Annotated in this window: 97 protein-coding genes, 2 tRNA genes, 3 rRNA genes and 2 pseudogenes (1 of these 104 running past the window's edge); 72 read left to right on the forward strand and 32 right to left on the reverse strand. The window is 62.3% G+C overall.

Annotated features, from left to right (window positions below; translation table 11 throughout):
• From ACQ4MM_RS21630 to ACQ4MM_RS21645, 4 genes are all read left to right on the forward strand, one after another.
• Nucleotides 1-2,343 (forward strand): alpha-2-macroglobulin family protein (locus ACQ4MM_RS21630; RefSeq protein ID WP_431479295.1); only part of this gene is annotated, 2,343 nt, incomplete at its 5' end.
• Nucleotides 2,343-4,028 carry a DUF2300 domain-containing protein gene (locus tag ACQ4MM_RS21635; protein ID WP_431479296.1) on the forward strand — a complete coding sequence of 562 codons (1,686 nt, stop codon included), beginning with the start codon at nucleotides 2,343-2,345 and terminating at the stop codon, nucleotides 4,026-4,028. The genes ACQ4MM_RS21630 and ACQ4MM_RS21635, both read left to right, overlap by 1 nt.
• Complete coding sequence (locus ACQ4MM_RS21640) at nucleotides 4,025-4,822, forward strand: YfaP family protein (protein WP_431479297.1); 798 nt, start codon at nucleotides 4,025-4,027, stop codon at nucleotides 4,820-4,822. The genes ACQ4MM_RS21635 and ACQ4MM_RS21640 overlap by 4 nt, the downstream gene beginning before the upstream one ends.
• A gap of 4 nt (nucleotides 4,823-4,826) precedes the next feature.
• Nucleotides 4,827-5,579 carry a YfaP family protein gene (locus ACQ4MM_RS21645; protein WP_431479298.1) on the forward strand — a complete coding sequence of 251 codons (753 nt, stop codon included), beginning with the start codon at nucleotides 4,827-4,829 and terminating at the stop codon, nucleotides 5,577-5,579.
• On the opposite strand, the gene ACQ4MM_RS21650 is transcribed toward ACQ4MM_RS21645, so the two are convergent.
• Entirely contained in the window at nucleotides 5,576-7,579 is a 2,004-nt protein-coding gene (locus ACQ4MM_RS21650; protein ID WP_431479299.1) for a TonB-dependent receptor family protein, read from the reverse strand. The genes ACQ4MM_RS21645 and ACQ4MM_RS21650 overlap by 4 nt on opposite strands.
• A gap of 399 nt (nucleotides 7,580-7,978) precedes the next feature.
• On the opposite strand from ACQ4MM_RS21650, the gene ACQ4MM_RS21655 reads away from it, so the two are divergent.
• From ACQ4MM_RS21655 to ACQ4MM_RS21690, 8 genes are all read left to right on the forward strand, one after another.
• Nucleotides 7,979-9,509 (forward strand): 16S ribosomal RNA (locus tag ACQ4MM_RS21655).
• Nucleotides 9,510-9,574: 65 nt separating this feature from the next.
• Nucleotides 9,575-9,651: transfer RNA gene (locus ACQ4MM_RS21660), tRNA-Ile, on the forward strand.
• A 19-nt stretch (nucleotides 9,652-9,670) separates the two neighbouring features.
• Nucleotides 9,671-9,746 (forward strand) — tRNA-Ala (locus ACQ4MM_RS21665).
• Nucleotides 9,747-9,922: 176 nt separating this feature from the next.
• Nucleotides 9,923-12,794: ribosomal RNA gene (locus ACQ4MM_RS21670) — 23S ribosomal RNA — on the forward strand.
• A 104-nt stretch (nucleotides 12,795-12,898) separates the two neighbouring features.
• Nucleotides 12,899-13,011: ribosomal RNA gene (rrf, locus tag ACQ4MM_RS21675) — 5S ribosomal RNA — on the forward strand.
• Together the 16S, 23S and 5S rRNA genes with 2 tRNA genes alongside form the textbook arrangement of a ribosomal RNA operon.
• 177 nt (nucleotides 13,012-13,188) lie before the next feature.
• Nucleotides 13,189-14,904, forward strand: coding sequence for a M4 family metallopeptidase (locus ACQ4MM_RS21680; protein WP_431479300.1), 1,716 nt, complete (start codon nucleotides 13,189-13,191; stop codon nucleotides 14,902-14,904).
• Nucleotides 14,905-15,048: 144 nt separating this feature from the next.
• Nucleotides 15,049-15,894: a phosphatidate cytidylyltransferase gene (locus ACQ4MM_RS21685; RefSeq protein ID WP_431479301.1), complete on the forward strand. Its 846-nt coding sequence runs from the start codon at nucleotides 15,049-15,051 to the stop codon at nucleotides 15,892-15,894.
• A gap of 10 nt (nucleotides 15,895-15,904) precedes the next feature.
• Entirely contained in the window at nucleotides 15,905-17,695 is a 1,791-nt protein-coding gene (locus tag ACQ4MM_RS21690) for a bifunctional alpha/beta hydrolase/class I SAM-dependent methyltransferase (RefSeq protein WP_431479302.1), read from the forward strand.
• Here the strand turns inward: ACQ4MM_RS21690 and ACQ4MM_RS21695 are convergent.
• Together ACQ4MM_RS21695 and ACQ4MM_RS21700 are read right to left on the reverse strand one after the other, a co-directional pair.
• Nucleotides 17,646-18,263 (reverse strand): CDP-alcohol phosphatidyltransferase family protein, encoded by a 618-nt coding sequence (locus ACQ4MM_RS21695; protein ID WP_431479303.1) that lies wholly within the window; start codon nucleotides 18,261-18,263, stop codon nucleotides 17,646-17,648. The genes ACQ4MM_RS21690 and ACQ4MM_RS21695 overlap by 50 nt on opposite strands.
• Nucleotides 18,260-19,414 (reverse strand): phosphatase PAP2 family protein, encoded by a 1,155-nt coding sequence (locus ACQ4MM_RS21700; protein WP_431479304.1) that lies wholly within the window; start codon nucleotides 19,412-19,414, stop codon nucleotides 18,260-18,262. The genes ACQ4MM_RS21695 and ACQ4MM_RS21700 overlap by 4 nt, the downstream gene beginning before the upstream one ends.
• A 22-nt stretch (nucleotides 19,415-19,436) precedes the next feature.
• On the opposite strand from ACQ4MM_RS21700, the gene ACQ4MM_RS21705 reads away from it, so the two are divergent.
• Together ACQ4MM_RS21705 and ACQ4MM_RS21710 are read left to right on the forward strand one after the other, a co-directional pair.
• Nucleotides 19,437-20,516 carry a patatin-like phospholipase family protein gene (locus tag ACQ4MM_RS21705; RefSeq protein ID WP_431479305.1) on the forward strand — a complete coding sequence of 360 codons (1,080 nt, stop codon included), beginning with the start codon at nucleotides 19,437-19,439 and terminating at the stop codon, nucleotides 20,514-20,516.
• Nucleotides 20,513-21,247, forward strand: a complete 735-nt coding sequence (locus tag ACQ4MM_RS21710; RefSeq protein WP_431479306.1) for an SDR family NAD(P)-dependent oxidoreductase — start codon at nucleotides 20,513-20,515, stop codon at nucleotides 21,245-21,247. Before ACQ4MM_RS21705 ends, ACQ4MM_RS21710 begins: the two co-directional genes overlap by 4 nt.
• 1 nt (nucleotide 21,248) lies before the next feature.
• Here ACQ4MM_RS21710 and ACQ4MM_RS21715 read toward each other — a convergent pair whose 3' ends face one another.
• On the reverse strand, nucleotides 21,249-21,794 hold the full coding sequence (locus ACQ4MM_RS21715) for an acyloxyacyl hydrolase (RefSeq protein ID WP_431479307.1): 546 nt from the start codon (nucleotides 21,792-21,794) through the stop codon (nucleotides 21,249-21,251).
• Nucleotides 21,795-21,929: 135 nt separating this feature from the next.
• On the opposite strand from ACQ4MM_RS21715, the gene ACQ4MM_RS21720 reads away from it, so the two are divergent.
• On the forward strand, nucleotides 21,930-22,835 hold the full coding sequence (locus tag ACQ4MM_RS21720; protein ID WP_431479308.1) for an NAD(P)-dependent oxidoreductase: 906 nt from the start codon (nucleotides 21,930-21,932) through the stop codon (nucleotides 22,833-22,835).
• A 7-nt stretch (nucleotides 22,836-22,842) separates the two neighbouring features.
• Here the strand turns inward: ACQ4MM_RS21720 and ACQ4MM_RS21725 are convergent, their stop codons facing one another.
• Complete coding sequence (locus ACQ4MM_RS21725; RefSeq protein WP_431479309.1) at nucleotides 22,843-24,039, reverse strand: M20 aminoacylase family protein; 1,197 nt, start codon at nucleotides 24,037-24,039, stop codon at nucleotides 22,843-22,845.
• Between the two features lie 96 nt (nucleotides 24,040-24,135).
• Here ACQ4MM_RS21725 and ACQ4MM_RS21730 point away from each other — a divergent pair, with 96 nt between their 5' ends.
• The 4 genes from ACQ4MM_RS21730 to ACQ4MM_RS21745 all read left to right on the forward strand — a co-directional run bounded on the left by ACQ4MM_RS21730 (nucleotide 24,136) and on the right by ACQ4MM_RS21745 (nucleotide 30,893).
• The gene (locus ACQ4MM_RS21730; RefSeq protein WP_431479310.1) at nucleotides 24,136-26,190 is read left to right on the forward strand and encodes a molybdopterin-containing oxidoreductase family protein; all 2,055 of its coding nucleotides are present in this window, start codon (nucleotides 24,136-24,138) and stop codon (nucleotides 26,188-26,190) included.
• 9 nt (nucleotides 26,191-26,199) lie between these two features.
• On the forward strand, nucleotides 26,200-27,330 hold the full coding sequence (locus tag ACQ4MM_RS21735; RefSeq protein ID WP_431479311.1) for an aminopeptidase: 1,131 nt from the start codon (nucleotides 26,200-26,202) through the stop codon (nucleotides 27,328-27,330).
• Nucleotides 27,331-27,500: 170 nt separating this feature from the next.
• On the forward strand, nucleotides 27,501-29,195 hold the full coding sequence (locus ACQ4MM_RS21740; RefSeq protein WP_431479312.1) for a long-chain fatty acid--CoA ligase: 1,695 nt from the start codon (nucleotides 27,501-27,503) through the stop codon (nucleotides 29,193-29,195).
• A 27-nt stretch (nucleotides 29,196-29,222) separates the two neighbouring features.
• Nucleotides 29,223-30,893, forward strand: a complete 1,671-nt coding sequence (locus ACQ4MM_RS21745) for a long-chain-fatty-acid--CoA ligase (protein ID WP_431479313.1) — start codon at nucleotides 29,223-29,225, stop codon at nucleotides 30,891-30,893.
• A gap of 81 nt (nucleotides 30,894-30,974) precedes the next feature.
• Here the strand turns inward: ACQ4MM_RS21745 and ACQ4MM_RS21750 are convergent, their stop codons facing one another.
• Together ACQ4MM_RS21750 and ACQ4MM_RS21755 are read right to left on the reverse strand one after the other, a co-directional pair.
• The gene (locus tag ACQ4MM_RS21750) at nucleotides 30,975-32,522 is read right to left on the reverse strand and encodes an alkaline phosphatase D family protein (protein ID WP_431479314.1); all 1,548 of its coding nucleotides are present in this window, start codon (nucleotides 32,520-32,522) and stop codon (nucleotides 30,975-30,977) included.
• 4 nt (nucleotides 32,523-32,526) lie between these two features.
• Nucleotides 32,527-32,946 (reverse strand): acyl-CoA thioesterase, encoded by a 420-nt coding sequence (locus tag ACQ4MM_RS21755; protein ID WP_431479315.1) that lies wholly within the window; start codon nucleotides 32,944-32,946, stop codon nucleotides 32,527-32,529.
• A 60-nt stretch (nucleotides 32,947-33,006) separates the two neighbouring features.
• Here ACQ4MM_RS21755 and ACQ4MM_RS21760 point away from each other — a divergent pair, with 60 nt between their 5' ends.
• Both ACQ4MM_RS21760 and ACQ4MM_RS21765 read left to right on the forward strand, forming a co-directional pair.
• Nucleotides 33,007-34,845, forward strand: coding sequence for an ABCB family ABC transporter ATP-binding protein/permease (locus ACQ4MM_RS21760; RefSeq protein ID WP_431479316.1), 1,839 nt, complete (start codon nucleotides 33,007-33,009; stop codon nucleotides 34,843-34,845).
• Between the two features lie 13 nt (nucleotides 34,846-34,858).
• On the forward strand, nucleotides 34,859-36,325 hold the full coding sequence (locus ACQ4MM_RS21765) for a M20 family peptidase (RefSeq protein ID WP_431479317.1): 1,467 nt from the start codon (nucleotides 34,859-34,861) through the stop codon (nucleotides 36,323-36,325).
• A 95-nt stretch (nucleotides 36,326-36,420) separates the two neighbouring features.
• Here ACQ4MM_RS21765 and ACQ4MM_RS21770 read toward each other — a convergent pair whose 3' ends face one another.
• Nucleotides 36,421-37,692: a dicarboxylate/amino acid:cation symporter gene (locus ACQ4MM_RS21770; RefSeq protein ID WP_431479318.1), complete on the reverse strand. Its 1,272-nt coding sequence runs from the start codon at nucleotides 37,690-37,692 to the stop codon at nucleotides 36,421-36,423.
• Between the two features lie 137 nt (nucleotides 37,693-37,829).
• On the opposite strand from ACQ4MM_RS21770, the gene ACQ4MM_RS21775 reads away from it, so the two are divergent.
• The 5 genes from ACQ4MM_RS21775 (at nucleotide 37,830) to ACQ4MM_RS21795 (ending at nucleotide 42,476) form a co-directional block, all read left to right on the forward strand.
• Nucleotides 37,830-38,555 carry an amino acid ABC transporter ATP-binding protein gene (locus tag ACQ4MM_RS21775; RefSeq protein ID WP_431479319.1) on the forward strand — a complete coding sequence of 242 codons (726 nt, stop codon included), beginning with the start codon at nucleotides 37,830-37,832 and terminating at the stop codon, nucleotides 38,553-38,555.
• Nucleotides 38,556-38,591: 36 nt separating this feature from the next.
• On the forward strand, nucleotides 38,592-39,488 hold the full coding sequence (locus ACQ4MM_RS21780) for an amino acid ABC transporter substrate-binding protein (RefSeq protein WP_431479320.1): 897 nt from the start codon (nucleotides 38,592-38,594) through the stop codon (nucleotides 39,486-39,488).
• A gap of 1 nt (nucleotide 39,489) precedes the next feature.
• The gene (locus ACQ4MM_RS21785; RefSeq protein ID WP_431479321.1) at nucleotides 39,490-40,236 is read left to right on the forward strand and encodes an amino acid ABC transporter permease; all 747 of its coding nucleotides are present in this window, start codon (nucleotides 39,490-39,492) and stop codon (nucleotides 40,234-40,236) included.
• On the forward strand, nucleotides 40,236-40,928 hold the full coding sequence (locus ACQ4MM_RS21790) for an amino acid ABC transporter permease (protein WP_431479393.1): 693 nt from the start codon (nucleotides 40,236-40,238) through the stop codon (nucleotides 40,926-40,928). The genes ACQ4MM_RS21785 and ACQ4MM_RS21790 overlap by 1 nt, the downstream gene beginning before the upstream one ends.
• A gap of 99 nt (nucleotides 40,929-41,027) precedes the next feature.
• Entirely contained in the window at nucleotides 41,028-42,476 is a 1,449-nt protein-coding gene (locus ACQ4MM_RS21795) for an amidohydrolase family protein (RefSeq protein WP_431479322.1), read from the forward strand.
• Here the strand turns inward: ACQ4MM_RS21795 and ACQ4MM_RS21800 are convergent.
• Nucleotides 42,473-42,958: a VOC family protein gene (locus tag ACQ4MM_RS21800; RefSeq protein WP_431479323.1), complete on the reverse strand. Its 486-nt coding sequence runs from the start codon at nucleotides 42,956-42,958 to the stop codon at nucleotides 42,473-42,475. The two genes, ACQ4MM_RS21795 and ACQ4MM_RS21800, sit on opposite strands and share 4 nt — an antisense overlap.
• 109 nt (nucleotides 42,959-43,067) lie before the next feature.
• On the opposite strand from ACQ4MM_RS21800, the gene pyrC reads away from it, so the two are divergent.
• From pyrC to ACQ4MM_RS21835, 7 genes and pseudogenes are all read left to right on the forward strand, one after another.
• Complete coding sequence (gene pyrC / locus ACQ4MM_RS21805; protein ID WP_426340235.1) at nucleotides 43,068-44,117, forward strand: dihydroorotase; 1,050 nt, start codon at nucleotides 43,068-43,070, stop codon at nucleotides 44,115-44,117.
• Complete coding sequence (locus ACQ4MM_RS21810) at nucleotides 44,118-44,912, forward strand: DUF3025 domain-containing protein (RefSeq protein ID WP_431479324.1); 795 nt, start codon at nucleotides 44,118-44,120, stop codon at nucleotides 44,910-44,912.
• A 13-nt stretch (nucleotides 44,913-44,925) separates the two neighbouring features.
• Entirely contained in the window at nucleotides 44,926-45,909 is a 984-nt protein-coding gene (locus tag ACQ4MM_RS21815) for a Gfo/Idh/MocA family protein (protein ID WP_431479325.1), read from the forward strand.
• A gap of 110 nt (nucleotides 45,910-46,019) precedes the next feature.
• Entirely contained in the window at nucleotides 46,020-46,514 is a 495-nt protein-coding gene (locus tag ACQ4MM_RS21820) for a hypothetical protein (RefSeq protein WP_431479326.1), read from the forward strand.
• Between the two features lie 75 nt (nucleotides 46,515-46,589).
• A pseudogene (locus ACQ4MM_RS21825) lies at nucleotides 46,590-47,817 on the forward strand (MFS transporter).
• Between the two features lies 1 nt (nucleotide 47,818).
• Nucleotides 47,819-47,947 carry a hypothetical protein gene (locus ACQ4MM_RS21830; protein ID WP_431479327.1) on the forward strand — a complete coding sequence of 43 codons (129 nt, stop codon included), beginning with the start codon at nucleotides 47,819-47,821 and terminating at the stop codon, nucleotides 47,945-47,947.
• 158 nt (nucleotides 47,948-48,105) lie between these two features.
• On the forward strand, nucleotides 48,106-48,525 hold the full coding sequence (locus tag ACQ4MM_RS21835; protein ID WP_431479328.1) for a glutaredoxin family protein: 420 nt from the start codon (nucleotides 48,106-48,108) through the stop codon (nucleotides 48,523-48,525).
• On the opposite strand, the gene ACQ4MM_RS21840 is transcribed toward ACQ4MM_RS21835, so the two are convergent.
• From ACQ4MM_RS21840 to ACQ4MM_RS21855, 4 genes are all read right to left on the reverse strand, one after another.
• Nucleotides 48,522-49,193: a M23 family metallopeptidase gene (locus ACQ4MM_RS21840; protein ID WP_431479329.1), complete on the reverse strand. Its 672-nt coding sequence runs from the start codon at nucleotides 49,191-49,193 to the stop codon at nucleotides 48,522-48,524. The two genes, ACQ4MM_RS21835 and ACQ4MM_RS21840, sit on opposite strands and share 4 nt — an antisense overlap.
• Before the next feature lie 68 nt (nucleotides 49,194-49,261).
• Nucleotides 49,262-51,325, reverse strand: a complete 2,064-nt coding sequence (locus tag ACQ4MM_RS21845) for a TonB-dependent receptor plug domain-containing protein (RefSeq protein ID WP_431479330.1) — start codon at nucleotides 51,323-51,325, stop codon at nucleotides 49,262-49,264.
• Between the two features lie 71 nt (nucleotides 51,326-51,396).
• Nucleotides 51,397-52,938, reverse strand: a complete 1,542-nt coding sequence (locus ACQ4MM_RS21850) for a peptidoglycan DD-metalloendopeptidase family protein (protein WP_431479331.1) — start codon at nucleotides 52,936-52,938, stop codon at nucleotides 51,397-51,399.
• Between the two features lie 4 nt (nucleotides 52,939-52,942).
• Complete coding sequence (locus ACQ4MM_RS21855) at nucleotides 52,943-53,317, reverse strand: BlaI/MecI/CopY family transcriptional regulator (protein WP_090445392.1); 375 nt, start codon at nucleotides 53,315-53,317, stop codon at nucleotides 52,943-52,945.
• A 97-nt stretch (nucleotides 53,318-53,414) separates the two neighbouring features.
• Between ACQ4MM_RS21855 and ACQ4MM_RS21860 the strand changes: the two genes are divergently transcribed.
• Entirely contained in the window at nucleotides 53,415-53,900 is a 486-nt protein-coding gene (locus tag ACQ4MM_RS21860; RefSeq protein ID WP_431479332.1) for a hypothetical protein, read from the forward strand.
• Nucleotides 53,901-53,903: 3 nt separating this feature from the next.
• Nucleotides 53,904-54,248, forward strand: coding sequence for a hypothetical protein (locus tag ACQ4MM_RS21865; protein ID WP_431479333.1), 345 nt, complete (start codon nucleotides 53,904-53,906; stop codon nucleotides 54,246-54,248).
• Here ACQ4MM_RS21865 and recG read toward each other — a convergent pair.
• Nucleotides 54,245-56,323 carry an ATP-dependent DNA helicase RecG gene (recG, locus tag ACQ4MM_RS21870; protein WP_431479394.1) on the reverse strand — a complete coding sequence of 693 codons (2,079 nt, stop codon included), beginning with the start codon at nucleotides 56,321-56,323 and terminating at the stop codon, nucleotides 54,245-54,247. The genes ACQ4MM_RS21865 and recG overlap by 4 nt on opposite strands.
• 182 nt (nucleotides 56,324-56,505) lie before the next feature.
• On the opposite strand from recG, the gene queA reads away from it, so the two are divergent.
• From queA to ACQ4MM_RS21900, 6 genes are all read left to right on the forward strand, one after another.
• The gene (gene queA / locus ACQ4MM_RS21875; protein WP_431479334.1) at nucleotides 56,506-57,531 is read left to right on the forward strand and encodes a tRNA preQ1(34) S-adenosylmethionine ribosyltransferase-isomerase QueA; all 1,026 of its coding nucleotides are present in this window, start codon (nucleotides 56,506-56,508) and stop codon (nucleotides 57,529-57,531) included.
• A 9-nt stretch (nucleotides 57,532-57,540) separates the two neighbouring features.
• Nucleotides 57,541-58,680, forward strand: coding sequence for a tRNA guanosine(34) transglycosylase Tgt (gene tgt, locus ACQ4MM_RS21880; protein ID WP_431479335.1), 1,140 nt, complete (start codon nucleotides 57,541-57,543; stop codon nucleotides 58,678-58,680).
• A gap of 104 nt (nucleotides 58,681-58,784) precedes the next feature.
• On the forward strand, nucleotides 58,785-59,111 hold the full coding sequence (gene yajC, locus ACQ4MM_RS21885) for a preprotein translocase subunit YajC (protein ID WP_431479336.1): 327 nt from the start codon (nucleotides 58,785-58,787) through the stop codon (nucleotides 59,109-59,111).
• 65 nt (nucleotides 59,112-59,176) lie between these two features.
• Complete coding sequence (gene secD, locus ACQ4MM_RS21890; RefSeq protein WP_431479337.1) at nucleotides 59,177-61,036, forward strand: protein translocase subunit SecD; 1,860 nt, start codon at nucleotides 59,177-59,179, stop codon at nucleotides 61,034-61,036.
• Between the two features lie 9 nt (nucleotides 61,037-61,045).
• Complete coding sequence (gene secF, locus ACQ4MM_RS21895) at nucleotides 61,046-62,065, forward strand: protein translocase subunit SecF (RefSeq protein WP_431479338.1); 1,020 nt, start codon at nucleotides 61,046-61,048, stop codon at nucleotides 62,063-62,065.
• 79 nt (nucleotides 62,066-62,144) lie between these two features.
• Nucleotides 62,145-62,555, forward strand: coding sequence for a hypothetical protein (locus ACQ4MM_RS21900; protein ID WP_431479339.1), 411 nt, complete (start codon nucleotides 62,145-62,147; stop codon nucleotides 62,553-62,555).
• A 13-nt stretch (nucleotides 62,556-62,568) separates the two neighbouring features.
• Here the strand turns inward: ACQ4MM_RS21900 and ACQ4MM_RS21905 are convergent, their stop codons facing one another.
• Nucleotides 62,569-63,612: a LacI family DNA-binding transcriptional regulator gene (locus tag ACQ4MM_RS21905; protein ID WP_431479340.1), complete on the reverse strand. Its 1,044-nt coding sequence runs from the start codon at nucleotides 63,610-63,612 to the stop codon at nucleotides 62,569-62,571.
• A 52-nt stretch (nucleotides 63,613-63,664) separates the two neighbouring features.
• On the opposite strand from ACQ4MM_RS21905, the gene ACQ4MM_RS21910 reads away from it, so the two are divergent.
• The 6 genes from ACQ4MM_RS21910 (at nucleotide 63,665) to ACQ4MM_RS21935 (ending at nucleotide 69,081) form a co-directional block, all read left to right on the forward strand.
• Complete coding sequence (locus ACQ4MM_RS21910) at nucleotides 63,665-64,357, forward strand: helix-turn-helix transcriptional regulator (protein WP_431479341.1); 693 nt, start codon at nucleotides 63,665-63,667, stop codon at nucleotides 64,355-64,357.
• A 65-nt stretch (nucleotides 64,358-64,422) separates the two neighbouring features.
• Nucleotides 64,423-65,046 carry a glutathione S-transferase family protein gene (locus ACQ4MM_RS21915; RefSeq protein WP_431479342.1) on the forward strand — a complete coding sequence of 208 codons (624 nt, stop codon included), beginning with the start codon at nucleotides 64,423-64,425 and terminating at the stop codon, nucleotides 65,044-65,046.
• A gap of 131 nt (nucleotides 65,047-65,177) precedes the next feature.
• Complete coding sequence (locus tag ACQ4MM_RS21920; protein WP_431479343.1) at nucleotides 65,178-66,029, forward strand: haloalkane dehalogenase; 852 nt, start codon at nucleotides 65,178-65,180, stop codon at nucleotides 66,027-66,029.
• Nucleotides 66,030-66,222: 193 nt separating this feature from the next.
• The gene (locus ACQ4MM_RS21925; protein ID WP_431479344.1) at nucleotides 66,223-66,927 is read left to right on the forward strand and encodes a methyltransferase; all 705 of its coding nucleotides are present in this window, start codon (nucleotides 66,223-66,225) and stop codon (nucleotides 66,925-66,927) included.
• Entirely contained in the window at nucleotides 66,911-68,155 is a 1,245-nt protein-coding gene (locus ACQ4MM_RS21930) for a hypothetical protein (protein WP_431479345.1), read from the forward strand. Before ACQ4MM_RS21925 ends, ACQ4MM_RS21930 begins: the two co-directional genes overlap by 17 nt.
• Nucleotides 68,152-69,081, forward strand: coding sequence for an arginase family protein (locus ACQ4MM_RS21935; RefSeq protein WP_431479346.1), 930 nt, complete (start codon nucleotides 68,152-68,154; stop codon nucleotides 69,079-69,081). Before ACQ4MM_RS21930 ends, ACQ4MM_RS21935 begins: the two co-directional genes overlap by 4 nt.
• Here the strand turns inward: ACQ4MM_RS21935 and cysC are convergent.
• Nucleotides 69,036-69,548: pseudogene (gene cysC, locus ACQ4MM_RS21940) on the reverse strand (adenylyl-sulfate kinase); the annotation flags it as partial. The gene ACQ4MM_RS21935 and the pseudogene cysC sit on opposite strands and share 46 nt — an antisense overlap.
• Before the next feature lie 33 nt (nucleotides 69,549-69,581).
• Here cysC and ACQ4MM_RS21945 point away from each other — a divergent pair.
• Both ACQ4MM_RS21945 and ACQ4MM_RS21950 read left to right on the forward strand, forming a co-directional pair.
• The gene (locus ACQ4MM_RS21945) at nucleotides 69,582-70,943 is read left to right on the forward strand and encodes an FAD/NAD(P)-binding protein (RefSeq protein WP_431479347.1); all 1,362 of its coding nucleotides are present in this window, start codon (nucleotides 69,582-69,584) and stop codon (nucleotides 70,941-70,943) included.
• 34 nt (nucleotides 70,944-70,977) lie between these two features.
• Nucleotides 70,978-71,388: a DUF4019 domain-containing protein gene (locus ACQ4MM_RS21950; protein ID WP_431479348.1), complete on the forward strand. Its 411-nt coding sequence runs from the start codon at nucleotides 70,978-70,980 to the stop codon at nucleotides 71,386-71,388.
• A gap of 83 nt (nucleotides 71,389-71,471) precedes the next feature.
• On the opposite strand, the gene ACQ4MM_RS21955 is transcribed toward ACQ4MM_RS21950, so the two are convergent.
• From ACQ4MM_RS21955 to ACQ4MM_RS21965, 3 genes are all read right to left on the reverse strand, one after another.
• Nucleotides 71,472-72,308: an HDOD domain-containing protein gene (locus tag ACQ4MM_RS21955; RefSeq protein ID WP_431479349.1), complete on the reverse strand. Its 837-nt coding sequence runs from the start codon at nucleotides 72,306-72,308 to the stop codon at nucleotides 71,472-71,474.
• Between the two features lie 80 nt (nucleotides 72,309-72,388).
• On the reverse strand, nucleotides 72,389-72,673 hold the full coding sequence (locus ACQ4MM_RS21960; protein WP_431479350.1) for a hypothetical protein: 285 nt from the start codon (nucleotides 72,671-72,673) through the stop codon (nucleotides 72,389-72,391).
• A 12-nt stretch (nucleotides 72,674-72,685) separates the two neighbouring features.
• Nucleotides 72,686-73,123, reverse strand: coding sequence for a MarR family winged helix-turn-helix transcriptional regulator (locus ACQ4MM_RS21965; RefSeq protein WP_431479351.1), 438 nt, complete (start codon nucleotides 73,121-73,123; stop codon nucleotides 72,686-72,688).
• A gap of 80 nt (nucleotides 73,124-73,203) precedes the next feature.
• Here ACQ4MM_RS21965 and ACQ4MM_RS21970 point away from each other — a divergent pair, with 80 nt between their 5' ends.
• The 16 genes from ACQ4MM_RS21970 to ACQ4MM_RS22045 all read left to right on the forward strand — a co-directional run bounded on the left by ACQ4MM_RS21970 (nucleotide 73,204) and on the right by ACQ4MM_RS22045 (nucleotide 94,171).
• Nucleotides 73,204-74,121 (forward strand): DMT family transporter, encoded by a 918-nt coding sequence (locus ACQ4MM_RS21970; protein ID WP_431479352.1) that lies wholly within the window; start codon nucleotides 73,204-73,206, stop codon nucleotides 74,119-74,121.
• Between the two features lie 3 nt (nucleotides 74,122-74,124).
• Complete coding sequence (locus tag ACQ4MM_RS21975) at nucleotides 74,125-75,060, forward strand: GlxA family transcriptional regulator (RefSeq protein ID WP_431479353.1); 936 nt, start codon at nucleotides 74,125-74,127, stop codon at nucleotides 75,058-75,060.
• Nucleotides 75,061-75,163: 103 nt separating this feature from the next.
• On the forward strand, nucleotides 75,164-76,408 hold the full coding sequence (gene astC / locus ACQ4MM_RS21980) for an acetylornithine/succinylornithine family transaminase (RefSeq protein WP_431479354.1): 1,245 nt from the start codon (nucleotides 75,164-75,166) through the stop codon (nucleotides 76,406-76,408).
• Nucleotides 76,409-76,539: 131 nt separating this feature from the next.
• Nucleotides 76,540-77,571: an arginine N-succinyltransferase gene (locus tag ACQ4MM_RS21985; RefSeq protein ID WP_431479355.1), complete on the forward strand. Its 1,032-nt coding sequence runs from the start codon at nucleotides 76,540-76,542 to the stop codon at nucleotides 77,569-77,571.
• 13 nt (nucleotides 77,572-77,584) lie between these two features.
• Entirely contained in the window at nucleotides 77,585-78,637 is a 1,053-nt protein-coding gene (gene astA / locus ACQ4MM_RS21990; protein WP_431479356.1) for an arginine N-succinyltransferase, read from the forward strand.
• The gene (gene astD, locus ACQ4MM_RS21995) at nucleotides 78,630-80,099 is read left to right on the forward strand and encodes a succinylglutamate-semialdehyde dehydrogenase (RefSeq protein WP_431479357.1); all 1,470 of its coding nucleotides are present in this window, start codon (nucleotides 78,630-78,632) and stop codon (nucleotides 80,097-80,099) included. Before astA ends, astD begins: the two co-directional genes overlap by 8 nt.
• Before the next feature lie 8 nt (nucleotides 80,100-80,107).
• On the forward strand, nucleotides 80,108-81,448 hold the full coding sequence (gene astB, locus ACQ4MM_RS22000; RefSeq protein ID WP_431479358.1) for an N-succinylarginine dihydrolase: 1,341 nt from the start codon (nucleotides 80,108-80,110) through the stop codon (nucleotides 81,446-81,448).
• A gap of 134 nt (nucleotides 81,449-81,582) precedes the next feature.
• Entirely contained in the window at nucleotides 81,583-86,283 is a 4,701-nt protein-coding gene (locus ACQ4MM_RS22005) for an NAD-glutamate dehydrogenase domain-containing protein (protein ID WP_431479359.1), read from the forward strand.
• A gap of 97 nt (nucleotides 86,284-86,380) precedes the next feature.
• Nucleotides 86,381-87,370 (forward strand): succinylglutamate desuccinylase, encoded by a 990-nt coding sequence (locus ACQ4MM_RS22010; protein ID WP_431479360.1) that lies wholly within the window; start codon nucleotides 86,381-86,383, stop codon nucleotides 87,368-87,370.
• A gap of 46 nt (nucleotides 87,371-87,416) precedes the next feature.
• Nucleotides 87,417-87,929 carry a DUF1993 domain-containing protein gene (locus ACQ4MM_RS22015; protein ID WP_431479361.1) on the forward strand — a complete coding sequence of 171 codons (513 nt, stop codon included), beginning with the start codon at nucleotides 87,417-87,419 and terminating at the stop codon, nucleotides 87,927-87,929.
• Nucleotides 87,930-88,144: 215 nt separating this feature from the next.
• Nucleotides 88,145-89,257, forward strand: a complete 1,113-nt coding sequence (locus ACQ4MM_RS22020) for an NADH:flavin oxidoreductase/NADH oxidase (RefSeq protein WP_431479362.1) — start codon at nucleotides 88,145-88,147, stop codon at nucleotides 89,255-89,257.
• A 117-nt stretch (nucleotides 89,258-89,374) separates the two neighbouring features.
• Nucleotides 89,375-90,850 (forward strand): APC family permease, encoded by a 1,476-nt coding sequence (locus ACQ4MM_RS22025; protein WP_431479363.1) that lies wholly within the window; start codon nucleotides 89,375-89,377, stop codon nucleotides 90,848-90,850.
• Between the two features lie 3 nt (nucleotides 90,851-90,853).
• Complete coding sequence (locus ACQ4MM_RS22030; protein WP_431479364.1) at nucleotides 90,854-92,803, forward strand: prolyl oligopeptidase family serine peptidase; 1,950 nt, start codon at nucleotides 90,854-90,856, stop codon at nucleotides 92,801-92,803.
• Between the two features lie 8 nt (nucleotides 92,804-92,811).
• A complete protein-coding gene (locus tag ACQ4MM_RS22035; RefSeq protein ID WP_431479365.1) occupies nucleotides 92,812-93,021 on the forward strand; it encodes a hypothetical protein in 210 nt (69 codons plus the stop codon).
• Nucleotides 93,022-93,140: 119 nt separating this feature from the next.
• A complete protein-coding gene (locus ACQ4MM_RS22040) occupies nucleotides 93,141-93,857 on the forward strand; it encodes a hypothetical protein (protein WP_431479366.1) in 717 nt (238 codons plus the stop codon).
• 8 nt (nucleotides 93,858-93,865) lie between these two features.
• A complete protein-coding gene (locus ACQ4MM_RS22045; protein ID WP_431479367.1) occupies nucleotides 93,866-94,171 on the forward strand; it encodes a hypothetical protein in 306 nt (101 codons plus the stop codon).
• Between the two features lie 17 nt (nucleotides 94,172-94,188).
• Here ACQ4MM_RS22045 and ACQ4MM_RS22050 read toward each other — a convergent pair whose 3' ends face one another.
• From ACQ4MM_RS22050 to ACQ4MM_RS22065, 4 genes are all read right to left on the reverse strand, one after another.
• Complete coding sequence (locus ACQ4MM_RS22050) at nucleotides 94,189-96,345, reverse strand: FUSC family membrane protein (RefSeq protein WP_431479368.1); 2,157 nt, start codon at nucleotides 96,343-96,345, stop codon at nucleotides 94,189-94,191.
• A 7-nt stretch (nucleotides 96,346-96,352) separates the two neighbouring features.
• Nucleotides 96,353-98,029 (reverse strand): M14 family zinc carboxypeptidase, encoded by a 1,677-nt coding sequence (locus ACQ4MM_RS22055; RefSeq protein WP_431479395.1) that lies wholly within the window; start codon nucleotides 98,027-98,029, stop codon nucleotides 96,353-96,355.
• A gap of 70 nt (nucleotides 98,030-98,099) precedes the next feature.
• On the reverse strand, nucleotides 98,100-98,663 hold the full coding sequence (locus tag ACQ4MM_RS22060) for an NADPH-dependent FMN reductase (RefSeq protein ID WP_431479369.1): 564 nt from the start codon (nucleotides 98,661-98,663) through the stop codon (nucleotides 98,100-98,102).
• 33 nt (nucleotides 98,664-98,696) lie between these two features.
• The gene (locus ACQ4MM_RS22065) at nucleotides 98,697-99,596 is read right to left on the reverse strand and encodes a LysR family transcriptional regulator (RefSeq protein ID WP_431479370.1); all 900 of its coding nucleotides are present in this window, start codon (nucleotides 99,594-99,596) and stop codon (nucleotides 98,697-98,699) included.
• A 90-nt stretch (nucleotides 99,597-99,686) separates the two neighbouring features.
• On the opposite strand from ACQ4MM_RS22065, the gene ACQ4MM_RS22070 reads away from it, so the two are divergent.
• Both ACQ4MM_RS22070 and ACQ4MM_RS22075 read left to right on the forward strand, forming a co-directional pair.
• A complete protein-coding gene (locus ACQ4MM_RS22070) occupies nucleotides 99,687-100,301 on the forward strand; it encodes a glutathione S-transferase family protein (RefSeq protein ID WP_431479371.1) in 615 nt (204 codons plus the stop codon).
• Complete coding sequence (locus ACQ4MM_RS22075; protein ID WP_431479372.1) at nucleotides 100,298-100,621, forward strand: DMT family transporter; 324 nt, start codon at nucleotides 100,298-100,300, stop codon at nucleotides 100,619-100,621. The genes ACQ4MM_RS22070 and ACQ4MM_RS22075 overlap by 4 nt, the downstream gene beginning before the upstream one ends.
• A gap of 120 nt (nucleotides 100,622-100,741) precedes the next feature.
• Here the strand turns inward: ACQ4MM_RS22075 and ACQ4MM_RS22080 are convergent, their stop codons facing one another.
• Together ACQ4MM_RS22080 and ACQ4MM_RS22085 are read right to left on the reverse strand one after the other, a co-directional pair.
• Nucleotides 100,742-102,904, reverse strand: a complete 2,163-nt coding sequence (locus ACQ4MM_RS22080) for a S46 family peptidase (protein ID WP_431479373.1) — start codon at nucleotides 102,902-102,904, stop codon at nucleotides 100,742-100,744.
• Nucleotides 102,905-103,163: 259 nt separating this feature from the next.
• Entirely contained in the window at nucleotides 103,164-103,433 is a 270-nt protein-coding gene (locus tag ACQ4MM_RS22085; RefSeq protein WP_431479374.1) for a GlsB/YeaQ/YmgE family stress response membrane protein, read from the reverse strand.
• A 131-nt stretch (nucleotides 103,434-103,564) separates the two neighbouring features.
• On the opposite strand from ACQ4MM_RS22085, the gene ACQ4MM_RS22090 reads away from it, so the two are divergent.
• The gene (locus ACQ4MM_RS22090; RefSeq protein WP_431479375.1) at nucleotides 103,565-104,662 is read left to right on the forward strand and encodes a hypothetical protein; all 1,098 of its coding nucleotides are present in this window, start codon (nucleotides 103,565-103,567) and stop codon (nucleotides 104,660-104,662) included.
• Between the two features lie 83 nt (nucleotides 104,663-104,745).
• Here the strand turns inward: ACQ4MM_RS22090 and ACQ4MM_RS22095 are convergent, their stop codons facing one another.
• From ACQ4MM_RS22095 to purB, 4 genes are all read right to left on the reverse strand, one after another.
• Nucleotides 104,746-105,312, reverse strand: a complete 567-nt coding sequence (locus tag ACQ4MM_RS22095; RefSeq protein WP_431479376.1) for a YceI family protein — start codon at nucleotides 105,310-105,312, stop codon at nucleotides 104,746-104,748.
• 15 nt (nucleotides 105,313-105,327) lie between these two features.
• Nucleotides 105,328-105,873 carry a YceI family protein gene (locus ACQ4MM_RS22100; RefSeq protein WP_431479377.1) on the reverse strand — a complete coding sequence of 182 codons (546 nt, stop codon included), beginning with the start codon at nucleotides 105,871-105,873 and terminating at the stop codon, nucleotides 105,328-105,330.
• Between the two features lie 15 nt (nucleotides 105,874-105,888).
• Nucleotides 105,889-106,413, reverse strand: a complete 525-nt coding sequence (locus tag ACQ4MM_RS22105) for a cytochrome b (protein WP_431479378.1) — start codon at nucleotides 106,411-106,413, stop codon at nucleotides 105,889-105,891.
• Nucleotides 106,414-106,656: 243 nt separating this feature from the next.
• Nucleotides 106,657-108,030: an adenylosuccinate lyase gene (purB, locus tag ACQ4MM_RS22110; protein WP_431479379.1), complete on the reverse strand. Its 1,374-nt coding sequence runs from the start codon at nucleotides 108,028-108,030 to the stop codon at nucleotides 106,657-106,659.
• A 133-nt stretch (nucleotides 108,031-108,163) separates the two neighbouring features.
• Between purB and ACQ4MM_RS22115 the strand changes: the two genes are divergently transcribed.
• Nucleotides 108,164-108,835, forward strand: coding sequence for a glutathione S-transferase family protein (locus tag ACQ4MM_RS22115; RefSeq protein ID WP_431479380.1), 672 nt, complete (start codon nucleotides 108,164-108,166; stop codon nucleotides 108,833-108,835).
• 80 nt (nucleotides 108,836-108,915) lie between these two features.
• A complete protein-coding gene (locus ACQ4MM_RS22120; protein ID WP_431479381.1) occupies nucleotides 108,916-109,722 on the forward strand; it encodes a PfkB family carbohydrate kinase in 807 nt (268 codons plus the stop codon).
• Here ACQ4MM_RS22120 and ACQ4MM_RS22125 read toward each other — a convergent pair.
• The 3 genes from ACQ4MM_RS22125 to bfr are packed head-to-tail and all read right to left on the reverse strand — an operon-like array spanning nucleotide 109,719 to nucleotide 111,096.
• On the reverse strand, nucleotides 109,719-110,141 hold the full coding sequence (locus tag ACQ4MM_RS22125; protein WP_431479382.1) for a VOC family protein: 423 nt from the start codon (nucleotides 110,139-110,141) through the stop codon (nucleotides 109,719-109,721). The genes ACQ4MM_RS22120 and ACQ4MM_RS22125 overlap by 4 nt on opposite strands.
• Nucleotides 110,138-110,620: a helix-turn-helix domain-containing protein gene (locus tag ACQ4MM_RS22130; protein WP_431479383.1), complete on the reverse strand. Its 483-nt coding sequence runs from the start codon at nucleotides 110,618-110,620 to the stop codon at nucleotides 110,138-110,140. The genes ACQ4MM_RS22125 and ACQ4MM_RS22130 overlap by 4 nt, the downstream gene beginning before the upstream one ends.
• On the reverse strand, nucleotides 110,620-111,096 hold the full coding sequence (bfr, locus tag ACQ4MM_RS22135) for a bacterioferritin (protein WP_431479384.1): 477 nt from the start codon (nucleotides 111,094-111,096) through the stop codon (nucleotides 110,620-110,622). The genes ACQ4MM_RS22130 and bfr overlap by 1 nt, the downstream gene beginning before the upstream one ends.
• 156 nt (nucleotides 111,097-111,252) lie before the next feature.
• Between bfr and ACQ4MM_RS22140 the strand changes: the two genes are divergently transcribed.
• Both ACQ4MM_RS22140 and ACQ4MM_RS22145 read left to right on the forward strand, forming a co-directional pair.
• Nucleotides 111,253-112,701, forward strand: a complete 1,449-nt coding sequence (locus ACQ4MM_RS22140) for a TonB-dependent receptor (RefSeq protein WP_431479385.1) — start codon at nucleotides 111,253-111,255, stop codon at nucleotides 112,699-112,701.
• A protein-coding gene (locus ACQ4MM_RS22145; RefSeq protein WP_431479386.1) for a TonB-dependent receptor crosses the window boundary here: on the forward strand, nucleotides 112,634-112,904 show its start. The gene runs 641 nt beyond the window's last position; the window shows 271 of its 912 coding nt (coding positions 1-271); the start codon lies at nucleotides 112,634-112,636; the stop codon falls past the right edge of the window. The genes ACQ4MM_RS22140 and ACQ4MM_RS22145 overlap by 68 nt, the downstream gene beginning before the upstream one ends.

Genomic DNA, 112,904 nt, shown 5'->3' on the forward strand with positions numbered 1-112,904 from the left:
TTCCAGAACGCCGGGCTGCAGGTGATCGAGCCGCGCATCGCGCTGAGCTTCAAGACCGACAAGGAAGTTTACCAGCCGGGTGAAAAAGTCACGCTGGACGTGACGGCGCAGATGGACGGCAAGCCGCTGTCGACCCTGGTGGCGCTGGGCGTGGTGGATGAAATGATCTACGTGCTGCAGCCGGAAATCGCTCCCGATATCGCGGACTTCTTCTATCATCCGCGCCGCAATAATGTGCGCACCACGGCCAGCCTGTCCTTCATCAGCTACGACATGGCACAAGGCCGCCGCGAAAACGTCCCGGCCCGCCATAACTATAATGAGCGTGGCGTGAAAGTGCTGGAACGTCCGCGCCGCGATAATATCGATACCGCCTTCTGGGCGCCGTCGCTGAAGACCGATGCCGACGGCAAGGCGCGCGTCACCTTTACCATGCCGGATGCACTGACCCGCTGGCGCATCACCGGCCGCGCCATGGATGCGCAAGGCCGCGTTGGCCAGCGCACTGGTTACCTGCGCTCCGACAAATCCTTCTACTCCAAGTGGACGGCGCCAGACTGGCTGCGTAGCGGCGATGCGCCGCGCGCATCTGTCGCTATCTTCAACCAGACCAGCGAGACGAAATCGCTGGAAGTGACACTGTCCGGCGGTCCGCAGCCGAAAGTGGAGAAGCTGTCGGCCAAGCCGGGCGTGAACTACGTTGAATTCCCGGTTGCCGTCGGTACCGCGCCGCTGCGCCTGGAAGTGAAGCAGGACGGCAAGCTGGTGGATGCGCTGGATACCAAGGTGCAGGAGCAGCCCGCCGCCTGGAGCAGCCCGCGCAGCATGAGCGTGGCATTGACCGGCACCGACAACGCGCTGAATCTGCCGGCCGATGCGCGCAATGTCCGCGTCTCGTTCGCACAAGGCGCGGCCAGCCACTTTGCACGTATTGCCGATGACCTGATCGAGTACCCGTACGGCTGCGTGGAGCAGACGGCCAGCCGCCTGATCCCGCTGACCATGGCGGCGCAGAGCATGCCGGCGGATGCCGGCCCGGTGCGCGAGCGCCTGATGGCGATCATGCAGGCCCAGCGCCTGCGCCTGGTGTCGATGGCTGGCCCGAACGCCATCTTCAGCTGGTGGGGACCCGCAACGCAGGGCGATGCGCTGATGACGTCTTACGCCTACTATGCCGACTGGTACGCCTCGCGCGCCCTGCGCTTGGAATTGCCGGGCGAGCACTGGAATAATCTGGTCAGCGTCTACACCGAGCATGGCAAGAACAATGCCCCGCTGGAGCGCGCCATGAGCCTGTGGATGATGCATGAAATGGGCTTGCCGACCAAAACCCTGGCGGAAAGCCTGGTGGCCGATGCCGCCAGCCTGGAAGTCGGCTCCGCGCCGCGCAAGCAGGGCGTCACCAGCAGCGTGCTGCTGGCCGACGGCCAGGACAGCGTGACCCGCGCCATGGCGGCCGGCCTGACGTCCATCGTCGCTGCCCAGAACGGCATCGCCTTGCCGCCATCGCTGCAGCAGCAGTTGCCGCAGGCATGGGCTGCATTGCGCGCTTCGCCGGCACCGGTGGCGCAGGCCCTGCTGATGCTGGCCGGTGAGGTGCCGGTGTCGCAGGCCGATGCCGTGCTGTCGTCCGTGCGTGCAGACATGCCGACCATGGACCGTGCCCTGACCCTGGTCTGGGTGCAGAAGAAGTTGGGCGGCTCGCCTGCCGCAAAACCGCCTGTCGCCGCACTGGAAGGCGCATGGCAGCAGGTGGACAGCCGCAGCGGCCAGCCGGTATGGCGCTGGACCGACGCCAAGTCGCTGCCGGAGCAACTGAAGCTGGCACAAGCTGCGCCGGCCGGCACCGTCGCGATCGTGCAATACGACAGCCGTGCAGTCGAACAGCACTCGCTGGACGTCGGCATCGAGCGTCGCATCCTGCGCATGAAGGCTGGCTCCAAGGGATACACCATGGAACTGGTGAAGCCGGGCGAAGCGCTGCGCACGGACGAACTGTATATGGACGAAATCAAGCTGAAAGCCGGCAGCGCCTCGCATCGTTTCGGCCTGCTGGAAGTGGCTCTGCCGCCAGGCGCGATGGTTGAATCGACTACCTGGGGCATGAAGCTGGCGGGTGACGAACCAGTGCAGCTGGAACGCGCGCGCCATGTCGAGCGCCGGGACGGCTATGCCGTGCCGGTCGAACCACTGAGCGGTGAGGTCGTCGTGCGCCACCTGCTGCGCTTCGGCCAGAAAGGCAGCTACACCCTGCCTCCGACCCGCTTCCACCGCATGTACCAGCCGGAGCAGAAAGCCTCTGAAGGCGGCGGCAAGACCATGCGTACGCTGAAAGTCGAGTAATGCTGCCTCGCCTGCTGCCCGCCTTGTTGTTGGCCTGCGCCGCGCCCGTTGCGGCGGCGGCCTCGCTCGACCTGGCGTGGTGGCGCGACGGCAAGGTGCAAGCGGTGCAGCTGCAGCAGCGCAGCCCATCGGCGGCGCAGCCGATGGCCGCCAGCACGGAGCTCCCGCTTGGCAGCCTGTGGAAGCTGTTCGTCTATGTCTACGCAGTGGACAGCAAGCTGCCCATGCCCGACTACAACTGCGGTGGCCGCAAGCAGGAGGAAGTGTATTGCTGCGAAGCCGGCGCCAGCGTAAGCCGCGATGCCGCGTTGGCGCAGTCCTGCGGCCTGTTCTTCGCGCCGGAACGCCTGGGCATCGCCCAGAAGCCATGGCAGGATTACTGGAAACGCAGGCTGGGTAGCGCACCGGCCGGCGAATTCGCCTGGCTGGCCGATCCCGCAAGGCTGGAGCCGGCGCGCCTCGTCACCCTGGGCAGCCTGCTGCGGGTGCTGGCCAGCATTCCGGCCGCGAGCCGTGCCGATGCCGAGGCGGCCCTGTTGCGCGTGGTGCTGGATGGACGCGGCGCCGGCAGTGTGCGCTGGTTCGGCAGCCAGCTGCGCGTGAAGACCTATTCGTGGCACCATCCAAAACGTGAAGATGCAAGGCTGGGCGGCGCAGCCGGCTGGCTGGCCGACGGCACTCCCGTATGGTTTGGCGGCAGCGACAGCAGCACCGGCATCTTCCAGAAATGGGCGCCGCAGATTGCTGCCGCCCTGCCGCCGGTGCAGCAGGCGGAAGACAGCGGCTGCGTGGTGGTCGACTACTTCACCCGCTACCCGGTGCGTGCGGTACGCGCAGCGGACGGCCTTGCCGCGCCGGGTGCGCTGAACGGCCGTTACGTGGTGCAGTTCGAAAATGGCAAGAGCCTGCCTATCCGCAGTAACGGCGAACTGACGTTGGCCGGCGGCGCAAACGGCAAGCTGCAAATTCGCGGCCGCATGGGCTTGAACGAATACGTGGCGCGTGTGATCGACCGCGAAGCCAGCACCACTGAAACGGAGGCTGCGCGTGCCTTCGCCATCGCGGCCCGCAGCTACCTGCAGCAGAACGCGCGCCGCGCCGAGTCCTGCCAGTTCATCACGGACAGCAGCGCCACGCAACGCGTCAGCCCCAATCCGGCCAGTGCTGCCGCGCTGGAAGTGGCGCGTTGGACCGACCAGCTGGTGCTGGATGGCGCACAAGTGCGTTACCACAGCAGCAAAGGCGGGGCGAACGTCCTGGCGTGGAGCGACGCGCAGGCGCAGGCGCGCACCGGGAAAGGATTCGACGATATCCTGGCCGCGGCCTATCCGGGCACCACCCTCGCCATCGCAGGAAACACCGGCACCGTCTGCGCTCGCCTCACAAAGAATGAACAATGGCTGGCCTATGCGCTGCCGCGCTGGGAGCGCATGCTGCGCCGAGAAGACGGCTATGAGGCGCCAGCGCAACTGCCGGCGGTATGCGCACTGACTGCCGGCTCGCCATATTCCGAACAGTCGCGCAACCGCATCTTCATGCGGCCGCTGGTCACGCGCGAGGACCGTATCACGCTGGCGCATGAATACCTGCACATCGGCCTGCGCCGTCACCCGCGCGGGCAGGACGAGGACTATGTTGAGCGCCTGGCGCGCCGCCTGAACGACCTGTCACTGGAGGCTATGTGAAAGCACGCACCCAATGCATCCCGGCGCTGATGCTGGCGCTGGCCGCCGCACCTTTGCTGGCGCAGGACAAGACAATGACCGGGCCGGTTGGCGGCTGGAACCGCGCTGGCATGACCGACAAGTCCGGTGAACTGGCCGTCAGCTACCCGTATTCACTGATCGACCGTGGCGCGCAGAAAAACCGCACCATGATCCTTGGCCAGTTGGCAAAGATCAGCACCAAGCGTCCCTTCCACCAGTTGATCGTGAATGGCAACCCGACCCCGTTGTACACGGACGAAGAGGGCCGTTATGCGCGCGGCTATGCCTTCGGCTCCGGTTCCAACAGCGTTGAGATCCGTTCGCCGGACGGCAAATCGCTGAAGCGCATGCAGTTCTACGAGGCGGATACCAGCCGCCCGCAACCGCGGCTGCGCATCATCGGCGCCTGGGACGACAACCAGGCCGAGATCGACCTGCACATCATTACGCCGGACGGCCAGCACGCCTTTTTCGCCAATCCTTTCCTGACCAATGGCGGCGGGCTGGATGCGGACAGCGTCGACGGCCCCGGTCCGGAAATGTTCACCATGTCCTCGCCCATGCGCGGAACCTACCAGGTATGGGTGAACTACTGGGGCAATTTCGGCAGCTCGGGCTATCACTTTGACGAAGCCACGCGCCAGCGTCCCATCATTACGACGCGTATCACGCTCGTTTTCAACGAAAACACGCCCAGCGAAAAGAGGCAGGACTTTGTTGTCCCTTTACGCAAGATCGGCGACCTGACCCTAGTTAAATCCTTTGTATATTGAACACATGAAGAAACTCTTCCTCCCGCTGTTGCTGTTGCCTGCCTGCGTCATCGCGCAAGTGAGCATTGAGTCGCCCAAAAGCGGCTGGCGCCATTCGGGCGGCAGCGAGGAGCAGTACAGCCAGACCGTGAACTATCCGGCATCTGTCGTGAACATGCAGCCAGGGCAGGCCGAAACGGCGCAAATCCGCGGCAAGATCGCGGGCGCCAGCCGAAGCAAGCCGGCCAAGCTGATTGTCAACGGCGTTGCCATGCCGCTCGAGTTGCAGGAAGACGGCAGCTTCGCGCGCCCTTACATCTTCGGCCCCGGCTCGAACGGCGTGGAAGTGCGTTCGCCGGATGGCAAGAGCCGCGCGCGCAGCCAGTTCTACGACAGCTACAGCGGCAAGACCAAGTCGCGCCTGCGGGTTGTGTTGTCCTGGGACAGCCCGGGCACCGATGTCGACCTGCACGTGATAACGCCCAACGGCGGCCACTCCTGGTTCGGCCAGCGCATGCTCCCCGACGGCAGCGGACTGGATGTCGACGTCACCGGCGGCTATGGCCCGGAAATCTATTCCAGCCCGGCGCCGGCCAAGGGCAATTACCATGTCTACGTCAACTACTACGGCGGCAATTCCGAAAAGCAGGTCATTACCGTTGCCACGGTCTCGGTGATCACCAATGAGAATACGCCGAGCGAGAAGCAGCAGACCTTCATGGTGCCGCTGCGTGCTGCGGGCGAGCTGACTTTGGTGAAGTCCTTCGTGTACCCTTAAAACTGGTACCTGGCGGAGATGCCTGCCACCCAGTTTCGGCCGGGCGCCGCCTCGTAATAGCGCTTGTTGGCATCGCCGACGATGACCGACCCGACGTACTGCTTGTCGGCCAGGTTATTCAGGCGAACGAATTCGCTGACGCGCCATTCTGCAACTTCTTGCGCTGCTGTCAGGCGCAGGTTCAGGATGCCGTAGCCCGGCGCCGCCCGCTCGGTATTGCTGTCTTCCGCATAGACCTTGTCGCTTGCAATGGCCTCCAGCGCGGCACCCCAGCGGCCCGCGCTTTCGCGCCAAACCAGTTCACCGAAACCATAGGCTCGTGCGACGCCGGGCAGGCTTGCGCCATTCTCATAGCTTGCGCGCAGCGATGTCAGGGCAATGCGCGTGCTGAATCCAGCGCCCAATGTAGCGTCGAAGGACGCTTCTGCACCTTTTCGAACGGTGCGTGCCGCATTGCGGTAGCTGGTGCGTCCACCAGAGGAGGACTCCACTACCAGCTCATCGCTGGTACGAACTTCGAAGATGGCTGCATTCATCCTGACGCCTGACGCCAGGACAGCCTTGGCCCCCGCTTCGGCGTGCTTGCTGCGCGCAGGCCGGAGGCCGAAATTGAAACCGGCGCCGCCGCCCGAATAAAACAGCTCATTCAACGTCGGTGCTTCGAAGCCGCGCGCGGCGCTGGCGTACAGGTTCAGCGCCGGCGTCGCGCGGTAAAGCACCGCCGCCAGTGGCGTGGTTTGGCTGAAGCGCAGTTTGCCGCTATCGTCGCCATTGCTGGTGAAGCGATCAGCAACTGAAACGCTGATTCGGCTGTGACGCAAGCCGGCTGTCAATTGCCAGCGTTCGCCCTGCCATTCCGCTTGCGCATAGGGATCCACATTGGACACCGAGTCTTTCTCGTCGCGTCGCAACCGGCCCTTCACTCCCAGCGTGGCGCCGGAAAAATTCTCGTAGCCCTGGCGCTCGTCCACGGCGCGGCCATACTCGATGCCCGTAGAAGTTGTGAGCTTGCCACCGGCAAGCTGCTGAACGCTCTGCCAGCGTGCTTCTCCGCCGTGGAAGTCGCGATCGAAGTCGATAACGCCACCGGAGTGTGTCGCCGGGGCTTGGAAGCCGCGCGAGAAGGATTGGTACTGCACCACCTGGCGGTTGCCGGCGTAAGCAGTGAACAGCAACCTTGCGTCGCCGACCGCTTGCTCCCAGGTGGCTGCCGCCTGCTGGTGGTCGATGCTCTTGCGCGTGTTGTAGCGCTCAGCCAGCGTAAGCTTGGTAGTTCCGGTATCGGTGGCGTCGGTCTCGCCGGCGCGGGGATCGCGCTGCCATGTCGCCCAGGTAACCCCCAGGGGGTCCTGAGTGTCCTTCTGGCGCAGCCCATTCGCGACCAGCGTCAGCTTTCCGCCCCCTCCAACACGCAGGTTCAACTTCGCGTGCGCCTGCTCACGCGTGGCGGCGCTGTGATGGCGAAAGCCGTCAGTCCGAAAGCGTGAGGCATCGAGTGCGTAGCCTATGCCTGCGGTTTCGCCCTGCGCGGAGATGTCCACCTTATAGAGTCCGTCGCTACCAATGCTGGCACTTGATTCCAGGGTTGGGCGGCCTTTGCCTTCGCGGGTGAACAGCTGGATTACTCCTCCTGAATGGTTGCCGTACAGGGCAGAGAATGGGCCGCGTAGTACTTCGATGCGTTCCGCCATGTCAAGGTTGAAGGTCGCCGCTTGTCCTTGGCCGTCCGGCATGCTGGCCGGGATCCCGTCCGCAATAAGGCGTACGCCGCGAACGCCGAAAGCGGAGCGCGCGCCGAAGCCGCGCGAAGAGATCTGCAAATCCTGTGCGTAGTTCTGGCGGTTCTGCGCCACCAGGCCGGGCACGGCGGCGAGGGCTTCGGAGGCATTGATCCGCGGCTGGCCTTCGCGAATGCGGTCGGTATCAAGTACATCAATTGCGGCGGGAACGTCGAAGATGGCGCGCTCCGAGCGCGTGGCACTGACAACGACGATTGGCAATTGGTCAGGTATTTGAATATAAGGCATGAACGAAACTATACATCCCCCCTTGCGGAGCTGAATTTCGTTTGCTATAGTTCTGTCCCTCGCAACGCAACACTGTTAAAACAGTAAGCGAAACGAGAAAAAGAAGGGGTTGACGAGTTGCACGCTGTACCGCATAATCTCGCTTCTCTGCTGCTGACGAACACAACGCTTCGTCGAATAAAGAAGGCAGCGATCTTTAAAAATCAACAGTCGATAAGTGTGGGCGTTTGACGATATTGCCACGAACCTTCGGGTTCGATGCTCAAAATATAGTTATACGCTCGCACAAATATATTAAACGTAATCTCGAAAGAGATTCGTCAGTATTTTGAGTGAGTGACCTGCCGCAGAAATGCGGCAACAACAGAGATTAAACTGAAGAGTTTGATCCTGGCTCAGATTGAACGCTGGCGGCATGCTTTACACATGCAAGTCGAACGGCAGCGCGGGCTTCGGCCTGGCGGCGAGTGGCGAACGGGTGAGTAATATATCGGAACGTACCCAAGAGTGGGGGATAACGTAGCGAAAGTTACGCTAATACCGCATACGATCTAAGGATGAAAGCAGGGGATCGCAAGACCTTGTGCTCCTGGAGCGGCCGATATCTGATTAGCTAGTTGGTGGGGTAAAGGCCCACCAAGGCAACGATCAGTAGCTGGTCTGAGAGGACGACCAGCCACACTGGAACTGAGACACGGTCCAGACTCCTACGGGAGGCAGCAGTGGGGAATTTTGGACAATGGGGGCAACCCTGATCCAGCAATGCCGCGTGAGTGAAGAAGGCCTTCGGGTTGTAAAGCTCTTTTGTCAGGGAAGAAAAGGCTGTGGCTAATATCTACAGCTGCTGACGGTACCTGAAGAATAAGCACCGGCTAACTACGTGCCAGCAGCCGCGGTAATACGTAGGGTGCAAGCGTTAATCGGAATTACTGGGCGTAAAGCGTGCGCAGGCGGTTTCGTAAGTCTGTCGTGAAATCCCCGGGCTTAACCTGGGAATGGCGATGGAGACTGCGAGGCTAGAGTTTGGCAGAGGGGGGTAGAATTCCACGTGTAGCAGTGAAATGCGTAGAGATGTGGAGGAACACCGATGGCGAAGGCAGCCCCCTGGGTCAAAACTGACGCTCATGCACGAAAGCGTGGGGAGCAAACAGGATTAGATACCCTGGTAGTCCACGCCCTAAACGATGTCTACTAGTTGTTGGGTCTTAATTGACTTAGTAACGCAGCTAACGCGTGAAGTAGACCGCCTGGGGAGTACGGTCGCAAGATTAAAACTCAAAGGAATTGACGGGGACCCGCACAAGCGGTGGATGATGTGGATTAATTCGATGCAACGCGAAAAACCTTACCTACCCTTGACATGGATGGAATCCCGGAGAGATTTGGGAGTGCTCGAAAGAGAGCCATCACACAGGTGCTGCATGGCTGTCGTCAGCTCGTGTCGTGAGATGTTGGGTTAAGTCCCGCAACGAGCGCAACCCTTGTCATTAGTTGCTACGCAAGAGCACTCTAATGAGACTGCCGGTGACAAACCGGAGGAAGGTGGGGATGACGTCAAGTCCTCATGGCCCTTATGGGTAGGGCTTCACACGTCATACAATGGTACATACAGAGGGCCGCCAACCCGCGAGGGGGAGCTAATCCCAGAAAGTGTATCGTAGTCCGGATTGTAGTCTGCAACTCGACTACATGAAGTTGGAATCGCTAGTAATCGCGGATCAGCATGTCGCGGTGAATACGTTCCCGGGTCTTGTACACACCGCCCGTCACACCATGGGAGCGGGTTTTACCAGAAGTAGGTAGCTTAACCGCAAGGAGGGCGCTTACCACGGTAGGATTCGTGACTGGGGTGAAGTCGTAACAAGGTAGCCGTATCGGAAGGTGCGGCTGGATCACCTCCTTTCTAGAGTCGGCATCAGACTCAAACGTTCACACTTATCGACTGTTGTAATACGAAGAACAGCAAATGGGGCTGTAGCTCAGCTGGTTAGAGCACCGTGTTGATAACGCGGGGGTCGTTGGTTCGAGCCCAACCAGCCCTACCAGTCCCTTGGCAGTACACACGGGGGATTAGCTCAGCTGGGAGAGCACCTGCTTTGCAAGCAGGGGGTCGTCGGTTCGATCCCGTCATCCTCCACCAAGATTTCAAATGTAAGCGCAGACGCTTAGGTTTGAACTCTTATGTTCATCGTTCTTTAACAATCTGGAAGAAGTAAAAGTTTTATTAAGCGATATCGAAAGATATCACTTAGGGTAGTAGTAAAACTCATCAAACACAGTAGTAAGTGCTTGAACTTATAGCCGTCAAGGTTATAGGGACAAGTGAATAAGTGCACATGGTGGATGCCTTGGCGATTACAGGCGATGAAGGACGTAGTAGTCTGCGATAAGCTTCGGGGAGCTGACAAACAAGCATTGATCCGAAGATTTCCGAATGGGGAAACCCGGCCTTTTAGGTCATTGCATACTGAATACATAGGTATGCAAAGCGAACGCGGCGAACTGAAACATCTAAGTAGCTGCAGGAAAAGAAATCAACCGAGATTCCCAAAGTAGTGGCGAGCGAAATGGGAAGAGCCTGTATGTGATAGTCGTTCTGATAGTGGAAGCCTCTGGAAATAGGCGCCATAGCGGGTGATAGCCCCGTACGCGAAATCAGAGCGGTGGTACTAAGCATACGACAAGTAGGGCGGGACACGAGAAATCCTGTCTGAACATGGGGGGACCATCCTCCAAGGCTAAATACTCGTAATCGACCGATAGTGAACCAGTACCGTGAGGGAAAGGCGAAAAGAACCCCGGGAGGGGAGTGAAATAGATCCTGAAACCGTGTGCATACAAACAGTAGGAGCCTCGCAAGGGGTGACTGCGTACCTTTTGTATAATGGGTCAGCGACTTACATTCAGTGGCGAGGTTAACCAATTAGGGGAGCCGTAGAGAAATCGAGTCCGAATAGGGCGCTAGTCGCTGGGTGTAGACCCGAAACCAAGTGATCTATCCATGGCCAGGTTGAAGGTGCGGTAACACGCACTGGAGGACCGAACCCACTAATGTTGAAAAATTAGGGGATGAGCTGTGGATAGGGGTGAAAGGCTAAACAAACTTGGAAATAGCTGGTTCTCTCCGAAAACTATTTAGGTAGTGCCTCAAGTATCACCGACGGGGGTAGAGCACTGTTATGGCTAGGGGGTCATCGCGACTTACCAAACCATTGCAAACTCCGAATACCGTTGAGTGCGAGCTTGGGAGACAGACATCGGGTGCTAACGTCCGGTGTCAAGAGGGAAACAACCCAGACCGCCAGCTAAGGTCCCAAAGATTGGCTAAGTGGAAAACGAAGTGGGAAGGCTAAAACAGTCAGGATGTTGGCTTAGAAGCAGCCATCATTTAAAGAAAGCGTAATAGCTCACTGATCGAGTCGTCCTGCGCGGAAGATGTAACGGGGCTAAGCCAGTCACCGAAGCTGCGGATATCCGTAAGGATATGGTAGGAGAGCGTTCTGTAAGCCTGCGAAGGTGTCTTGTGAAGGATGCTGGAGGTATCAGAAGTGCGAATGCTGACATGAGTAGCGATAATGCGGGTGAAAAGCCCGCACGCCGTAAGCCCAAGGTTTCCTGTTCAACGTTCATCGGAGCAGGGTGAGTCGGCCCCTAAGGCGAGGCAGAGATGCGTAGCTGATGGGAAGCAGGTTAATATTCCTGCACCGTCGTATGATGCGATGGGGGGACGGATCGCGGAAGGTTGTCTGACTGTTGGAATAGTCAGTTTCTGGTTCATAGAAGGTGCTTAGGCAAATCCGGGCACGTAATTCAAGGGACTGGGACGAGTGCACTAGTGCACGAAGCAATCGGAAGTGGTTCCAAGAAAAGCCTCTAAGCTTCAGTCATACGAGACCGTACCGCAAACCGACACAGGTGGGCGAGATGAGTATTCTAAGGCGCTTGAGAGAACTCGGGAGAAGGAACTCGGCAAATTGGTACCGTAACTTCGGGATAAGGTACGCCTCGGTAGTTTGACCACTTTACTGTGGAAGGACGAAAAGGTTGCAATAAACTGGTGGCTGCGACTGTTTAATAAAAACACAGCACTCTGCAAACACGAAAGTGGACGTATAGGGTGTGACGCCTGCCCGGTGCTGGAAGATTAAATGATGGGGTGCAAGCTCTTGATTGAAGTCCCAGTAAACGGCGGCCGTAACTATAACGGTCCTAAGGTAGCGAAATTCCTTGTCGGGTAAGTTCCGACCTGCACGAATGGCGTAACGATGGCCACACTGTCTCCTCCCGAGACTCAGCGAAGTTGAAGTGTTTGTGATGATGCAATCTACCCGCGGCTAGACGGAAAGACCCCATGAACCTTTACTGTAGCTTTGCATTGGACTTTGAACCAATCTGTGTAGGATAGGTGGGAGGCTTTGAAGTAGGGACGCCAGTTCCTATGGAGCCAACCTTGAAATACCACCCTGGTTTGTTTGAGGTTCTAACCTTGGTCCGTAATCCGGATCGGGGACAGTGCATGGTAGGCAGTTTGACTGGGGCGGTCTCCTCCCAAAGTGTAACGGAGGAGTTCGAAGGTACGCTAGGTACGGTCGGACATCGTGCTAATAGTGCAATGGCATAAGCGTGCTTAACTGCGAGACCGACAAGTCGAGCAGGTACGAAAGTAGGACATAGTGATCCGGTGGTTCTGTATGGAAGGGCCATCGCTCAACGGATAAAAGGTACTCTGGGGATAACAGGCTGATTCCTCCCAAGAGTTCATATCGACGGGGGAGTTTGGCACCTCGATGTCGGCTCATCACATCCTGGGGCTGTAGCCGGTCCCAAGGGTATGGCTGTTCGCCATTTAAAGTGGTACGTGAGCTGGGTTTAAAACGTCGTGAGACAGTTTGGTCCCTATCTGCCGTGGGCGTTGGAAATTTGAAGGGGGCTGCTCCTAGTACGAGAGGACCGGAGTGGACGAACCTCTGGTGTACCGGTTGTCACGCCAGTGGCATTGCCGGGTAGCTAAGTTCGGAAGAGATAACCGCTGAAAGCATCTAAGCGGGAAACTTGCCTTAAGATGAGATTTCCCAGAGCCTTGAGCTCTTTGAAGGGTCGTTCGAGACCAGGACGTTGATAGGTCAGGTGTGGAAGTGCAGTAATGCATTAAGCTAACTGATACTAATTGCCCGTACGGCTTGTCCCTATAACCTTGCCGGTTATATAGCACTTGCCTGTGTTTGAGATACCCAACTTTACTTCTTCCAGATTGCGCACCTTGCTCAGCGAGCAGGGTGCATACAAGTTATGCCTGATGACCATAGCAAGTCGGTCCCACCCCTTCCCATCCCGAACAGGACCGTGAAACGACTTTGCGCCGATGATAGTGCTGCAACCAGTGTGAAAGTAGGTTATCGTCAGGCTCTTATTAGAAAAGCCCGCTAGGCAGTTGCCAGCGGGCTTTTCGCTTTTTGGCGTTGCATACGAGACAAGCAACCAAAATATGTCTCAATTTGTAGAAATTTTGACTCAGCCTTCACGCCCCGATAGTGTTAGATTCCCTATAACACCCCACCTCATCGGGACATTTGGAGACAGAAATGGAATTTCGCAAAAGCTTGATCGCAGCCGCGATCGCCATGGTTGCTGCAAACGCCAGCGCCGCCCCAAGCATGATGGCCAGTCCAGTTGCCTTCTCCGCCCAGGAGAAAACACGCCTGGTATCCACTCTGAATGGTGAGCGGGGCAAATATGGCCTGGATGCCGACCATGGTTACGCCATCGCCAGCCAACACCCTGGCGAACAGGGTAGGGCAATCAGCCGCGTGAACCACACCTACAAAGGTGTGCGCATTTTTGAATCCGAATCCGTTGTAGTCACCGACCAGGGTGGCAATATCGTGAGCGAATCGGTTGGCGAACGCCGCCAGGGCCTGTCGGCCAAGCGTTTCAACGTTAAGCCATCGATCAGCGACAAAGCGGCTATCGCCAAGGCAAGCCGCAGCGTGCCGGGTGCCGGCGCCGCAATCGACCCGCCCTCCGCCGAGCTGGTCATCTTCCCTATGATGAAAACCGTCCGTGCCCCTGGCGCCGAGAACAAAGCTGACGCCGACCTGAACGCGGTCGACGTGCAGGAAGTCGTTGGCAGCTATGAGCTGGCCTACGTGGTGAAAACCCGCACGCACGGCGCCTTCTATGACACCGTGGTCAGTGCACGTGACGGCCGCATCCTGGACCAGTGGAGTGCGATGCAAAATGTGGTCGGCACCGGCCATAGCCAGTACAACGGCGACGTGCCTATCAACACCACCTTGTCTGGTGGCGTGTACAAGATGATTGACGGCAGCCGCGGTACCGGCGGTACCTTCGGCGCCATGGCGATCACCAATGCGAACCACGGCACCAGTGCTGGCGCGGTGTACAGCAATGCCACCAATGTCTGGGGCGATGGCCAGCAGTACATCGCCGGCGGCAGCACCACCAATGCCAACGGCCAGACTGCTGCGGTGAACGCACTGTGGGGCCTGATGAATACCTACGACATGCACAAGAATGTGCTGAACTGGTCTTCGCTCGACGGCAACAACACCGCGACTTACATCGCCGTGCACGTCAACACCGCCTATGACAACGCCTACTACTCCGACAGCTGCAAGTGCATGTTCATCGGCGATGGCGGCAGCTCCTTCAACAACCTTGGCTCGATCGACGTAATTGGCCATGAAATGGGGCACGGCATTACGGCGGCGACCTCCAACCTGACCTACCGCGGCGAGTCGGGCGGCCTCAATGAGTCTTCCTCCGACATCTCGGGTGAAGCAGTGGAAGCCTATGCGCGCGCTGGCGGCAGTGGCACTTCGCTGCCTGTCCCGTCGGGCAACGACTGGATGATGGGCAAGGAAATCTCCAAGAGCGGCCAGCCGCTGCGCTGGATGTACAAGCCAAGCAAGGATGGCCGTTCGCCAGACGCATGGAAGTCGACCATCAAGCGACTGGATGTTCACTACAGCAGTGGCCCGAACAACCGCATGTTCTACTTCCTGGCGATGGGTTCGAGCGCAACTGCGGGCAGCGACTACTATTCGCAATATTTGACCAAGTTGCCGAAGAACATGACCGGCATTGGCATCGACAAGGCTTACCGTATCTGGTTCCGCGCGAACACCACCAAGTTCACGTCGTCGACCAACTACGCAGACGCTCGTTTGAAAGTGCTGGCAGCAGCGCAGGAACTATACGGCGCCAATAGCGCCGAGGCGAAAGCAGTCCAGCGCGCCTATGCTGCCATTAACGTGGGGGCCGACGTGGCAGAATAAGCCGCGCAGCGACACACAGGAGCCGCCAGGGCAACCTGGCGGTTTTTTTTTTGCGCGTCGTGACAATGTGTGATTGTGCATCGGCTAGTTGTTGGCAAAATGCAAGTCATGAATGGAATTTTTACTGCGCAGCTAGGGTACGCCATGGCTGCCTTGTACGTATTGCTGGGTGTGGTCTCAACAGGGGTGGGTCTGGCGCTTGGCTCGCGTGCCAGCCAACTGCGCGACCAGGTGAATGCCTGGTGGTTCATTTTTCCCATTGTTAGCTGTGGCCTGATCCTGTATCCGGTCGGAGCACCCTTGCTGGCACTCGTCATTTGCGGCTTGGCTGCGCGCGAACTTGCGCCTTACTGCGGAGCTGCTTCCGGCCGCTTCCTTGGGATCTCAATCGCCAGCCTGGTGGCAGCGGTATGTGCCGGCACGTTTGCGCCTTCCTCCTTGCCCGCAGCGTTTGCGCTGGCCACTTTCGCTGCTGCGGCATATCTCTGGCGCTCGCGCGAACCGGGCGCGTTGCCTTGGCTGCTGTTTGCCCTCACTTGCTTCGGCATCAGCTTCGTGCCGGCCTTTGTGCTCCTGCCGTTCGGCCCGAAAGAGAACCTGTCCTGGCTGTTTTACCTGTTCATCGTGACAGCCTTGAACGACATCGCCCAGTTCACCAGCGGCAAACTTTTCGGCAAGCAGAAAATCGTTCCACAAATTAGCCCGCAAAAGACCTGGCAAGGCTTGCTGGGCGGCGTTGTGGTTTCCACCTTGCTGTCGCTCGCGTTGGGCGCCTACTTCAGCCTGGGCCAGCCGGCCTGGCTGGCGACCATCGCCATGCTGCTTTCGGTTGGCGGCTTTGCCGGCGACGTGATGTTTTCCGCCGCGAAGCGCAAGCTTGGCATCAAGGATTTTTCAAACCTGATCCCGGGCCACGGCGGCATGCTTGACCGTGCCGACAGCCTGGTGGTCACGGCACCCTTGCTTTACCTGTTGCTCATTTATCGATAAGGAAAAAAGAATGAAGATTGAACGAGGCCTTGCCTGGAGCGAGACCCAGTCCGGCTTTGATGCGGCCGACGGCACGCGCCTGTTCTACCGGAGCTGGATGCCGCTGGCGCCACGCAGCGGCGCGCCGCGCGCGCTGGTTTTCCTGCATCGCGGGCATGAACATTCTGGCCGTATCGGCACGCTGGTCGAGCAGTTCGGCTTCCATGGCGACTGGGCTTTCGCCTACGACGCGCGCGGGCATGGATATTCGCCAGGTGAGCGTGGTTCGGCGCCAAGCTTCGCCACCATGGTCGACGACCTGGATACCTTCGTCCGTCATATCTGCAGCAAGCATGGCTTCGACATCGAGGATGTGCTGGTCGTGGCCAACAGTGTTGGCGCTGTGGTGGCGGCTACCTGGCTGCATGATTACGCACCGCGCGTGCGCGGACTGGTGATGGCTGCCGCGGCCTTTGCGATCAAGCTGTATGTGCCGCTGGCGAAGCCTGGGCTGCGCTTCGCACGGCGCTTCAAACCGGAACTGTTCGTGACCAGCTACATCCGCCCGACCATGCTGACGCATTCAGCGGAGCAGGCGCGCGCCTACGATGAAGACCCGCTGATCGCCAAGAGTATCTCGGCCCAGATCCTGCTGGAACTGGCCGACACTGCGCAGCGCATCGTGCATGATGCCGCCGCCATCGACACGCCGGTCATGATGCTTGCCGCTGACCAGGACTACGTCGTGCACGAGGCGCCGCAGAAGTTGTTCTTTGATCGGCTGTCGTCGCCAATGAAGCGCTACGTCAGGCTGCAGCGCTGCCGCCACGCCATCTTCTACGAGGAAGACACTGTCGCCGCGATGCAGGCGAGCCGCAGCTTTATCGAGGAATGCTTCGCGACGCAGCCGGCATCGCCGGTGCGCTTCGCGGCTGCCGACAGGGAGGGCCAGGGCGCCCGGCATTACGCGGCACTGCTGAACAACCAGACCGGCAACGCGCTGACGCGCGCCTGGTTCGGAGTACAGCGAAATATGCTGAAGATGATGGGACCGTTGAGCGATGGCATGAAGATCGGCCTGCGCCACGGCTTTGATTCGGGGGAGTCGCTGGACTATGTCTATCGCAACCAGGCCGGCGGCAAGCTTGGCTTTGGCGGCATGATGGACCGTGGTTACCTCGATGCGGTAGGCTGGCGCGGCATCCGCCTGCGCAAGGTGCAGATGCAGCAGCTGTTGGCGGAACAGATTGCGGCGCACCAGGGACCAGGGCCGGTGCGCATCCTCGATATCGCCGCAGGTTCCGCACGCTATGTGCTGGAGACCATCAAGCGCTTCCAGGACCGCGAGATCGAGGTTACGCTATGCGACTATGAGCAGCACAACCTGGACCAGGCGAAGAAGCTGGCGGAAAAGCTGCAGATCAGCGCCCGCATTGAATTCTGCCGCCGCGATGCCTTCAGCGCCGACAGCTACCAGGGGCAGGAAGGACGCTACGATATCGCCGTGGTGTCCGGGCTGTACGAGCTGTTCAGCGACAACTCACTGGTCATGCAATCGTTGCGCGGCGTTGCGGCCAGCCTGCGCGAAGGCGGCAGCTTGCTGTACACCGGCCAGCCGTGGCATCCGCAACTGGATATGATCGCCTATACGCTGACCAACCATCGCGGCGAGCCATGGCGCATGCGCCCGCGCGCGCAAGCCGAGATGGATGGCTTGGTTACATTGGCCGGTTGCCGCAAGCTGCGGACAATGATCGGCCTGGAAGGAATCTTCACTGTTTCGCTTGCGGAGAAAGGCGCAGTGCCTGTCGCAGGCGATTAAACACCGTCACCAGCGACAGCAGCAGGACCACGGCAAGCAAGGCGTTGTGCCAGACCGGCGCAACGCCCGCCCACACCAGCAGGCCAAGCAGGCCGAAAGCAAAGGCCCGGTCGCTCTTGCCCATCGGGCCATCGAAGCGGCGCGCCACGCCGATGCTGCTGGCCAGCACGCCTGCAAACTCGGCCAGCAGGGCAAACACCACCACCAGTACCAGCAAGTGCGGCGAGATTCCGGCCAGCAGGGCTACCGGCAGGTAGAGCGCCGCATCCGAAACCTGGTCGCACAATTCGTTCAGCAAAGCGCCCATCGCCGTCTTGTTGCCGGTGGCATTTGCCAGCATGCCGTCGATGGCGTTCAAGGCCATGCGCAGCAGCAGGAAGAAGGGCAGGCCCAGCCACAGGCCGAGGCATTGCGGCGCCAAGGCCAGCAGCGCTCCATAGCCCACAGAAAGCAGCATCGCGGCCAGCGTAACCTGGTTAGGGGTGATGCCGAGCCTCGTGAGGAGGTTGAGGAAAGGGCGCAGCAATTGCTGGAAGCAGGGCTTAAGCTGGTAGATGGAGATGCTCATGACGTATAAGAGTTAAGGTAGATCCGGGCGATGAAAAGGCTGCGGCTGTAGCCCATCGCGCAATGCAGGTAGACCGGGCGGCCCTGCTTGCGCTCGGCATCAATGGCCGCAAGGATATTGCGGACCTGAGTGCGCGTTGGCGCTTGCAGGTCCAATAAAGGAAGGTGGCGGTAATGGCCGCGGCGCAGCAACTCGGTTTCGCCGAGTTCTGCGCTCAGGTCGATGATGCTGCAGCCCGGAGGCAGCTGCAGCGCTTCGCCGGCGCTCAGGCGGCGGCCAACCCACAAGCCTGCGGCCGCCATTGCGAATGGCGGCTTGCCGCGCCAGCGCACCAGCATCCACGTTGCGGCGTAGCCGAAGAGGTAGGGCCAGAACAGCAGCCATACCCAGGCTGGATGCCGGCCTTCGTGTTTGCGCAGGAAGGCTGCGTTGCGGCGGGCATATGCCGAAGCGACCAGCAGCAGGCTGGCCGCAAGGTAGAGCCAGGGCCATACGGGCGCGGACAGGCTCGCCGCGAGCAGCGCCAGTCCAGCCATGATGACATAGTAGAACGCAACGCTATGGCGGGCGGTGGCGCCGGGACGCACCGCATGGCAGGCGACTGCGGCAAGCGCAATGCCGCCGGCGATATCGGCCACGGCATGCTGCCAGGTCAGCAGCGTGCTGGCGCCAACCAGCAGCAGCCAGCACGCCAGCGCAAGCCGCCAGGCGCGGCGCGCGATTTCCGGCCGCAGCGTGAGCCACAGCAGGATGCAATAGATGATGTGCAAGGACGGGAACTGGTTGTACGGGCGATCCGAGGCGTCCAGCAAGCCATAGGCCAGCTGGAGGAAGCCGTGGTCGGGCACCGCCCTGCCGGCTGGGAAGCGCGCGGGGAAAACGGCGAACACCAGGCTGGCGGCGACAGTGGAGAGCATCAGGCGGCGGCTGTACACGCGCAGCGCATCCCCCTTGCGCACCTTGAAGAAGGCCCATGCCAGCAAGGGGCCGGAACTGGCATAGGGAATGATCATCCACGGCAGGAAAGGGATGGCCTGCTCGAACGCAAGCGCCAGCGTGCGCTGGACCTGCGCCGATTCGGCAGCATGGTTCGTGAGCGTGTAGCAAAGCCCGAACAAGAGGGCGTTGAGGATCAGGTGCAGGAGTTGCATTCGTGGCATTATGTCACGCGATATGAGTGAAGATCAAAAGTACCAGCGCTGCATGGTGATGGCGGGTGGCGGATTCCGCTTCGGCTATTACCTTGGCATGCACGCTGCGGCGGAAGATAGCGGCATGGCGCCCGATGTCATCCTCGCCAGTTGCGGCGGTTCGCTGGCGGCGGCCATCATCCACGCCTTGCCGGATGCCACGCAGCGCAAGCAATGGCTCGTCTCGCAGGAGATGTACCGGTTCATGTGCGGCTTGCGCGCGGCGCCGCATGTGCGTCCGCTGCCGGTGCTGGGTGCGGCCCTGCTGCGCGGACTGTCGCGCGAACGGGCCAGGCGTGTGCCGGACGTGTTCGACGATTTCATGTTCGAGCTGCCGGGGCCATTGCCTTTGCCTTTGCCAGCCGCGCAGCCGCAGATGTCGCTCGTTATCGTGGCCACCAAGCTGCTGTTCGGCCGCGAGCATACCGGCCAGGCACGGGGTGGGCGCGCGCTGTTCGCGGAAGTCGTCTTCGGGCCGAAACGTGCATGCAGCCTGCTGCAGGGATGGCCGGCACCCGCCAGTGCGCCTGCGTGGAGCTGCGGCGCGGTGGCGCCAGGCCTCCTGCTCGATAGCGCGATGCCCGTCACCGATGCCGTGCGCAGCTCAATCACCGATATGTTGTACTTCGCCTGCCATGCTTACGGCGGCCAGCACTATATGGGCGGCGTGATCGACCTGTTCCCGATCGAGATCGCGCATGGCCTGGCCAGGCACGTGACGATGGAAGCCAAGCCTCCGTTCGGTCAAGCGCTGGCGATTCCCGCGTTGCGCAAGGTGTTCGGCATCGATGGCAATGCGCGGCTGAAGCACGTGCACGCGCAGCACGCCCATGCCTGGGTCGATACCAGCGATATCTCGAGCGCCCTGCGCGGCAGCGGCATGCGAAAGCGCATCGACTGGCTGGACAACCGCATCAGGCTGGAGATGCCGGCCAGTCTTGCGGAATATGCGCAGGACGTGGAAACGCAATGGCAGTACGGTTACCGGCGCGGCATCGAAGCGTATGCAAGTCCAGGGCTGCGGCTACGCCACGCCACAAGATTCAACAGGGGAAGCAAATGAGGGTAATGATCATCGGCGGCACCAGCGGCATCGGCTTGGCCCTGGCAAGGCATTACGCGCAGCAGGGCGCCGTGCTGGCGCTATGCGGACGCGATCCTGCGCGGTTGGATGGGCACCCCATCACTGTGCAGGCAGGAGTCCGGCGCTATGGTTTCGACATTGGCGAACGCCAGGCGGTGTTTGATGCAGTCGAAGACTTTGCCGCGGAAGGGCTGGACCTGCTGGTCGTCACCGCCGGCCAGTATGCCGATGCCAACGCACTGGCGCAGGACCCCAAGTGCAGCATGCCGGTCGTGCGCACCAATGTCTCCGGGCTATGCCATGCCTTCGACGCGGGCGCGCAGGCCATGCTGCGCAACGGGCGCGGCCAGATGGTGGTGGTGGCGTCGATTGCGGGGCTGCTGCATGAATATCCGGGCGGCTCGCTGTACAGCGCAAGCAAGCGCGCCGCGATTGCCATCAGCGACTCCTATCGCAAGGCGCTGGCGCCGCATGGAATCGGCGTGACCGCCGTGGTGCCGGGCTATGTCGATACGCAGAAGCTAAGGGATTTGAACGGGGGAAGTGCGCAGCGCAAGCCGTTCCTGCAGACTGAAGATGAAACTGTGCGCCGGATTGTCCGCGCGATCGCGGAGCGGGACGCGCACTGCATCTTCCCCTGGCAGCTGCACGCCATGGTGCGTGTATTTAACCTGCTGCCAAAGGGATTGCAGCGCTACCGCAAGAAGTGAATCAGTAGCGGTAAGCCGCTTTCAGCATGATGACGTCGACGCCGCTGTTCGGCCTCTTGATGCCGCCATTGGAAAAGTGCTGCGCCTTGAGGGCGACTTCCCACTTGTTGTCGAATACGTAGCCCACGGCGATATGGTCGCCGAACTGGAAAGCGGTCGACAGGCCGTCGTCGTTGCTGTAGTAGGTCTTCGACAGCACGTGCGCGCCGATGCCTCCCTCCACGTAAAAGCCCTTCTTGCTGGTATGCTCGAAACGGACTACCGGGGTAAAGCCGATGTCAAACAGGTTCTCTTTATCGCCAGGCATATTGTGCCACTGGCGGGCCTGCCAGAAGCCGACGCTGGCGTCCCAGTAGCCGCTGAGGTGGGTGCCATTGGAATTGAACCAGGTCCATTCAGGCTTGAAGTCCTGCGTGGCGCCCAGGCGCACCATGCGGATCTTGGACGCCGAACCGGCTTCCACGTAAGCGGAATTGATATCGAAGGCGAAAGCGGATTGCGCTACCAATGCAGCGGCAGCAACAGCGAACAGTTTTTTGATTTGCATGTTTTTTCTCTCTGGTCCTTGCCGCAGTCTTCATATTTGCTGAGGCAATGCTCGCAATTTTACTTTCGTTCTGAAATTCTTTCAGGCGACCTCATAATTGTTAGAATCACTGCAATATTGGCATATCTGGAGCTTATGGTGGCGCATCCTCAGCGAATCGCATTTCTTGGCATAGGCTTGATGGGCGAACCTATGGTATCGCGCCTGCTGGCGGCCGGCTTCAAAGTCACGGCCTGGAACCGCACTGCGGGCAAGGCCAGTGCGCTGGCTGCGGCGGGCGCCGATCCCGACGACGTACTGCCGCATGCGGTGGCGGATGCCGATATGGTGGTGTCGATGCTGTCCGCCGGCGATGCGGTCGGCGGCGTGATCGATGCGGCGCTCGATGCACTGCGTCCCGCTACGCTGTGGATCGATATGAGCTCGACGCGGCAGGACGAGGCGCAGGCTTTCCATGCGCTGCTTGCCTCGCGCGGGCATCGCTTCATCGATGCGCCGGTGTCGGGCGGCGTCGGCGGCGCACAGGCCGGCTCGCTGGCCATCATGGCGGGCGGCAGTGCTGCGGATTTCGAGGCGGCGCGGCCGTTGCTGGAAGCAATGGGCAAGCCCAGGCTGGTCGGCCCGGCGGGCAGCGGGCAGGTGGCAAAGCTGTGCAACCAGCTGATCGTCGGCGGCACCATCAATATCGTGGCGGAGGCTTTGCTGCTGGCGCAGGCGGCCGGCGCCGATCCGGCGGCGGTGCGCGAAGCGATTCGCGGTGGCTTTGCCGAGAGCCGCGTGCTGGAAGTACATGGCCAGCGCATGCTGGAGCGCAATTTCCTGCCGGGCGGGCAGGTGCTGACCCAGTTGAAGGACCAGCACAATATCCTGGCCGCAGCAGCAGCGGCGGGTGTAGCGCTGCCGGTCACCAGCCTGGTGACGCAGCGCTATGAGTCGATCAAGGACGTGTATCCGCGTGCCGACCATTCGGCCGCGCTGCTGGCGCTGGAGCGGCTGAATGATGGTGTGCGTGTCGGCACGCAGGCCGACAAGCTGCCGTAGTACTGCCTTATTGCGCCTGCGGCAAAGCCGCTTCGGCCAGGTGCACCCAGAAGCTGGCGCCAATCGGCAGCAGGCGGTCGTTGAAGTCGTAGCTGGCGTTGTGCAGCACGCATGGACCGAGGCCGTGGCCGCCGTCGCGGTGATCGCCTTCACCGTTGCCGATGAAGATGTAGCAGCCCGGCTTCTCCTGCAGGAAGAAGGCGAAGTCCTCGGCGCCCATGGTGGGTTCGACGTTGGCGTCCACCATCGATTCGCCGACGACCGATTTCATGACGCCTAAGGCGAAGCGGGTTTCCTTGGCGTGGTTCACCAGCGGTGGATAGTTGCGGCGGAAGGTGAACTCCACTTCGGCATCGAAGGCGGCGGCAATGCCTTCCGCCAGCGACTGCATGCGCCGCTCGACCAGGTCCAGCACTTCGGTGGTAAAGGTGCGCACGGTGCCGACCAGCTTGGCATCGTCGGGGATCACGTTGGTAGCGCTGCCGGCGTGGATCTGGGTGATCGACAGCACGGCCGTGTCGAGTGGACTCTTGTTGCGCGTGACGATGGTCTGCCAGGCCTGCGCAATCTGCACCGCGACCATGATCGGGTCGATGCCCTTGTGCGGCTGGGCCGCGTGGGCACCCTTGCCGCGCACGGTCACGTGGAATTCGTTGGACGAAGCCATCATCGGGCCTTCACAAGCCCCCAGCTCACCTTGCGCCATGCCAGGCCAGTTGTGCATGCCGTAGATCGCATCCATCGGGAAGCGCTCGAACAGGCCATCCTTGATCATCTCGCGCGCGCCGGCGCCGCCTTCTTCGGCCGGCTGGAACACCAGGTAGACGGTGCCGTCGAAGTTGCGGTGCCTGGCCAGGTGGTGGGCCGCGCCGAGCAGCATGGCGGTGTGGCCGTCATGGCCGCAAGCGTGCATCTTGCCGGGATGTTTGGAAGCGTGCGGGAAGGTGTTGATCTCCTGCATGGGCAGGGCATCCATGTCGGCGCGCAGGCCAATGGCGCGCTCGGAGTTGCCATTCCTGATGATGCCAACCACGCCGGTCTTGCCCAGGCCGCGCTCGAAGGGGATGCCCCATTCGGTCAGCTTGGCGCAAACGACATCGGCGGTACGTTCTTCTTCATAGCAGAGTTCCGGGTGGGCATGCAGGTCGCGTCGGATCTGCTGCAACTCGGACTGAAACGCGATAATCGGGTCGATCAGTTTCATTATTGTTCTCCATCGGTGTTGCCATTCTAGCCTCCCGATGCGATTTTCTGGAATCGTTTACGATACTGTTTTCAGCCGTCGCTAACCCAGATCAAGATGTCATCCACACAAGTCCGCGCCACCTGCCCGCACGATTGCCCCGATACCTGCGCCCTGCTCGTCACCGTCGAGGATGGCGTGGCGACCGAGGTGAAAGGCGATCCGGATCATCCGACCACCGCCGGGGTGCTGTGCACCAAGGTCTCCCGCTATACCGAGCGTACCTACGCGCCGGACCGCCTGCTGTACCCGCTGCGCCGCACCGGCAAGAAGGGCGAGGGCAAGTTCGAGCGCATCAGCTGGGAGCAGGCGCTGGATGAGATCGCGGCGCGCCTGCAGCCGCTGGCCGCGACCGAACCGGAGTCGATCCTGCCGTACAGCTACGCCGGCACCATGGGCCTGGTGCAGGGCGATTCCATGTCGTCCCGCTTCTTCCACAAGGTCGGTGCTTCGCTGCTTGACCGCACCATCTGCGCCACCGCTGGCGCCACCGGCTACAAATACACGGTCGGCGCCTCGGTCGGCACCGATATCGAACAATTCCAGAATGCCAAGCTGCTCATCATCTGGGGCGGTAACCCGATCGCATCCAACCTGCACTTCTGGACCCGGGCCCAGGAAGCCAAGCGCAACGGCGCGAAGCTGATCGCCATCGACCCCTACCGCTCGTTGACGGCCGAGAAATGCCACCAGCACATCGCCGTCCTGCCGGGCACGGACGCGGCGCTGGCGCTGGGCCTGATGCACATCCTGGTGCGCGACGACCTGCTGGACCACGAGTACATCGCCGACTACACGGTGGGCTTTGAGGAGTTGCGCCAACGCGTGGCGGAATGGTCACCGCAGCGCGTGGCGGAAACCTGCGGTATTACCGTCGAGGAAGTGGAAGGCCTGGCGCGCGAATATGGCGAAACCGCCAAGCGCGGCGAGCCGGTCGCCATCCGCATGAATTACGGCGTGCAGCGCGTGCATGGCGGCGGCATGGCGGTGCGCAATATTGCCTGCTTGCCAGCGCTGGTGGGCGCCTGGCGCCACGCGGCGGGCGGCGTGCAGCTGTCCGCTTCCGGCACCTTCAAGAAAAACCTGGCCGCCCTGCAGCGCCCGGATTTGCTGGCGAAACAGCCGCGCACCATCAATATGACGACCATCGGCGACGACTTGCTGCGCCCGGCCTCGCCCGAGTTCGGCCCGCAGGTCAAGGCGGTCATCGTCTACAACTCGAACCCGCTGGCGGTGGCGCCGGATTCGTCCAAGGTGCAGGCCGGCTTTGCGCGCGAGGACCTGTTCACGGTGGTGCTGGAACATTTCCAGACCGATACCGCCGACTATGCCGACATCGTGTTGCCGGCCACCACCCAGCTCGAGCACACCGATGCGCACAGCGCCTACGGCCACCTGTACATGATGGCCAACAACCCCGCCATCGCACCGATGGGCGAGGCCAAGCCGAACACCGAGATCTTCCGCTTGCTGGCCGCGCGCATGGGCTTCGACGATCCATGCTTCCGCGACAGTGATGATGCGCTGGCATCGGTGGCATTCGTGCAATTCGACTGGGAGTCACTGAAGCGGAAGGGCTGGCAGAAACTGGAAGTACCTGATGCGCCCTTTGCATGCGGCAATTTCCCCACACCTTCAGGAAAATGTGAGTTCTATTCGGAAAGCATGAAGCAGGATGGACTGGACCCGCTGCCGGCCTACATCCCGAACTACGAATCCGCAGCATCTGCCCCTGATCTGGCGGCAAAATACCCGCTTGCGATGATATCTCCGCCGGCGCGCAACTTCCTCAACTCGACCTTTGTCAACGTGCAAAGCTTGCGCGCCACGGAAGGCGAGCCGCAGCTCGACATCAATCCTGACGATGCGGCAACACGTGGCATCAACCACGGCGATATGGTGCGCATCTTCAACGATCGCGGCTCCTTCGTGTGCAAGGCGCGCGTGACGCCGAAGGCCCGCCAAGGCCTTGTCGTAGGCTTGTCGATCTGGTGGAAGAAGCTGGCAGGCGATGGCAAGAATGCCAATGAGGTGACCAGCCAACGGCTGACTGACATGGGTCGCGCACCGACGTTTTACGATACACTGGTTCAGGTCGAGAAAGCCTCCTGAGAATGATATATGCGCACGTTAGCACAGCTGAAACTGCGTGCCGGATACCTGGCGACGGCAGGGGTGTGCGCCGGCCTCCTGGCAGGTTGTGCGCAATTCAAGTATTACTTCCAGGCTGCCCAGGGCCAGTACGCGCTCTGGTCTGACGCCCGTCCGGTCGACGACTGGATCGGCGACCCAAGCACCGATCCCAAGCTCAAAGCCCGCCTCGAAAAGGCCAAGCTGATCCGCAAGTTCGCGGTCAAGGAGCTGGGCCTGCCGGATAACGCCAGCTATAAAAACTACGCCCCATTGAACCGCCAGTACGTGCTGTGGAATGTGGTGGCCACGCCGGAGCTGTCGCTGCGCCCGGTGCAGTGGTGCTTCCCCATCGCCGGCTGCGTCAGTTATCGCGGTTATTACGACAAGGCCGATGCCGAAGCGTATGCCGAAGAGCTGCGCAAGGAAGGCAATGACGTGCAGGTCGGCGGCGTGCCGGCCTATTCCACGCTGGGCTGGCTCAGCGACCCATTGCTGTCCACCTTCATCAACCACTCCGATGCCGAGCTTGCGCGCCTGGTGTTCCATGAACTGGCGCACCAGGTGGTGTACGTGCAGGGCGATTCCAAATTCAACGAAGCGTTTGCCTCCGCGGTGGAAGAGGCCGGGGTCAACCACTGGCTCGAGCTGTACGGCAACGACGCCATGCGCCAAGCCTACGCGCGCTACAACGTGCGCCGCCAGGACTTCATGGACTTACTGGTGAGGCATCGACAAATGCTGGCGGACAACTATGCCAGCAAAGCCAGCGCCAAAAAGAAGCGCGAGGAAAAAGCGCGCATCTTTACCGCCCTGCAGGAAGGGTACAAGGTTCTCAAGGCAGACTGGGGTGGTTACAACGGCTACGATCGATTCTTTGCGGAACCGTTGAATAATGCCCATTTGGCATCTGTTGCAACCTATAATGATTTGCTGCCAGGCTTCCGCGCCTTGCTTGTAAGAGAAAAGGCATTCCCGCAGTTTTATGCTGCGGTGCGGAGCATGAGCAACCTGCCATCCGTGGAACGGCATGACAGGCTGCACGAACTGGCCCGCTCAATGGCTCAAGCCACTGAGACCACGACGGCCGCCGCTGCCAAGGAGCCGGGCGCCGTCAATTGACGATTGTCTATGCTGCGTAGCAGCACGGAGGCCCGCTAGAGTACGCGTTCCAAATCCAGAAAATAGCTTGCCCTGTGTCATGTCGCACGATAGCATCTATAGTGCGGGAAAGCACGGCCGTTCTATTTTCGCAAATAAAAACATATAAAACTGAGACAAAGAGGCACAGGATGGAAAAAATCTGGTTGAAGTCGTATCCCCCAGGCGTTCCGAGTGAAATCGACGCTACGCAATACCGCTCCCTGGTTCACCTGCTTGAAGAATCGTTCCAGAAGTACGCGTCGCGCAACGCCTTCGTGTGCATGGACAAGTTCCTCACCTATTCCGAACTGGACCAGCACTCCAAACGCCTCGGCGCCTGGCTGCAAAGCCGCGGCATGAAAAAGGGTGCGCGCGTGGCAGTCATGATGCCGAACGTGCTGCAATACCCGATTGCCATCGCCGCCATCCTGCGTGCCGGCTACACCGTCGTCAACGTCAATCCGCTGTACACCCCGCGCGAACTGGAGCACCAGCTGAACGACTCCGGCGCGGAAGCCATCATCATCCTCGAGAATTTCGCGACCACCCTGGAGCAGGTGCTGCCGCGCACCCAGGTCAAGCACATCATCGTCGCCGATATGGGCGAGATGCTGGGCGGCCTGAAAGGCATCATCGTCAACTTTGTGGTGCGCAACGTGAAGAAGCTGGTGCCGCCGTTCTCGCTGCCGAACGCGGTGCGCTTCAAGGACGCGCTGGGCCATGCCCGCAGCATGAAGCTGACGCCGGTCGAATTGCGCCATGAAGACGTTGCCTTCCTGCAGTACACCGGCGGTACCACCGGCGTGTCGAAGGGCGCAACCCTGACCCACCGCAACATCATCGCCAACCTGCTGCAGATGCAAGCCTGGTCGGCGCCGAAGCTGGCCGACCTGCCGCCGGAAGAGCGCACCATCATTTGCGCGCTGCCGCTGTATCACATCTTTGCGCTGACCGTGTGCGCCATGTGGGGCATCCGCGAGGGCGGCCTGAATGTGCTGATCCCGAACCCGCGCGATATCGGCGGCTTTATCAAGGAGCTGGCCAAGTACCGCTTCAATATGCTGCCGGCCGTGAACACGCTGTACAACGCGCTGCTGAACCATCCTGATTTCACCAAGCTGGACTTCTCCGGCCTGAAGGTCGCCAACGGCGGCGGCATGGCAGTGCAGAAGGCGGTGGCCGACAAGTGGCTGGCTGCAACCGGCGTCACCATCGTGGAAGGCTACGGCCTGTCCGAGACCGCACCGGTGGCAACTGCCAACCGCTTCGACAGCACCGATTTCTCCGGCATGATCGGCTTGCCGATTCCTTCCACCGAAGTGGCGATCCTGGACGATGCCGGCAATGAGGTGCCGCTGGGCAGCCCGGGCGAAATCGCGATCCGCGGCCCGCAGGTCATGGCCGGCTACTGGAACCGTCCGGAGGAAACTGCCAAGGTCATGACGGCCGACGGCTATTTCAAATCCGGCGACGTGGGCGTGATGGACGAACGCGGCTACGTCAAGATCGTGGACCGCAAAAAGGACATGATCCTGGTCTCCGGTTTCAATGTCTATCCGAATGAAATCGAAGACGTGGTGGCATCGCATCCAGGCGTGCTGGAATGCGCCTGCATCGGCGTGCCGGACGAGCATTCCGGCGAAGCGGTGAAAGTGTTCGTGGTGAAGAAAGATCCGAACCTGACCGTCGAATCGCTGATGGAGCACTGCAAGCAAAACCTGACCGGCTACAAGAAGCCGAAATATATCGAGTTCCGCACGGAGCTTCCGAAGACGAACGTTGGCAAGATCCTGCGCCGCATGCTGCGCGACGAGAAGCCTGCCGACGATAAGAAGGCTGCATAAGCGGCAAGGCACACGAAAGGCAATACGATGGAAAAAATCTGGCTGAAGTCTTACCCCCAAGGCGTTCCTGCGGAGATCGATATTTCGCAGTACCGCTCCGTGACCCACCTGATGGAAGAGTCGTTCCAGAAGTACGCAAGCCGTAACGCGTACGTCTGCATGGACAAGTTCATGACCTACTCCGAGGTGGACCAGCTGTCGAAGCAGTTCGGCGCCTGGCTGCAGTCCAAGGGCCTGAAGCCGGGGGCGCGCGTCGCCATCATGCTGCCTAACGTGCTGCAATACCCGGTCGCGCTGGCGGGCATCATCCGCGCCGGCTACGTGGTGGTCAACGTCAATCCGCTGTACACCCCGCGCGAACTGCAGCACCAGCTGAACGACTCCGGCGCTGAAGCCGTGATCGTGCTGGAGAACTTTGCCACCACGGTGCAGCAAGTCGTGGCATCGACCCCGGTCAAGCACGTGATCGTCGCCTCGATGGGCGACCTGCTGGGCGGCCTGAAAGGCATGATCGTCAACTTCGTGGTGCGCAGCGTGAAGAAGATGGTGCCGGCCTGGAATATCCCTGGCCACGTCACCTTCAAGCAGGTGCTGTCCGAAGGCTCGCGCCTGACGCTGAAGCCGGCCGACCAGAAGCCAAGCGATATCGCCTTCCTGCAGTACACCGGCGGCACCACCGGCGTGTCCAAGGGCGCCGTTCTGTTGCACAGTAACGTGGTGGCCAATATGCTGCAGAACGAAGCCTGGCTGCAGATGGCGCCTAGCGACAAGCAGATGGTCTTTGTTGCCGCGCTGCCGCTGTACCACATCTATTCGCTGACCATTTCCTGCTTCATGGGCTGGAAGCTGGGCGGCATGAATATCCTGATCCCGAATCCGCGCGATATCCCTGGCTTTGTCAAAGAGCTGCGCAAGTATCCGGTGACCGTGTTCCCTGCCGTGAATACGCTGTACAACGCGCTGCTGAACAATCCTGATTTCTCCAAGCTGGACTTTTCCAGCTACAAGATCTGCAACGGCGGCGGAATGGCCGTGCAGCAGTCGGTGGCGGACCGTTGGCTGAAGGTGACCGGCACCCCGATCATCGAGGGCTACGGCCTGTCCGAGACTTCGCCGGTGGCGACTGCCAACCGCGTCGACATCAAGGAATTCACCGGCACCATCGGGGTACCGATTCCTTCCACCGACCTGGCGATCCTGGACGACGATGGCAAGGAAGTGCCGCTGGGTTCTGCCGGCGAGATCGCGATCCGCGGCCCGCAGGTCATGGCCGGCTACTGGAACCGTCCTGACGAAACCGCGAAATCGATCACCGCTGACGGCTTCTTCAAGACCGGTGACGTCGGCATCATGGACGAGAAAGGCTTCGTGCGCATCGTCGACCGCAAGAAGGACATGATCCTGGTGTCAGGCTTCAATGTGTACCCGAACGAAGTGGAAGGCGTGGTCGCCGCCCACCCGGGCGTGCTCGAAGTGGCTTGCGTTGGTGTGCCAGATGCGAATTCCGGCGAAGCGGTGAAATTGTTCGTCGTCCGCAAGGATCCGAACCTGACCGCGGAAGCCCTGCTCGAGTTCTGCAAACACGAGCTGACGGCGTACAAGAAGCCGAAGTACATCGAGTTCCGTGATGAACTGCCGAAGACCAATGTCGGCAAGATCCTGCGCCGCCAACTGCGCGACGAGAAGAAAGCAGCATAAGCCTGCAGGTTTGATCTGGCGCAGAGTATGGCTCCGGGCCGGCTGTAGAGTGGAACGCACCACTTGAGCCGCCTCCGGAGTCTAGCCCACCCTGCCCGCGCCCGGCTTGCCGTCGGCGACCGAGAATGATGCCAGGGCGGACAGGCCGCTGTCCGCATCGCGCACATTATCGAGCGCCTGGAATACCATTGCGGCCCGCTCGGGACGCAAGTCCAGCAGCATGAAGCCGCGCCTGTCACTGCGGCCGAAATGCATGTCGCGATTCATGTCGACGTATTGCTGCGTGCGCGCCTGTGGGCGCGAGCTGGACGTGACGGAGGTCCCGCAGAATTCCGTTGCCACGATCGGATTCCCGGCGCTGGCTGCGCGTGTAGGATCGCGCCGCAAATCGGCGGCGAAGAAGGTGTGCACGTCGCCGGACAGCACCACCGGGTTGCGTGCGCTGCGCACGGCGTCCAGCAGGCGGGTGCGCGCCGCGGCATAACCATCCCAACCATCGGTCCAGAAGCGGCCATCGCTGTCGCTGGCCAGCGGGACCTGCGACAGCTGTGCCATCAGCGTCTGTTGCGCAAGGATGTTCCAGCGCGCTTTTGATTCCTTGAGTCCCTGCGCCAGCCACTGTTCCTGCCCGCTGCCCAGCATGGTGCGGCGCGGATCGGCCAGGGCGGCGCAGGAGCGGCGATAGACAGAACTGGATCCGCCACGCCCTGTTGGCGGGCAGGCGTGCGTCGAGCGGTATTGCCGCGTGTCGAGGACGTGAAAGCGCGCCAGCTGTCCCCAGTCATAGCGCTGGTAAATGCGCTGGGCGCGCAGCGGCTGGTGCTCGAAATAAGCCTGGTAGGCAGCGGCACGCCGCTGCACGAAGTCCGGTGACAGCAATTCGTCGCGCGTTGGGCTGTAGTCGTTGGCCACTTCGTGATCGTCCCAGGTCAGCAGCCATGGTGCCGCCTGGTGCGCAGCCTGCAGGTCGGGATCGCTTTTGTACTGCGCATAGCGCGCGCGGTACTCGGCCAGCGTGAAGCTCTCGTTGCGGCGCGAGGCGGTGGCGGGATGCTGCAGGCTGTAGGGCCCCCATTCGTAGATGTAATCACCGAGGAATGCCACCAGGTCCGGTGCGGCGCGCGCGATGTGGCGGTGCGCGGCGTAGTGGCCGAATTCCCAATGCTGGCAGGATGCGACGGCCAGCTTCAACGCGGCCGGCATGCTGCCGGGAGCCGGCGCGGTGCGCGTGCGGCCGACGGGGCTGACGGCATCGCCCTGCATGAAGCGGTACCAGTACCAGCGGTCCGGCTCCAGGCCGCGCACATCGACGTTGACGCTGTGTGCCAGTGCCGGCGCGGCGACTGCCGTGCCTTTCGCTGCGATACGGGTGAAGCCCTCGTCGTGCGCGACTTCCCAACGGACTTGCTGCGCGATGGGCGGCATCGATGCGGCATTCAGCGGATCCGGCAGGAGCCGGGTCCAGAGGATGACGGAATCAGGAAGCGGGGCGCCGGATGCGACGCCCAGCGAGAAAGGATAAGCGCCATTGGTGGCGCTGCGCGCTTGCGCGGGAAGGTGAGGCGCCAGCACTGCCAGCGCGGCCACGCGGGCCGCAGCCTGGAGCAGGAGGCGGCGCCCGTCTTGCATTGAATTACAGCAGCGATTCGATCGGCGGCACCGGGCGCGGCTTGCGGTCAGGACCGGTGGCGACGTAGGTCAGGGTCGCTTCGGTGACCTTGACGATATTGGCCTGCAGGCGGTTGCGCTCTGCATAGACTTCCACGTTGACGGTGATCGACGTGTTGCCGACCTTGACGATGTCGGCGTAGAAGGTCAGCAGGTCGCCGACAAAGACCGGGTGCTTGAACAGGAAGGAGTTCACGGCAATGGTGGCGACACGGCCGTTGGCGCGGCGGGTGGCGGGCAGGGAGCCCGCAATGTCGACCTGGGCCATGATCCAGCCGCCGAAAACGTCGCCATACACGTTGGCGTCGGACGGCGAGGGCATCACGCGCAGTTCAGGCATTTTTCCAGGAGGAAGGCCGCGGGAGGTTTGTTCTTGGGAGGTCATCGCAAATTCTCATGAAGGACTACAATTGATGGGATTTTAAACCAGCCAGCCCACGCATGTATGCGACGTTATTCGAATACTCCACCACCTCCTCCCGGCCCGCAGCGCGGCGACATTGCCACTCTGAAAACATTGCTGCCCTATTTGTGGGTGTACAAATGGCGCGTGCTGGCTGCCCTGCTGGCGCTGGTGGGCGCCAAGGCCGCCAACGTCGGGGTGCCTGTCGTATTGAAGCAGCTGGTCGACGCTATGACCGTCAAGGCGGGCGACCCGCGTGCCCTGCTGGTGCTGCCGCTGGCGACGCTGGTGGCGTATGGCCTGCTGCGCCTGTCGACCACCATGTTCACCGAGCTACGCGAATTCCTGTTCGCGCGGGTGACGCAGCGCGCCGTGCGTACCATTGCGCTGAGAGTGTTCCGCCACCTGCATTCGCTGTCGCTGCGCTTCCACCTCAACCGTCAGACGGGCGGCATGACACGCGATATCGAACGCGGCACGCGCGGCGTCAGTTCGCTGATCTCGTACACGCTGTTCAATATCCTGCCGACGCTGGTCGAGATCACGCTGGTGCTGGGCTACCTGGTCACGCATTACGACATCTGGTTCTCGGTGATCACCTTCTCCGCGCTGGTGATCTATATCACCTTCACCATCGTGGTGACGAACTGGCGCACGCACTTCCGCCGCACCATGAACGATCTCGATTCGAAGGCCAACACCAAAGCTATCGACTCGCTGCTGAACTACGAGACCGTCAAATACTTCGGCAATGAGGACTATGAGGCAAATCGTTACGACGAAGGCTTGCAGCGCTATGAAAAGGCCGCGGTCAAATCGCAAACCTCGCTGTCGCTGCTGAACACCGGCCAGTCGGCCATCATTGCGATCGCTGTGACGCTGATCCTGTGGCGCGCCACGCAAGGCGTTATCGACGGCACCATGACGCTGGGCGACCTGGTGCTGGTAAATGCCTTCATGATCCAGCTCTACATCCCGCTCAACTTCCTGGGCGTGATCTACCGCGAGATCAAGCAAAGCCTGGCCGATATGGAGCGCCTGTTCTCGCTGCTGGACGAGAACCGTGAAGTCGACGATGCGGGCCACGCCAAGCCGCTGCAACCGCAAGGCGCCGAAGTGCGCTTCAACCACGTCGACTTCAGCTACGACCCCAAGCGCCAGATCCTGTTCGATGTCGACTTCACGATCCCGGCCGGCACCACGACGGCCGTGGTGGGCCACAGCGGATCGGGCAAGTCGACGCTATCGCGCCTGCTGTACCGTTTCTATGAAGTGAACAGCGGCAGCATCACCATTGATGGCCAGGACCTGCGCGACATCACCCAGCACTCGCTGCGCCACGCGATCGGCATCGTGCCGCAGGATACGGTGCTGTTCAACGACACCATCGAATACAACATTGCTTACGGCCGTCCCGGCGCCAGCAAGGACGAGATCGTTGCCGCCGCACGTGCGGCATCGATCCACGACTTCATCGCCAGCCTGCCGGACGGCTATGAGTCGATGGTCGGCGAGCGCGGTCTGAAACTGTCCGGTGGCGAAAAGCAGCGCGTGGCAATCGCCCGCACGCTGTTGAAGGATCCCGCCATCCTGATCTTCGACGAAGCGACCTCCGCGCTGGACTCCAAGGCCGAACAGGCGATCCAGGCACAATTGAAAGAGATCGCAAAGAACCGCACGACGATGGTGATCGCACACCGCCTGTCAACCATCGCCGACGCCCAGCAGATCCTGGTGCTGGACCACGGTAAGATCGTGGAGCGCGGAACTCACGCAGCCCTGTTGGCGCGCGAAGGCCTGTACGCCCAGATGTGGGAGCGCCAGCAAGTGCGAGGCGAGCAGGAGCTAGCCTCGCCGGCCACAGGCGAATTGATCAACTGACAGGAGGACGGGGATGGCGGTGAAAAAGGTTCTGGCGGTAGCCCTTGCGGCAATTGGTGTGCTGGCAGTCGCAGTCGGCGTCAATACGGCGCGCAGCGGCAGCAAACAGCTAGTGGTGGAGAAGGCGCCGGCCCTAGCGATCGATGAAGCCGCAGCGGCGCAGCGCCTGGGTGAAGCCCTTCGCTTTGTTACCATTTCCGAGTACAAGGATGCAGATGCCAACGCCGCAGAATTCGATAAACTGCACGCCCACCTGCAAGCCAGCTTTCCCCGCCTGCACGCCGCGCTGAAACGCGAAAGCGTCAACGGCAAGGCCCTGCTCTATACCTGGCAAGGCAGCGACGCCAACGCAGCCCCGGTGATGTGGATGGCGCACCAGGACGTGGTGCCGATCGCGCCCGGCACGGAAAAGAACTGGGAGCAGCAGCCCTTCGCCGGCGTGGTGCGCGATGGCTTCATCTGGGGCCGCGGCTCGTGGGACGACAAAGGCAACCTCTATGCCCAGATGGAAGCCATCGAAATGCTGCTGGCAGCCGGCTTCCAGCCGCGCCGCACCGTCTACCTGGCCTACGGCGCCGACGAAGAAGTCGGCGGCAAGCGCGGCGCCGCGAAGATCGCCGGACTGCTCAAGTCGCGCGGTGTCAAACTCGATTATGTGCTTGATGAAGGCTTGATGATCGTGCACGGCATGGTGCCGGGCCTGCAGCCTGGCGCCGCCATGGTCGGCGTGGCAGAGAAGGGCTACGCCAGCTACAAGCTGGAACTGGAGACCGCGCCTGGCCACTCCTCGATGCCGCCGACGGACACCGCCATCGGCATGATGAGCAAAGCCCTGGTTGCACTGGAAGCGAACCCGATGCCGGTGCGCATGGCAGGCCTGCCGCAGCAAAGCTTCGAGATGATGGCGCCGGAAATGACGGGCATGAACCGCGTCGCGCTGTCGAACTTCTGGCTGTTCAAGCCGATGCTGGAACGGATGCTGACCAAGACCCCAAGCGTGAATGCGCTGGTGCGCACGACTACTGCGCTGACGATCGTGAACGCCGGCGTGAAGGACAATGTCTTGCCGGGCACCGCCAGCGCCACCGTCAACTTCCGCCTGCTGCCGGGCGACACGCTGGCAGGCGTGGAACAGCATATGCACAAGGTGATTGGCAACGACAAGATCCGCATCACGCCCGACGGCGACTTCAACACCGAAGCCTCGCGCGTGGCACGCCAGGACGGTGCGCCCTTCACTGCGGTGAACCGCACCATCCGCCAGGTATTCCCGGACGTCGTCGTAGCGCCCGGCCTGATGATCGGCGCCACCGACTCACGCTACTTCGACGGCATGAGCGACAGCGTGCTGAAATTCGGCCCCGTGCGCGCCCAACCGGAAGACTTGCCGCGCTTCCACGGCACCAACGAGCGCATGTCGGTGAAAGGCTACGCCGACATGATCCGCTTCTACCACCAGCTCCTGAAGAACAGTGCATAAAGAAAGTCGGGGTCAGCTCCGGCAATCGTACATTTCAATTTGAAATGTACGATTGCCGGAGCTGACCCCGACTTTTATGTTGGAGGCTTGCTGCTTTAAGGCAGTGGGCGGTCGGACAGTTCGCTGTCGTCGGTGTTGGTCAGCTCGCCTTCCCACTTCGCCACAACTGCGGTAGCGATGGAGTTGCCGACCACGTTGGTGGCGGAACGTGCCATGTCCAGGAAGTGGTCGATACCGAGCAGCAGGACCAGGCCCGCTTCAGGGATCTTGAACTGGGTCAGGGTCGCGGCAATCACCACCAGCGATGCGCGCGGCACGCCGGCCATGCCCTTGGACGTCAGCATCAGCACGGCCATCATGGTGATCTGGGTGCCCAGGTCCATATTGATGCCATAAGCCTGCGCGATGAATACCGTCGCGAAGGTGCAGTACATCATCGAGCCATCCAGATTGAAGGAGTAGCCGATCGGCAGCACGAAAGCTGCAATGCGGTTACGCACGCCAAAGCGCTCCAGGCCTTCCAGGGTTTTCGGGAATGCGGCTTCCGAGGAAGCGGTGGAGAAGGCCAGCAGGGTTGGCTCTTTGACTTCCGACATCAGCTTCATGACGCGCTTGCCCAGGAACAGGAAGCCGGCAAAGATCAGGATTGCCCACAGCACGGCGATGGACAGGTAGAACTCCGCCATGAACACGCCGTAGGTTTGCAGCACGCCCACGCCGCTCTTGGCGATGGTGCCGGCAACGGCTGCGAACACGGCGAACGGTGCGAACTGCATCACATAGCCGGTGACCTTCAGCATGATGTGCGCTACGCCGTCGACTGCGTCGATCAGCGGTTCCGCTTTCTTGCCCACGGCAGCAGCCGCGGTACCGAAGAACAGGGAGAACACCACGATCTGCAGGATCTCGTTCTTGGCCATGCCGTCGATGATCGAGGAAGGCACCAGGTGGGTGATGAATTCCTTCAGCGACAGGCTGGAAGTCTGCAGCGTAGCCGCAGCGGCAGCACCGTCGGTCGGGATGTGGCCCAGCAGCGCATCGCCTGGACGGAACAGGTTCACCATGATCAGGCCCAGCGTCAGCGACAGCACGGACGCGATGAAGAACCAGCCCAGGGTCTTGATACCGACGCGGCCTACTTCCTTGGTGTCGCCCATGCGTGCGATACCGACCATCAGGGTCGAGAACACCAGCGGCGCAATGATCATCTTGATCAGGCGCAGGAACAGGGTGGTAATGAGGGACATATAGTCCGCAAAGCTGGTCGCTTGTGGCGCCGCTTGCGAGACATTGATGGCGTAGCCGGTGAGGATACCCAACGCCAGGCCGACGAGGATGTAGGTGGTCAGGCGGTTTTTGTTGGCCATAAGCAAGATTCCTGAAGTAGGGCGGATTTGCCGTTAGAATGAATAGCTATTTGCTGAGCTATTAAGCAAGTCCCGAAGTATCCTTGCGGTCCTAGGCCACTGTCAAGCAAGAATAAAACTGCTGAAACCTAAAAAAGATGATCGCAATTAAAGACTTAAGTAAATGGTTTGGCAACTTTCAGGTGCTCGCAGAATGCAGTACTGCGGTGGCCAAAGGCGACGTCATGGTGATCTGCGGGCCGTCCGGCTCGGGCAAATCGACGCTGATCAAGACAGTTAACGGGCTGGAACCGTTCCAGAAGGGCGAAATCATTGTCGATGGCACATCGGTCGGCGCCAAAGGCACCGATCTGCCGGCCTTGCGCGCACGGATCGGCATGGTGTTCCAGAATTTCGAGTTGTTTCCCCATTTGTCGGTGCGCGAAAACCTGACCCTGGGCCAGGTCAAGGTGCTGCGCCGCTCGCAGGACGAGGCCAATGAGAAGGGCCTGAAGTACCTCGACCGCGTGGGCCTGCTGGCGCACCAGGACAAATTCCCGAACCAGCTGTCCGGCGGCCAGCAGCAGCGCGTGGCCATCGCCCGCGCCCTGGCGATGGACCCGATTGCCATGCTGTTCGACGAGCCGACGTCCGCCCTGGACCCGGAGATGATCAATGAGGTGCTGGATGTCATGGTTGGCTTGGCGCAGGATGGCATGACCATGATGGTAGTAACCCACGAAATGGGCTTTGCCCGCAAGGTGGCCAATCGCGTGGTCTTCATGGACAAGGGCCGCATCCTGGAAGACTGCAGCAAGGACGAATTCTTCGGCGCGCCCCGTTCCGAGCGCGCACGGGACTTTTTAGCGCGTATCATCCATTAACAGGGCGGGTCATCGTCCCCGCCAGCGGAGGACACCATGACCTTTCTGCGCCTGCTTCCCCTTCTGTGCCTGGCCGCTGCGGCCAGCGCCCAGGAACCCACCGGCACACTGGCCAAGATCAAACGCACCGGCCAGGTGGTGCTGGGCGTACGCGACGGCTCTATTCCCTTCTCTTATCTCGATGACAAGCAGCAGTACCAGGGCTACTCGGTGGACCTGTGCCTGAAAGTTGTCGAACACCTGAAAGCGCAACTGGCGATGCCGGAGCTGAAAGTGGCCTATAACCCGGTCACCTCCGCCAACCGCATCCCGCTGATGGCAAATGGCACCATCGACCTAGAATGCGGCTCCACCAGCAACAATGCGGAGCGCCAGCAGCAGGTGGCGTTCGCGCCGACCATGTTCGTGATCTCCAGCCGTTTGCTGGCCAAGAAGTCGGCCAACATCCAGACGATGGACGACATGAAGGGCAGGGTCCTGGTGGCTACCGCCGGCACTACGACGCTGAAGCAGATGACGATCATGAACAATGAGCGCAAGCTCGGCATGAAGATCCTGATCGGCAAGGACCATCCGGAATCGTTCCTGATGCTGGAAACGGGGCGTGCCGAGGCGGAGGCCAATGACGACATCCTGCTCGCGGCACAAGTGGCGACATCCAAGGCGCCGGTCGATTTTGCCGTCAGCAAGGAGGCAATGTCGGTGGAGCCCTACGGCATCATGATGCGCAAGAACGATATGCCGTTCAAGAAGTCGGTCGACGAGGCGCTGCGCAAGGTCTACCAGTCCGAGGAGATCCAGCGCATCTACAAGAAATGGTTCATGAGCCCCATTCCACCGCGCGGTGTGAACCTTAACTTTCCCATGCCGGCCAAGCTGAAGGCAGCGCTGGCCAAGCCGACCGATTCGCCGGATCCCGCTGCATACAGATAGCATGCACTACAACTGGAACTGGCACATCTTCTGGGAACTGTCCCCGGACGGTGTGCACAGTTATTGGGACACGCTGTGGTCCGGCCTGGCGTGGACGCTGGCGACTTCGCTGGCCGGCTGGGTGATCGCGCTGGCGCTGGGCGTCGCGGTCGGCACGCTGCGCACTGCGCCCAATCGCTGGCTGCGCCGCTTCGCCATCTGCTGGGTCGAAATATTCCGCAATATCCCGCTGCTGGTGCAGATGTTCTTGTGGTTCTTCGTTTTGCCGGAGCTGCTGCCGCGCACGGCGGGCGACTGGCTGAAGGCGCTGCCCAATGCGCCTTTTGTGACGGCCGTGCTGTGCCTGGGTTTCTTTACTTCTGCGCGCATCGCGGTACAGGTGGCGGCTGGCATCAATGCGCTGGCCGGAGGTCAGCGGCTGGCGGCACTGGCGCTGGGGCTGTCGCGCGTGCAGGCCTACGAATACGTGCTGCTGCCGCTTGGCTTGCGCGTTGTGCTGCCGCCTCTGGCCAGCGAATTCCTCAACATCATCAAGAACAGCTCCGTCGCGCTTACCATCGGCTTGATGGAGCTGACTGCCAGCGCACGCTCGATGCAGGAGTTCTCTTTCCAGTTCTTCGAAGCGTTTGCCGCCGCCACCGTGATCTACGTAATCGCCAACATCATCGTAGTTGCCGGCATGACGCTGCTCGAACAACGTCTTGCGCTGCCAGGTACCTTGGGCTGCGAGGCGCGGAGGGCTGCGTGATGTTTGCGAACTTCGACTTTGGCGTGATCGCCAATTCGTGGGTCTACCTGTTCCAGGTTGGCATGGTGTTCACGCTTAAGCTGACCGTGCTGGCCATGCTCGGCGGCGTGGCATTCGGCACCTTGCTGGCGATGGCCCGCCTGTCGTCGCTGCGCATGCTGTCGCTGGCTGCAGCTGGGTATGTGAACCTGGTACGCGCGGTGCCGCTGGTGCTGGTGATCTTCTGGTTCTACTTCCTGGTGCCTTACATTGCCGCGTGGATGATCGGCGCTTCCGAGCCCGTCAAAGTGGGCACCTTCATGTCCGCGCTGGTCACCTTCACACTGTTCCAGGCCGCCTACTATTGCGAGATCATGCGCGGCGGCATACAGGCTATTCCTAAAGGACAGGTCCAGGCAGCGCAAGCGCTTGGCATGAATTACTGGCAGACCATGTCGAAAGTCGTGCTGCCGCAGGCATTCCGCAATATGCTGCCGATACTGCTGACACAGACGATTGTGCTGTTCCAGGACGTATCGCTGGTGTACGTCCTCTCCGTTCCTGACTTCGTCGGCGCCGCCAGCAAGATCGCCCAGCGCGATGGACGGCTGGTCGAAATGTACGTCTTTGTGGCGCTGGTGTATTTCATCCTTTGCACGCTCTTGTCCTGGCTGGTGCGCCGCATGCAGCGGCGCATCGCGATCATTTACTAAATCATCGAAAGCGTGCAATCCTCCGATCTTTCGTATGTTTCGGGTTGTATCGCCGCCTGGTGTGCGGCATGCCTCGTGTGTACCATGTGGTGCATGAAGATGACTAAACTTTCGGTTGGCGCCTTGCTGGTGCTGGGGGCGTTCGGTAGCGCGCAGGCTGCGGGACGTGTGGTCGCGGACGTGGCGCTGACGCAGGCGACGATTGTCGACGTGGCATCCGGCCACTTGGTGCGAGGTAAGGCCGTGCTGCTGAAGGGCGGCGACATCATCGCCGTTGTCGACAACGCAAAGTTGAAAGACTACTCACCCAAGCGTACCGTCAAGCTGCCGGGGAAATACCTGATGCCGGGCCTGTGGGACACCCACGTGCATTTCGGCGGCGGCCCCGCGCTGATCGAAGAGAACAAGCAACTGCTGGGTCTTTACCTCGCGCACGGCATCACCACCGTGCGAGATTGCGCGGGCGACCTGTCCGACACGGTGCTCGATTGGCGCGACCTGATCAACCAGGGGAAGCTGGCGGGCCCGACCATCCTGGCATCCGGCCCGAAGCTGGAAGGCTACAAGCCGCTGTGGAAAGGCACCATTGAAGTCGGCACGCCGGAAGAAGTCAGCAAGGCGCTGGACTACCTGCAGTCGCGCAGCGTGGACTTCGTGAAGATCACCGAGAACACCATGAAGCCGGAGATCTTCCTGGAAGCGGTACGCCAGGCCAAGGCCCGCGGCATGCAAACCTCCGGCCACCTGCCGGTGCAGCTCACGCTGGACCAGGTCATGCAGGCAGGCCTGGGCAGTATCGAACACCAGTCCTACGCCCTGCGCGGTTCTACCCCGCGTGAAGCGGAGCTGGCAGCACAAGTCGCAGAAGGCAAGATGACCGGCCGCGATGCGATGCGCGCCAGCCTGGAAAGCTTCGACGAAGCCACCGCGCGTGCCACCTTCCGCCGCATGGCCGCAGCCGGCATGTCGATCACCCCGACCCTGGTGGGCTCGCAAGTCACCGCTTACCTGGACCAGGACGATCACGCCAACGATCCCTACCTCAAGTACATCGGCAAGGGACTGCGCAAGACCTACGAATGGCGCGTGCAGCGCGCGGCCAAGGACGATGCGGCCGCCATCGCCTACCGCCACGCCTCCTACGAGAAAGCGGCCTCGTTGCTGCCGTTGTTGCAGCAGGAGGGCGTCAACATCATCGCGGGTACCGATGCGGGCTTCCTGAATTCCTTCGACTATCCGGGACAGGGCCTGCACGATGAGATGGGCATATTCGTCAAATATGGCCTGACGCCGCAGCAGGCGCTGCAAGCGTCAGTGATCAACGGCGCGCGCTTCCTCGGCAAGCAGGAACGCTACGGCGCTGTGGCCAAGGGCAAGGCCGCTGACCTGCTGGTGCTGGACGCCAATCCACTGCAGGACATCGCCAATACCCGCAAGGTGCGCTTGGTGGTCAGCCACGGCAAGGTCTACGACCGCAGCCAACTGGATGCAATGCTCGAATCGGCGCGCCGCTACGCTGAAGAGCATCCGGCGCCGCCCGACGCTTAAGCAGGAGCGCGCCAAGCCTTTTCGATCTTTGCGACGTCGATCTTTTTCATATCCATCATCGCATCGAAGGCCCGCTTGGCCGCTGCCCGATCCGGATCGGCAATCGCTTCCATCAGCACGCGCGGCGTGATTTGCCAGGACAGGCCCCAGCGGTCCTTGCACCAGCCGCATTCGCTTTCCTGGCCACCATTGCTGGTGATGGCATTCCACAAGCGGTCGGTTTCAGCCTGGTCCTCGGTCAAGACCTGGAACGAAAAGGCTTCGCTGTGCTTGAAATGGGGGCCGCCATTCAGGCCGATGCAGGGAATGCCTGCAACGGTGAATTCGACCACAAGGGGATCGCCTTGCTTGCCGTCGGGGTAATCTCCCGGTGCCCGGGTAATTGCGCCAACCGAGCTATCGGGGAAGGTTTTTGCGTAAAAGGTGGCGGCATCCAGTGCATCGCCATCGTACCAAAGGCAGACTGTGTTCTTGCTAGCCATCGCGTGCCTCCTCAAAGGATTGCGGGGAAACGCCAATATCGCACATTCTCGCGGCAGGCGCGGTCCAACAGGTAAAATGGCGGGATTCGTTTATTGAAAGCCTGCAGCCATGAGTGACTTCGAGATCCCGCACAGCATCACTATCACCCGTCCAGACGATTGGCACCTTCACCTGCGTGATGGCGCCACCATGGCCAGCGTCCTGCCGGACACCGCGCGCCAGTTCGGCCGCGCGATCGTGATGCCAAATTTGAAACCTCCTGTCACCACCGTGGCGCAAGCCGCTGCCTACCGCGACCGCATCCTGGCTGCCCTGCCGCAAGGCATGGACTTCGAGCCGCTGATGACGCTTTACCTGACCGACAACACCTCGCCGGACGAAATCATCCGCGCCGCCGACAGCGGCTTCGTGCACGCGGTCAAGCTGTACCCGGCCGGCGCCACCACCAACTCCGACGCTGGCGTGACCGACCTGGCCAAGTGCTACAAGGTGCTGGAAACCATGCAGGAAGTTGGCATGCCTTTCCTGGTGCACGGCGAAGTCACCGACCAGGACATCGACCTGTTCGACCGCGAGGCAGTCTTCATCGAGCGCGTGATGCGCCCGCTGCGCAAGGACCTGCCGGCGCTGAACATCGTGTTCGAGCACATCACCACCAAGGACGCCGCGCAATACGTGGCGGAAGCGGAAGGCCCGATCGCTGCGACCATCACCGCCCACCACTTGCTGTACAACCGCAACGAGATCTTCAAGGGTGGCATTCGCCCGCACTACTACTGCCTGCCGGTGCTGAAGCGTGAAGAACACCGCCTGGCGCTGGTGACTGCGGCAACCAGCGGCGACGAGCGTTTCTTCCTCGGCACCGATTCCGCGCCGCACGCGCAGGGCGCCAAGGAAGCTGCCTGCGGCTGCGCCGGCTGCTACACCGCGCTGCATGCGATGGAGCTGTACACCGAAGCCTTCGCCCGCGCCGGCGCGCTGGACAAGCTGGAAGCCTTCGCATCCCTGAACGGCCCGGCCTTCTACGGCCTGGAACCGAACAAGGGCACCATCACCCTGAAGCGCGAGCAGTGGACCCTGCCAGCCGACCTGCCATTCGGCGACTCCAAACTGATTCCGCTGAACGCCGGCGAAACGATCAACTGGAAAATGGCCTAAGTGTTCCAGGAGATCGACTGGTCCCGCGCCTGGTACGCCTCGGTGCGGGACGCAGCCTCCCGCATCGACCTTTCCCTGCCCAGCGTTGTCGAACCGTTCTGCGAACAGGCGGCCGCGCTGGCGCTGGTTAACCGCGCAGGCCAGCCGCTGCGCTTCGTGCCGCAAGCCTCGCTTCCTGAAGGCACGGCCTACGAAGAATTCATCGGCGCCACCGGCCAGGTGCCCACCCGCGACAACCTGCACGACTTCTTCAACGGTCTGGTGTGGCTGACCTTCCCGCACATCAAACGCCAGCTCAACGCCCTGCAGGCCGCGCAAATTGCGCAGGATGGCGTGGGCAAATCGCGCGGTCCCGCGCGCGATGCTGCTACTATCTACGACGAAAATTCAGCGCTGCTGGTCGTGCGCGACGACGCCGAAGGCGCAGCACTGGTGGATGCCTTGCGCAACCACCGCTGGCGCGAAGCATTGGTGGAGCGCGCGGCCATGTTCGGCCGCGACGCCGAAGTCTGGCTGTTCGGCCACGCGCTGATGGAAAAGCTGGTGGCGCCATACAAGGCGATTACTGCCCATACCCGCGTGGTGCTGGCGGCCGGCGATTATTGGGCGCTGGACGAGCTTGGCCGGCGGGCATGGCTGGACCGCAACGAGGCAGAGCGCCTGGCCAGTGATGGATTGGCTAAGGGCAGCTTCACACCGTTGCCGGTGCTGGGCATCCCCGGCTGGTGGCCGCAGCAGGATGACGCTTTTTATGCTGATGACACGGTATTCCGCGCGAAGCGGAAGCCCGCTTAACAAGGAGCTTTGAATGGACAAGATTATTCGCTGGGGCATCCTCGGCACCGGCAAGATCGCCAAGGCCTTCGCCACGGCACTACGCGAGGTGCCTGATGTCGAATTGGCGGCGGTTGCATCGCGCAGCCTAGATAGCGCTACCGAGTTCGCCCGGGAGTATGGCGCAAAACGTGCCCATGGCGACTACCAGGCGCTGGCCGACGACGAAGGCGTGGATGTGATCTACATCGCCACTCCGCACGCCATGCACCACGAGAACGCCATCATGTGCCTGAAGGGCGGCAAGGCGCTGCTGGTCGAGAAAGCCTTCACCTTGAACCGGCGCGAGGCGCAGGAAGTCGTGGACCTTGCGCGTGAGCGCAAGCTGTTCGTGATGGAGGCGATGTGGACCCGCTTCCAGCCTGCCATCCTGGAGGCCAAACACATGATCGACATGGGCGAAATCGGCAATGTTCGCAACCTGCAGGCGGACCTGGGCTTTGTGGCCGATGCCGGGCCCGAGCATCGCCTGTTCAACCCCGCGCTGGGTGGCGGCGCGCTGCTCGACCTCGGCATCTACCCCTTGTCGATGGCTGCTTTCTTCCTCGGTCCGGTGAAAGGTGCGCGCGGCTATGGGGAGCTGGCACCCAACGGCGTGGACGTGCAGGCCAATTTCGTGCTGCACCATGAGGACGGTTCGCTGTCGGCTTGTAGTTGCAGCCTGAATGCCCGCACTCCGGCCACGCTTAGCGTTTGCGGCGACAAGGGGTTCCTGCGCCTGCACGGGCGTTTCCACCACGCCGAGCACTTCACCATCGTCCTGAATGATGGTACTGAGCGTGAATTCCACTTCCCGCGCATTGGCAACGGTTATGCGCACGAAGCGATGGAGGTAGGGCGCTGCCTGCGTGAAGGTTTGCTGGAAAGTCCGGAAATGCCACTCGACGAAACCATCGCCCTGATGGCGGTGCTGGACGAATTGCGCGCCCAGGTCGGGGTGCGCTACAGCGTGGATTGAGGTAGGTAATGACGGCCGCACCACACAAGACAACTCTTTACAAAAAAAGTATTAGCCCTTAAATTGTCATAAAGTTATTATCGTATTTTTAACTTTGGTTGGAGGGTGGTATGCATCAAGCAATCCTGACGCTGGCGGGCGGTGTGGCGCTGGCATTGGCATCTGGCGCCGCTTCGGCACAATGGGTTACTACTGATCTTCAAGTAACCGGTGTGATCCAGGAAGTACCCGGACCGTCGGCTCGCTGCCCCTCCAAATTCGGCGGCACCATCACCGGCCACGGCAGCAGCACCTTGCTGGGGCGCGTGGCCTTTGTCGCCAACGATTGCATCACCCCTGACGGCCCCATCTTCAACTTCAGCCGCGGCCGGTTCATCGTGATGACCATGTCCGGCGACCAGGTTTATGCCAACTACAGCGGCCAATTCGTGCCGACCGGCCAGGGCACCAATTACGTCTTCAGTGGCGCCACTTTCCAGATTGTCGGCGGCACCGGCCAGTACATGTTCGCCAGCGGCGGCGGCCAACTGCAAGGCACCGAAGACATGGCGACCGGCGCCGGCACGATCTCCATGAGTGGCCGCATGAGCTACTGGAAGCGTTAAAGCCGTTCTGGCGGCCGCCAGCAGGATTCGGCGGCATCCTTTACACTGGCCCTCTTAGCCAGCCAGGATGCCGCCATGACCAGCAACGACCGCCAACTTAATCTCAAGACGATCCTGCTTACGACGGGTGTCGTACTGACGCTGTCGATGGGCGTGCGCCATGGCTTCGGCTTCTGGATGCAGCCGATTTCGCAGGCCAACGGCTGGACACGCGAAACCTATTCGCTGGCGCTGGCGCTGCAAAACCTGCTGTGGGGCGCCTTCGGCCCCATCGCCGGGATGGTGGCGGACCGCTGGGGCACCCAGCGCGTGGTGATCGCCGGCGCCTTCTCCTATATGGCGGGCTTGCTGTGGATGGCCACGGTGACCCAGCCGTCCCTGTTCATCATCGGCTCCGGCGTGTTCATCGGCCTCGGCCTGGCATGTACCGCTTTTGGCGCGGTGAGCGGCATCATCGGCCGTGCGGCGCCGGTGGAAAAGCGCTCCTGGGCCTTCGGTGTTTCGGGGCGCTGCCAGCTCCTTCGGCCAGTTCCTGATGATGCCCGTCGAGCAGCACCTTATTTCTTCGATCGGCTGGCAGCACGCCTTCTACGTCTTGGCCGGCGTGGTGTTCCTGTTGATGATTCCCATGACAACCTTCCTGCGCGAGCCGAAACATGCCGTGGCAACCGGCGCCGTCCACCAGAGCGTGGGCGAGGCAATGCGCGAAGCGATCGGCAACCGTTCCTTCATGCTGCTGGTGGCGGGCTATTTCGTGTGCGGCTTCCAGCTGGTTTTCGTCGGCGCCCACCTGCCGGCCTACCTGAAGGACAAGGGCATTGCCACGCCGGGCGTGGCGGTAATGGCGCTGGCGCTGATTGGCCTGTTCAACATCTTCGGCTCATTCACCGCCGGCCAACTTGGTGGCCGCATGCCGAAGCGCTACCTGCTTTCTTCGATCTACTTCACCCGTTCGGTGGTGATCGGCCTGTTCCTGCTGGCGCCTTTGTCGCAGTGGTCGGTCTACCTGTTTGCCGCGGCCATTGGCTTCCTGTGGCTGGCCACGGTGCCGCTCACCAACGGCATCATTGCCGGCGTGTTTGGCTTGAAGCATATGTCGATGCTGGCCGGCGTGGTGTTCCTGTCGCACCAGGTGGGTAGCTTCATCGGCGTGTGGCTGGGCGGTTACCTGTTCGACAGGCTTGGCAGCTACGATGTAGTGTGGGGCATCACCCTCGGCCTCGGCATCTTCGCCGGCCTGGCCAACCTGCCGATCGACGAGCGCCCGCTGGTGCGCGGCGAACCTGGCCTGAAGGCCGCCTGACATGAAACAGCGGCTGCTATACATCGGACTCTGGGCCTTCGTCGCAAGCGTGCTGGCGCTGGCGTTCCTGGCCTACCTGCAGCCGGCCTTCATGCTCGATCTGGCCAACCGCATCTATCTTTGCTTATAATCCTGGCAATGTCCAAGACCATTATCTGTCCAAAGTGCAGCCACGTGCGGCCGCCCGATGCCACCAATCCTGAGTGGCAATGTCCCGCTTGCGGTGTTTGTTATACCAAAGCCAATGAGCCATCCCCATCTGCGGCGAGCCACTATGCCTCGGCGCCCGTGCAAGTTAAGCAAGGCTGGGATTGGGGGCCGCTGGTCAAGATCGCCCTGGTCGTAGTTGTCGGATGGGCTGTCACCAAATACTTTACCCAAATGCGCGGGCCGGATGCCGCTGGCAACACGATGATGGATACGGTTGAAGAGCGCTTGCAGTCAGCTGCGGCGGGCGCCAAGCGGACCGATATCATGCTGTATTCCGCCCCATGGTGCGGCTACTGCAAGCAAGCGAAAGAAACGTTCGCTGCCAACGATATCCCGTATACCGATTGCAACGTTGAAGGCGATTTGTATTGCAAGGACCAGTTCGACCGCTTGCATGGAACCGGCTTCCCCCTGTTCGTGGTACGCGGCAAGCGTTTGCAGGAAGGCTTGAATTACAACGCCTTGATCTCCGCCCTGAACGAGGATAAACCGCGTTAAGCCTGTTTGCGGGATTTGCTGCTCTTCTGCGCGACGCGCGTGGCTTTGCCTTTCTTACCCTTGCCGGCCTTGTGCGGCGCCGGCGGCACTTCTTCCACACCGGTGCGTTTGGCGTTCATGGCCGACGGCAGGGCGTTGTTTTCCAGGTTGGCCAGCATGAAGCGGTTCGGGTCGATGCGGGTGCCGTCCTGGTAGGCTTCCAGGTGCAGGTGAGGACCGGTGGCGCGGCCGGTGGCGCCGGACAGGCCAATCAATTCGCCGGCAGCCACGCTGTCGCCGACACTCACATTGCGCTTGTTCAGGTGGGCGTACAGCGAGCGCAGCCCGCCTTCATGCTCGATCACCACCACATTGCCGTATTTGCGGTCGCCCAGGTAGCCCATGCCGGATGCGACCACCGTGCCGTCGTCGGTCGCCTTGACCGGTGTGTTGTGCGGTACGGAAAAGTCGATGCCGCCATGTGCGCGGCGTCCGCGTGCTGCGCCAAAGAAGCTGCTGACGCGGCCACCTTCCAGCGGCAGGCGCCATTGCTGCAGGAGCGATTCTTTGGTTTCTTTCTCTTCCTGCGGCGGCGGAATGTCCAATGGCTCAGGCATCGCGGCAGCAGGCTGCATGACGTTGGCGGCGGCCAGCATGGCCATCAGGAGGAGGTTGGTAATCTTCGGCATAGCGGGCGAGTTTCGCATAATAAGATGCAACGTGGCAAATGCGTAAGGAACAGACAATGTTTCTTTCGTTAGTTGAAGTTCTGCTGGTAGTTGAGCCTTAAGGTGCTGCTGCCGCGCGCGTTGATGGCGGTCTGGCGCCAGGCAAGGCCCTGATAGCGGTCAGTGCTGGCGTGGTCAGGATGCAGCACGTCGGATAGGGCCAGGCGGAATTCCTGGCGCGGCGACAGCTTCCAGGTGGCGCGCAGATCGAGCTTGCGCTGGTAGGGCGCGCTTGACATCAAGGTGGCCGACTCGCGGCTTGGCCCGCCGGCCTCGTAGGAAAATTCGGCGTCCAGCGTCAGCGCAGCGCGCCTGTAGCTGAGGGCAGCCGCACCGCTCAGCGGTGTTTGTGCTGCGAGCCGGTTGTCGGGCCCGGGCACGCTGTCGAGGCGGGAGTGGTTAAAGGTGAGGTTGGCGCGCATGGAGAGTGAAGCCGTGAGCGGCATGCGCAACTCTAGCGTGAGGCCATGCACCCGGGCGCGGCCCAGGTTGGCCGGCATGGTGATCCAGCGTTCGCCGTCGCGGTACAGGGTGGACAGGATCACGTTGTCGATGTCGCGCGCATAGAGGCTGGCGCTGAGCAGGCTGTCCTTGGCGAAGTAGTAGTCGATGCCGGCGTCGAGGCCCCACGCAAGTTCCGGGCGCAGCGCGGGATTGCCCTGGGTGTCGGGATTGGTCGGGCTGTTGTTGTTGTCGGATGTGAAGCGGCGCGGGATCAGGTCGAGCATATTGGGCGCCTTGTAGCTGCGGCTGGCGCCGAGGCGCAACTGGCTGTCGCCAGGCAGCTTGCGCATCCATTCGAGAACCGGGCTGACGACGGTGCTGTGCTGCCGCACCGGCGCGGAGTTGCGGTCATGCGCTTCGGTGCGCATGGTTTCCCAGCGCAGGCCAGCGGACCAGGAGTCCGCATCGCGCTTCCATTCATCCTGTGCAAAGGCCGCCAGGCGCTCGATGCGGCCGTCGTAGCGGTCGTCGCGAAGGAAGTTCAGTGCGCCGGTGTAGTTGTACTCGTGCTCGATGCGGGTTTGCATGCGCTGGATGGCCGAGCCGTCCCAGCCAGCAACCAGTGCATGGCCGTTGCCAAGCGGGTGGGAATATTTGCCGCCGTAGTTGAAGCCATGTTCGCGGATATCGCCATCGACGTGGCGCACAGTGGGACCGGGGCCGGCCAGTGGCAAGCCGGCGAAATCGAAACCGGTGTCGCGCGGCGCCGTGTTGCCGCCCAGCTTGAGTTCCCATTGCGCACCGCTGGCCAGCGAACGTTGCCATGTCAGCTCGCTGCGCAGGAAATAGCCGCGCATGCGGAAGCGGCTGCGTACGTCGGCAAAGTCGCCGGATTGGCCGAGCTGCACTTGTTCTTTCGAGCGGTAGTGGATATCGCGGCGGTTGACGGTGGCGATGGTTTGCAGCGCAAAGCTGTCGCCGGCGGCGGTGTTCCAGTTCAGGCGCGGGCTGAGGTTGAACGATTCGCCGACGTTGTCTTCGTGCGCGCGAAAGGTGCGCAGCATGCCCGGTGCGCTGTCGGTGATGGTGCGGTCGGCAGGCGTGCTGCTGCGCGCCAGAACCGCGCTGACGTTATGCGACCAGCCCTCGGCCTTGCCGGTCGATTGCGCGGTAAGGCGGGGCGACCATGCGCCGTGCAGGCCATCCATCCCGAGCTGCATTTCCTGCGTGCTGCGGCTGACGGACTTGCGCAGCACGATGTTGATGGTGCCGGCGATGCCTTGCGTGCCCAGGACGGCGGACGCGCTGCGCAGCACTTCGACGCGCTCGATCACTTCAGGCGGCAGGCTGTCCAGCGAGAAGCCGTTGGGGGCGGGTTGCCCGTTCAGCAGGATTTGCGTGTAGCCCTTGCCCAGGCCGCGCATGCGGATGCCGGCGCTGTCGCTGAAGGTGATGCCGGGCAGCCGGCGCAGGGCGTCGGCCACAGTGCGGTCGCCGTTCGCGGCCAATTCCTCCCGGGTCAGCACCAGGGTGCTGGCGGTATCTTCCTTGCGCTGGTCGAGGCGCGCCGATTTGATCTCGACGACGGGCTGCGCGGGCGCGACTTGGGATGCCAGCGCGGCGGCCAGCATGAACAGGGTGTTCTTCATTGCGTTTCCTCAGGGCGAGCGCCGCCACTGCCGGGCAGTGCGCGGCATTGGCCCAGGGGCGGCGGGAATGGTTAGCTGGAGCGGCTGCTTTTCAGGCGTTGCAGCGCGGTCCGGGTGGCGTTGGCTTCGAGGTTGCCGATCAACACTTGCGGATCGATGTTCTGGCCATTGCGGCTGACTTCCATGTGCAGGTGCGGGCCGGTGACTTTACCGCTGGCGCCGGAGGTGCCGATCTGTTGGCCGGCGATGACACGTTCACCTTCCTTGACCATGCGCTGGTCCATGTGGGCATACAGCGAGCGCAGGCCGTTGGCGTGTTCGATCGCCACCAGCTCACCCCACTTGTCTTCGCCCATATAGTTGCTGGTAGAGGCGACGACGATGCCGTCCGCTGGCGCGACGATGGTGGTGCCGGTGCGGGCGGCGAAGTCCATGCCGCCATGCCGGCGCCCGGTGGGCGCGTGCAGGATGCCGAAGAAGGCGCTGACGCGCAGGCGCTCCATCGGGGCTTGCCAGTGGGGCGGGTTGGCCGGCGCCGCGTCGTCTGCGCTGGCGGGTGGGGCGTCCAGGCGCCACGCCAGGGCCGGTTGCAGCAGCACGCTGGCGGCAAGCAGCGAAGGCAGCGCCGCCCAGCCTAATGCGCCTGCAACGGCGCGCGGCATGGCGGGCACGCCATCGCGGATCATGCCGATGCGGGCGGCGACTGCGTCCACCACGCGGCCACCGAAGGCGAGGGCGGCGCCATGTCCAGGCATCGCCTGCATGCGCAATTGTCCGACCAGCGCGGCGGCATAGGCGCGGCGCTGGGTGGCGGGACGGTCTTGCAGCACGCTGCGGTCGCAGCCCAGTTCCTGCGCCCATGCCATGCGCTGGCTCAGGCGGGCCACCATGGGGTTGAACCATTGGATGGCTTGCAGCAGGAAGCTGGCGTGCATCCACAGCGGGTCGCGGCGGGCGAGGTGGGTCAGTTCGTGCTCGACCACCAGGCGTTGCTGGATGGGATCGAAATCGCGCAAGTGGCGTGGCAGCAGCAGGATAGGGCGGGCCAGGCCGACCAGCATGGGCGCGATCGGGGCGTCGATTTCGCGCACTTCCGGCAGCGTGCGGTGCAGGCTGGCGAAGCCCGGATGGGCGGCCAGCTCGAAACGGTCCAGCCGTTGCGAGGCCGCGATCAGTACGGCGAGGCGGCGCTTGGCGTGCAGCCAGCGCGCGGCAGCGATGGCCAGGCCGGAGCTGTAAAGCACGAGCCATGAGTAGCCCAGCCAGAGCAGCGCTGGCGCCGGCTCGATAGGCGCGGCGCCGTGGTGGTCGACTGCGCCATCTTCGCCGGCAGCGGAGTCGCTGCCGGCAATTGCGGCAAGGGAGGCGTCGGCCCGGCCAGCGGAAGCCAGGACGGCAGGCAGTTCAATGGCGGGGACGATGCTCAGGCGTGCGGCACCGGGCAGCAGCCCAAGCGCCAGGGTGACGGCAACGGCGGCTATCCCCAACAGCCAGGGCGTGCGGCGCGCTTCAAGCCCGGGCCAGGCGCGGGCGACGCTGCGCAGCAAGAGCCAGGTGCAGGCGCCGGCCAGCAAGCTGGCCAGGCTCGCTTGCAGGAAGACTAAGGCAAACATCGTCTTACTCCTTCTCTTCCGGCCATTCGCTCAGCAACTGCTCCAGCTCTTTCAGCTCGTTCTGGTTCACCAGCTTGGAGCCGGTGAACATGTTGACGGGCAGGGGAGCGTTCATTTCCATCACGCGATGGCTGAAATCGTGGGCAAATGCAGCCAGCGTTTCAACCTTTTCGAGTACTGGCGCGTATACGTTCATACCGTGGATGGAATGCAGGCTGATCATGCCTTTTTCCAGCATCCGTTCCAGGGTCTTGCGTGTGGACGAGTAAGACCAGGCCAGTTCCTCCTCCACGCGCTCATGGATTTCACGGGCGCTGAGCGGATGTTGTTTCCAAAGTGCCTTGAGCAGCGTTAATTCTGTAATGGATGGAATGGCCATGGGGGCTCCTTGTGACGTATGACGGCATTGTGCGACAGTTGTCGCACGAAGGCAAGGAGTTTATGCGACACGTGTCACATAATGTATCATTGGGTATATGAAAAAACTTGCAATAGTTATCACAACACTTGCCGCTACGGTTGCATGTAGCGACAAGCGGCTCACCGAGGCCGAAGTGCTGAAGGTGATGGGGAATGTTGAAACTTCAGTCCAGCGCCACGATTCCGACCGCCTGATGGCCAACTTCGCGCCGAACGCGATGATCATGGTGTCGATGCCGGGGCGGGGCGGCGGCCTGTCGCGCATGAGTGTGGACGAGTATAAGGCCATGCTGGAAGGACTGTGGCGGGTGCAGCTCCAGTCGACGTATGAGGTCAGCAACCGCGAGGTATTGTTGTCCGCCAATGGCCACAGCGCTACTGCGCGCGACGTGGCGAAAGAAGTCGTGCTGCTGCCGGGTGAACGCATGGAGTCGCTCAGCAAGCAGAAGGCCGAGATCGCGCTGGTCGATGGCGTCCCGCGCATCATTTCACTGACCGCGGAGGTGGAGTCCCTGGTCGCAACGCCGACCGGCAGGAACTAGAAAATGGGTAAAGCAAATACTTTGGCCACTGTGCTGCTGGCGCTGGCGCTGGCGTGTGGCGTTTCCGCGGCATCTCCAGCCGATACGGCAGTCGCAAATGGCGCGCTGAAAGCTTCCGGCGCCGATGTAAGCATGTTGAAAAACCTGGGCGGCAAGCTGGAGAAATCCTGCGCGCGCAATAAATATGGCCTGTCCGAGGCCGAGTGCATGGACCGGATCAATAAGCGCGGCGACCTTTGCGCAAACCAGACGGCAACACGATTTCCGGGGCAGATCGGCAACACCGATCGTATGCAGGTGATCGTGCAGGCCTACGTCGGCTGCATTTTCGAGCAGCCGGCGCGTTAAACCTTCAGGAACTCTTCGCGCCCGCCCAGCCAGCGTTCGAGGTGGGCTTCCACTGTGGCCTGGTTGGCGGGCGTCGCTTCGTGCAGCAGGGCATGCGCCACGTCGCGCGCCTGGTCGACCAGCCAGCCATCCGTTTCCAGGTCGGCGAAACGCAGCATGGCCTGGCCGGATTGGCGCGAACCCAGGAATTCGCCGGGACCGCGGATCTCCAGGTCGCGGCGCGCGATTTCGAAACCGTCGGTGGTTTCGCGCATCGTCATCAGGCGCTGCTTGGCGACTGGGCCGAGCGGGCTTTGGTACAGCAGCAGGCAAACCGAGGCTGCCGAACCGCGGCCGACCCGGCCGCGTAGCTGGTGCAGCTGCGACAGGCCGAAGCGCTCGGCGTGTTCAATCACCATCAACGAGGAATTCGGCACGTCGACGCCGACCTCGATCACGGTCGTCGCGACCAGCACGTGTACTTCGCCGGCCGCGAATGCATCCATCACCTGCGCTTTTTCGGCCGGCTTGAGGCGGCCGTGCACCAGGCCGACGCGCAAGTCGGGCAGGGCGGCGGCGAGCGTTTCGTAGGTCTCGGTGGCAGTCTGCAGTTGCAGCGCTTCCGATTCCTCGATCAATGGGCAGACCCAGTAAGCCTGGCGGCCTTCCTGTGCGGCGGCGTGCACGCGGGCAATCACTTCATCGCGGCGGTTCTGGTCGACCACGGCGGTGACAATAGGCGTGCGACCGGGGGGCAGTTCGTCGATCACCGACACTTCCAGGTCGGCGTAGTAGGTCATGGCCAGGGTGCGCGGGATCGGCGTGGCGGACATCATCAGCTGGTGCGGCACGTTGTCGCCATTGCCCTTGTTGCGCAAGGTAAGGCGCTGGCCGACGCCGAAGCGGTGCTGCTCGTCCACGATCACCAGGCCGAGCTTTGCGAACTGCACCGAGTCCTGGATGATGGCGTGGGTGCCGATCACCAGTTGCGCTTCGCCGGATTCCACCAGCGCGTAGGCCGCTTCCTTCTCCTTCTTTTTCAGGCTGCCGGTCAGCCAGGCGACCTTCACGCCCAGTGGTTCCAGCCAGGCTGCGATCTTGCGGAAATGCTGGTCGGCCAGGATCTCGGTCGGCGCCATCAGCGCCGCCTGGTAGCCGCTGTCGATCGCCTGCGCGGCGGCCAGCGCGGCCACAATGGTCTTGCCGCTGCCCACGTCGCCTTGCAGCAGGCGTTGCATCGGGTAGGGCTGCTTGATGTCGGCGCGGATCTCTTTCAGCACGCGCTGCTGGGCTTTCGTCAGCTTGAACGGCAACGAAGCTTCGAAGGCGGACGACAGCGTGCCGACCTTGCCCAGGATGGCGGCGCCCTTGGCGCGGCGTGCGCGCTGCGCCCGTTTCAGCGAGAGCTGCTGCGCCAATAGTTCATCGAACTTGACACGGGTCCACGCTGGGTGGGTGCGGTCGACCAGCGCGTTCTCGTCGGCTTCCGCCGGAGGGTAATGCAGGATGCGCACTGCTGCCTCGAGCGGATGCAGGCGCATGGCGTTGATGATTTCCGGCGGCAGGGTGTCGGTCCAGTCGACGCGCTTCATCGCGTCCGCAATCGCGCGACGCAGCACCAGTTGCGACAAGCCCTCGCCCGAAGGGTAGACCGGCGTGAGGGAAGTCGGCAGCGGCGCGCCTTCGTTCACGATCTTGTAGGCCGGGTGCACGATCTCGGCGCCGAAGAATCCATGCCGTACTTCGCCACGTGCACGCACGCGGGTGCCTTCGGCCATCTGCTTGACCTGGCTGCCGTAAAAATTCATGAAGCGCAGCTGGAGGTCGCCCGTCTCGTCCGCGATATGCACCAGCAATTGGCGGCGCGGCTTGTAGGCGATTTCGTTGGAGGTGACCACGCCCTCCACCTGCGACACCTCGCCGCCGCGCATGCAGGCTTCACGGATCGTCAGGACTTCCGTCTCATCCTCATAGCGCATGGGCAGGTGCAGCACCAGGTCCATATCCGTGCGCAGGCCAAGCTTGGCAAGCTTGCTCTCGGCGGTGGCGGCTGGTTTTTTGGGGGCAGCTGGCTTTTTTTGCTTCGTTTCCGGCATCTTGGACATGGTATAAACACCAGGCTTGGATTCTAACTGAAAGACGGTGAAAGCTGACCCGCAGAGCGCCGCGCATTTCGGGAGAAGCTGGCGGGCATGACGGGCAAATAAGGTCTTTTTGCGTGAAATTTGGGCAAATGACGTAAAATAGAGGGTTGCCCAACAGTTTTACTAGCCCGTCAATGTATTCGTTATCCGATTTCGACTTCCACCTGCCGCCAGAGCGTATCGCGCAGTTCCCGCTGCCGGACCGCAGTGCCTCGCGCCTGCTGCACGTGGACGGCAAGACCCTGCACGACCGCCAGTTCACCGACATCCTGGACCAGCTCCAGGCCGGCGACCTGCTGGTGATGAACAATACCCGCGTGCTGAAGGCCCGTTTCTTCGGCGTCAAGGACAGCGGCGGCAAGGTGGAAGCGCTGGTGGAGCGCGTGCTGGATACCCGCACCGTGCTGGCCCAGGTGCGCGCGTCCAAGTCGCCCGGCCCTGGCGTGAAAATCCGCCTGGCCGATGCCTTCGACGTGACGGTGGGCGAACGCGCCGGCGAGTTCTACACCCTGCATTTCGATGCCGACGTGTTCGACCTGATCGAGCAGTACGGCCGCCTGCCGCTGCCGCCATACATCGAGCACGCGCCGGGCGAAGTGGACGAAACCCGCTACCAGACCGTGTTCAACAAGGTGCCGGGCGCCGTCGCCGCGCCGACTGCCGGCCTGCACTTCGATGAAGCGCTGCTGCAAAAGCTGAAGGACAAGGGCGTGAAGTTCGCCTACGTCACCCTGCACGTGGGCGCCGGCACCTTCCAGCCGGTGCGCACCGAGAACCTGGCCGAACACAAGATGCACACCGAGTGGTACACCATGCCGCAGGAAACCGTGGATGCCGTGCGCGAAACCCGCGCCGCCGGACGCGACGTGGTGGCGGTTGGCACGACCTCATTGCGCGCGCTGGAATCGGCCTCCCAAAGCGGCAGCCTGGAAGCCGGCAGCGGCGACACCAACCTGTTCATCACTCCTGGCTACAAATTCAAGACGGTGACGCGTCTGATCACCAACTTCCACCTGCCGAAATCGACCCTGCTGATGCTGGTCAGCGCTTTCGCAGGCTTTACCGAGATCCGCCACGCCTACCAGCACGCGATCGCGAACGAATACCGCTTCTTCAGCTATGGCGACGCCATGCTGCTGACGACGCACAACAGAGCATAAGGAATACCGATGCTGGAATTTAAACTCATCAAAAAAGACACCACCGGCAAGACCCACGCCCGCCGCGGCACGGTCAAGCTCAATCACGGCGAGGTGCAGACCCCGATCTTCATGCCGGTCGGGACCTACGGTTCGGTCAAGGCCATGTCCCCGCTGGAACTGAAGGAAATCGGCGCCCAGATCATTCTCGGCAACACCTTCCACCTGTGGCTGCGCCCGGGTAACGACGTGATGTCCAAGTTTGGCGGCCTGCACGGCTTCATGGGCTGGGACAAGCCGATCCTGACCGACTCCGGCGGCTTCCAGGTGTTCTCCTTGGGCGAAATGCGCAAGATCACCGAGGAAGGCGTGACCTTCAACTCGCCGATCAACGGCGACAAGCTGTTCCTGTCGCCGGAAATCTCGATGCAGATCCAGCGCGTGCTGAATTCCGACATCGTGATGCAGTTCGACGAGTGCACCCCGTACGAAATCGACGGCCGCCCGGCCACGCTGGAAGAAGCAGCCAAGTCGATGCGCATGTCCCTGCGCTGGGCCCAGCGCTCGATGAACGAGTTCAAGGCCGGCGAAAACCCGAACGCGCTGTTCGGCATCGTCCAGGGCGGCATGTATGAAACCCTGCGCGACGAATCGCTGGAAGGGCTGGAAAAGATCGATTTCCCGGGCCTGGCCATCGGCGGCCTGTCCGTGGGCGAGCCAAAAGAAGACATGATGCGCATCCTGCAGCACATCGGCCCGCGCCTGCCGGAAAACAAGCCGCACTACCTGATGGGCGTCGGCACACCGGAAGACCTGGTGAACGGGGTGGCCAACGGCGTCGACATGTTCGACTGCGTGATGCCGACCCGGAATGCCCGCAATGGCTGGATCTTCACCCGCTTCGGCGACATCAAGATCAAGAACGCGCGTTATAAGGATGACAAGGAGCCGCTGGACGCGACTTGCTCCTGCTACGCCTGCCGCAACTTCAGCCGGGCCTACCTGCATCACCTGCACCGTGCGCAGGAGATCCTGGGCGCGCGCCTGAACACCATCCACAACCTGCATTACTACCTCGACATCATGCAGCAGATGCGCGATGCCCTGGATGCAGACCGTTTCCCGGACTGGGTGCAGCAATTCCACGCAGATCGCGCGCGTGGTATTTAAATCTTTGCAAGCCGACCATATATAGGTCGGCAGCAACTGCGGTGCTAGAATACACCGCCTGATTTTTTACAAACTCGTTTTCAACTAGAACAACTGGAGTCACCGTGTTCATTTCCAACGCATATGCCCAAACCGCAGCCGACGCCGGCGCCATGGGAAGTCTGACCACTTTCGCACCGCTGATCCTGATGTTTGTGGTGATGTACTTCCTGATGATTCGTCCGCAGCAAAAGCGCGCGAAAGAGCAGAAATCCATGATGGAAGCCCTGGCCAAGGGCGACGAAGTGGTGACCATCGGCGGCATCATGGGCAAAGTGACCAAGGTGAATGACCAGAACGTGGCCATCGAAGTCTCCCAGGGCACCGAAGTATGGGTGCAAAAGCACGCCATTTCCTCCCAGCTGCCGAAAGGCACCCTGAAGAGCCTGTGATAACCGGCGCGGGCGGCCTCGCAAGAGCAGCCGCCCGTTTTGTTATTGCCTGAACGCTGAAGACTATGAATCGTTATCCAATCTGGAAATACATCCTTATCGTCGTGGTGGTGCTGCTTGGCGCCCTGTACACGGCGCCAAACTACTTCGGCCAGACGCCTGCACTGCAGATCACCAGCGCCAAGTCCACCGTCAAGGTGACGAGTGCCCTGGCGACCCAGGTGGACACGCTCCTGAAACAAGCCAACGTCAAAAATGACGGCGTAGCGCTGGACGGCGCCGGCATGCACACCTACGTGCGTGCCCGCTTTGCCGATACCGACGCGCAGTTCAAGGGCCGCCTGGCACTTGAAAAAGGCTTGAACCCGGACCCGAACGACCCGACCTATATCGTCACCGTCAACCTGGTGTCGAATACCCCTGACTGGATGCGCGCTGTTGGCGCGCTGCCAATGTACCTGGGCCTGGACCTGCGCGGCGGCGTGCACTTCCTGATGCAGGTCGACACCCAGGCCGCGGTGACCAAGCGTATCCAGGGTACCCAGGCCGCCATCAAGAACCAGCTGCGCGAGAAGAATGTGCGCCATGCCGGCATCGACCGCGTGGGCGATACCATCATCGTCAAGTTCCGCGAAGATGCACTGCGCCAGCAGGCCAAGAGCATCATCCAGGACCAGCAGCCGGACATGAACGTGGTCGACGCCACTGAAGGCGACGAACTGCGCCTGGTTGCGACCCTCAAGCCGGCAGCCCTGAAAGCCACCCTGGACAACGGCGTGCAGCAGAATATCGCCACCCTGGGCAAGCGCGTGAATGAACTGGGCGTGTCCGAACCGGTGATCCAGCAGCAAGGTCCTGACCGCATCGTGGTGCAGCTGCCAGGCGTGCAGGATGCCGCGCATGCCAAGGACATCATCGGCCGTACCGCCACCCTGGAAGTGCGCATGGTCGACGAAAGCGTCACCCCGGGCACCGAACTGAACGCAGCGATTCCGTTCAACTCCGAACTGTTCACCGTCGGCAAAGGCGTGCCGGTCGTGCTGACCAAGGACGTGGTGCTGACCGGCGACTACATCTCCAGCGCAACCGCCACCTTCGACCAGAACCAGCAGCCAGCGGTCAGCATCGACCTGAACGGCGACGGCGGCCGCAAGATGCGCGATGCGACCCGCGACCGCGTCGGCAAGAAGATGGCCATCGTGCTGTTCGAGAAGAAGAAGGCTGAAGTGCTGTCGGTGGCGACCATCCAGAGCGAACTGGGTAGCCGCTTCCAGATCACCGGCATGGGCAATGCGGAAAACTCCGCCGAACTGGCGCTGCTGCTGCGCGCAGGCGCGCTGTACGCCCCGATGGAAGTGATCGAGCAGCGTACCGTGGGTCCTGCACTGGGCGCTGAAAACATCGCCAAGGGCTTCCACTCCACGATGTACGGCTTTGCCGCCATCGCGGTCTTCATGATCGTCTACTACATGATGTTCGGCGCCTTCAGCGTATTCGCACTTGCCGTCAACCTGCTGCTGCTGATCGCTGTGCTGTCCCGCCTGCAGGCGACGCTGACCCTGCCGGGTATCGCGGCGATCGCGCTGGCGCTGGGTATGGCAATTGACGCCAACGTGCTGATCAACGAACGTATCCGCGAAGAGCTGCGCAACGGCGCCAACCCGCAGTCGGCCATTTCCGCCGGCTTCGAACACGCCTGGCACACCATCCTGGACTCCAACGTGACCACCCTGATCGTGGGTATCGCGCTGCTGGTGTTCGGTTCCGGTGCAGTACGCGGCTTCGCCGTGGTGCACAGCCTGGGTATCCTGACCTCGATGTTCTCCGCAGTCTTCGTTTCGCGCGGCGTGGTGAACCTGTGGTACGGCCGTAAGAAGAAACTGCAGTCGCTGTCGATCGGCACCGTCTGGAAACCTGCGAACTAAGGAATAGAGATGGAATTTTTCCGCATCCGTAAAGACATCCCGTTCATGCGCCACGCGTTGGTCTTCAACGTGGTTTCGGCGCTGACCTTCGTGGCGGCAGTGTTCTTCCTCGTCACCAAGCAGCTGCATTTTTCGGTGGAGTTCACCGGCGGCACCGTGATGGAGGTGAAGTACGCGCAGGCTGCCAACCTGGAAAAGGTGCGCGACACCTTGAACGCCCTGGGCTACCACCCTGAGGTGTCGAGTATCGACACCGCACGCGACGCCATGATCCGCCTGCCTAACGCAGCCGGCACCACCGCAGCCGATACCGCGGCCAAGGTGTTCGCCGAGCTGTGCAAGGCGGAGCAGGGCAGCGTCAAGTCGGTCGACAAGGTGACCGACAAGGGCGCCCACGAAATGAAGAGCGCCTGTATCCACGCCGACGGTTCCGAAGGCGTGTCGCTGCAGAAGGTTGAATTCGTCGGCCCGCAAGTCGGTGAAGAACTGGCGCAGAACGGCCTGAACGCCCTGGTGATGGTGGTAGTTGGCGTGATGATCTACCTGGCCATCCGCTTCGAATGGAAATTCGCAGTGGCCGCCATCGTCGCGAACTTGCACGACGTGGTAATCATCCTGGGCTTCTTCGCCTTCTTCCAGTGGGAATTCTCGCTGACCGTGCTGGCCGCCGTGCTGGCAGTGCTGGGTTACTCGGTCAACGAATCGGTGGTTATCTTCGACCGAATCCGCGAGAACTTCCGCAAGCAGCGCAAGATGACGGTGCATGAAGTGATCGACAATGCGATCACCTCCACCATCTCGCGTACCATCATCACCCACGGCTGTACCCAGATGATGGTGCTGTCGATGCTGTTCCTGGGCGGCCCGACCCTGCACTACTTCGCAATCGCGCTGACCATCGGTATCTGCTTCGGTATCTACTCTTCCGTGTTCGTTGCCGCCGCCGTGGCCATGTGGCTGGGCGTGAAGCGCGAAGACCTGATCAAGCCGATCAAGGAAAAAGACGAGACCGACGGCGCGGTGGTATAGCCACTGGCATCAGGTCCCAAAAAGCAGCCAATTTGGCTGCTTTTTTTATGCTCACGAGCACATTTGAGGAATCGAATCCATGTCTTTTGCGATGTACGTTTTGCTTGGCGAGGAGGCGCCCATCATCTCCACAGAATCGTTGGCATTGGAGCTTGAACACTACTTGCGCAATGAAGAGTGCTTTTCATTAGAGTTCGACCAATTGCCATTCTCTGCAGACAAGGCACTTCTGCTTCGTTGGGATTCTTGGCGAGTACGGGTAAGTTATGAAACTGGTGAAGCGGTAGTCGAGGACTCCAAGGAAATCGCCAGGATAGTCGGCAAGGCTGCGACCAATGGACTTGCCGCCATTGATAAACGAATCCGGCTTGTGTTTGGCGACGACGATGCGCAAGAATATACGAACCAAATTATCTACTTACTGGACTTCATGCGAGAGATTCCTGGCGCAACCATCTTCGATCCGCAACAGGCAGATTTGCTGACATAACGTCGGTGTCTGCTTAAGCGCTTTCGCGCGCCATCAAAGTAAAGCCAAGGTCGATGCGCTGCGCCGCAATGTCGTTGCCGCGGATGGCAGCCAGCAGCAGGTTGGCGGCTTCGAAGCCGGTCTGATAGCGCGGCGTGCCGATCGTGGTGACCGAAGGCTTCATCCAGGCCGATGCCGGCAAGTCGTTGAAGCCGCAGATCGCCAGCTGCTCCGGCACCTTGATGCCGCGCCGCTGGCACTGGAAGATGGCGCCGTGCGCCAGGTCGTCGTTGCAGCAGAAGATCGCATCCAGGCCCGGCATATTGGCCAGCATGCGGCCCAGCAGCTCGGCGCCCAGCGCAATGGTGGACGGGTCAGGGCACATCAGCTCCAGCATCGGGTCGGACAGACCGGCTTCCTCCATGGCTTTGCGATAGCCGTCGCCGCGCTTCAGGGTACGTTCATCGAGCTGCGCAGCCATGTAGCCAATGCGCTTGCGGCCCTTGTCGATCAGGTAGCGCGTGATGGTGTAGCCCGCATCTTCCTGCGAGAAGCCGACCGACATCGAACCCGGTTCCGAAGACAGGTCCATCATCGACACCACCGGCACGCGCGAGGTGGCCAGCATCTGCTGCACGCGCGGGCTGTGCGTCAGGCCGCAGAGCAGGATGCCGTCGGGGTTCGACTGCATATAGGTCGCCAGCAGCTTCTCTTCTTCCGCATCGGAGTAGCGCGTGTTACCGATCAGGATCTGGTAGTTGCACGGGTCGAGCGCATCCTGCACGCCGGCCAGCAGCGCGGTGAAGACAGCGTTGGCCAGCGACGGCACCAGCACCACGATGACCCGCGATTGCGCCGAAGCCAGGGCGCGTGCGGCGCGGTTCGGTACATAGCCCAGCTCCTGCACCGCCTTCTCCACGCGTTCGCGCAGTAAGGACGACACCAGCTCCGGTTGGTTGATGGCACGCGAGGCCGTCATCGGCGCGACACCTGCCAGGGCTGCTACATCGGACAGTGTGACTTTGCCGAGTGCGCGGCTTTTGGTGGCAGGGCTCTTGCCAGGGGAATTCTTGATCATTCCTGAATTATAACTATGTTAAGCTGCACGCCTCGTAAAATGGGGAGCAGCAATGAGCCGTACCGGCCGCCTGTTCCAGCTCATGGATGCCATGCGCGGCAGCCGCCGTCCGGTAACGGCGGCCGCACTGGCGGAAAAGCTGGGTGTATCCGAACGCACGATCTACCGCGACATGCAAACCCTGGCCGAACTTGGCGCACCGGTGGAGGGCTCGGCCGGCCTTGGCTACCTGCTGCGCAGCGGCTTCTTCCTGCCGCCTCTGATGTTCGACGCCGATGAACTGGAGGCACTGGTGCTTGGCGCGCGCTGGGTGCGCCGCCAGGGCGACCCGACATTGGCGCAGGCCGCCGCCAATGCGCTGGCCAAGATCGCCACCGCCACGCCGAAGGACCTGCGCGACGGCATGGCCGATACCAGCCTGTGGGTGCCGCTGGTGCGCGATACGCCGGAACACGATGAATTCGTGCGGCCTGCGCGCGAAGCGATCCGCCGCCATCACAAGATGCGCATCCACTACAAGGACGAAAACGGTGCCTCGTCCGAGCGCACGGTGTGGCCGTTCGCGCTGGCTTTCTTCGAAGGCCGCCGCATCCTTGTCGCCTGGTGCGAGATGCGCAAGGCCAACCGCCACTTCCGCATCGACCGCATCGCGCACGCGGAAACGCTTGCCGAACGCTACCTGGCGGCGCGCCACGAACTGCTCAAGGTCTGGCGCGAAGAAAACGCGATCAATGAAGACTCCTGACAGAAACTGTCAGGGGACCTTGGTTACGATAGGCGCATTCGATCAATCCACCAAGGAGTTTAACGATGCGCCTCTATCACAACCCACTGTCCTCCAACGCCCGCCGTGTATTGCTCACTGCAAGCCATCTTGGCATCAAGCTGGAGGACGTGTTGATCGACTTCGGCAGCGAGTCCGACCGCAAGCGCCTGAACGAGGTGAACGTGTGCGGCAAAGTGCCGGTGCTGGAAGACGATGGTTTCCTGCTGTGGGAGTCCTGCGCCATCATGCAATACCTGGCCGACAAGTCCGGAGCGACCGACGTTTATCCGGCCGGCCTGAAGCAGCGCGCCGATATCAATCGCTGGATGTTCTTCGCGGCCCAGCACTTCGCACCGGCTATCGGCATCCTGACCTGGGAATACCTGTGGAAGAAGCTGGTCACCGGCCTGGGCCCTGATCCGGTCGAGGTCAAGAAGGGCGAAGAGCTGGTGCACGAGCACGCAGCAGTGCTCGACCAGCACCTTGCAGCGCGTCAGTGGATGAGTGGCGACACGCTCACGCTGGCTGACTTTGCAGTGGCCGCGCCGCTGATGTACCTGGGCCGTGCAAAAATTCCGGTCGAGCAATATACGCATCTGCAGGCCTGGTTCGAACGCATCCAGCAACTGCCGGCATGGCAGCAGACCGAGACCCCATGGCCTTTTTAAGGATTGTGTGAGTTAACGCACAGAGTGTGCCTGGTCCCAAACATAAGATGGAACCGTCTCTTTCAGGACATCCCTAGTTTTGGACTTGGCCCACTCTTCGGAGTGGGCGTTTTTTTTCTGAGAGAGATCGCATGCAGTCCATCCCCGTACTGAATTCAAGCCTCGCCTACCGCGAGCTCGGCGAACGCAGCCCGCACGCCGTGATCTTCTTGCACGGTAATCCGACGCACTCATTTATCTGGCGCGGCATCATGCCGCACGTGGCTGCCCAAGCCTGGTGTCTGGCGCCGGACTTGATTGGCTTTGGCGCATCCGGCAAGCCCGATATTGCCTACAGCTTCCTGGAACACGCTGCCTATCTCGAAGCGTTCCTGCAGCAGATGGACATCGAAGAGTTCACGCTAGTCGGTCAGGACTGGGGCGGCGCACTGGCGATCCACCTGGCGGCGCGCTATCCCACCAAGGTGCGCGGCGTAGCGCTGATGGAGTTCGTGCGCCCGAGCCCGACGTGGGAAGATTTCCATCCCCTCGAGCAGGCACGCGAACGCTTCAAGCTGATGCGCGCACCGGGCAGCGGCGAAGAGTTCGTGCTGCAGCAGAATTTCTTCATCGAGCAGATGCTGCCGAAGGGCTCGCTGCGTGCGCTGACGGCGGCAGAGATGGATGCTTACCGCGCGCCGTTCCCGACGCCGGAGTCGCGCAAGCCGATGCTGGCCTTCCCCCGCATGATGCCGATTGCCGGCGAGCCGGCCGACGTGTATCAGCTCATCGAGCGCAACGAAGCGATCATGGCCACGGCCCAATATCCGAAGCTGATCCTGTTCAGTCCGAACGGCGTGCTGACCCCGCGCGCAGTCGCCGAGCGCTACGCCGCACAGTTTGCCAACTGCAAACTGGTGGAACTGGGCGAAGGCACGCACAACATCCAGGAAGATCACCCGGACGCCATTGGCCGCGCCATCTCCGCGTGGCTCCCGAAATAAAAGTCGGGGTCAGCTCCGGCAATCGGACATTCGCGCTGCCCGAAGCGCAAAGCTCCTCGAGAAGCCGGAGCTGACCCCGACTTTTCAAATGAAAGAAATGTAAGCAACCAACAGTTGAAGCGCACCGGACGGTGCGCGCTTGCCCTTGCCTGGCAGACTCTATAGCATGGGGTCATCAAACAAGGGGACAGATATGCGAGCATCTGCACTTCCCACGACTGAACAAGTCGACCGCTGGCAAGCCACCCGTCAGAAGGCTTTCAAGGCAGTGCCTGAAGCAGGGCGCACCATCACGTATCTTGGCAAGAAATTCCACGTCTACCCGAATACTTTCTGGCCCTTCCTCGACAGCCAGCCGCTGGTGCGCAATTTCCGCATCAAGCCGGGCGAGAGCGTGCTGGACGTGGGCACCGGTTCCGGCGTGATCGCGATCTTCGCCTGCTACCAGGGCGCATCACGGGTGCTGGCGCTGGACGTCAATCCCTCCGCCATCCGCAGCGCGCGCCACAACCTGAAGGCACACGGCTTTGAGGGCGTGATGGAAGTGCGCCGCTCCGACCTGTTCGAAAAAGTCGGCGACGAGCAGTTCGACGTGATCACCGCCAACCTGCCGTTCCGCGACAAGCCGGCGCCGGACGTTGTGGCGCGCTCGCAGTGGGACACGGAGTTCCGCACCAATACCCAGTTCTTCGAGCAGGCCGCGCGCTACCTGAAGCCGGGCGGCCGCATCTACTTCGCTCACTCGAACTTCGGCGCGGTGGAAGAAGTGCGGCGCCTGGCCAAGCAGTCCGGCTTCAGCATCCGCCTGATGGCGCGTAGCGCGGCCGAACGCGAGCAGGAGCGCCAGTTCTTTGCCTTCCTGATCAAACCGGCGGCAAGGAATGGACGGGCTGATTGACATCGTCCGCCAACTGCGGGCAGTGCCGCACGCGCCGTGGCGTGCCCAGGTCAGGCGCGTCGCAGTCATCCTCACCAGTTCGCGTTCGGGATCGACCCTGTTCAAGTCGGTGTTGGCGCGCCATCCTGGCATCGCCAGCCTGGACGGCGAGGCGGAGCCCTTCCTGGCCTTGAGCGGGGACGGTTTCGGTTACGATCCCGCATGCAGCAGCGACGCCATCGCGCAGCTGCGCAACCCCGACGCGCTGGCCGACGAAATCTTCGACAGCCTGACCGTAGCGGAAGGCTGCATCGCTCCGCTGGCGGAGTTGACGGCACGCTGGCGCAAGCGCTTGCTGTTGCAGTTCCCCGCGCTGTTCGCCCAACCGCTTGTCTTTGCCCAGCTCGAGCGGGCCCTCGACGAGGCGCTGCTATTCAGCCAGGCCGCCGATGCGCCGAGTGAGCACGAATTGCAAAACGCCGTGCTGGGCGCGGTATTCTGGCGCGAGCCATGGCGCCGCGATTACTACGACGGCGGCCAGGGGCCGGGCGAGCGCAGGCCGTTCAGCGAGGCCGCCAAAATCGAGGAGCCGCCCTTTGTTTCACCCGTCATGCATGCCAGGCATTTCACCGAAGACGATGCCGCCGGCAAGGTACTGCTGTTCAAGACACCGTCGGATGCTTATCGCTACGGCTTCTATGAGCAGCTGTTTCCGCATGCCCAGGTGCGCTACGTGCACCTGGTGCGCAGCGTTGCCGCCTGCGTCAATGGCTTGATCGACGGTTGGCTGTCGCCGACGGGCTTCCATGCCCACGATATGCAGAAGCACGGCGTGACGCTCGGCATCGGCGGCTATTCGGATCAGTGCGTGGGTGGCCAGCGCTGGTGGAAATTCGACCTGCCGCCGAACTGGCGCAGCTATATCAATGCCCCGCTTGAGGAGGTGTGCTTGAACCAGTGGATGTCCTGTCATCGCCATATCGTCGATAGCGGCGTGGCCGCGCTGCCGGTGCGCTTCGAATCATTCCTGGCCGATCCTTCCGGTGTGCTGGAGCGGACCTGCGAATGGCTTGGGCTGCCGCCGATGCCGCAGCCGCCCGAGTTGCAGGTGACCATGGCCACCGAAGCCCCCGCGCCGGGCCGCTGGCGCAAGCGCAGCAGCAAGTTGCTGCCGCTGGCGCAGCGCCCGGAAGTGGCGGACATGATGCACGCGCTGGGCTATGGCGCGTCGCCGGAGCAGTGGCAATGATCCGCCGCCTGCTGGTCCCTTACCTGATGGGCAAGCGGCGTGACGGCCTGCAACGGGTGCAACTGATCGACGCACACCCTTGGTCCGTGCTGGGTTCACCGCAATCGACGGCGACGGAACTGGTCGACAAGGATGAACAGATGCGCAGCATGGGCCGCGTGTATGCGGTGCTGGCCGAGCATGTCGCCGCGGCAGTTGCGGCGGGCGAGCTTCCGGTCAGCATTTCCGGCGATTGCGTGTCGACCATGGGCGTGATGGCCGGTTTGCAGCGCGCCGGCCGCGAACCGCAACGCATGCTGTGGCTGGACGCGCACGGCGACTTCCACACCTGGGCCACCACCCACACCCAATACCTGGGCGGCATGCCGCTGGCCATGCTGGTCGGGCGCCAGGACCGGCGCCAGAACCGGCGCGACACCATCACCGCCCTGCGCGAAGCGATCGGCATGCGGCCCTATCCGGAAGAGCTGGTGCTGTTGTCCGATGCACGCGACCTCGATCCGGGCGAAGACGAAGCGTTGGCGGGATCGGCTATCATACGTTGCGACCTGGACCAGGTAATGAGCAACCTGTCGCCGCACGAATCGCTATACGTGCATTTCGATACCGACGTGCTGGATGAAGCGCAGCGCATGCCGGCCTTGAAATACCACGTGCCTGAGGGGCCGCGCGTGGAAGAGATGGCGGAACTGTTCCGCTGCCTGCGCGACTACCCTTTGGCGGCAGTGTCGTTATCGGCGTGGCACTCGGAACTGGATGCCGGCGACCAGGCCGCCCGCATCTGCCTCGAGCTGCTGGACGAGCTGCTGCCCGGGCCACGCAGCACGCCGCGCGAGCGCAACTCGTCCAATACCTGCTCGACGCAGTCGGCCAGGGGGGGCCGCGCGGTATCGAGCGACAGTTCGGGCGCCAGCGGCGCTTCGTAAGGCGCGGACACGCCGGTAAATTGCGGCACCTCGCCGGCCCGCGCGCGGCGATACAGGCCTTTGACGTCGCGCTGCTCGCAAACTTCCAGCGGGCACTTGCACCAGGCTTCGATGAAGTCGCCCTCGGCCTGCATGGAGCGCACGCGGGCGCGGTCGGCGCGTAGCGGAGAAATGAAGGCCGCCAGGACGATGATGCCGGCGTCGGCGAACAGGCGGGCGGTTGCGCCCGCACGGCGCAGGTTCTCGCTGCGGTCTTCGGGAGAAAAACCCAGGCCGGCGCACAGGCCCTGGCGCAGGCTGTCTCCGTCCAGCAGAACGACCTGGCAGCCGGCATGGAACAGGCGCCGTTCGATGGCGCTGGCCAGGGTGGTCTTGCCGGCGCCGGACAGGCCGGTGAACCAGACCACCGCGCCGCGATGGCCGTGCATTTCTTCGCGCTCCCTGCGCGATACGTGAGAGGAGTCCATGATGCGACTATATACGCGATGCTGGAGGGTGGTATGCGCACGGTACTGATCGTAGGCGCAGGCTTTTCAGGTGTCGCGTGCGCGATACAGGTGCTGCGTCTTGCGGGCCCGCAGCCTTTACGGGTACTGCTCCTGAATCGCAGCGGGCGGCTGGCGCGCGGCATGGCGTACGGGACCCAAAGCCCACAGCATTTGCTGAATGTGGTGGCGGCCAACATGAGCGTGCTGCCAGACGATCCGGAACACTTCGTGCACTACGCCGGCATGCGCGACAGCCGCGTGACCGGCAGCTCCTTTGTCGCCCGCAGCGTGTACGGCGACTACCTTGAGTGGGCGCTGCGGCAAGCCCAGGACCAGGCGCCGCGCCATGCGACGCTGGATTGCATCAGCGGCAGCGTATGCAGCTTGCAATCCAGAAGTGGCGGCGGATTGGCTGCGCTGTTGGAAGACGGCCGTCATATCGAGGCGGACCAAGTGGTGCTGGCCTTCGGGCACCTCCCGGCGCCTGCGCCGGAGCTGGCGCAGGGCGCATGGCCCGACACCGCACGCTACGTGGCCGATCCATGGCGCGCAGACCTGCTGTCCACCATTGGCGCGCACGAGCCGGTGCTGTTGTTGGGCACGGGCCTGACGGCAGTCGATATCGCATTGCAGCTACTGCGCCGCAATCCTTTGCAGCGGATCCACGCGTTGTCGCGTCATGGACTGCTGCCGCAGCCCTACAAGCCGCTATCCGGGCACCTGGCCGGCAGCACTCTATTGCACGACGAGGCGCCGACTGTGCGGGCGGCCCTGCACGCGTTCATGCAGAAAGTGGAGCGGCTTGAAGCCGTGGGCCTGGACTGGCACCTTGCGCTGGCGGCGCTGCGGCACAAAGCCGCTGTGATCTGGCAAGCCTGGCCCACCGCCGAAAAACGCCGCTTCCTGCGCCATGTGCGGCCCTACTGGGACGTGCACCGGCATCAGTTGCCGCCGACGGTACAGCAGGAATTGTCGGCGGCGCTGGAGGGCGGCGCGCTGCGCGTGAGCGCCGGGCGCGTGCTGGCCATCCGCGACGAGGCGGAACTGGCCGTGCTGAAAGTGCAGCCGCGCGGCAGCGAGGGATGCATAGAACTGCGCGCCGGACGCATCATCAACTGCACCGGCAGTTGCGCCAGCCCGCGCCGTGCCGCGGTGCCCCTGGTGCAGCAGCTGCTGGCCGACGGCCTGATGCGGGCCGACGCGCTCGGCCTCGGCGTGGAGACCGGCGCCGACTGCGCCGTGCTGGGTGCGAATGGACAGCCGACGCCGGGCCTTTACTACATCGGGCCCTGGCTCAAGGCCGGCTTCTGGGAAGCGACAGCGGTGCCCGAACTGCGCCAGTTCGCCGCTGTCATCGCCCGCGCTTGCATGTAGAATTATCAATTCCCAACATTGCTGGAGAACGTCGATGCGCGCAGGAATGCTGTTAGCTGGTTTGATGCTGTCGGGGGCTGTATTTGCGCAAGATGCTGCCTCGGGAGATTCCGCGAAAACCGCAGCCAGCGAGTGGCTGGCGCTGACGGATGCCGGCAATTACGGCGCGAGCTGGGACAAGGCCGCCACCATCTTCCAGGGCGCGATCAGCAAGCCCGGCTGGGAGCAGGCACTGCGCAATGTGCGCCATCCCTTGGGTGCGGTGAAAACGCGGCGCCTGGCCAGCGCCCAGTTCACGCATGATCTGCCCGGCGCCCCCGCAGGCGACTACTTCGTCCTGCAGTTCGCCACGCAGTTCGAAAACAAGTCCAGCGCAGTGGAAACCGTCACCCCGATGAAGGGCGCGGACGGCAACTGGCGCGTATCGGGCTACTTCATTAAATAAAGTCGGGGTCAGCTCCGGCAATCCGCCACATTTTTCGCGATGCGAAAAATGTGGCGGATTGCCGGAGCTGACCCCGACTTTTATTAGTGAAGCAAGGCGGAAGTGAGGGACTTCACTTCTTCGGCCGACTCTTCCATGATGGTGGCCAGGGTGCCGTCGCCGATGGCAAAGTCGATGGTGCTGGCGGCGGCCACCGAGGTCGCGCCCGGGCGGGCGTGCAGCGGCGAGGCGATCGGGGACAGGTCGTTGGCCAGCAGCAGGGTGTCGCCCAGGCTTTCCGGCGGCAGCGCGCGCATGCCTTCCCACATGGCTTCCACGGCCTTCATCACGTTGTCGGGGATCATCAGCTTTTGCAGCACGCCGCGGCCGATCGGCACTTCGCCGTAGGTGGTCCATTCTTCCGGATCGCCTTCCATCGCTTCCGGATAGGCTTCGGCTTGCGACAGCATGTAGAAGCCGCCCACTTCGTGCACGATGCCGGCAAACATGGCGGTATCGGGGTCGACGTGGGACACGCGCCGTGCAATCACCTGCGCCAGCGCCGCCACGTGGGCCGTATGTTCCCACAGCTGGTTGGCCTTGGCCTTGAGCAGGGGATTGCGGATCTTGGTGCCGAGCTGGCGCACGATCACCGAAGTCACCAGCGATTGCAGGGTGCGCACGCCAAGGCGCTGCACCGCCGTCTTCACGCTCGAGATCTCCATGCCGGACCGGTTATAGGCCACCGAGTTGGCAATCGCCACCGTGCGTGCCGCCAGCAGCGGGTCGGCCTGCACCAGCTTGGCTGCCAGGTCGATATGGCAATTGTCATCGTTCAGCGCGCGCTGCAGCTTGATCGACGCGTCGATATTGGTGGGAAAAGTGAGCTCACCGCGGCCGGCTTGGGCTGCAATTGCTTTGAAGGCTTCCAGTCTGTCCATGCGAAAATTATATGCAGTAATTGCCCTGCTGAACTAGGACAGGGTGGTTATTTTGATGAAAAGCTGGCGATGTGCCCAGCTTAGCCTTCGCCGAAGATCGCGTCGCACCCTTCCACGGTGCCTTCGACATCGCCCAGCTCGTCGACCAGTTCCAGGTCTTCGAGTTCTTCCACCGCATTGGTGAAGCTATTGTGCTTGGTGGCGCCGATCAGGCGGTAGATGTCACCGTCTTCGTTGCGGATGCCAATCAGCAGTTTTTCCTTGCGCACCAGGTCGGTGCTGGTGTTTTCCAGCAGCAGGTTGCCGGTGATTTGCTTGTCGAATTTGGCTGGCTTGATGCCGTCCAGCAGGGTGGTCTTTAACATTCTTCTCGTTCTTTATAGTGATGTACCGGCACTGATCGTGGCCTTCAGCCCGGCCAGGGTGCGTTCCAGGGCTTCATAATCGGCGTCGCTATAGTCGGAAAACAACTGTACGCCTTTAGCGACAATAACAGGAAACACCTCGGCAAACAGCTGTTCGCCCGCCGTGGTCAGGCGCACGAAGAAAGAGCGCTTGTCGTCGGCATTGCGTTCCCTTTCCACCAGGCCCTTCTGTTCCAGGCGTTCGATGACGCCGGTCAGGGTGCCCTTGGTGATCAGGGTGCGTTCGCCCAGCTCCTTGTAGCTCATGCCTGGGGTGTTGCCCAATGTGGCAATGATATCGAATTGTGCGTGGGTGAGGCCAAGTTGGCGAACATGTTCGCCGGACCACCTCTCAAACCCCTGCATGCATTCGGCCAGCAGCCGGATGCTTTTCAAATATCGTTCGCCCATGACACAGGATTATAGCGCCCGCCAGCCTCGGCCTCCATCGGTTACTATATGCAAACTTATAACAAGATGGTGTTTCCGCCATGCCCCTACACGCACGCGGTATCCTGGCCCTGCTGGTGGTGACCATTGTCTGGGGCACCACCTTCCCGGCGATGAAGGATATGACCGACAACCTGTCGGCTAACTGGATCGTGCTGTCGCGCTTCGCCATTGCCGGCCTGCTGTTGTCGCCCTTCCTGCTGCGCGCCAAATGGCGCGACCTGCATTACGGCTTCCTGGCCGGGGTGCTGCTGTTCTTTTGTTACCTGACCCAGGTCGAGGGCCTGAGCCTGACCTCTTCCAACCGCAATGCCTTCATCTGCGGCCTGAACGTGCTGGTGGTGCCGCTGCTGGGCATCGCCATGGGCAAGTGGCCGGACAAGCGCATCGTGCTGGCCCTGATCCTGGCCATCGGCGGCCTGTTCGCCCTGTGCTGGGAGGGCAGCTTCACCTGGAGCCGCGGCGATTCGCTGGCGCTGGCGGCGGCCTTCCTGTTCGGCCTGTACATCAAGGTGATGGAACAGTTCTCGCGCAAGGTCGAGCGCCTGATGACACTGACCGTGGCCCAGATCTGGACCGTGGCGCTGTTTGCCGGCCTGTGGATACTGCTGCGCGAAGTGCCGCGCGGGGTGATCGATGTGCCGCACGATGCGACCGACTACTACACCTACATTTGGCAGGGCCTGCTGACCTATAAATGGAACCTGGCTTACCTGGGCGTGATCGCCACGGCGGCCATTATTTCCCTGCAAACCTGGGGCCAGAGCCACGCCACCGCCAACGAGGCGGCGGTGATGTATGCCTTCGAACCCGCCAGCGCGGCCATCTTCGGCTATTTCTGGCTGGGCGAGACCATGGGCATGATGCAGCTGCTGGGCGCGGTACTGTTGATCTCCGGTATGATTGTCAGCCAATGGAATACCCCTGAGCGCCCGGCGTCGGCGCTCGTCCCCGAATAGAAGATGTCATTTGCTCAACTTAGTCGCCTGACCCGGGAGCAGCCGCTGCGCATGCTGCTGGTGAATGCGGGCGAGCCGGACAGCCTGTCCTGGTCCGGTCTGGTGCAGCCCCTGCGGCTGGCCCAACGCATCCTGAATGGCAGTTTCCAGCTTGACGTCATCGCGCCGTCGCAGGCGGCCGGCTTGGCCGGCGACTGGCGACTGGCCCTGCTGGTCGCGGACGAGGGTTCGCCGCGCCCGGCCGATGCCGAGCTGCGCGCGGTGATCGAGCGTTGCCGTGAGGCCGAGTATTGGGGCGGGGTAGGGGCCGGCGTGCTGTGGCTGGCCCAGACCGGTGCCGCTGGCGGTGCGCGCATCGCCTTGCCGTGGGCGCTCTATGCGGAAACCGAGGATGTTACCGAGCGCGCCATACTGACCCCGAATTTGTTCGAGATCGATGGGCGCCTGATTTCCTGCTGCGGCGGGGCGGCTTCGCTCGATTTTTCCCTGACCCTGATCGAGGCGCTGTTCGGCGCCAATGTGCAGGCCGAGATCAAGGAAGCGCTGTGCATCGATCGCGTGCGCTCGTCGGAGGAGCGGCAGCGGGTGGCCTTGCAGGCGCGCTTCGGGGCTCTGCAACCCAAACTGTCGGAGGCGGTGACCTTGATGGAGGCCAATATCGAAGAGCCGCTGTCGACCGACGACATCGCCGGCTTGGTGGGCCTATCGCGGCGCCAGCTCGAACGCTTGTTCAAGCAGTATTTGGGTTCACTGCCGTCGCGCTATTACCTGGAATTGCGCCTGCAACGGGCGCGACAATTACTTTTAGAAACAAACCATTCCATAGTGCAGGTTGGGCTGATGTGCGGTTTCTCGTCGGGGTCGCACTTTTCCACGGCGTTTGGCACCTTGTTTGGCAATACACCGCGCGAGGAGCGGCAGCGCAAGTTAAACCGGTGAACCGGTTTTGGACAATTTTGAAAATCCTTGTCGCAGATTCAAAAGAGTTTTAGCATCCCCGCTTTTACAATGCAGTACACCTTACCATTGATGGGGATTTGCTATGAACGCCAAGCTTGACTCGACTGTTACCACCCGCCCTGTAACCCGCGCTACCTTCGACGAGGTTCTCGTCCCGACCTACGCACCTGCCCAAATGGTGCCAGTGCGAGCAGCGGGCCTGGACCTGTGGGACCAGAACGGCAAGCATTACCTGGATTTCACCTCCGGCATCGCGGTGGCATCCCTGGGCCATTGCAACCCGGTCCTGGTGGAAGCGCTGACCAGGCAAGCCAATACCCTGTGGCACCTGGGCAATGGCTACACCAATGAGCCAGTGCTGCGCCTGGCCCTGGCCCTGACCGAAGCCACCTTCGCCGACCGCGCCTTCTTCTGCAACTCCGGCGCGGAAGCCAACGAAGCAGCCCTGAAGCTGGCCCGTAAAGTGGCGCACGCCAAATTCGGCGACAAGAAGCCGCGCATCGTGTCCTGCCTGAACTCGTTCCACGGCCGTACCCTGTTCACCGTTTCCGTCGGCGGCCAGGCCAAGTACACCGAAGGTTTCGAGCCGTTGCCACCGTCGATCGACCACATCCCTTACAACGATATCGAAGCGGCCAAGGCCGCCATCGGCGACGACGTCTGCGCCGTGATCGTGGAGCCGGTGCAGGGCGAAGGCGGCGTGATGCCGGGCAATCCTGAATACCTGAAGACCCTGCGCGAGCTGTGCGACAAGGTCGGCGCCGTGCTGATCTTCGACGAAGTACAGTGCGGCATGGGCCGTACCGGCTCCCTGTTCGCTTACCAGGGCTACGGCGTGACCCCGGACATCCTGACCTCGGCCAAGGCGCTGGGCAATGGCTACCCGATCGGCGCCATGCTGACCACCGAAGAGCTGGCCAAGCACCTGGCGGTGGGCACCCACGGCACCACCTACGGCGGCAACCCGCTGGCAGCCACCGTGGCGCTGACCGTGCTGGAAACCATCAACCAGCCGGCCTTCCTGGCACGCGTGAAAGAAGCGTCCGAGAAGCTGATCGTCAAGCTGGAAGGCCTGGTGCGCGATTTCCCGCAAATGTTCTCCGCCGTGCGCGGCGCCGGCCTGCTGCTGGGCCTGGTTGTGGCCGAGCCGTTCAAGGGCCGTTCCAAGGATATCCAGCGCGCTGCCGAAGCACAGGGCCTGATGATCCTGATCGCCGGCATGGACGTGGTGCGCCTGGCGCCTGCGCTGATCGTGTCCGACGCGCAGATCGATGAAGCGGACCGCATCATCCGCCTGGCGATTGCTGAGCTGACCAAGGCTGCCTGAAACCGGTAAATCTGGGTCAGACACAGGTGTCTGACCCGACCAGCGACAGTCGCGGGTCGGGTCTGACCCTTGGGTCAGACCCTGAATTACCGGTTTTATCGTTTCAAGAGAAGAATAAAAGAGGAGCACCCATGTACGTAGTCCGTCCGGTAGAAACCGCCGACATCGCCGCCCTCGAGTCACTGGCCGCGGTCAGCATGCCGGGTGTCCATACCCTGCCGAAGACGCGCGAGAAGATCGAGCAGGCAGTCGAGCGTTCCATTGCTTCCTTCTCCGCCCACGTCGACATCCCGAGCGAAGAATCCTATATGTTCGTGATGGAGTCGCTGGCCGACAAGAAGATCGCCGGCACCGCCGCCATCCACGCCTCCGCAGGCTCGAACGGCACCTACTTCTCCTTCCGCAACGACGTTATCCAGCAAGTCTCGCGTGACCTGAACATCAGCCACAGCGTGCACGCGCTGACGCTGTGCTCCGAGTTGACCGCCTACTCGCAGCTGTCCGGCTTCTACGTCGACGCCAGCGTGGCGCAGCGCCCGGAAGCGGCGCTGCTGTCGCGCTCCCGCCTGCTGTATGCAGTGCAGGCGCCGCACCGCTTCGGCGACCGCTTCTTCGTGCCGCTGGCCGGCCTGACCGATGAAAACGGCGGCTCGCCGTTCTGGGACGCGCTGGGCCGCAAATTCTTCAAGATGGATTTCCTGGATGCCGAACGCGTGATCGGCGGCGCCCGTAACCGCACCCTGATCGTCGAGCTGATGCCGCACTACCCGGTCTACGTGCCGCTGCTGCCAGGCGATGCGCAAGCGGTGATGGGTCAGATCCATCCGAGCGGCGAACTGGCCTTTAACCTGCTGACCTCCGAAGGCTTCGAAGCCGACGAGTACATCGACATCTTCGACGGCGGCCCGATCCTGCAGGCGCACAAGCACACGCTGCGCACCTTCTCTTCGTCGCTGCCGCGCCGCGTGGCCAGCGCGGAAGGCACGCAAGCCAGCGATGCGGTGGCGACATATGCCGTGTCGACCGGCCCTGACCAGCGCTTCCGTGCGGTGACGATCAACTGCGCACCGCTGGAAAATACCGATACCGTCTGCCTGTCCCCACGAGCCCAGGAAATCCTGCGCGTGGAAGAGGGCGACACCGTGACCTGCGTCCGCATTTAAGAACGAGAATACTATGCTAGTTGTACGCGCCATTAAAGCGAATGACCTGGACGGATTGTTCAACCTGGCCAGCCAGGTAGGCACCGGAATGACCACGCTCAAGCCGGACATGAAAATGATGGGCGACCGCGTCGCCGTAGCGGTGGCGTCCTTCGCCGAAACCATCCCGCCGGAAGAACGCGACTACATGTTCGTGATGGAAGACACCGACAGCGGCCGCCTGGCCGGCGTGTGCGCCATCAAGGGCGCGGTCGGCCTGACCGAGCCTTTCTACAATTACCGCATCGGCACCCTGGTGCATTCCAGCCGTGAGCTGAACGTGTTCACCCGCATGGACACGCTGTACCTGTCGAACGACCTGACCGGCTGCTCCGAGCTGTGCTCCCTGTTCCTGCACCCGGACTACCGCCAGGGCAATAACGGCAAGCTGCTGTCGAAGAGCCGCTTCCTGTTCATCGCCCAGTTCCCGCACCTGTTCGAACAGAAGATCATCGCCGAGATGCGCGGTTACCAGGCGGAAGACGGCACCTCGCCGTTCTACGAAGGCCTGGGCCGTTACTTCTTCAAGATGGACTTCCATCACGTCGACGACCTGACCGCGCTGGGCAAGAAATCCTTCATCGCGGAGCTGATGCCGCGCCAGCCGCTGTACGTCGATTACCTGCCGGTCGATGCGCGCGAAGCGATCGGCAAAGTGCACCAGGCCACCGCGCCGGCGCGCCGCCTGCTGGAGCAGGAAGGCCTGCACTACGAAGGCTATGTCGATATTTTCGATGCCGGCCCGGTGCTGCAAGCCCGCGTGACCGAATTGCGCGCCATGCGCGACAGCGAACTGGCCTCCGTCACGCGCGATACCGATACCGCGCATGCCTGCGCGCTGCACACCATCGAACCATACCTGGTGTCGAACACCGTCATGCAGGACTTCCGCATGATCCTGACCGACGCCAATCCATCCGGCGGCGGCATTGACCTGTCGTCCGAAGAACAAGCACTGCTGCATTGCCAATCCGGCGACACCGTGCGCACCCTGTCTCTCAACGTGAGGAAGAACCAGAATGTCTGAACTGAGCAATTTCATCAACGGCCATTGGAAAGCAGGCCACGGCGAGACCATCGTGACCACCAACCCGGCCACCGGCAAGAACACCTACTCGTCGCAGGAGTCCACCGCCGACGACGTGGCGCAAGCTGCGCACGCTGCGCGCTCCGCCTTCGAAGCCTGGGCCTACCGTCCGCTGGAAGAGCGCATTGCCATCGTCTCCAAATTCCGCGACCTGCTGAAGGAAAACGCGGAAGACCTGGCGCAGACCATTTCCGAAGAAGTCGGCAAGCCGCTGTGGGAAGCGCGCACTGAAGTGACCACCATGGCCAACAAGGTGGACATCTCGATTACCTCCTATGGCTCGCGCACCGGCGTTGTATCGTCCAAGGTAGCTGACGGCGAAGCTGTGCTGCGCCATCGTCCGCACGGCGTGTTCGGCGTATTCGGTCCTTACAACTTCCCTGGCCACCTGCCGAATGGGCATATCGTGCCGGCCCTGATCGCTGGCAATACCGTGGTGTTCAAACCCAGCGAATATGCACCGCGCACCGCCATCAAGACCGTCGCGCTGTGGGAAAAGGCCGGCGCGCCTGCCGGCGTGATCAACCTGGTCAACGGCGGCCGCGAAACCGGCATCGCGCTGGGCCAGAATGCTGAAATCGATGGCGTACTGTTCACCGGTTCCAGCCAGACCGGCGCCGCCCTGCACAAGCAGTTCGCCGGCCAGCCGGGCAAGCTGCTGGCGCTGGAAATGGGGGGCAACAACCCGCTGATCGTGTGGAACCCGACCGACATCGATGCTGCCGTGTTCATGGCCGTGTCGTCGTCCTTCATCTCCGCCGGCCAGCGCTGCACCTGCGCGCGCCGTGTGATCGTGCCGAAGGGCGAACAGGGCGATGCCTTCGTCAAGCGCTTCGTGGAAGTGGCGTCCAGGCTGGGCGTGGGCGCCTCGGCCGCTGAACCGGCGCCGTTCATGGGCCCCGTGGTTTCCGCAGCCGTGGCTGAAAAGCTGGTGCAGGCGCAAGCCGACATGGTGGCCAAGGGCGGCAAGCTGCTGCTGGAAATGCGCCAACTGGAGCCGGGCACCGGCTTCGTTTCCGCGGGCATCGTGGACACCACCGATGCGCAAGGCATCCCTGACGAGGAATGGTTCGGTCCATTGGCCCAGATCATCCGCGTCGACGATTTCGATGGCGCGATCCGTGTCGCCAACAACACCGGCTACGGCCTGGCCGCGGCCCTGCTGTCGACCGACGAAGCGCTGTGGCAGAAGTTCCAGCTGCGTGCCCGCGCCGGCATTGTGAACTGGAACCGCCCGACCACCGGTGCCGCCAGTTCGGCGCCGTTTGGCGGCGTCGGCAAGTCCGGCAACCATCGTCCTAGCGCATACTACGCAGCGGACTACTGCGCCTACCCGGTCGCTTCGATCGAGAACAGCGCCCTTGAAATGCCAGCCAAGCTGTCGCCTGGCATGAACTTCTGAGGATGGCCATGCCTACTGCACGCGAGTACAACTTCGACGGCCTGGTTGGACCGTCGCACAACTACGCCGGCCTGTCGTTCGGTAACGTCGCTTCGTTCAACAACGTCAAGAGCGCATCCAATCCGAAGCAGGCCGCCCTGCAAGGCCTGGCCAAGATGCGCGAGCTGGCCAAGCGCGGTTTCGCGCAGGCGCTGCTGCCGCCGCAGGACCGTCCGAATTTCCGACTGCTGCGCAGCCTGGGCTACAGCGGCACCGATGCCGAGGTGATCGCCCAGGCGTACGATGATTCGCCGGTGGTACTGGCTTGCGCCTATTCGGCCTCGCCGATGTGGACTGCCAATGCCGCCACCGTCAGCCCGTCGGCCGACACCAGGGATGGCCGCGTGCACTTCACCGCGGCAAACCTGAACAACAAGCTGCACCGCGCCTTCGAGCACGTGCAGTCGGCCCGCGCGCTGCGCGCCATCTTCAAGGATGAGCGTTTCTTTGCCGTGCACGATGCGCTGCCTGGCACGCCGGCCTTCGGCGATGAAGGCGCTGCCAACCACACCCGCCTGTGCGACCAGCATGGCAAGCCTGCTGTGGAGCTGTTCGTGTACGGCCGCGTAGAGTTCGATCCGAACGCGCCGGCGCCGAAGAAATTCCCGGCCCGTCATACGCTCGAAGCCTCGAAAGCCGTGGCGCGCCTGCATGGCCTCGATCCTGCACGCTGCGTGTACGTGCAGCAGAATCCGGACGTGATCGACCAGGGCGTGTTCCACAACGACGTGATCGCGGTGGGTAATGGCAATGTGCTGTTCTACCACGAGCAGGCGTTTGCCGACGAGCAGGGCGCGCTGGCCTCGATCCGCGCCGCGATGCAGGGCGTGGGAGCCGAGCTGGTGGCGATCCGGGTACCGACCGCCGAAGTGTCGGTGGCCGATGCGGTTTCTTCCTACCTGTTCAACACCCAGTTGCTGTCCAAACCGGATGGCAAAATGGCCCTGGTCACGCCGCACGAATGCCAGGAGATTCCGGCTGTCGCGGCCTTCCTGGAAAAGCTGGTTGCCTCCGGCGGCCCGGTCGATGAACTGATCCATTTCGACCTGCGCCAGTCGATGCGCAATGGCGGCGGGCCGGCTTGCCTGCGCCTGCGCGTAGCGCTGACCGAGGAAGAAGCGGCCGCCATGCAGCAGGGTGTGGTCATGACCGAAACGCTGTACCATAGCCTGGTCGCGTGGGTCGAGAAACACTACCGCGACCATTTGGAACCAAAAGATTTAGCAGATCCGCAATTGGCTGTTGAAGTGCATACCGCATTGAAAGAGCTGGAACAGATCCTGGGCTTACCTGGCCTTTATGATCTGTAGAACCGGTAAATCTGGGTCAGACCCAAGGGTCTGACCCGCCCACGCGGCCGCCGCGGAGCGGGTCTGACCCTCGGGTCAGACCCTGGTTTACCGGTTTAGAAAAGAAGATACCCACAACGTATTTGGAGAAGCAGATGAAACAAATGCCACAAGAGTTGCGCAAGCAAACGCTCGAACTGGTCAAGGCCAGCGGCCCGATCGCACAACTGATCGAAGCCTGGCTCGGCTCCCTGGACGATGAAGACCTGGCTGACCTGTCCCCCGGCAGCCTGGCCCCGGTCCTTGTGGAAGGTTTCACCCAGTTGGCCAAGCGCACCGGCTCCGGTTGCCAGATCGCCAAGCTCCAATACGAAGAAGCGCGCGGCGGCCATGCCACCGCGCTGCTGGTCGTCAACGACGACATGCCTTACCTGGTCGACTCCATCGTGATCGCCATGCGCAAGCTGCGCGTCGGCTCCAACGGCGTGCTGAACGCCGTGCTGCCGGTGCGCCGCAGCGCCGACGGATCGGTGGAGGCAGTCGGCCAGAAAGGCGACAAGCTGGAATCCATGGTCCTGTGCCTGCTGTCCGAAAAGCTGGAAGACGGTGCGCTGAAAGAGCTGACCGACCGCATTGAAATGGTGGCGCGCGACGCCGCCGTCGTGAAGCGCGACCAGCCTGCGATGAAAGAGCGCTTCGGCGCTGTCGCCACCGAATCCGCCGGCCTTGGCGAGGAAGGCCAGGAAGTAGCGGCCTTCCTGCAATGGGCGCGCGACGAAGGCTTCGAAGTGCACGGCTACGCCTACTACCAGGTCAAGCCAGGCGCACGCGAACTGGAGCGCGACATCCCGAGCCGCATCGGCGTGCTGCAGGATACCGCGCACCCTATCTACGGCACCTGCCTGGCCAACATCCCCGGCGACTTCGACACCCTGTCCAAGCGCGCGCACGCCTTGTCGATCGTCAAGGCCGACGTGGGCGGCACGCTGCACCGCGACCAGTCGCTGGACTTCATCGGCGTGCGCCATACCGATGGCAAGGGCGCCATCCTGGGCGAACACTGCTTCGTTGGCCTGTTCACCCGCGCCGCCAACCTGACCCCGCTGGCCCGCCTGCCGTTCGCACGCGGCCGCATCGCACAAGTGCTGAAGATCGCCGGCGTGCGCGAGACCGGCTTCCGCGCCGAGAAGTTCATCGAAATCCTGGAATCGCTGCCGCGCACCGAAGCGCTGGAAGCGGAACCGGAATGGCTGGCCGAGGTGTGCGGCGCCGTGGTGTCGCTGTACAAGCAGCCGCGCGCCAAGGTATTCGCCCGCCGCGACGTGTATGCGCGCCACCTGAACGTGCTGGTCTACCTGCCGCGCGAACGCTATTCCGCTTCCGTGGCGCATGCGCTGGCGCGCGCCCTGCAGGACAGCTCGGGCGCGACCCACGTCAGCTCGCAAACCCTGGTGTCGGACGGTCCGCTGGCCCGCCTGTACCTGATCGCCCACGCCGCGCGCTACCCGCTCGACCTGGAAAGCGATATCCAGCGTCCGCTGCTGACGGTGCTGGATGGCTGGCATGACCAATTCTCCGAACTGGCCGACAAGGTAGGCGAAGAGCCGCTGCGCAACAGCCTGCGCAAACTGTGCTCCACGCTGCCGGTCGACTATGTCGCCGCAACGCCGCCTGCCGTGGCTTTCCATGACCTGGACAAGATCCTGCGCAACGGCGTGGACGAGCGCGTTGCCGTGCGCGTCGAACTGCCTTCCGAAGGCAATGCCGCCACTTCCATCCGCCTGTACTCGGTCGACCGCGTGCCTGCGCTGTCCTCGATCCTGCCTGCGCTGCATAACGCCGGTGTCGCCATCGAGCGCGAATCCGCGCACACCATCCGCACTGCGGACGGCAAGAAGCATTACGTAACCAGCCTGGCCGTCGATGCGCAAAGCGCGCTCGAACTGTCGCGTCCTGGCGTGGTGCAGGTGGCGGAAGACCTGTTCAACGCCCTGTTCAACAACGAAGCCGAAGACGGCCGCCTGAATGGCCTGGTGGTCGAAGGCGGCCTGCGCCTGCGCGAAGTGCAGCTGGTGCGCGCCTATATGAGCTACTGGCGCCAGGCCGGCACCCAGTTCACCGTGCGCTACATGGCGGAGATCCTGCGCCGCCACCCGGCGCTGGTGAAGGAATTGGTCGATGCCTGGAAAGAGCGCTTCGATCCGGCGCTGCCGGAAACGACCCGTACCGCCGCCAAAGACAAGCTGCTGGCCATCAAGGGCCGCCTGTCGTCGATCAACCACGCCGACTCCGAAGTGATCTTCGCGGCCATGATCGACCTGATGCTGGCGACGCTGCGCACCAACTACTTCCAGAACGCGGGCCAGGGCGACAAGATCATCTTCAAGTTCGACACCAGCAACCTGCACCTGGTGCCGGAACCGCGTCCATTCCGCGAGATCTACGTATTCTCGCGCCGCTTCGAAGGCGTGCACCTGCGCGGCGGCCCGGTCGCCCGCGGCGGCCTGCGCTGGTCGGACCGCATGGAAGACTACCGCACCGAAGTCCTGGGCCTGGTGAAGGCGCAGATGGTGAAGAACGCCGTGATCGTGCCTGCCGGCGCGAAGGGTGGTTTCGTCTGCAAGCAGATGCCGAAAGATGCGCCGCGTGACGTGATTGCCGCGGAAGGCGAAGCAGTCTACCGCCTGTTCATCGCCAGCCTGCTGGAAATGACCGACAACCGCGTGCTGGGCAAGATCGTTGCGCCTGAAGACACCGTCCGCTACGACAACGACGACCCATACCTGGTGGTGGCTGCCGACAAGGGCACCGCAACTTTCTCCGACATCGCCAACGGCATCGCGGTCAAGCGCGGCTTCTGGCTGGGCGACGCGTTTGCATCCGGCGGCTCCAACGGCTACGACCACAAGAAGATGGGCATTACCGCCAAAGGCGCGTTCGAAGCGGTCAAGCGCCACTTCTACGAGATGGGCCACGACATGAACACCACACCATTCACCGTGGTGGGCGTGGGCGACATGTCGGGCGACGTGTTCGGCAACGGCGTGCTGCTGTCGAACCAGATCAAGCTGCTGGCGGCCTTCGACCATCGCCACATCTTCCTGGACCCGAATCCGGATACCGCGAAATCCTTCGCCGAACGCCAGCGCATGTTCGCGCTGCCGCGCTCCTCGTGGGAAGACTACAACAAGGAACTGATCTCGAAAGGCGGCGGCGTGTTCCCGCGTACCGCGCGCACCATCGAGTTGTCGCCTGAAATCCGCGCCGCGCTGGACATCGCGGAAACCTCGCTGACGCCGGAAGAGCTGATGCACCGCATCCTGCTGGCCCCGGTCGACCTGTTCTACAACGGCGGCATCGGCACCTACATCAAGTCTTCGACCGAATCCCACGCGCAGGTGAAAGACCGCGCCAACGACAATATCCGAGTCAGCGGCAATGAGCTGCGCTGCAAGGTCGTATCGGAAGGCGGCAACCTGGGCGCAACCCAGGCCGGCCGTATCGAATTCGCCCTGGCCGGCGGCCGCATCTTCACCGATGCGATCGACAATTCGGCCGGCGTGGATTGCTCCGACCACGAAGTGAACTGCAAGATGTGGCTGGACGTGGAAGTCAATGCCGGCCAGACCAGCGAGGCAGCCCGCAACCAGCTGCTGAACGACATGACCATGGAAGTCGAGCGCCTGGTCCTGCGCGACAACACGCAGCAAACCCGCTTGCTGGTGCGTGAATTCCAGGCGCAGTCGGAAGCGCATATGCAGGACGGCTACGCCGACCTAATCGCCGACCTGGAAGAGGAAGGCGCGCTGTCGCGCGAACTGGAGCATCTGCCAAGCGTGGCCGAACTGGCGCGCCGCAAGGCCGATGGCCGCGGCCTGACCACGCCGGAACTGGCGGTGGTGATCGCCAACGTGAAGAACCGCTACAAGCGCCTGTTGTCGGCCATGCCGCTGACGGACGAAAGCTGGGCGGAGAAGGTGCTGCGTCCTTACTTCCCTGAACAGCTGGTGCAGACCCGCCCGCCGCTGAACCATCCGCTGTCCAACGCCATCCTGGCGACCGTGCTGGCGAATGAAGTGGTGAACCGTTGTGGCCCGCTGATGATCCGTGACCTGGCGGCAGCCAACAACGGCACCGAGCAGGATGTGATCCTGGCTTGGGGCCAGGCATGGTCGGCGCTGGATTTGGCGCCAATCTTCGACACCCTGGATGCCGATGCACTGAATGTGCCGCGCAACGTGGCGATGCGCGTCGATGCGCGCACCCACGCCATGCTGAAGGCGGTGGTCGAAGGCGTGCTGGGCGTGTCGAAAGACCAGCTGCGCGGCGCCGGCATTGCCGAACTGACCAAGCTGTTCGCCGACCCTGCCACCGTGCGCAAGATGGCGGCCGATGTGCAGTCGGAAGCGGCTACCCACAGCGGCCTGCGCGCCGAGTTCGTGCAGGCGTGGAATGCGGTCGATGCACTGGAAGGCGTGGCGGCGTTCGTGTTCGCCGCGCTGTCGGTCAAGCGTCCTGCGGGCATGGACCTGCCGGGCTTCCTGGCGGTCGGCATGGCGCTGCGTTCGCAGGCGGGTATCGATACGCTGGAACGCGGCCTGAAACTGCCGGCTACGTCGAAGTCGCAGGAGCACCTGCGTAGCTACGCGCAGCAAGCCTTGCGCCGCACACAGCAGAAATTGCTGTCGCAGGTGCTGGCTCGGGCCACCAACGGTCATGATGCGGTCGAAGCAGTCGAACTGGTGACCTGCACCCTGGGCCTGTCCGGCTATGCGGCATCGGCCGACCTGGAGCAGGCAATGCTGGATGTATGGGCATTGTCGGAAGCAGTCAACGCCGTCGGCCTGGCGGCCTGAAACCGACCAGCGGCCGTCGCGTCATAGTGTCAGACCCTGCGGGTCTGACACTGGTTTACCGGTTTTAGCGGAGCAGAAAAGAAACAAGCAACAAAGAATGGCAGACAATCAAACAATTCCCCCCGCAGTCCGCGCCCTCGCTGAAGCCGATTTCAGCGCGGTAGCAAAGAGTTTCACCGCCTCCGGCTACGCAGTCGCCCAGCCTGCCGACGGCATCCTCACCATCCGCAGCAAGCAGGCCGGCCGTCCCGCCGTCCTGCTCTCGGTCGGCGTGCACGGCGACGAAACCGGCCCGATCGAACTGGTGGCCTACCTGCTCGACGCGCTGGCGCAAGAACCGCAAGCGCTGCAAGTCGACCTGATGCTGTGCGTCGGCAATATCGGCGCCATACGCCAGGCCAGGCGCTTCATCGATGCAGACCTGAACCGCATGTTCCGCGCCGAACGCGGCACCCTGGCAGGCACCGCCGAAGCCGCGCGTGCCGACGTGATGATCGCTGCCACCAGCGAATTTTTCGCAGGCGCCGGCAGCGAGCGCTGGCACCTCGACCTGCACACCGCGATCCGCCCAAGCGTGTACCCGACCTTCGCCATCGTGCCCGACCTGATCGCAGAAGATGCGAAGCAACAACTGGTCGGCTGGCTGGGCGAGGCCGCCATCGGCGCCATCATCATGAATCCGTCGTCGGCCGGCACCTACAGCTATTACAGCGCCGAGCATCACGCCGCTGCGGGCACCACGATTGAACTGGGCCGCATCGGCACCCTGGGCCAGAACGACCTTTCGCAGTTCGATGACGCCAGGCAGGCCCTGGACCGCCTGCTGCGCGGCAAAGCACCGGCGCCAGCTGCCAGCGCGCCGCACATCTTCAAGGTGGCCCAGAACATCATCAAGCTGAGCGACGATTTCAAGATGGCTTTCGGCAAGGAGACGCAGAATTTCACCGCGCTGAAGAAAGGCGACGAGATCGCCCGCGACGGCGACACCGTCTACTCCGTGCAGCATGACGAGGAGCTGGTGGTGTTCCCCAACCCGGACGTGCGCATCGGCCTGCGGGCCGGAATGATGGTCACGCGCGTGAGTTAAGGGATTGCGCTACACTTCCCGGACACTCACCGGAAAGGAATAGCGCATGTCCCTGACAATGTACAAAGTCTCCGCGCCCGTCTTCGTGCGCGGCCTGAACGTGATGGCAAGCCTGCTGCGCAAAGCGCAGGCCCACGCTGAGGAAACCGGCAAAGTCCCGGAAACGCTGCTGTCGGCCCGCCTGGCCGACGACATGCTGCCGCTGACCGCCCAGGTCCAGCGCGCCAGCGATACCAGCAAACTCTCGATCGAACGACTGAGCGGCATCGCAGCGCCGAAATTCACCGACAACGAGGCCAGTTTCGAGCAGCTGCAGGAGCGCATCGCGAACACGATCGCCTACATTGAAAGCGTGGGGGAGGAGCATTTCGCGAACAGCGAAACGCGCGAGGTGGCACTGAGTTTCGGCAGCTTCAAGCCAACTTTCACTGGCGAGAGCTATCTGCTGACTTTCGCGCTGCCGAACTTCTACTTCCATATCGTGACGCTGCACGACATCTTGCGGAACCAGGGCGTCAAGATCGGCAAGATCGACTACCTGGGTCCCTACGAGGGTTAAAGGCTGACCTGCAGGGCGTAGGTCGCCGCCATGGTCAGCAGGAGCACGCTCACTGAGATCGCTTTCATTGGATTGAAGCGGGTCGAAACGGTCGGGATTTTTCGGTACATGGCTGGCTCCTTCTCAGTAGCGGTTTTGCATGCTTCGAAGGTTATCAATGCATGCCGCGCCAAGCTAGGCGTAAGCCTGTATCAATAGTAAGTACTTGTAACTTTATGAGCCATCTGTTCTCCCCCTATGCACTGGGCCCGCTGGAACTTGCGAACCGCATCGCCATCGCGCCCATGTGCCAATACTCCGCCAACGATGGCCTTGCGGCCGACTGGCACATGATCCACTACGGCCACCTGGCGCTGTCCGGCGCCGGCTTGCTGATCCTGGAAGCGACGGCCATTTCGCCGGAAGGCCGCATTTCGCCGGCCGACCTGGGGCTGTGGTCGGACGCGCACCAGCAGGCGCTGGCGCCCATCGTGCAGGCGATCCGCCGCCACTCGCCAATCAAGCTTGCTGTGCAGCTTGCACACGCCGGCCGCAAGGCCTCCAGCGCACCGCCATTCGAAGGCGGGCAAGCCTTGCCGCCCGGGCAGGGCGGCTGGCAGACGGTCGCGCCTTCCGCGCTGCCGCATGCGGCTACCGACCCGGCGCCGCTGGCGCTGGACGCAGCGGGCCTGGCCAAGGTCAAGGCCGATTTCGTGAGTGCCGCGCTGCGCGTGCATGCGCTTGGCATCGAAGCCATCGAGCTGCACGCTGCCCACGGCTACCTGTTGCACCAGTTCCTGTCGCCGCTGGCCAACCAGCGCAGCGACCAGTACGGCGGCGCGCTGGAAAACCGCATGCGCTTCCCGCTCGAGGTGTTTGATGCCGTGCGCGCCGCGCTGCCGCGCGAAGTGGCGATCGGCGTGCGCGTGTCGGCCTCGGACTGGGTCGATGGCGGCTGGGACATCGAACAAAGCGTAGCGCTGGCGCATCGCTTGCAACAGCGCGGCGCCGACTTTATCCACGTCTCCAGCGGCGGCGTCTCGCCGCTGCAGCAAATCCCGCTCGGCCCGGGCTACCAGATCCAGTTTGCGCAGCGCATCAAGGCGGAAACAGGCATGCCAACGATTGGCGTGGGCCTGATCACCGAGCCGCTGCACGCCGAAGCGATTGTCGCCAGCGGCCAGGCTGACATGGTGGGCCTGGCGCGCGCCATGCTGTACAACCCGCGCTGGCCATGGCACGCGGCCGCCGCTTTGGGCGCCCAGGTTGCTGCACCGCCGCAGTATTGGCGCTCCCAGCCCCGGGAATTGAAAAACTTGTTCGGCGATACGCGCCTCGGCCAGCGCTAAAAAACGCGACTCCGTGGGGCGCCCGCCACGGTTGCCTTTCCTGCATCAAAATCCTTTAGGTACAGCAACTGCGAGGTCTTATAATCGTGGGGTTTTTTTGTCCTGAAGGATATGCCTGTGAATCAATCGCTGGTCCAGAAGCTGACCCGTACCAAGCCGACCCCGGCGGATACGGATGCCGGCACGAGCCTGCACGGGGAGGGCCTTAGCCGCTCCATCGGGCTGTTTTCGCTGACGATGATCGGCGTTGGCGCCACGATCGGCACCGGGATTTTCTTCACCATGGTCGAAGCGGTGCCGAAAGCCGGACCGTCCGTAGTGCTGTCCTTCCTGCTGGCGGCGCTGACTGCCGGCCTGACCGCGCTGTGCTACGCCGAGTTGTCCTTCCGCGTACCGGCCGCCGGCTCGGCCTATTCCTTCGCCTACCGCACGCTGGGCGAGTTCATGGCCTTCATCGTCGCCTTCTGCCTGTTGCTCGAATACGGGCTGGCGGCCAGCGCCACAGCGATCGGCTGGTCGGACTACCTGAACAACTTCCTGGTCAATGCCTTCCACTGGCAGATCCCGGAAAACCTGCGCTCGCCGATGATCGTCTCGACCCCGAACGGCACGGTGTGGCATATGGATCACTTCAATTTGCCGCCGGTGATCCTGGTGGCGTTGTGCTGCTTCCTCCTGGTGCGCGGCACCAAGGAATCGGCCACCGCCAACGCAATCATGGTGCTGATCAAGCTGGCGATCCTGATCTTCTTCTGCGCTGTCGCTTTCACCGGTTTCGACACCAACAACTTCACGCCGTTCCTGAAGCACACGCCTGGCGAATGGCTGCCGGGCGCCAGCGGCATCGCGGCCGCCGCAGGTACGGTGTTCTTCTCCTTTATCGGCCTGGATACCATTGCCACCGCCGGTGAAGAAGTGCGCAACCCGAAACGTAACGTCCCGATCGGCATCATCGCCGCGCTGCTGCTGGTGACCGTGTTTTACATGCTGGTCGCCATGGCTGCCATGGGCGCCCAGCCTGCGCATAAGTTCGATGGCCAGGCCGCCGGCCTGGCCGTGATCCTGCAGAACGTCACCGGCAAGGCATGGCCGGCACTGGTGCTGTCCGCCGGCGCCGTGATCTCGGTGTTCTCCGTGACCCTGGTGACCATCTACGGCCAGACCCGCATCCTGTACGCGATTGCCAAGGACGGCCTGGTGCCGAAGGCTTTCCAGAGCGTGAACCCGAAGACCCATTCGCCGGTTGCCAACACGCTGATCGTCAGCGTGGTGGTCGGCATTGTCGCAGGCCTAGTCGATTCCACCTTCCTGTGGGACATGGTGTCGATGGGTACCCTGACCGCCTTTATCGTGGTGTCGATCGCGGTGCCGGTGCTGCGCTCGCAGGAACGTGCCGCTGGCACTTACACCAAGGGCGGCTTCCGCGTGCCTTTCGGCGGATATTTCGTGCCCGGCCTGAGCATCCTGGCCTGCGCTTACCTGATGATCAACCTGTCGCACGCCACCAAGATGATTTTCACTATCTGGATGGTGGTAGCGGTGTTAACCTATTTCATCTACGGAATCCGGAACTCCAGGCTTAACAAGGTATAAACAATGCAGGTCAAAGCAATCGCCCACACAGCATTCCTGGCTACGGCCATAATCTCTGGGGCGGTTGCCCAGGCGGGGTCTCCCGGCTCCGCCATCCGCGACTACCGCTCGGTCGCAATCTCCCCAGCCGGCGACCGCGTGGTGTCGCTGGAATCCATCGACACCGGCAACGGCAAGCGCCCGCACCCCACCATCGTCGTGCGCGATGCCTCGAGCGGCGCCATCGCCGCCGAATTCGACCCCTGTTCCACCTGCAGTTACGACAAGCCATCCTGGTCGCCGGACGGCAAGTCGCTGGCCTTTGTCGCCAGCGACAAGCGCGCCGCCTCGGCATGGCTGTATGTCGCAAGCAGCGGCAAGGCGCGTGCCGTCGCCACCGTGCAGGGCGTCGCCAGCAGCGCACGCTGGTCGCCCGATGGCCGCACGCTGTCGCTGCTGGCCACCGTCGGCGCGAAGAAGGAGACCGGCGCCACGGCGGCCGGTGCGCGCCTGGTGGGCGAGATCGGCACGGAGGAGGATGCGCAGCGCATCGCCACCATTGCGGCCGCAGGCGGCACCCTCAAGCTGGTGTCGCCTGCCGACACCTTCATCTACGAATACGACTGGACGCCGGATGGCAAAGGCTTTATCGCTACCAGCGCCAAAGGCAATGGCGATAACAACTGGTGGGTAGCCAAGCTGTCCCACGTTGATGCCGCCAGCGGCGTGCTGCGCATTGTGGCCAGCCCCGCCACGCAACTGAACATGCCGCGCGTCTCGCCCGATGGCCGCACCGTGGCCTTCATCGGCGGCTTGATGAGCGACTTCGGCTCGGTCGGCGGCGACGTCTACACGGTGCCGCTGGCAGGCGGCGAACCGGTCAACCTGACCCCGGGCTTCAAAGGCACTTTCAACACCTTGGTGTGGCGCGGCAAAGGCTTGCTGGGCACCGCCCTGATGGGCGACAAGTCGAACGTGCTGTCGCTGGATTTGCAGGGTCACAGCACGGTACTACGTTCGGTCGCCGCATCGACCGGCGCAGCCGATGGCCGAATGTCCTTCAGCGTAGACGGCAGCAAGGCCGCAGCGGTGCAGGAAGATTTTGAACACGCAGCCGCCATTGTGGCCGGCCCGCTAGGCGCCATGCGCGCGATCACCGACGACAACGCCCACCTGGCGCCGCAAGTCGCGGTGCAGAATATCAGCTGGGAGAACGAGGGCTTCAATGTGCAGGGCTGGTTGATCGGCCCGCCCGTCACGGTGCCGGGCAAGAAATACCCGATGATCGTGCAGGTGCACGGCGGCCCCGCTGCAGCGGCATCGCCGCGCTACATCGCGCCGGGCGAACAGGGCAACCCGCTGGTGCGCGAGCTGGTGGAAAAGGGCTACTTCGTATTCCTGCCCAACCCGCGCGGCAGCTTCGGCCAGGGCCAGGATTTCGCGCGCGCCAACCGTCGCGATTTCGGCGGCGGCGATTTGCGCGACATCCTCACCGGAGTCGACGCGGCGGCCGCTGCAGCGCCGGTCGACACCAATCGCATGGGACTTATCGGCCATTCCTACGGCGGCTTCATGACCATGTGGGGCGTGACGCATTCGCAGCGCTTCAAAGCTGCGGTTGCCGGCGCAGGCATCGCCAACTGGATCTCCTACTACGGGCAGAATGGCATCGACCAGTGGATGATTCCATTCTTCGGCGCCTCCGCTTACGACGACCCTGCGATCTACCGCCAACTGTCGCCGATCGAATCGATCAAGGTGGCGCGCACGCCAACGCTGGTATATGTCGGCGAGCGCGACGTCGAATGTCCGCCGGCGCAATCGATGGAGTTCTGGCACGGCCTGAAGGCGATGGGCGTGCCGACCTCGCTGGTGATCTACGAAGGCGAAGGCCACAGCATCCGCGAGCCGGAGCACCAGCGCGACCTGCGCAAGCGCACGATCGAATGGTTTGGACGTTACCTGGGCGAGTAAGCAAGACGATGCGTTTGCGGTACAAGATGATGGCGGCCCTGTTGGCGACGAGGCTTGGTTCGGTAGCGCTGGTGGGCGGAGTCGCCTACGTCAGCGTCAATTACAAGGTCGACTCCCTGCGCCGGCACCTGGCGGCCGAGCACTTTCACACCTATATGACGGCCTACCTGGCCGAACACGGCGACTGGCAGGGCGCCATCGCGACGGAATCCACCTAACAAGAGGACATGCCCCAGTGCGTATTTTTTCAAGCTTCATTCTTGCCGCCATGGTTTGCCAACAAGCCGCCGCTGCGCCGGACCTTGTTCCATTCGAACTTATCAATGGCATACCATTCATGAGTGTCACCGTCGGCGCCGCGTCGAGCCGCATGATGTTCGATTCGGGTGGCAAGCTTGGCATTTCACTCCCCGCCTCGACGATCGAGCAATCAGGTTCGGTCAAAGTACTCGAAGAGAAAAAGAAGTTTCGTGACTTGCAGGGTAGAGCGTATGAAACACCGCGCCTTATTGCGGAAAGGGTCGTCGTAGGTTCCACCATGCTGGCGCCGGTGCAAGGCCAGGTTCACATGCAATGGGGCGGCGCGCCGGAAGGTCCCGAAGCTGAACTGACCAAGGCGCGTGCAGGCGGCGCTATCGGCCTGGATGCCCTGGCAAACTTCCCGTTGATGTTCGATTACAAGCAGCGCACGCTGTCGATCCTTGATGCGAGCCAGGTGGTCGAACTCAGGCAGCCGAAGTGGCATGCCCTTGATCTCAAGTACGGCGGGGAAGGACCGCTGGTAACCCTGCAGGTGGAAGGGAAGCAACTCAAATTCGTGCTGGACACCGGCGCCCAGGTGAACATCATCAGGTTTGGTGCGGCATGCGATACCAACCAGGCATGCGAGCTGCGCGACATGAGCGGGACGCTGAACCTGAGCATGAGGATCCACCGCATCAAGCTCGATGGCGCCCCATTCGACGGCATCCTGGGCGCGCCGTTCTTCCGCAGCCACCGCGTGGTGTTCGACGTAAAAGGCGGGAAGCTGTACGTCTCCCCTAATTCTCTCTAAGAGTTGGCATGAAAATTATCATCCCGCTGGCATTTCTCGTTGCCCTGGTTTCCCCAACCGCCTTTTCCGCTGAAAACAACCGCAGCACTTCGTCCGTCCGCTGGACAGACGGCATCGGCGAAGTCCTGATGCGCGGAGAGGGAATCTCAAACCTCAACGGTGACAAGGTCGAGGTGAGAGGCGGCATCGTGTACCTCAACGGACAATCCTACGGCGCCGTCTCGAAAAACAGTGAAATCAAGTACCTCGTATCCGCCTCCAGCCGCACGCTGTATGTTGATGGCAAACGGCGCGCCCCCCTGCCGAACAAGTGAACCCTTCATCCCACTCCTCAATCACCGTTAGTAACGTTGCGAACGATCGCATCACTATGGACGATGATTTTGTCCGCATCTGCCTGAAGCAGGCGGATGCGCCGCTGCACCAGGGGCCAGCCGGACCAGGCCACTTCCGTCTCGGCCCCCGGCTCGCGGCGTAGCGGAGCCGCAGGCGGCGTGGCGCCCGTATGGCGCGACAGGGCGACCGTCAGCGTACGGCAGACGGTGGCGTGGCTGGTGTCCAGCATGGCGTTCACCGCATCGCTCGGGATATCGCGCACGTGGCGGCGCAGGATCGCGCGCAGCGCGGCCACGTGCGCCACCAGCAGGTAGTTCTGCACGATGAACAGGTTGATGTCCTCCGCCGCGCGCTGCTTGCTTTCCGGCTCGTCCAGCATGCGCACCAGCGCAGCACTGAGCGCAGCCAGGGTCTCCATCAGCCGCTTGCGCTGGATGCGGTAGATGAAGTCATTGCGGTACTTCCCTTGCAGCAGGTCGAAGCTGGCTTCCATATAGCTCAGGTTCACCGACAGCACCAGCTTGACCAGGTGCGGCAGCGACTGGTATTCCCAATTCGCCAGCACGAAGCTGAACGCCGTCGCAATCGCGGCTCCGACGAAGGTGTCGACCAGGCGTTCGGAGATCAGGTTGCTGCTTGGCGCCACCAGGTACATCCACAGCAGGATCATCACCGACACAGCAATCGCAGCGTAGCGGTAGCGCAGGTAGATGAAGGTCGGCGTCGCGATGGAGGACAGCACCAGCACCGTCAGGATCGCGGCCGGGTGGTCCATGAACTTCAGCACAACGGCCGTAATGATGCAGCCGATGATGGTGCCGACAATGCGGTCCGAGCGGCGTTGCTTGGTCATGCTGAAGCTTGGCTTCAGGATGATCACGATGGTCAGCACGATCCAGTAGCTGTGCGCCTTGTAGGGCAGCATGGCGCCGATTGCCAGGCCCACGGCAATCGCCATCGACACGCGCAGGGCAAAGCGGAACACCGGCGAGTCCATGCGGAAGTGCGACACCATCAGCTGCAGTTCGTACTTCTGCTGCGACAGGAAAGGCTGCATGTCCATATCGCGCCAGAACGGCGTGTCTTCATACACCTTCTGGCTCGATACATGCAGCTCGCCGATCATGCGGATGATGGCGGTGATCTTGTTGCGCTGGGCGCGCAGCACGGTAACGGCTTCGCGGCGCGGTTTGCCGGCGTCAAGGTCGTCCTGCAGGCCGGCGATCTGCTGCTCGAGTGCCATCAGCTCCGGCGTGTAGTCGACTTCCGGATAGGAGGCACGCTTGCGCGTCACGGCGTAGGCCACCGATTCGATATCGCGTGCGGCCTTGTACGCCAGGTCGTGCAGGGTGCGCAGTGCGGGTGAGTCGAGCAGGTGGGTGCGCAAGGCCGCGTAGTCGGTGTGGGTGGCGAGTACCTGCTCGTACAGGTCCAGCATGCAGACGTGGATTTGCACCACCACCGCATCCTTGCGGTTGTTGTGGGCACGCAGGATCAGGTCGCGCGAAGCCTGCTGGCGGTCGGCCAGCAAGGCCTGGTGGCGCACCAGTTTGTTGAACTGCTCGGTGAGGTTGTAGCGCGTGTCGTAGAAGTCGGCCTTGATGTCGATATAGGCCGCCAGTTCGAACAGCGCTTCCGCCAGCACCTGCTGCTTGATGCGGTGGCGCAGCACGTACGAAATGCCCATGGCGTAGGCCAGGTAGCCCAGTGCGCCAAGCATGAACAGGCCGGCGTGCGCGAACGACTGCGCCGGAGTCAGCACATGCTCGGTCGACATGGTCATGATGAACAGCGTCGCCAACTGCAGCGGCATCGACTTCTTGCCATACACGACCATCATGCTGGCGAAGAAGCTCACTGCCACCAGCATCGGCATCAGCAACCAGTAATACGGCCCGCATAGGCTGATCAGCAGCGTGACGGCGGTGCACAGCAGCACCGATGCCATCATCTCGTTGAACTTGTGGCGCAGTGGGCTCGGCATGTCCATCAGCGCGGTGCACAGCGCGCCGATGCCGATCGACATCGCGATGTGGATATCGGTCAGCCACATGGCCAGCGCAATAACGCCCACCAGGCCGGCGCCGAAGCGCAGGCCCAGGTGGAAGTAATGGCTGTAGAAGAATGTGCGGGGGTCTAGTGCGTAGTGCATGGCCCTCTTACACAATCGACAGGACAGGGTAGCGGCGCCATTCCGGCTCGCGCTGTCGCTGGCAGTTGTGGAAGATGAAGTGCAGCACTGCGTCCTTGTCCTTCACCAGCGCCGGGTTGGCGGCTTTCCAGTTGTCGAACCTGGCCTTGGTTTCCGGCTCGGTGGCCAGGATGTCGGCAGCCAGGTCTTCGAACACGTAGTCGGAGATGTTTTCCTTGCGTTCGAGTACGGAGTTGAAGAAGCCCCAGCGGAAGAAGGAGTCGTGGCCTTGCGGTTCCAGGGTTTCGACGGCATAGCGGGCGTTGTCCTGGTCCAGCGAAATGTACCAGTCGCCGGCGTTCAGCTCAAACGTGGCTTCGCGTTTTTCGACTTCCACTTCGTCGTGGAACATATGGCCTTCGTAGGCGGTCGGGCGCGAGGTCACGCTGTTGATGTGGTAGTACTCGGCTTGCACCGTGGTTGGTGCTTCGATGCGGGTCATCTGCACGCCATTCCACTGCAGGCGCTCGATCGCTTCGCGCCATTGCTGCGGCACGACGTAGGCTTTCGGCGCCTTGATCACGGCGTCGGCAGGGAAGCGGTTGAACCACTTGATGTCGCGGGCCCAAGGCTTGCTGCGGTCGTAGGACAGGCGGACGTAGTCGCCCAGCGTGGACGGGCTGCGCTGCGCTTGGTAGCCTTTGAAATGGAAGGTGCCCGGATTCTCTTCATCCATGCGCCAGGTGACGGCCCATTCCTTCTGCTTGCGCTGCGCGGCCTTGGTGGCGGCGCGCAGGGCCTTGATCTGTTCGCCGTGCTTGACGGTGAAATTGCGCACGGTGTCGACCAGGGCGCGCATCGACTCATAGCGGTCGGCGTAAGGTTTCAGCATATGCGTCTCCGGCATGAAGCCGATGATGTTATGCAGTGCGGTGAAGCCGGTCGAGAAACGCGCGGTCTCCAGGAAATCGGCGATGCCGTCGTCCGGGGTTTCCACCACCGGGTTCACGTACGGGCAGGTTGGCCAGCCGGCGGCGGCCATGTCTTCGTAAATCTGCGGCAGCATGGTGTCGCGCAGGAATTCACCCAGTTCGCCACCCAGCTTGTCGCACTGGGTGTGGATCAGGGTCATGGTGTAGCTGTAGTCGGCGCCGTTGGAGGTGTGAGTATCGACCATCACGTCCGGGTCCCAGGCGGTGATCAGCTGGTTGAAGAACTTCGCGTTCAACGTGTCGCATTTGACGAAGTCGCGGTTCAGGTCCAGGTGGCGGCTGTTGCCGCGGAAGCCGAACAGCTCCGGCCCGTCCTGATTGGCGCGCGAGGTGTTTTGCCGGTTCAGGCAGCCGTCCACGTTGTAGACCGGGACGAACAGCAGCACAGTCTTGCCCAGGCTGGCCAGCAGCTCGGGCTTGAAGCACAGGTCGCGCACCGTCGCCATGCAGGAGTCGATGCCTTCCGGCTCGCCGGGGTGGATGCCGTTATTGTTGAAGAAGACCGTACGGCCTTCGCGCTTGATCTGTTCGCGGTCGAAAACGCCGTCGGCGCTGACCACGCCCACATGCAGGGGAATGCCGCCGTCCGATACGGCTGCCTGTTCAAATTTCAGGATATTCGGAAAGCGGCGTGCCAGTTCTTGGTAGAAGGCGATGCACTCGGTCCAGAGGGTAGTCTGGTTTTTATTGCCTTTTTCGTAAGGCGTGAGCATTTCTTGCATGGTCTGGATCTCAGTCTTCTGCAGTGGGGAAGGTCAGCGATTTTACCACTTCAGCCCTGAATTAAGCCTTGCGGCCATTGGCCTCCACCCATTTCGCGTAAGCGGCAGCCCAGCCGGCCAGTACTTCCTTGGTCTTGTCGTTATTGACCTTGCCGTCTTCGCCGATCAGCGCACTGCCGTTGCCGATGTAAACCTCTGGGCCCGGCATGACCGGCGCATTCAGGGTCACCATGGTCTGGCGCACGTTGTGGTTGCCGGCGAAGCCGCCCACCGCCCCGATCGAGGCGGAGATCACGCCGACCGGTTTCGCGTTCCAGATGCTGTGGCCCCACGGACGCGAGCCGACGTCGATCGCGTTCTTCAGCGCGCCCGGCATGGCGCGGTTGTATTCCGGCGTGGCGAACACGATGCCGTCCACGTTGCGCAGCTTGTCGCGGAAGGCGGTCCATGCCGCAGGCGGGGTATGCGCGTCGTCCAGGTCCTGGTTGTACAGCGGCAGGTCGCCGATGTCGACGAATTCGAACTGCAGCTCGGCTGGCGCCACTTCCACCAGCGCGTTGGCGAATTTGCGATTCAGCGAGTCCTTGCGCAGGCTGCCGACGATGAGGGCGATTTTCTTGGTCATGGGAGTGGCTCCTTGTGAAAAGGACAATGTACATCAAGCGGGGAAAACATGCGCGTCTTCTCTCAGCGCGTCGTACAGGAACTGGCTCAGGGCTTTGATGCGCGCTACGTTGCGCAGGTCGCGATGGCTCAACACCCAGAGCTGGGTGTGGAAACGCGGATCGGGCGGCACCAGCTGTTCCAGCGCGCGCTCGCGGTCGGCCAGCATGCACAGCAGCGGCGCCACGCCCATGCCGTTGCGCGCCGCGTCGACCATGGTCACCAGGCTGTCGGTGCGCACCGCGACTTGCGAGGGCGGCACATGTTCGGCCAGCCATTGCGCGGCGGCCAGGTGGGACAGGCTATCGTCCGGCGCCACCCAGCGATGCGCCGCCCAGTCGTCGCGCGCGATGCCTTGGCGCTCGGCGCCGCGCAGGTAAGCGTGGGAAGCGTACAGCGCGGTTGCCAGCGCGCCCACCTTACGGCCGACCAGGTTGGCCGGCGGCGTATTCGATGGGCGCAGCGCCATGTCGGCTTCGCGCTGGGTGAGGTTGAGAAAGCTGTTGTTGACGACCAGCTGCAGTTGCACCGCAGGGTGGGCTTCCTGGAAACGGTGCAGGTAGGGCATCAGCAGGCCATGCGCCAGCGTGTCGGTGGTGGTCAGGCGGATGCTGCCGCGCAGTTCTTCATCCAGTCCGCCGACTTCGCGCTGGGCGCTGCCGATTTCCTCTTCGATCGGGCCGAGGCGGCCGCGCAAGGTTTCGCCGGCGCCGGTCATCACGTAGCCGGACTGCAGGCGCTCGAACAGGCGCACGCCGAGCGACTGCTCCAGGCTATCGAGCCGGCGCAACACGGTGGAGTGGTTGACGCCCAGCTCGCGCGCCGCCGCCGAGATCGAGCCGCCGCGCGCAACGGCGGCAAAGTAGCGCAAGTCTTCCCAGTCAAGTTTCTGCATATTTGCGTAACCGTTCTGCTGTTTTATGGAATTCTAAAGCGTTTTTGCGGGGCATACACTGGCTCCAACAAAACATCAAAGGAACCGACCATGTTAACCCTGTACACCGCCGACACACCCAACGGACAGAAGATCACCATTGCGCTGGAAGAGCTGGGCCTGCCGCACACGGTGCATCACGTGAACCTGTCCGCAGGCGAGCAGCACCAGCCGCCGTTCAGCGTCATGAGCCCCAACCACAAGATTCCGCTGCTGGTCGATGACAGCACGCCGATCTTCGAGTCGGGCGCGATCCTGATCCACCTGGCCGACAAGGCGGGCAAGCTGTTACCGGCTTCCGGCGCGGCGCGCAGCGTGGCGCTGCAATGGCTGTTCCTGCAGGTAGCGCACATCGGACCGATGCTGGGGCAGTTGTGGTTCTTCCGTCATGGCGTAGCCCAAGGCAGTCCGCGCAACGAACAGGCGCTGGAGCGCTACGGCCGCGAAACCTTGCGCCTGCTGGGCGTATTCGAAGAACGCCTGCGCGATACAGCTTACCTGGCCGGCGACCAGTACACGATTGCCGATATTGCCAGCTTCCCGTGGATACGCTCGCACCACGAGTTGGGGATCACGCTGGCCGATTTCCCGGCGGTGGCGGATTGGGTGGAACGCATCGGCGCGCGTCCGGCGGTGCAGCGCGGCCTGGCGGCGGCAAAGCCATGATCGCCGCCTGGGGCCTGTTGCTGGCCGCAGCCTTGGTCGACATCGCCATGGCGGTCGCACTCAAGCACGCGGAAGGATGGACGCGGCTCTGGCCCAGCCTGGCCGGCCTGGCATTCGCCAATGGCGCCATCGTGCTGCTGACAATGGCCTTGCGCCAACTGCCAGTCGGTACAGCATTTGCGGTCTTTACGGGGATAGGAGCGGCGGGCGCCGCCCTGGTCGGCATCGTGGCCTACGGCGAAAGCGCCACGCCGCTGCGGCTATTGCTGATTGCCGCCATCATCGCCAGCATCGCCGGCCTCAAGCTCACAAACGGCTGAGCCCGTGTCACACCATGGGGTCACACCCGAAGTGTGACACGGGCTCGGCCGTGTATCGCTTGAGCCCGTGTCACGTTTGGGGTGTGACCCCAAGGTGTGACACGGGCTGGACTGTAACGCTTACTCGGCCTTCATTTCCTTCAGCAGGTTGTCGGCCTTGTCGATGAACTTCATGTTCCACAGCATGTAGCGCAGGTCGACTTGGATGTCGCGGGTCTTGGCTTTGTTGAAGTCCCAGTCCGAGATGATCGAGTCGAGCGTGCCGTCGAAGGCCAGGCCTACCAGCTCGGCTTTCGAGTTCAGCGCGGCGGAACCGGAGTTGCCGCCGGTGATGTCCAGCGTGGCCAGGAAGTTCACCGGCACCGACTTCAGCTTAGGATCGACGTATTTGCCGAACTGCTTCTTGTTGATCGCGTCGAGCTGCGCTTGCGGGGCGTTGAATTCGCCTTCGCCGGTCGCTTTGGCTTTCACGCCGGCCACGGTGGTGAAGGCCGACCAGCCGGTGGTGCCGTCGGCGCCTTCTGCGCGCGAAGCGATCTTGCCGAAGGTGACGCGCAGGGTGCTGTTCGCGTCAGGATACACAGCCTGGCCTTTCGAATTCATGAAGGCGATCTTGGCTTTCATGTAGCTGGCGTAGGCTTGCTGGATCTTGCCGCCCAGTTCTTCGTTGGCGGCTTCCTGCTTCAGGCCTTCGTCGTACAGCGCTACAGCAGCTTTGATAAAGGCGTCGTCGCTGGCCTTGAAGTCTTCCGGCTTCTTGCCCAGCCACGAGGCGCGGAACTCGCCGTCTTCCAGCTTGGAGCCGGAGTACAGCTTGTCCAGTGCCGCCGACAGTTCTGCTTCGCTCATGCCGGCCTTGATGCCCAGCACGGAGTCGAATACCGCATTGTGTTCGGCCGCTGGCTGCGCGTTGTACTGCTTCAGGTTGTTCAGCACGATTGCCTTGTCGACCTTGGCCACGTAGGTCTTGTTGGCGCCTTTCACTGCCTGCTCGATGCGCTTGACGTCGCGTTCCTGGTAACCGGCCTTGCGGTCGGCGTTAGGCTTGGTGCTTTCGTTGGCCAGGCGCAGCATGGCGCGCGCCTGGGTCAGCATGGTCGGCGCGGAGCGGTCGTAGAAGAAGTCGCGCTTGCTCTCGGCGTCGCGCTGGGCGATCAGCTTTTCCACCGCTTCCAGGTCGGCGCCGAAGGCTGCCTTGCGCTTGGCGTCGGAGTTGACCCATGCTTTCAGCGCTGCGTGTTCGGCGGACTTGCGCTCGAGGACATCGCTGCCCTCGTAGCTGTTCAACATGCCCTTGCGGTTCTTGTAGTAGTTGTTGATGTTGGCGACGCGGCCGGCTACTTTCAGGGCCGCATCGCGGTCGCCCTTGGTTTCGCGGTCGATGATGGCCAGGGTCTCGTTCGAGTTCTGGATGAAGGCCGGGTATTCGAAGCCGAAGGTGTTCGATACTTCGGACGGCAGGCGGTGGCGGTTGGTGCGGCCTGGGTAGCCCAGTACCATCACGAAGTCGCCTTCCTTCACGCCTTCCTTGGCCAGCTTCAGGAAGGACTTAGGCTCGTAGGGAACGTTGTCCTTGGAGTAGTCGGCGGCCTTGCCGTCCTTGCTCACGTAGGCGCGGTAGAAACCGTAGTCGCCGGTGTGGCGCGGCCACATCCAGTTGTCGGTGTCGCCGCCGAATTTGCCGACGCCGGCCGCCGGGGCGTGCACCAGGCGCACGTCGCGGATTTCCAGTTGCTTGATCTGGTAGAACTCCAGGCCGCCGTAGAAGGACGACACGGTGCAGCGGTGGCCTTCGTCTTTTTCGCATTCCGCGACCATGGCTTTCTGGTTTTTCTCGATCGCGTCCACGCGCGCCTTGCCCTGCAGCTTGGCCACTTCTGGCGTGATGATCTTGTCGGTGACGTTCAGCACTTCCTTGGTCACGTACACGCGGCTGCCCGGGGCGGCCGGCAGCTCTTCACCGAAGTTGTGCGCCACAAAGCCGTTGGCCAGCAGGTCGCGCTCCTTGGTGGAGTTGACGGCCACGCTGTTGTACACGCAGTGGTGGTTGGTCACGACCAGGCCTTGCGGCGACACGAAGGACGCGGAGCAGCCGCCCAGGCTCACGATGGCGTTCATCGGGAACTCGGTCAGCTTGGTCAGCGAGGCTGGGTCCAGCTTCAGGCCTGCGGCCTTCAGTTGCTTGGCTACTTGTGGCAGCTGCTGCGGCATCCACATGCCTTCGTCTGCGAAGGCTGCGGAGGTGGTGCTCAGGACGGCGAGCGCGAGGAGAGTTTTTTTCATGGTCTTGAATTGGTTGTAGTGGTGGCCTGCGAGGCTGGTGCGCGGGCGCCCTAGAGTATCGGCATGGCGGCGCCTGGCGTCAACACCAAAAACAAGGCTTAAAGCTGAAGAAAATTCGGGGAAGGGCGCAACTGTTGCTTTGCAGCATAAGGTAGTTTTGCCGCAGGTTCAGCCAGGGTAGGGCGGCCGGTGGCGGGACGTTCCGCAACACGAAAAAAAGCCAGCGCCGCAGCGCTGGCCTGTGAGGAACTTAATTGTTCTATCTGACACGTCCGCGGAAGACCAGGTTCACGATCGCCAGCAGGATCACCGCTCCGAGGAATGACACCGCCAGCGACAGCACGCTGAAATCGTCCGTATTGATGGTGCCTGCCCCGAATAGCGGCGACAGCAGCCAGCCGCCCAGGAGCGCGCCGACGATACCGACCACCACGTTGAGGAACATGCCCTGTTGCGCGTCCGTTTTCATGACCAGGCTGGCCAGCCAGCCCAGGACGCCGCCAATCACAATCCAGATAATGAAGTTCATTTCCGCCCCCCCTTATTGTTGACGATTCCAGTGTAGGACATGCGCGGGCCGGTATTCCGTGCGCGAACGTACAGATTTGCAGCGCGCGGCGGCCTATCGTGTCCGGGACTCATGAAAAAAGGGGAATTCCCATGAACTCTGCAGACAAGCAATCCCGTATGGTGACCGGCCTGTTTCGTGACCGCAACAGTGCCGAGCGTGCCTGGCAACATGCCACTTCCCGCGGTTACAGCAAGGACGACATCAACGTCGTCATGAGCGACGCTACCCGCGAGCGCTATTTCAGCGGCCCGGCGGATTCGGAACTGGGTTCGAAAGCAGGGGAAGGCGCCGGCATTGGCGCCAGCGTTGGCGGCGCGATCGGCGCCGCCCTTGCGGCCGTGGCGGCAATGGGCACCACCCTGGTGCTGCCGGGCCTGGGCATCGTGGTGGCTGGTCCGCTGGCCGCCGCGCTGGCCGGTGCCGGCGCTGGCGGCGTGGCGGGTGGCCTGGTGGGCGCCCTGATCGGCGCCGGCATCCCGGAAGAGCGCCTCAATCACTATGAGGAAGGGATCCGCTCCGGCGGTATCCTGATGGGCGTGAACACCCGCGATGCGGTCGACGCGGCCGATATCGAGAGCGCCTGGAAAGACAGCGAAGGCGAGCACGTGGTCGGCGTCGGCGTCGGCACCACCGGCGGCGCGCTGGCTGGCGCTGCAGCCGGTTCACCGGCCGGCTTGCCGGGCATGGTGGCCGGCGCCGTGATCGGCGGCGTGGCAGGGGCCTTCGTCGGCAAGGGCACGGCCGAAATCGTCAACCCGCAGCTGGAGGACGATGACGATGACCACAACCTGGCGACCGGTGTCGGTGCAGGCGGCGGCGCGGCGGCGGGAATTGCGGTGGGCGCGGCGGCCGGTCCGATCGGCATGGCAGCGGGCGGCGCGATTGGCGCGCTAGCCGGCGGCATGGCGGGGCAGGGCATCGGCACCTTGCTCAACCCGAGCGAAGAACGGGTCTACTGGCAGGACCACTACCGCAACGAGGCCTACTTCAACCCCACCTTCGACTACGACGATTACGAGCCAGCCTATATGCTCGGCTACACCGCGCGCCAGCGTTATCGCGGCACGTGGGAGGAGCTGGAAGACCAGCTGGAACGCGATTGGGAAGCGGTGAAAGGCAGGTCGCGCATGGCATGGGAACATTCCAAGGACGCGGTGCGCGCTGCCTACGAGAGGGATAACCCGTAAAAATGTCCACCTCGGGGTCAGGAACGGAAGTGGACATTTCCAATAGAAATGTCCACTTTGGTTCCTGACCCCATGGTGGACATTTATTCGGCTTTGATGGCTTCGACCTGGATTGCCAGCTTCACTTCGGGAGCGAAGGCTGGGGTGGCGTAGTTCAGGCCGAAATCGGTGCGCTTGAATTCAGCCGAGGCGTCGGCGCCGCAGACTTCGCGCTTGTAGCGTGGGTGCATGATGCACTTGAACTTGTTGACCTTCAGGGTGACCGGCTTGGTCACGCCCAGCATGGTCAACTCGCCTTCCACGGCCACCAACTGGTCGCCTTCGAATTTGAAGTGCTTGCCCTTGTAGGTCACGGTCGGGAATTTCTCGACGTTGAACATATCGGGCGACTTGGCGTGGGTGTTCATCTTGTCCATGCCGAAATCGATCGAGGCCGCGTCGATGCTGATGTCCATGCTGCCGGTCTTGGCCGCCAGGTCCATCTGGATGGTGCCGCTGGTCTTGTCGAACTTGCCGCGCCATACCGACAGGCCCATGTGGTCGGCTTCGAAACTCGGGAAGGTGTGGGTCGGGTCGATGTTGTAGGTCGCGGCGTTGGCGGCAACTGCGGATACGGCCAGCAATGCGGCGGTCAGGAACTTCAGTTTCATTGGGTCTCCAGGGGTTTATTGAGCTACTACGTGGAACTTGATGGTCACTTCGTCAGCGACCATGCCGGTGTCTTTCCATTCGCCTTCGCCGACGTTGAAGGCCAGGCGCTTGATCGGCAGCGCGCCATCGAACACTTGTTTGCCGCCGTCGGCCTTGACGGTGATCGGGAAGGTCACGTCGGCCGCCTTGCCCTTGATGGTCAGCTTGCCGCTGACATTCAGTTTGCCGGGGCCGGCGCTCTTGATGGCGCTGGAAACGAAGGTGGCTTTCGGGAATTGGGCGGAGTTGAACCAGTCTTTCTTGGCCACTTCGGCGTTCATTTCGGCTTCGCCCAAGTCCAGGCTGGCGGTTTCGATTTCAACCGTGGCCTTCGAGGTGTCAGGCGCGGCAGCGTTGTAGTCGATGACAATATTGTGTTTCTTGAACTTCGATTCGATCGGCACGTTCATTTGCTTGAACACGGCCGACACGCTGCTTTTGGCAGGATCGGCTTTCAGGATAGCGGCGCTGGCTGCAGCCGCCACGGCCAGCAGGGCGGCCAGTAATACGCTTTTCTTCATGGGTGTGGCTCCAGGTTATGGCAGCATGCGCTTGAGCAGGCCGTCCTTGTCGATGAATTGGTGCTTCAGTGCCGCTGCCACATGGCCGATGACGGCGGCGGCGAGCAGCATGTTGAGCCAGTAATGTACCGGTTTCAGGATTTCCTTGAGGGCCGGATTGGCTTCGAACAGGGAGGGGATCTTGAACAGGCCGAGGTAGACCACCGGCACGCCGGCGGCGGTGGTGTACAGGTAGCCGGAAACCGGCACGGCGAACATCAGGAAGTAGAGCAGCCAGTGGCCGGCTTCGGCGGCTTTCTTCTGGCCTTGGGTCATGGAGACCGGCAGCGCGGGCGGCTTTTGGTTCAGGCGCCACAACAGGCGCCCGGCGGCCAGGGCGAGCACGCTGACGCCCAGCCATTTGTGCCAGGAATAGTATTTGAGCTTGGTCGGGGTCAGGCCGGGGATGTCGGTCATCACCAGGCCGAGAATGAACGCGGCTACGATCAGCAGGGCAATCAGCCAGTGCAGCGCGATCGCGGTTCGGGAATAGCGTTCCATTGTGACCCTTGGTAGATAGTACGTGTTAGAACTAATATACCAGAGGGTAACTTAACTTGCTTACGGTTTGCTTAAAACCGGTAAATCTGGGTCTGACCCAAGGGTCAGACCCAGTCAGCGCGACGGCCGCGGGGTTGGTTCGAGGCCGTTGACGTTCGGCGAAAGTCAGAAGCCCAGAACCAGCCCCGCGGCCGCAAGATCATTCAGGGTCAGACCCTTGGGTCTGACCCGGCTTTACCGGTTTCAGATGGCCTTGGCCAGCGCAGCGGCAATACCAATGTAGTTCGCCGGCGTCATCGCCAGCAATTGATCCTTGGCTTCCTGCGGAATCGCCAGATTGGTGATGAACTCGCGCAGCGCTTCCTTGGTAATACCCTTGCCGCGCGTCAGTTCCTTGAGTTGCTCGTACGGATTCTCGATGCCATAACGGCGCATCACAGTCTGCACCGGCTCTGCCAGCACTTCCCACGACGCGTCCAGGTCCGCCGCCAGGCGGGCAGGATTGACTTCCAGCTTGTTCAGGCCGCGCAGGCACGAATCGTAAGCCAGCAGGGTGTAGCCCAGGCCCACGCCGATATTGCGCAGCACGGTCGAATCGGTCAGGTCGCGCTGCATGCGCGACACCGGCAGCTTTTCGGACAAGTGCTTCAGCACGGCGTTCGCCAGGCCCAGGTTGCCTTCCGAGTTCTCGAAGTCGATCGGGTTGACCTTGTGAGGCATGGTCGAGGAACCGATCTCGCCGGCCTTCAGCTTCTGCTTGAAGTAGCCCAGCGATACATAAGTCCAGATATCGCGGTTCAGGTCCAGCAGGATGGTGTTGGCGCGGGCAAAGGCGTCAAACAGCTCGGCCATGTAATCGTGCGGTTCGATCTGGATGGTGTAAGGGTTGAACACCAGTCCCAGGCGCTGCTCGATCACGTTCCTGGAGAACGCAGGCCAGTCGAACGATGGGTAAGCCGACAGGTGGGCGTTGTAGTTACCCACGGCACCGTTCATCTTGCCCAGGATTTCCACCTTGGCGATGCGCTCGATGGCGCGCTGCAGGCGCGCGATCACGTTGGCGAATTCCTTGCCCAAGGTGGTCGGGCTGGCGGTCTGGCCGTGGGTACGGGACAGCATCGGCAGCTCGGCGTTGGCATGGGCGATTTCCTTCAGGCGGGCCACCAGGCCGTTCAGGGCCGGCACCATCACGCCGTCGCGGGCGGCTTTCAGCATCATGCCGTGCGACGTGTTGTTGATGTCTTCCGAAGTGCAGGCAAAGTGGATGAATTCGGAGGCGGCCACCAGCTCCGGCACGTCCTTGACCTTTTCCTTCAGCCAGTATTCCACGGCCTTCACGTCATGGTTGGTGACGGCTTCGATTTCCTTGATGCGGGCGGCATCGGCTTCGGTGAAGTCGGCAGCCAGCTTGTCCAGCAGGGCGGTGCCGGCAGCGGAGAATGGCTTGATTTCGGCGAAACCAGCCAGCGACAGCGCTTGCAACCACGCGATTTCGACCTTCACACGGTGGTGCATGAAGCCGGATTCGGACAGGATCGGGCGCAGCTTGTCGGTTTTCGAAGCATAACGGCCGTCCAGCGGGGACAGGGCCGACAGGGTGGAGTAAGGAGTTGTCATGAGAAGGCTGGGGAGGAGGCGGGAAAAAACAGGATTTTTACCATTGGCCGCCCGTCGCCTCCCTGCCACTCCGCTGCGCCGGCTATCTGGGGGCGATGCTATACTGTTGTCTAATTCTCCACTTTCAGCATCTATGAAACTAATCGGTTCTCTCGCCAGTCCATATGTACGCAAGGTTCGTGTCGTCCTGGCGGAAAAAAAACTCGACTATCAACTGGAGCTGGAAAACGTCTGGGCGCCGGACACCACCATCCAGAAACTGAATCCGCTCGGCAAAGTGCCCTGCCTGATCATGGAAGACGGCTATGCCATGCAGGATTCGCGCGTGATCGTCGAGTACCTGGATTCGGTGTCGCCGGTGTCCAAGCTGCTGCCGCCGAATGGCCGCGAGCGCGCCCACATCAAATGCTGGGAAGCACTGGCCGACGGCGTATTGGATGCGGCGGTGCTGATGCGCCTTGAGCGCAACCAGCGTCCCAAGGAAAAGCAGAGCGAAGAGTGGATTGCACGCCAGATGCAGAAGGTCGAGCTGGGCCTGGCGTCGATGGCCGGGCGCCTGGAAGACGATCCTTTTTGCGCGGGCAACCATTACTCGCTGGCCGACGTCGCCGTGGGCTGCTGCCTGGGCTGGCTGAGCTTCCGTTTCCCGGAAATCGACTGGCGCGGCAAGCACCCGAACCTTGGCCGCCTGTACGACAAGCTGTCCGAGCGCCAATCCTTCAAAGACACCCGTTCCACAAGCCTGATCACCGGAGGCCGCCATGGCAGACAGAATCCTCGTGTTTGGCGAAGCCCTTCTCGATGATTTTGGCGACCAGCAGGTAGTCGGCGGCGCTCCCTTCAATGTAGCGCGCAACCTCACGGCAACTGGGCCTGACGGCTTTGATGGTGACGCGTGTCGGCAATGACCCGTACGGCGAGCAGGTGCGCGAGGCGTTTGCCGGTTTCGGCATGAGCACCGAGGGCCTGCAGCATGGCCCGCAGCCGACCGGCCGCGTGCTGGTGGAGCGCGATGGCAATGGCGGGCATCGCTTCCAGATCCTGGCCGAACAGGCTTACGACCATATCGAAACGGCAGCCGCTGTCGACGTGATGCGTGCCTTCTCTCCCGACACGGTATATTTCGGCATCCTGGCCCAGCGCGAGTCGGGCTCGCGCGCGGCGCTTAACGCGGTGCTGGATGGCGCGGATGGCGCCGATTATTTCCTCGACCTGAATTTGCGCGATGGCGCGGACGAAGCCGTGGTGTTTGCCGCGCTGCAGCGAGCCGATATCGTCAAGGTCAACGAGGACGAGTTGCAGGCGCTGTTCTCATGGTACTGCCACACCTGTCCCGACACGGTGGACATGGATTGCGCCGCGGTCGAAGCGGAAGCGCGCGCCATGATGCACAATTTTTCGATCCAGGGCCTGCTGGTCACGCTCGCTGAGCGCGGCGCCATGTATTTCGGCGCTGATGGCTCGCGCGTGGCCGACCACCACGCCAGCAAGCCGGCGCAGTTCGTCGATTCGGTGGGGGCGGGCGATGCGTTTGCCGCGGTATTCCTGGCGGGCCGGGCGCGCGGCTGGGAGATGCCGCTGATCCTGGAGCGCGCCAATGCCTTTGCCGGCGCCGTGTGCGGCATCGCGGGCGCGGTATCGCCGGATCCGGCGTTCTACGCGCCCTGGCGCTCAGCCTGGGGCCTGGATTAAGCCGCTGCCACCTTGCGGCGGGTCTGGATCATTTTCCAGCCGTTGCCGGACGGGTCGCGGAAGCCGGCATCCACGGTGCCGTAGCGTTCCACCGGCTCCTGGGTGAATTCCACGCCTTTCTGGTGCAGCTTGTCGTAGACCGCGAAACAATCCTCCACTTCCAGCACCATCGGCGGCATAGCGCCTTTGGCGACCAGCGCATTCAGCGCTTGCGCGGTTGCTGCGTCATGCACTGGCGCCCCTGGCACGTAGAGGCCGAGCTGGAACGAGGGCTGCTCCGGATGCTGCACGGTCAGCCAGCGGTAGTCGCCGTTGCGCACATCGGTGTGGACCTTGAAGCCGAGCTTGTCGACATAGAAAGCCAGCGCTTCATCCTGGTCACGGACATACAAGCCTACAGTTTGAATACCTTGGGTCATGGGGTGGTCTCCTTTAAGTGAGACTCCATTGTAGGGACGCTTTCCTGGCGCCGCTTCTCCGAAACTGCCATTGTGAGGTCGGGGCGGTGCGCGGCGCTGAGCACGCAGGCTGGCACCCGGCCGGCCTGTTCCGCCTCGGCGCGCACCTGTTCACGGATATCGCCCGGGTTCTTGCCGGTGATATCGCGGAAAGTGCGCCCGAAGGTGCCGATGCTGTTCCAGCCGGTCGAGTAGGCGATATCGGTGATGGGCAAATCGGTTTCGCGCAGCAGCGTCACGGCGCGCTCGATGCGGCGCGTGAGCAGGTAGCGGTGGGGCGGCAGGCCGAAAGCCTCCTTGAACGAGCGGGCGAAGTGAGTTGCAGAGACGCAGCTCACTTCCGCCAGGCGGCTCACCGGCCATTCCTCGTGCGAGGCGCCGTCCATCCGGTCTTTTGCGCGCAGCAGGCGGCGCAGCAATTCCGGACTCTGGCCGGGCATTACTCAGCTTCCGACATCTGCGATTGCAGGTAGTTCTGGATGCCGATTTTGCCGATCAGGTCGATCTGGGTTTCCAGCCATTCGATGTGCTCCTCGGTATCCTTCAGGATATCCAGCAGCAGGTCGCGCGAGACGTAATCGCCGACTTTTTCCGATTGCGCAATGCCTTCCTTGACGGTCACATGCGCGCCTTTCTCCAGCTTCAGGTCGGCGGCCAGCATTTCTTCGGTGTTCTCGCCGATCAGCAGCTTGTGCAGGGCTTGCAGGTTAGGCAGGCCGTCCAGCATCAGGATGCGGTCGATCAGGCGGTCGGCATGCTTCATTTCGCCGATCGACTCGTCGTACTCTTTCTTGCCCAGCTTGTCGAAGCCCCAGTGACGGTACATGCGTGCATGCAGGAAGTACTGGTTAATTGCCGTCAGCTCGTTGGTCAGCTGTGCGTTCAGCAGACGAATAACGTCTTTGTCGCCCTTCATGGGGTTTCCTTCTTATTTGGTTGGGAATAATGGCATTTTGCCACGAAGCAGCAGCGCCACCTAGTCATGAGGGGAACATAGGATTGCTAACGACATTGCTAATCTAAATGAAAACAATTATCATTTGCGTTTTATGCCAACAATTCAGAGTTGTCCATGTCCTACATTAAGAGCCGCAAGCACTCGCCAGCTACGCTCGCAGCCATCGCCGCTTCCCTGGTGATGCCTGTAGCACAAGCCGATACCAATCCCGCTGCCCCAGAGCAGAAAATGCAGGAAGTGGTCGTTACCGGCCAGAATGGCAACGACTTCCAGGTCAAGAAATCCGCCTCCGACAAGTTCACCGCCCCGCTGCTGGATACCCCGAAATCGGTGACCGTGATCCCGACCGAGGTGATTTCCCAGACCGGCGCCACCTCCCTGACCGACGCCCTGCGCACCGTGCCGGGCATCACCGTCGGCGCCGCTGAAGGCGGCCAGCCGGTGGGCGACAACCTGCTGATTCGCGGCTACAACGCACAAAGCGATACTTATATCGACGGCATCCGCGACACCGGTTCCCAGAGCCGCGAAATCTTCGCGCTGGAACAGATCGAAGTGGTCAAGGGCCCGAACTCCGCATACGGCGGCCGTTCTTCCGCCGGCGGCGGCGTGAATCTGGTTTCCAAGACTGCCAAGGCGGAAAACTTCGCCAACGCGTCGGTCGGCATCGGCAGCGCGCAATACCGCCGCGCCACCGTCGACGTGAACCGCATGATCGGCGATGACGCCGCCGTGCGCCTGAACGTGATGGGCCATGAAAACCATGTGGCCGGCCGTAACGAAATTCACGGCGACCGCTGGGGTATCGCCCCGACCGTGGCCTTCGGCCTGACGGGTCCGACCAAGGTCAACCTGTCCTTCTACCATATGCAAGCGAGCGAACTGCCGGACAGCGGCATTCCGTTCAACAATCCGTTCACCACTGGCGCCAACATCGCCAAGAACGGCAACGGCACCCCGATGTCCGTGCCGCGCGATACCTATTACGGCCTGGTCGACCGCGACTTCCGCGACACCAAGTCCGACATTGGCACCATCGACATCAAGCACGATTTCCGCAACGGTCTGTCGTTCCGCAACGTGACCCGTTATGGCAAGACCGAGAACGATTACGTCTACACCCAGCCTGACGACTCCAAGGGCAACGTGGTGCTGTACGGCACCCTGTGGCGCCGCGCCAATACCCGCGTGGCCGAAACCGACGCCCTGGCTAACGCTTCGAGCCTGACCGGCGACTTTACCACCGCCGGCATCAAGCACACTTTCACCACTGGCGTTGAAATCAGCCGCGAGGTGACCGACCGCAGCACCTACCTGTTCACCCCGGGCACCAACAACCCCCTGACCAAGACCAGCACCTGCCCGACCGCCGGCGCTGCGACCTTGTACAACTGCACCACCCTGATCAACCCGAACCCGCACGATCCATGGAGCGCGGGCCAGGTGCGCAGCGTGTCGCCAGCCGCGACCAATGTGCACACCAACAGCCGCTCGGGTGTACGGCTTCGATACTATCGAGTTCACTCCACAATGGCTGCTGAACATTGGTCTGCGTTGGGATGAATTCCGCTCCGCGCTGTTCACTGCTGCTAACCCGACTGCATCGCCGGCTACCGCTGCCGTGAATGCTGAAGTGAAGTCCAACTTCACCAACTACCAGGCTGGCCTGGTCTATAAGCCGGCTGCCAACAGCAGCATCTACGTTTCCTACGGCACCTCGTCGACCCCGCCGGGCAACGACGGCGGCGAAGGCAATGATGGCCTGA

The organism is Massilia eburnea (assembly GCF_050709955.1).
Classification (GTDB): Bacteria; Pseudomonadota; Gammaproteobacteria; order Burkholderiales; family Burkholderiaceae_D; genus Rugamonas; species Rugamonas eburnea_A.

Excerpts from the sequence above, each read along its gene's own strand:
- ACQ4MM_RS21635 (WP_431479296.1), top strand. The coding sequence starts at position 2,343 with ATGCTGCCTCGCCTGCTGCCCGCCTTGTTGTTGGCCTGCGCCGCGCCC.
- ACQ4MM_RS21645 (WP_431479298.1), top strand. The coding sequence starts at position 4,827 with ATGAAGAAACTCTTCCTCCCGCTGTTGCTGTTGCCTGCCTGCGTCATC.
- ACQ4MM_RS21680 (WP_431479300.1), top strand. The coding sequence starts at position 13,189 with ATGGAATTTCGCAAAAGCTTGATCGCAGCCGCGATCGCCATGGTTGCT.
- ACQ4MM_RS21685 (WP_431479301.1), top strand. The coding sequence starts at position 15,049 with ATGGCTGCCTTGTACGTATTGCTGGGTGTGGTCTCAACAGGGGTGGGT.
- ACQ4MM_RS21690 (WP_431479302.1), top strand. The coding sequence starts at position 15,905 with ATGAAGATTGAACGAGGCCTTGCCTGGAGCGAGACCCAGTCCGGCTTT.
- ACQ4MM_RS21695 (WP_431479303.1), bottom strand. The coding sequence starts at position 18,263 with ATGAGCATCTCCATCTACCAGCTTAAGCCCTGCTTCCAGCAATTGCTG.
- ACQ4MM_RS21700 (WP_431479304.1), bottom strand. The coding sequence starts at position 19,414 with ATGCAACTCCTGCACCTGATCCTCAACGCCCTCTTGTTCGGGCTTTGC.
- ACQ4MM_RS21705 (WP_431479305.1), top strand. The coding sequence starts at position 19,437 with ATGAGTGAAGATCAAAAGTACCAGCGCTGCATGGTGATGGCGGGTGGC.
- ACQ4MM_RS21710 (WP_431479306.1), top strand. The coding sequence starts at position 20,513 with ATGAGGGTAATGATCATCGGCGGCACCAGCGGCATCGGCTTGGCCCTG.
- ACQ4MM_RS21715 (WP_431479307.1), bottom strand. The coding sequence starts at position 21,794 with ATGCAAATCAAAAAACTGTTCGCTGTTGCTGCCGCTGCATTGGTAGCG.
- ACQ4MM_RS21720 (WP_431479308.1), top strand. The coding sequence starts at position 21,930 with ATGGTGGCGCATCCTCAGCGAATCGCATTTCTTGGCATAGGCTTGATG.
- ACQ4MM_RS21725 (WP_431479309.1), bottom strand. The coding sequence starts at position 24,039 with ATGAAACTGATCGACCCGATTATCGCGTTTCAGTCCGAGTTGCAGCAG.
- ACQ4MM_RS21730 (WP_431479310.1), top strand. The coding sequence starts at position 24,136 with ATGTCATCCACACAAGTCCGCGCCACCTGCCCGCACGATTGCCCCGAT.
- ACQ4MM_RS21735 (WP_431479311.1), top strand. The coding sequence starts at position 26,200 with ATGCGCACGTTAGCACAGCTGAAACTGCGTGCCGGATACCTGGCGACG.
- ACQ4MM_RS21740 (WP_431479312.1), top strand. The coding sequence starts at position 27,501 with ATGGAAAAAATCTGGTTGAAGTCGTATCCCCCAGGCGTTCCGAGTGAA.
- ACQ4MM_RS21745 (WP_431479313.1), top strand. The coding sequence starts at position 29,223 with ATGGAAAAAATCTGGCTGAAGTCTTACCCCCAAGGCGTTCCTGCGGAG.
- ACQ4MM_RS21750 (WP_431479314.1), bottom strand. The coding sequence starts at position 32,522 with ATGCAAGACGGGCGCCGCCTCCTGCTCCAGGCTGCGGCCCGCGTGGCC.
- ACQ4MM_RS21755 (WP_431479315.1), bottom strand. The coding sequence starts at position 32,946 with ATGACCTCCCAAGAACAAACCTCCCGCGGCCTTCCTCCTGGAAAAATG.
- ACQ4MM_RS21760 (WP_431479316.1), top strand. The coding sequence starts at position 33,007 with ATGCGACGTTATTCGAATACTCCACCACCTCCTCCCGGCCCGCAGCGC.
- ACQ4MM_RS21765 (WP_431479317.1), top strand. The coding sequence starts at position 34,859 with ATGGCGGTGAAAAAGGTTCTGGCGGTAGCCCTTGCGGCAATTGGTGTG.
- ACQ4MM_RS21770 (WP_431479318.1), bottom strand. The coding sequence starts at position 37,692 with ATGGCCAACAAAAACCGCCTGACCACCTACATCCTCGTCGGCCTGGCG.
- ACQ4MM_RS21775 (WP_431479319.1), top strand. The coding sequence starts at position 37,830 with ATGATCGCAATTAAAGACTTAAGTAAATGGTTTGGCAACTTTCAGGTG.
- ACQ4MM_RS21780 (WP_431479320.1), top strand. The coding sequence starts at position 38,592 with ATGACCTTTCTGCGCCTGCTTCCCCTTCTGTGCCTGGCCGCTGCGGCC.
- ACQ4MM_RS21785 (WP_431479321.1), top strand. The coding sequence starts at position 39,490 with ATGCACTACAACTGGAACTGGCACATCTTCTGGGAACTGTCCCCGGAC.
- ACQ4MM_RS21790 (WP_431479393.1), top strand. The coding sequence starts at position 40,236 with ATGTTTGCGAACTTCGACTTTGGCGTGATCGCCAATTCGTGGGTCTAC.
- ACQ4MM_RS21795 (WP_431479322.1), top strand. The coding sequence starts at position 41,028 with ATGACTAAACTTTCGGTTGGCGCCTTGCTGGTGCTGGGGGCGTTCGGT.
- ACQ4MM_RS21800 (WP_431479323.1), bottom strand. The coding sequence starts at position 42,958 with ATGGCTAGCAAGAACACAGTCTGCCTTTGGTACGATGGCGATGCACTG.
- pyrC (WP_426340235.1), top strand. The coding sequence starts at position 43,068 with ATGAGTGACTTCGAGATCCCGCACAGCATCACTATCACCCGTCCAGAC.
- ACQ4MM_RS21815 (WP_431479325.1), top strand. The coding sequence starts at position 44,926 with ATGGACAAGATTATTCGCTGGGGCATCCTCGGCACCGGCAAGATCGCC.
- ACQ4MM_RS21820 (WP_431479326.1), top strand. The coding sequence starts at position 46,020 with ATGCATCAAGCAATCCTGACGCTGGCGGGCGGTGTGGCGCTGGCATTG.
- ACQ4MM_RS21830 (WP_431479327.1), top strand. The coding sequence starts at position 47,819 with ATGAAACAGCGGCTGCTATACATCGGACTCTGGGCCTTCGTCGCAAGC.
- ACQ4MM_RS21840 (WP_431479329.1), bottom strand. The coding sequence starts at position 49,193 with ATGCCGAAGATTACCAACCTCCTCCTGATGGCCATGCTGGCCGCCGCC.
- ACQ4MM_RS21845 (WP_431479330.1), bottom strand. The coding sequence starts at position 51,325 with ATGAAGAACACCCTGTTCATGCTGGCCGCCGCGCTGGCATCCCAAGTC.
- ACQ4MM_RS21850 (WP_431479331.1), bottom strand. The coding sequence starts at position 52,938 with ATGTTTGCCTTAGTCTTCCTGCAAGCGAGCCTGGCCAGCTTGCTGGCC.
- ACQ4MM_RS21855 (WP_090445392.1), bottom strand. The coding sequence starts at position 53,317 with ATGGCCATTCCATCCATTACAGAATTAACGCTGCTCAAGGCACTTTGG.
- ACQ4MM_RS21860 (WP_431479332.1), top strand. The coding sequence starts at position 53,415 with ATGAAAAAACTTGCAATAGTTATCACAACACTTGCCGCTACGGTTGCA.
- ACQ4MM_RS21865 (WP_431479333.1), top strand. The coding sequence starts at position 53,904 with ATGGGTAAAGCAAATACTTTGGCCACTGTGCTGCTGGCGCTGGCGCTG.
- recG (WP_431479394.1), bottom strand. The coding sequence starts at position 56,323 with ATGCCGGAAACGAAGCAAAAAAAGCCAGCTGCCCCCAAAAAACCAGCC.
- queA (WP_431479334.1), top strand. The coding sequence starts at position 56,506 with ATGTATTCGTTATCCGATTTCGACTTCCACCTGCCGCCAGAGCGTATC.
- tgt (WP_431479335.1), top strand. The coding sequence starts at position 57,541 with ATGCTGGAATTTAAACTCATCAAAAAAGACACCACCGGCAAGACCCAC.
- secD (WP_431479337.1), top strand. The coding sequence starts at position 59,177 with ATGAATCGTTATCCAATCTGGAAATACATCCTTATCGTCGTGGTGGTG.
- secF (WP_431479338.1), top strand. The coding sequence starts at position 61,046 with ATGGAATTTTTCCGCATCCGTAAAGACATCCCGTTCATGCGCCACGCG.
- ACQ4MM_RS21900 (WP_431479339.1), top strand. The coding sequence starts at position 62,145 with ATGTCTTTTGCGATGTACGTTTTGCTTGGCGAGGAGGCGCCCATCATC.
- ACQ4MM_RS21905 (WP_431479340.1), bottom strand. The coding sequence starts at position 63,612 with ATGATCAAGAATTCCCCTGGCAAGAGCCCTGCCACCAAAAGCCGCGCA.
- ACQ4MM_RS21910 (WP_431479341.1), top strand. The coding sequence starts at position 63,665 with ATGAGCCGTACCGGCCGCCTGTTCCAGCTCATGGATGCCATGCGCGGC.
- ACQ4MM_RS21915 (WP_431479342.1), top strand. The coding sequence starts at position 64,423 with ATGCGCCTCTATCACAACCCACTGTCCTCCAACGCCCGCCGTGTATTG.
- ACQ4MM_RS21920 (WP_431479343.1), top strand. The coding sequence starts at position 65,178 with ATGCAGTCCATCCCCGTACTGAATTCAAGCCTCGCCTACCGCGAGCTC.
- ACQ4MM_RS21925 (WP_431479344.1), top strand. The coding sequence starts at position 66,223 with ATGCGAGCATCTGCACTTCCCACGACTGAACAAGTCGACCGCTGGCAA.
- ACQ4MM_RS21930 (WP_431479345.1), top strand. The coding sequence starts at position 66,911 with ATGGACGGGCTGATTGACATCGTCCGCCAACTGCGGGCAGTGCCGCAC.
- ACQ4MM_RS21935 (WP_431479346.1), top strand. The coding sequence starts at position 68,152 with ATGATCCGCCGCCTGCTGGTCCCTTACCTGATGGGCAAGCGGCGTGAC.
- ACQ4MM_RS21945 (WP_431479347.1), top strand. The coding sequence starts at position 69,582 with ATGCGCACGGTACTGATCGTAGGCGCAGGCTTTTCAGGTGTCGCGTGC.
- ACQ4MM_RS21950 (WP_431479348.1), top strand. The coding sequence starts at position 70,978 with ATGCGCGCAGGAATGCTGTTAGCTGGTTTGATGCTGTCGGGGGCTGTA.
- ACQ4MM_RS21955 (WP_431479349.1), bottom strand. The coding sequence starts at position 72,308 with ATGGACAGACTGGAAGCCTTCAAAGCAATTGCAGCCCAAGCCGGCCGC.
- ACQ4MM_RS21960 (WP_431479350.1), bottom strand. The coding sequence starts at position 72,673 with ATGTTAAAGACCACCCTGCTGGACGGCATCAAGCCAGCCAAATTCGAC.
- ACQ4MM_RS21965 (WP_431479351.1), bottom strand. The coding sequence starts at position 73,123 with ATGGGCGAACGATATTTGAAAAGCATCCGGCTGCTGGCCGAATGCATG.
- ACQ4MM_RS21970 (WP_431479352.1), top strand. The coding sequence starts at position 73,204 with ATGCCCCTACACGCACGCGGTATCCTGGCCCTGCTGGTGGTGACCATT.
- ACQ4MM_RS21975 (WP_431479353.1), top strand. The coding sequence starts at position 74,125 with ATGTCATTTGCTCAACTTAGTCGCCTGACCCGGGAGCAGCCGCTGCGC.
- astC (WP_431479354.1), top strand. The coding sequence starts at position 75,164 with ATGAACGCCAAGCTTGACTCGACTGTTACCACCCGCCCTGTAACCCGC.
- ACQ4MM_RS21985 (WP_431479355.1), top strand. The coding sequence starts at position 76,540 with ATGTACGTAGTCCGTCCGGTAGAAACCGCCGACATCGCCGCCCTCGAG.
- astA (WP_431479356.1), top strand. The coding sequence starts at position 77,585 with ATGCTAGTTGTACGCGCCATTAAAGCGAATGACCTGGACGGATTGTTC.
- astD (WP_431479357.1), top strand. The coding sequence starts at position 78,630 with ATGTCTGAACTGAGCAATTTCATCAACGGCCATTGGAAAGCAGGCCAC.
- astB (WP_431479358.1), top strand. The coding sequence starts at position 80,108 with ATGCCTACTGCACGCGAGTACAACTTCGACGGCCTGGTTGGACCGTCG.
- ACQ4MM_RS22005 (WP_431479359.1), top strand. The coding sequence starts at position 81,583 with ATGAAACAAATGCCACAAGAGTTGCGCAAGCAAACGCTCGAACTGGTC.
- ACQ4MM_RS22010 (WP_431479360.1), top strand. The coding sequence starts at position 86,381 with ATGGCAGACAATCAAACAATTCCCCCCGCAGTCCGCGCCCTCGCTGAA.
- ACQ4MM_RS22015 (WP_431479361.1), top strand. The coding sequence starts at position 87,417 with ATGTCCCTGACAATGTACAAAGTCTCCGCGCCCGTCTTCGTGCGCGGC.
- ACQ4MM_RS22020 (WP_431479362.1), top strand. The coding sequence starts at position 88,145 with ATGAGCCATCTGTTCTCCCCCTATGCACTGGGCCCGCTGGAACTTGCG.
- ACQ4MM_RS22030 (WP_431479364.1), top strand. The coding sequence starts at position 90,854 with ATGCAGGTCAAAGCAATCGCCCACACAGCATTCCTGGCTACGGCCATA.
- ACQ4MM_RS22035 (WP_431479365.1), top strand. The coding sequence starts at position 92,812 with ATGCGTTTGCGGTACAAGATGATGGCGGCCCTGTTGGCGACGAGGCTT.
- ACQ4MM_RS22040 (WP_431479366.1), top strand. The coding sequence starts at position 93,141 with ATGAGTGTCACCGTCGGCGCCGCGTCGAGCCGCATGATGTTCGATTCG.
- ACQ4MM_RS22045 (WP_431479367.1), top strand. The coding sequence starts at position 93,866 with ATGAAAATTATCATCCCGCTGGCATTTCTCGTTGCCCTGGTTTCCCCA.
- ACQ4MM_RS22050 (WP_431479368.1), bottom strand. The coding sequence starts at position 96,345 with ATGCACTACGCACTAGACCCCCGCACATTCTTCTACAGCCATTACTTC.
- ACQ4MM_RS22055 (WP_431479395.1), bottom strand. The coding sequence starts at position 98,029 with ATGCTCACGCCTTACGAAAAAGGCAATAAAAACCAGACTACCCTCTGG.
- ACQ4MM_RS22060 (WP_431479369.1), bottom strand. The coding sequence starts at position 98,663 with ATGACCAAGAAAATCGCCCTCATCGTCGGCAGCCTGCGCAAGGACTCG.
- ACQ4MM_RS22065 (WP_431479370.1), bottom strand. The coding sequence starts at position 99,596 with ATGCAGAAACTTGACTGGGAAGACTTGCGCTACTTTGCCGCCGTTGCG.
- ACQ4MM_RS22070 (WP_431479371.1), top strand. The coding sequence starts at position 99,687 with ATGTTAACCCTGTACACCGCCGACACACCCAACGGACAGAAGATCACC.
- ACQ4MM_RS22075 (WP_431479372.1), top strand. The coding sequence starts at position 100,298 with ATGATCGCCGCCTGGGGCCTGTTGCTGGCCGCAGCCTTGGTCGACATC.
- ACQ4MM_RS22080 (WP_431479373.1), bottom strand. The coding sequence starts at position 102,904 with ATGAAAAAAACTCTCCTCGCGCTCGCCGTCCTGAGCACCACCTCCGCA.
- ACQ4MM_RS22085 (WP_431479374.1), bottom strand. The coding sequence starts at position 103,433 with ATGAACTTCATTATCTGGATTGTGATTGGCGGCGTCCTGGGCTGGCTG.
- ACQ4MM_RS22090 (WP_431479375.1), top strand. The coding sequence starts at position 103,565 with ATGAACTCTGCAGACAAGCAATCCCGTATGGTGACCGGCCTGTTTCGT.
- ACQ4MM_RS22095 (WP_431479376.1), bottom strand. The coding sequence starts at position 105,312 with ATGAAACTGAAGTTCCTGACCGCCGCATTGCTGGCCGTATCCGCAGTT.
- ACQ4MM_RS22100 (WP_431479377.1), bottom strand. The coding sequence starts at position 105,873 with ATGAAGAAAAGCGTATTACTGGCCGCCCTGCTGGCCGTGGCGGCTGCA.
- ACQ4MM_RS22105 (WP_431479378.1), bottom strand. The coding sequence starts at position 106,413 with ATGGAACGCTATTCCCGAACCGCGATCGCGCTGCACTGGCTGATTGCC.
- purB (WP_431479379.1), bottom strand. The coding sequence starts at position 108,030 with ATGACAACTCCTTACTCCACCCTGTCGGCCCTGTCCCCGCTGGACGGC.
- ACQ4MM_RS22115 (WP_431479380.1), top strand. The coding sequence starts at position 108,164 with ATGAAACTAATCGGTTCTCTCGCCAGTCCATATGTACGCAAGGTTCGT.
- ACQ4MM_RS22120 (WP_431479381.1), top strand. The coding sequence starts at position 108,916 with ATGGTGACGCGTGTCGGCAATGACCCGTACGGCGAGCAGGTGCGCGAG.
- ACQ4MM_RS22125 (WP_431479382.1), bottom strand. The coding sequence starts at position 110,141 with ATGACCCAAGGTATTCAAACTGTAGGCTTGTATGTCCGTGACCAGGAT.
- ACQ4MM_RS22130 (WP_431479383.1), bottom strand. The coding sequence starts at position 110,620 with ATGCCCGGCCAGAGTCCGGAATTGCTGCGCCGCCTGCTGCGCGCAAAA.
- bfr (WP_431479384.1), bottom strand. The coding sequence starts at position 111,096 with ATGAAGGGCGACAAAGACGTTATTCGTCTGCTGAACGCACAGCTGACC.
- ACQ4MM_RS22140 (WP_431479385.1), top strand. The coding sequence starts at position 111,253 with ATGTCCTACATTAAGAGCCGCAAGCACTCGCCAGCTACGCTCGCAGCC.